Here is a 115343-nt window from a genome sequence, read left to right as displayed (position 1 = left end):
AAGGCCGTGCTCGATTCCGAGCAGCGCCGGGAAACCCGCATCGATCAGGTCAGCACCGCCCTCACCGCTCTGGTGACCCAATTGCAGTCTTTGCCGTTGCCACGGGAAGTCGCGCAGCCACTGAAGAAATTCGCCAAACAACTGGACAGTCGTGTCGGCCAGGCGCGAGAGATGCCGCTGCTGCTGAGCGAGCTGAGCGGTTTGCAGGGCAAGGCGCTGAGTCAGCTCGAGAACCCGGCCGAGCCCGGGCGCCCGGGATTGTTTCAGCGTCTGTTCGGCAGCCGCGACAGCGAAGAGGCGCCAGCACCAAGCGCAGAAGCCACTGCGCCGGTTCAGACGGCGCCTGCGGTGCAAGTACCCATCACCCCAGAACTCCCACCGGAACCGGTGCAAGCCGAACCCGTTGCAGTCAGTGAGCCGGCAATCAGTGCCCCCGCGCTCGCCGCGCCAATGTCTGCGTCAGAGGCGGACACGCCCGCACCGCAACCCCGGCAGGAGCCCGAAGTGGTTGCCTTTGTGCCGCCCACTGTCGCCGTTGAAGAAGCGCCTGCTGCGGTCAAGGTCGAGCCCGCAGCGTCCGGACCCGAAGTGCTGGTCGCGCCAGTCCCGGCCGCGACGTCGATCACCCCGATCACCTGCAACCCCGACGAACTGATCCATCCTGGCGATCCGGCACCGCTGAGCCTCGACAGCCTGCCCCTGCCCGAGCCCATTGCTCAAGCCCTGGCCGCCATTGACCCGGAACAATCCGAACACGACATTCTCTTCGCCCTGCCGGATTCTCCGGAGCCGTCCTACAGCTCCGTGGCCAGGCACATCGAAGAAACCCTGATCGGTCTGCTCGACGACCTGACCCTGCCCGAACGCCACCGGCCACAAGCCGAAGCCATGCGCGAGCGGCTCAAACACGGGTTGAACTGGTACGAACTGATCCCGATCCTCGACGATCTGGCCACCTTGATGCTGGCAATCACCGACAGTGGCCAGCACGAATTCGAAGCCTATCTGCAGCAACTCAATGAACGGCTCGAAGCGTTCCAGAGTAACTTGCAGGCGGCCAGTGAAGGGCATGCCGACAACAGCTCCGCAGCGCGGGCCATGGACACGCAGATCCGCGAACAGGTCGACGGCTTGCAGACCAGCGTGCAGGAAGCGGCGGATCTGGATGACCTCAAGCAAGTGCTAGAGAACCATCTCGAAGGCCTGCTTGGCACGATGGATCAGCACCAGAAGCAGCGCGATGCCCGCGAGCAGGAAGTCGCCGCGCGCCTCAAAGGCCTGTCCGAACGCGTGGCGCACATGGAGCAGGAGGCCCAGGGTTTCCGTGAACACCTTGAGGAACAGCGCCAGAAAGCCCTGATCGACCCGCTCACCGGCCTGCCTAACCGCGCAGCCTGGAGCGAACGCCTCGAGCATGAGATCAAGCAGTGGCAGCAACATGGCAACACCTTGAGCCTGGCGATGCTCGACCTCGATCACTTCAAGCGGATCAACGACAACTACGGCCACCTCGCGGGCGACAAAGTGTTGAAGATCATCGCCACGGTGCTGCGCAAGCGCCTGCGTGGCCCCGACTTTATTGCCCGCTTCGGCGGCGAAGAGTTCGTCCTGCTGCTGCCGGCCACGCCGCCAGCGGTCGGCGCCAAGCTGCTGGAAAATCTGCGCGCGGCAATTGAAGCCTGCCCGTTCCACTTCAAGGGCGAGCGGGTAACCATCACGATCTCCATGGGGATGACCACGTTTCGCTCGGGCGAACACAGCGATCTGGTGCTGAAAAGAGCCGATCAGGCGCTATATCGGGCGAAAAACGCCGGGCGCAACCGAGTCGAGCTGGGCTAGGCAAATTGTTCCATTTTGTTTAAATCCGCCCGCTGACAGTCGAGAGACAGGGCAGTACGTTACACTGTTGCATTATTGTCTTGTGTGTACTGCCCTCTGCCATGAAATTCTTTGCCCTCATTGCGTCGTTACTGGTTTTGGCCGGCTGTGCCAGTGGCCCGCGCTACGACACCCGCCATTCTTCGGCCAATCACGACAGCCGCATCCAGTTCGTGATCATCCATTACACCTCGACTTCGCTGGAGCGTTCGCTACAACTGCTGACCCACGGTGAAGTCAGCAGCCATTACCTGATCGGCGACGACAAGGGCGGCACCATCTACAAGCTGATGGATGAAAACCTGCGCGCCTGGCACGCCGGGGAAAGCCAGTGGCAGGGGCGCACCTGGCTCAACTCCAGCTCGATCGGCATCGAAATCGTCAACCCGGGTTTCAAGGACACTCCGACCGGGCGCCAGTGGTATCCGTACAGCGAAGCGCAGATTCAGTCGTTGATCGTCCTGCTCAAGGACATCAGCAAGCGCCACGGCATCAGTGCGCAACACATCATCGGCCACAGCGACATCGCCCCCCTGCGCAAGCTCGATCCCGGGCCGCTGTTCCCGTGGAAGCGCCTCGCCGCCGAAGGCCTGGGTAAATGGCCGAATGAGCAAGCGGTGGCGCGCCAGCAAGCGCTGTTCGACAGCCGTGAACTGCCGGGCATTAGCTGGTTCCAGGCGCAGTTGGCGCATCTGGGTTACGACACGCCGCAGACCGGTGAACTGGATGTCGCCACCCGCCATGTCCTCGCGGCATTCCAGATGCACTACCGCCCTTCTCGCTTCGACGGAACGCCCGATGCACAAACGGCTGCGCTGTTGCTGGTGCTGAACCAGACAAAATAATGACGCCCGCCCGACGGTCAGGGCGAAAACGCAATCAGCAGCTATAACTCATTGGTAATTCTTCGGATATTCCATGATGGCTGCTACCCGAGAGACGCTGCGTAGCTGGTTTTATCGCCCCTGGTTTTTGGCGACGATCGCGGCTGTCCTCAGTGCCAGCCTGTTGATCGCCGGCGGAATGTTCGTCGCCATGCATCAGATCAAGCAAAGCGAAAGCCAGGAAATGAATGCCCAGGGCGAACGCTTCCTTGCCCGCCTCGAACAATTGTTCGGCCAGTTGCGCGAAAGCCTTGACGACCTCCAAGCCCAGCCATTGCGCAGCTGCGATGACGAAATGATCGCCACGCTGCAACAGGTGACCTTCAATTATCGCTTCGTCTACGAAGCCGCCTACATGGATGCCTCACGCATCTGCTCCAACCGTCCGCGCCAGGAAGGCCTGTCGGTGGTGCGGGCGCCGGACATCAAGGGACCGACTTACAGCTATTGGCTGAACACCACCACCGAACCCGATGAAAACCGCGCCGCCCTGATGCTCGGGCGCGGTAATTTTCGCGTGGCCACGTCACGCGGACACCTGACCGACATGGTCGATCTGTCGCCCGGCAGCAGCCTGCTGGTGGTGCTCGACCATGGCAACCGGGCGATCCCGGTGCTCGGCGCGGCGCAGGCCTGGCCACCGAGCGAATCGTGGCCACCGAAGAGTCGCGAGGCCTTGCAGGTTACCCAGTCTCGGTTGATCTATCGCATGCCCACCAACAACCCGGAGTATCAACTGGTGTTGATCACGCCGAGAACCGCCATGCACATTCCTGCCATCTGGTGGTGGATGGTGCCGGCCTGCCTGGTGCTGGGCGCGTTCGTGGGGTTCTTCGTGTTTTTACTGGTGCGCCAGCGCCAGTCACTCGACGCCGAACTGCAAGGCGCCATCCGTCGTGGCGAGTTGCAGGTGCTGTACCAACCGATCTTCGACCTCGACAGCCGCAACTGCGTCGGCGCCGAAGCCCTGTTGCGCTGGCGCCGTCCGGACGGCACGCTGACCAGCCCGGACCTGTTCATTCCTCTGGCGGAAAACACCGGGCAGATCCGCCAGATGACCGACTTTGTCCTGCAGCGCCTGCTGGAACAATTGGGCCCGATATTGCGGGCCAATCCGCAACTGTATATCTCGGTCAACCTCGCTGCCTGCGACGTGATGGTGCCGCGTATCGGCCAGGTCATGGCGCGGCTGCTGACCCTGCACCGGGTGGCAGCGCGGCAAATAGCTTTTGAAGTGACCGAACGCGGCCTGATTGATGTGGTGGTGGCGCGGGAAAACCTGCAAGCGCTGCGCGCTGTTGGTCATCAGGTGCTGATCGACGATTTCGGTACCGGCTATTGCAGCCTCGCCTACCTGCAAACCCTGCCGGTCGACTGCCTGAAAATCGACAAGGCGTTCATTGATGCGCTCGGTCACGATGCCGCCAGCAGTGGCGTCGCACCGCACATCATTCACATGGCGCAAGCGCTGGATCTGAAGGTGATTGCCGAAGGCATCGAGCTTGAATCGCAAGCGCAATTGCTCAGCAGTGAGGGCGTAAAGTTCGGTCAGGGCTGGCTGTTCGCCCATGCCTTGAGCGCAGTGCAGTTCATCGAACTGATCACCCGCGGACGCCGTCTCGCAGGTCGACGCCTGGACGACGAGGCCTAAACCGCCAGCGCCATGTAAAACTGCGTACCCTGCCCCGGCCTTGAGTAGACGCCCATACGCCCGCCATGCAACTGGACGATTTCCTTGCACAGCGCCAGGCCGAGCCCGGCTCCGCCCTTTTTGCGTCCAACCTGCACAAACGGTTCGAAGATTCGCCCTTGCTGACCGTAGGCAATGCCTTCGCCGTTGTCCTCGACGCTGATGATCACCCGCTCGCCATGTCGACGTGCCTGCAAGCGGATCTGACCGTCGCGGGCGGTATGACGCAAGGCGTTGTCGATCAGGTTATCGAGCACGCGGTCGAGCTGCGCCTGATCCGCCTGCAAGCGCGGCAGCGGGCTTTGCACTTCCACATTCAAGGCAATGCCCTTCTGCGCCGCCGACTCGGCGAAACGCAGCTGCGCCTGTTCCAGCAAGTCTTCGATGGAGCACGGCGCCAAAGTCAGCTTCTGCAAACCGTTCTGGTAGCGCGAGAAGTTGAGCAAGTCGTTGATCAACTGCATCAAGCGCTGCATCTCTTCGTTCACGGTATCGAGCAGATCGGCCTCACGCGATTCCGCCGGGAACTTCGCCCGCTCGCGGAACAGGCCGAAGGCCATGTGCATGCCGGTGACCGGCGTGCGCAACTCATGGGAGGCGCGCAAGACGAACTCGCTGCGCACCCGTTCGAAGGCGCGTTGCTCGGTAACGTCGTGCAAGACCATCACCGCACCGAGAATATGCCCCTGGGTGTGGCTGACCGGCGTCAGGCTGTAGGTCAGCAAACGGGATTCGCCGTCGACTTCGATACTCAAGTCCTCCGGCGCACGCTCGAGGGTGCCGCCACGCAGGACCAATTGCAGCTGTGCATCCAGCTCCGGCCGTTCAAGCGCCGAGCCCAGGCCCTGGCCGAGTCGATCATCGTCCCAGCCCAACTGCCGCTGAGCCACCGGGTTGAGGTGTTCCAGATGCCCCTCGCGGTCGATCATCAACAAGCCGTCGTCGATGCTGTCGAGCACCGCCTGCAGGCGTTGCTGACCGGCCAGCAGTTCGTCGACGTTGGTCGCCTGATGCTCACGCAGCGCTTCGGCCATCAGCCCGAAACGACGGGACAACAGGTTGACCTCCATCGCCGATGAGATTGGCAGGGTCACCTCGTAATTGCCCTGGCCAATGTTATCGGCCGCTTTGGCCAGCACCTCGATGGGCCCCCCTAAACGCCGGGCGATGCCATGCGCAGTGACGAAGCCGATGATCAACACCGCCAGCCCGACCAGCCCAAGCAGACCGGCAATCAGCAACGCCCGATTGCGTGCCTCTTGCTGGACGGCGTTGATGTTGTCGAGGGCCTGCTTGTGCTCGGCAATCAGCCCGTTGCGCAGAATGTTGAAACGCTCTCGGAAGTCGGCGTTGCCGCTCATCGCATTGGAGGGGTCGAGTGACTGCAGAAAATTCAGGTAGTCGGCCTTGGCCTGAGTGAAACCGTATTGCCGGCCATCACCCTCCCGCTCCCGCTCCCGGGCGATCCCCTCATCCAGCAACTGGAAGTAATGCTGTTTGGAAGCTTCAAACGCCGCGGGGTCAGGCTTTTCGGCGAGCATGATGATCAGTTGATCGCCCAGCGTCTTGCGCAGCTTGAGGCCCAGATCCAGGGTGACGAAATTGTTGCGCACCAGCGTTTCCTGAGTACCGGCCATCTGCATCACGCTGACCAGCCCGAGCAACAACCCGAGCAGCGCCACGGTGATCAATGCGGAAATGCTCAGAAACAACCGCGTGCGCAACTTCATCGCCAGTTTCATCGTCGGGCGCTCACAGGTTGTACTGCTTGCGCTTGCGATACAGGGTCGAGGCGTCGATACCGAGGGTTTTTGCGGCCTGATCCAGTGTGCCGGCGGTGGCCAGTACCGCACCGATATGCGCCTTTTCCAGTTCATCGAGGCTCAGCGCTGCGCCAACGCGAGGTGCATTGTTGGCCGGCTGTTCGGCCATGCCGAGGTGGCTGATTTCCACACGTTCCTGCGGGCAGATAATGCTGGCGCGCTCAACCACGTTGCGCAGTTCGCGAATATTGCCTGGCCAGCGGTAGCCGAGCAGCGCTTCACGGGCCTCGTCACTGAACCCGCGCGCCGGACGCGCATACTCTTTGACGAAGCGGGCGAGGAAGCGGTCGGCGAGGGTCAGGATGTCCTCGGCGCGCTCGCGCAGCGGCGGCAGATGCAGCGTGATGACGTTCAAGCGGTACAACAAGTCTTCACGGAAGCGACCGTCGCGCACCATGTCCTCGAGGTTGAGGTTGGTCGCGGCCAGAATCCGCACATCGGCGCGCCGGGTCACCGGATCGCCGACCCGCTCATATTCCTTGTCCTGAATAAAACGCAGCAGTTTTGGCTGCAAAGTCAGGGGAAAGTCGCCGATCTCGTCGAGAAACAGCGTGCCGCCATCGGCCTGATTGACCCGGCCCAGCGTGCTTTCGCTGGCACCGGTAAAGGCCCCGCGACTGTGGCCGAACAGCTCGCTTTCCATCAATTCGGCAGTCAGCGACGGGCAGTTGATCGTGACGCAGGATTTCTTCTCGCGCTTGCTCCAGCCATGAATCGCCCGAGCCAATTCACCTTTACCGGTGCCTGACTCGCCGAGAATCAGAATGTTGGCGTCGGTGCTCGCCACCTGCCGCGCCGTTTCCAGTACGACTTTCATCGCCGGGCTGTGGGAGTCGAGGCCGTCCTTGGGTTTGCGGATTTCGCCTTCGAGGGCTTCAAGACGCGCCGAGAGCTGGCGCACTTCCAGTTGCTTGGCCGTGGCCAGGCGCAATTGATCGGGGCTGCAGGGTTTGACCAGATAGTCGGCAGCGCCGGCCTGGATCGCGTCGACCGCGGTATCCACAGCCGAGTGAGCGGTGACGATCACCACGCGCATCCACGGCGCCTGAATGCGCATCTGCGCCAGTACGTCGAGGCCGTTGTCTTCGCCCAGACGCAAATCAAGGAAGCACAGGTCGAAAACCTGACGTTGCAGCAATGCCTCGGCCTGGGCCGCGCTGTTGGCCGTGGCCACCGTATAACCTTCGTCTTCGAGGCAATAACGGAAGGTTCGCAGGATGGCGGATTCATCGTCCACCAGCAGAATGCGGCCTTGATGCTCAGTGGCAGATTCCATTTTTCCTACGCTCCATAGTGATTGATCTTGGTTTAGTCCCGGAAAAATCGGGCAAGTTGCATGGTTGATTCTGAACGATGCCAGCCATAGGAGGGTAGCCCTCTCCTGCCGTTACGGCCAATACGTTGATTTCGTTGGTTTTTTAAACAATCACCGGTTTGCAGGACATTCCCTGCGTATCTTTCTGACATCCGTGTCGTGCTCTCAATTCCATAAGAATGAAATCTCCTACGAAATAATCGTGCATTCCGCACGACCTTGGATGACCCATCGTGCAGGATGCGTCGCCAAGGTTTTTCACCATACATATAACCTATTGATTTTATTGAATATTTTTCAATTAAAAAACTGGCACGCGGGCTGCAATACCTCATTCAGCCCGGGCAGAAACCAACTGCCCCAACCCAATAAGTGTGAGGAACCCAGGATGACTCGCCAACGTGCCGCCCAAGTGCGTATCTCGCCACTGCATATCCAGCAAGGCCTGTTTGGCGTGCTCGCGCTGTTGGTGACCCTGATCGCGTGCCAGCAATACCTGCGCTGGGAAAACAGCCAGCAGCCTGAGCCGTTGATCTCGATTCAACACAGCACGCAAACGCACTTCAGCGCCGTCAGCAGCAGCCAGGCCGAAAGCACTTCGATGCGCATGATGGATGTTGACCAGACGCAGCCGCTGGATCAGCTGCCACGGGAAGAGCGCTGGGTTTTCTGATTGAACCAATGAATTCAGGCGCGCAGCGCCGGAACACGCAATATCCCTAAATAGAAGTAAGGAGAATCACCATGTTGAGTTGGGCAATTACATTCTTGATCATTGCCATCATCGCCGCCGTCCTGGGCTTCGGTGGTATCGCGGGCACCGCCACGGGTATCGCCAAGATTCTCTTTGTCGTATTCCTGGTGATGTTCATCGCTTCCTTCTTCTTTGGCCGTCGCGGCCGAGGTTAACGATGAGCGCGTTAAAGACACTGGCAGCCGCCCTGCTTCTGGGCGGTAGTGCCATGGCGCTGGCGGCCAATGATGGCCAGACGCGGGTCAATGAGCTGCTCGGCTCCGACCCGCAATACAGGGAAACCTGGCAAGGCGTGGTGATGAAGGAAGAACGCCTGCCGGAATGGGTGATGAACCTGTCCGGCACGCCGGACCAGCAGATGAACGCCGTCACTGAAGATGGCGATCAGTATCTGGTCGGACCGCTCTGCGAGTCGGCGGATAAATGCCTGAACCACCGCTTGATCGTCGCGTTCAGCTTCGACAAGAAAGATGCCTACGCCATGCTCGTCGATGTGCCCGAAGGATTGCCGGCCGACAAGTCGCCGACACGACATGCCACCTACCGCTTCCTCGGCAAACCCGACCAAGGCATGCAGGATCTGCTGATGGAAACCCTGAAGAAAGATCCGAACTGGTATTAGGTTTCGAACATAAGAGCAGCGCCCCGCTGCTCTTGATTGCGCCCACCCGATGAAGGCCGGCGCATGACCAAGGGGCCGGGACGTTCTGACTGCAACAGGGTCGGAGTGACCTACGGGTACAGGGAGTGCCTGCGCGAGGGCCGGGTCAGGGTAAAAGCTGCGCCGCAGGTTCGCCGAGCCTCAGTGGTTCGACGGACTTGCGCTGGGCTTTGCAACACGCAAAACATTGATCCAGAGCGCCCATATCCTCCTTTTTATCGCTGACACTGCGCGCAAAAACATTACGCGGTGTTTCCTGGCGACCGTATATCGAGAAAGAGACCGTTTAAACAGTAGGACTTCTAGTCTTGCAATGTAGGCTTTTTCCTAAATTTTCCGCCGATTTTACTCGTTCAAAAAACAACCAACCTCCGCTGTGATGGCCGGTTCACGGCACTTATGCCGGCTGAAATGTCGTAATCGAACCGGTTGGGACGCCAGTTTCATTTAAAAAAGCTCATGCCGATTCGGCATAGGGTAGGCGTTTACGGCATTAGACGGCGCAACCTTGCATCGGAATAGTTGCGCCTTTTTTCGCCTGCCGAAGAGCCGTAAACACGCGCTTCGGGGCACCTTATACGGAGGCAGATGCACAGACTTTTCCGCTAAAGAGCGTTCCAGTTCCTGCATGTGCCTGAGTCAAACGCAAGTAAGGGTAAAGATAATGAAGAAGGCAAAACTCAGCCTCGCCTGGCAGATCCTCATCGGTCTGGTTTTAGGGATTGCAATTGGTGCGTTGCTCAACCACTTCAGTGCCGAAAAGGCCTGGTGGATCAGTAACGTCCTGCAACCGGCAGGCGATATCTTTATCCGTCTGATCAAGATGATCGTGATCCCGATCGTCATCTCGTCCCTGATCGTCGGCATCGCCGGCGTGGGCGACGCCAAGAAGCTTGGGCGCATCGGCCTGAAGACGATCATCTACTTCGAAATCGTCACCACCATCGCCATTCTCGTCGGCCTGGTGTTGGCGAACGTGTTCCACCCGGGCGCCGGCATCGACATGAGCACCCTGGGCACTGTGGACATCTCCAAGTACCAGGCGACCGCCGCCGAAGTGCAGCATGAACACGCGTTCATCGAGACCATCCTCAACCTGATCCCGTCGAACATCTTCGCGGCCATGGCCCGCGGCGAAATGCTGCCGATCATCTTCTTCTCCGTGCTGTTCGGTCTCGGTCTGTCGAGCCTGCAGTCGGACCTGCGCGAACCGCTGGTGAAGATGTTCCAGGGCGTTTCCGAGAGCATGTTCAAAGTCACCCACATGATCATGAACTACGCCCCGATCGGCGTATTCGCCCTGATCGCGGTGACCGTCGCCAACTTCGGCTTCGCCTCGCTGCTGCCGCTGGCCAAGCTGGTGATCCTGGTTTACGTCGCCATCGCCTTCTTCGCCTTCGTGGTGCTGGGCCTGATCGCCAAGTTGTTCGGCTTCTCGGTGATCAAGCTGATGCGCATCTTCAAGGATGAGCTGGTCCTGGCCTACTCCACCGCCTCCTCGGAAACCGTGCTGCCACGGGTGATCGAGAAGATGGAAGCCTACGGCGCACCGAAAGCCATCTGCAGCTTCGTGGTGCCGACCGGTTACTCGTTCAACCTCGACGGTTCGACCCTGTACCAGTCCATCGCCGCCATCTTCATTGCCCAGCTGTACGGCATCGACCTGTCGATCAGCCAGCAACTGCTGCTGGTCCTGACCCTGATGGTCACCTCCAAAGGCATCGCCGGTGTACCGGGCGTGTCCTTCGTGGTGCTGCTGGCAACGCTGGGCAGCGTCGGTATTCCGCTGGAAGGCCTGGCCTTCATCGCCGGTGTCGACCGCATCATGGACATGGCGCGTACCGCACTGAACGTGATCGGCAACGCCCTGGCGGTCCTGGTGATCGCTCGTTGGGAAGGCATGTACGACGACGCCAAGGGCCAGCGCTACTGGAACTCCCTGCCGCACTGGCGCAGCAAGGAAAAACTGCCGGCTGGCGAGATTTCCAAGAACTGATTGCTGAACCCTGGGGAGATTGGCTCCCACAGTGACCGAGCCAGCCTTACCAACAAACCCCGGAGAAATCCGGGGTTTGTCGTTTCTGGCGACCCCGCTATCATTCGCCGCATCTTCCGGGGGATTTTGACTGATGCTTAATGGCCTGTGGCTTGGCTTCTTCGTCGTGGCAACCATCTCTGCGCTGGTGCAGTGGCTGGTCGGCGGCAATGCCGGAATTTTCGCGGCGATGGTGGAAAGCATCTTTGCCATGGCCAAGCTCTCGGTCGAGGTGATGGTGCTGCTGTTCGGCACGTTGACCCTGTGGCTGGGCTTCCTGCGCATTGCCGAAAAGGCCGGGATCGTCGAATGGCTGGCCAAGGTCCTCGGGCCGCTGTTCCTGCGGCTGATGCCGGAAGTCCCGCCCGGTCACCCTGCCCTCGGCCTGATCACCCTGAACTTCGCTGCCAATGGCCTCGGGCTGGATAATGCGGCCACGCCGATCGGCCTCAAAGCCATGAAGGCGCTGCAGGAACTCAACCCCAGCGCCACCATCGCCAGCAACGCGCAAATCCTGTTCCTGGTGCTCAACGCGTCGTCCCTGACCCTGCTGCCGGTGACGATCTTCATGTACCGCGCCCAGCAAGGCGCGCCGGACCCTACCCTGGTGTTCCTGCCGATCCTGCTGGCGACCAGTTGCTCGACCATCGTCGGTTTTCTCTCGGTGGCGTTCATGCAGCGCCTGCGCATCTGGGACCCGGTGGTGCTGGCCTATCTGATTCCCGGCGCGCTGATCCTTGGCGCTTTCATGGCATTGCTGGCGACCCTGTCGGCCACGGCGCTGGCCGGGTTGTCGTCGATCCTCGGCAACCTGACGCTATTCGGGCTGATCATGTTGTTTCTGGTGATCGGCGCGTTACGCAAGGTGAAGGTCTACGAAGCGTTCGTCGAAGGCGCAAAAGAGGGCTTCGATGTCGCCAAGAACCTGCTGCCCTATCTGGTGGCGATGCTCTGCGCGGTCGGCGTACTGCGTGCTTCCGGGGCGCTGGACTTCGGTCTGGATGGTATCCGCCATCTGGTCGAGTGGGCCGGCTGGGACACGCGGTTTGTCGACGCGTTGCCGACGGCGATGGTCAAACCGTTTTCCGGTAGCGCCGCACGGGCGATGCTGATCGAGACCATGAAGACTTCAGGGGTCGACAGCTTCCCGGCGCTGGTAGCGGCGACGGTGCAGGGCAGTACCGAGACCACGTTCTATGTGCTGGCAGTGTATTTCGGCGCGGTGGGGATTCAGCGGGCGCGGCATGCGGTGGGGTGTGCGTTGCTGGCTGAGCTGGCCGGGGTACTGGGCGCGATTGGCGTCTGCTACTGGTTCTTCGGCTAACCACTAATCCCATTGTGGGAGCGAGCTTGCTCGCGAATGCGGTGGGTCATTCAGCGATGATGTTGACTGACCGGACGCATTCGCGAGCAAGCTCGCTCCCACAGGGGTTGTGTGTCGGGCTTAAGGTTTTGGGGGGGCGAGTTTTTGGCCTTGGTCTACAGCCCAAGCCACGACTTTGGCGGTCAGCCGATCACTGGCCTGGCCAAACCCCGCAACCACCGCTGGCACCTGCACATCGCTCAGCGGCTGACGCTCTTCAAAGCGGCGGCTGGCGAGAATCTTCTGGTCATAGCCACGCACCAGCAACGCATCGACCCGCACCACAGCGCTGGCCTGACTGCCCTGATACTCGGTCTGAAACGCCTGCAAACTGCCGCCCAGCTCCAGATCCGCCGCAAAGTTGCTGTCATCGGTACTCAGCAACGTCACCCGGCCATCACGCACAAAGCCATCGAGCAGTCGATTGCGCACCAGCACCGGTGCCGGATCGCTCCAGCGCGAGCCTTTGTAGCTGCTGATCACATCACCCTGCGGAATCACTGCAATGGTCGGCCGGTTCAACGCCTCGCTGGCCTGCAGCTTGTTCAGTCGCAGCGACCAGGACTGAGCGGCGGCTGAGCTGGCCGAGGCGGGCGCCTGGGCCGGTGGCAGGCGATACACGTCCGACGGATCGGCCTGAGGCAGGATCGAGCACGCGCCGAGCAGCGAGAAACCGGCGAGGAGGGCGAAGTGAGTCAGCTTCATGGCGTGAATTCCTTGTTCTTGTCACGGCCCAGCAAGTAACCGCTGGGGTTGGCTTCAAGGCGTTGGGAAATGGCGCGCAGCGAGGTCAGCGTCTCGCGCAGTTCGCGGATGGCCGGGGCCAGGCCATTGAGGCCCTGCATGCCGTTGTCGAGGGAATTTTCGTTCTTGCTCAGCAACGTGTTGATCGTCGCGCTGCTCTGTTCCAGCGACTTCATCGCCTGCTCGGCACTGCCGAGCGCCTGTTTGCCCTGATCGTTGAGCAGGCCATTGGCGTTGCGCATCAGAAGCGACGTCTGCTCGAGCATGTTGCTGGCCTGTTTGCCGACACTCGCCAGTTGCTGCATGGCCTGGCGCAGGTCGCCGCGCTGATCGTTGATCGAGCCGGTGGTCTGCTCCAGATGGGCCAGGGTGTTGCTGACGCGCTCGACGTTCTCCGGGGAAAACATCTGATTGGCATTGCTCAGCAGCGCGGTGATGCCGCTCATCAAATCGTTACTGTCATTGAGCAGCCGCGAAATAGGCGAGGGCGACGCAACGATGGTCGGCAGGTTGCCGTCATGGCCACGCAGCTTCGGGCTCTCCGGTGTGCCGCCGCTGAGCTGGATGATCGACGTACCGGTGATCCCGGCCAGCGCCAGTTTGGCCTGGGTGTCCTCCTTGACCGGCGTGTCGCCGCCCAGACGAATCCGCGCCAGCACGCGCCGTGGATCTTTGGGATCAAGGCGCAGATTGATCACATCGCCGACCTTGATCCCGCTGTACTGCACCGGGCTGCCCTTGGACAGCCCGCTGACCGCCTCGCTGAAGACAATCTCGTAATCCTTGAACTCGGTGTCGACACTGGACTTGGCCAGGAACAGACCGAAGAGCAGGGCGCCAGCCACCACTATCACGGTGAACAGGCCGATCAACACATGATGGGCTCGGGTTTCCATGTCAGACCTCGTTGAGCAGTTTGGCGGCGTCCAGCGCCGAGCGGCCGCGCGGGCCGTGGAAGTATTCGTGAATCCACGCGTCGTCGGTTTCCGAGACGACGTCGATGGGGCCGGCGACCAGCACTTTCTTCTGCGCCAGCACCGCCACGCGGTCGGTGATGGTGTAAAGCGTGTCGAGGTCGTGAGTGACCAGAAACACGCTGAGGCCGAGCGCATCGCGCAGGGTCAGGATCAATTGATCGAATTGCGCCGCACCAATCGGATCAAGACCAGCGGTGGGTTCATCGAGAAACAGAATGTCCGGATCCAGCGCCAGCGCCCGGGCCAGCGCGGCGCGTTTGATCATGCCGCCGGACAGCGAGGCCGGGTATTTGTCCGCCGCCGACAGCGGCAGCCCGGCCAACGCCAGTTTCACCGCCGCCAGGTGTTCGGCATCGTCGCGGCTCAGGCCTGCATGTTCGATGAGGGGCAGGGCGACGTTCTCGGTCACCGTCAGCGAGGAAAACAACGCGCCTTTCTGGAACAGCACGCCAAACCGCCGTTCGACCAGCGAGCGCTCGTGTTCGGACAGGCTCGGCAAGTTCTGGCCGAACACTTTCACGTTGCCTTCGCTGGGTTGGCGCAAACCGACGATGCTGCGCAGCAACACCGACTTGCCACTCCCCGAGCCGCCAACCACGGCAAGGATTTCGCCCTTGTACAAATCCAGATCGAGGTGCTCGTGCACGCTTTGCGAACCGAAGCGATTGCCCAGGCCACGGACTTCGATCACCGCCTCCGAGGGCGCGCGGGGTAGACGACTCACCAGCCCATCTCCATGAAGAACAGTGCGGCCACCGCGTCGAGCACAATCACCACGAAAATCGACTGCACCACCGCAGACGTGGTGTGCGCGCCGACCGACTCGGCGCTGCCACTGACCTTGAAACCTTCCAGGCAACCAATCGCGGCAATCAGGAAAGCGAAAATCGGTGCCTTCACCAAGCCGACCAGAAAGTGCTGGATGCCAATGTCGCTTTGCAGCAGCGAAAGGAACATCGCCGGCGAAATCCCCAACGACACCGCACACACCACGCCACCGCCGATGATCCCGCAGAGCATCGCCAGAAACGTCAGCATCGGCAGCGCCACCAGCATCGCCAGCACGCGCGGCACCACCAACAGTTCCATCGGGTCGAGGCCGAGGGTGCGGATCGCGTCGATTTCTTCGTTGGCCTTCATCGAGCCGATTTGCGCGGTGAAGGCACTGGCGGTGCGCCCGGCCATCAGGATCGCCGTGAGCAACACCCCGAATTCGCGCAGGAAGGAGAATCCCACCAGGTCCACGGTAAAGATCGTCGCGCCGAAACTGGCCAGCACCGTCGCGCCGAGAAAGGCCACCACCGCACCGACCAGAAAGGTCAGCAGCGCCACGATCGGCGCAGCGTCGAGGCCGGTCTGTTCGATGTGCGCGATCATCGGCGTGATCCGCCAGCGTTTGGGCCGAAACAGGTTACGCGCGATGGTTTCCAGAATCAGCCCGACGAAGCCGAGCAGTTGCAGGGTGTCCTGCCAGACCGTGTCCACGGCACGTCCGATGCGCGTGAGCAATTGCACGCTGACGCTGACTTCCGGCTCCTTGATCGGTACACAGAAATCGGTCAGCGAGCAGTAAACGGTTTGCAACAAGGCACGGTCGGCCGAGGACAAGGTGCAATCGGGATGTTCGGCGGACTTGCCCAGGCGCTCGGAACCGAGCAACTCCACCAGCAACGAGGCACCGGCGGTATCGAGGGTGCCAAGGCCATTAAGGTCGATCGGAGTATTGGCGTCGTACTGGCCGCGCAGCGACTCGCTCAGGTGCTTGAGCTCGGCGTAATGGGCGAGCGTCCAGTCTCCGATGACCCGCAGGCGGGCAGGGCTGATCGACGTGTCCAGGTGGGCACTGCCGGTGATCGAACGGCTGGTCATAAGCTCCGTGCTTGTTCGTCTGTTGAGCGAACTAACGTAATAGCACGAACCGGATTACTTTTCTTTGGTCGCTGTGCTGTCTGTGACTTCGAAGCGCAATACGCCAATCACCTGGCCATCCTCGGTCAACACCCGCACCTGCCATTTGCCGGCCGGGTTGCCAGGGAAGTTCTGCTTGTGCGTCCACGCCCGGTAGCCTTCCTTGCGCCCGCCGTGGATATCGAGGGCAATGCGGTCGACTTCCTGGCCGTTGAACTGCCACACGTGATAGATCCGCTCATCCAGCCCGCGCGGCGCATTGATCGCGGTGTAGGCGTAGAGGCCGCCGTTGCGGATCTGCTCGGCGCTGACCTCGTCGAGGCTGGCGCCGGGGGTGCGGTCCTGCAACTGAGTGCTGATCGCCACGTCGGTCATCCACAGCGTCGCCGGCGGCACCCACGAGCGTAGCGTCCAGCCGACCGCGCCGATGCCGAAAGTGATGCACAGAATGGCCAGCGCGTTGCGCACGGTGCGGATCGGGAAGATCGACGCCAGACTCGGGAACGACAACACCACCGCCGTGCCCAGCGCCCATTTGAAACTCTGCGCGGTGGTCAGGTGCATGATCACCGGCAGGGCGGTGAGCAGGGCAGCGAACAGGGTCAGGGTGTGCAGCGCGAGAAACGCCCAGCGTCGTGGCGCCAGCCATTTGTAATAGAGCGGATCGACAATCGAAATCAGCGCGGCGATGCACAGCAGGCCGGTGAAGATCAGTTGGCCGCTGTTCCAGGTGGTGGTGATGAAGAAGAACGGCAGGACGAAAAACAGGCTTTCCTGGTGGATCATCTGCGTTGCGTAGCGCAGCAGCGGTTGCGGAATTTCCCGCTTGAAGATCCGCGTGAACAGCCCGGTCAGGGTGTTTTCCAGCATCAGCCAGATCCAGCTCAGCAGCATGATGATGGTGATCCAGCTCGCCAGCCCCTGCTGGCGATCGACCAGAATGAAACTGCCGACCCCGGAGATGAAACCGCCAAGCGCAATGACCCCGGGATAGCGCTTCATCAGTTCGAGAATGCGCTGGATCAGGTCGGGGATTTTTGGCATGTGGGCAGTTCACGGCTGGAGAGGAAAAAACCCCGACAGAGTACCGTCCGCAGGCGTCTGTGGCGAGGTTGGTGGTCACCAGAACACAACTCATTCCCCTGTAGGCGTGAGCCTACAGGTTCAGTGTCCGGCGGATTTTCGGCGGTGCAGGCGCCAGCCAATCAGCCCCAGCAACACCAGGCCGAGACCGCCGGCAATCAGCCACAGCGCCTCATCATCACTGATCAACGGCTTCTCGATCCGCAGATACCCCGGCTGCAACAGCAATTCGCGCATGGCCTTGTTTGCCGTTTCCAGCGTCACGCCTTGCAGCTCGCGGGCGGGGTTGGCAAAGCGCCCGTCCTCGTAGTCGCCCAGCGCGCTCCAGTAATAATCAGCCATCGCGCTGTTGCCTTGCACGGCCCAGGCCTGATGGGCGATGGCGGCCTGTTTGATCCGGGCGAAGGTGTCGGGGTCGAGGCCGTTTTTCAGCAAGTCGGCCTTCAGGTCTTCCAGCACCTGTTGCGCTTCGGCAAGGTCATCGCGATCCACGTCGGCATTGAGACTCATGAAACCGACCCCGCCAAACACCTCACGCTCGGCCCATGGCCCGTAGGACAAACCGTGGTTCAGGCGGATCTGCCGGTACAGCGCCCAGTCGAGGTAGTCCTTGAGGATGTCGAAGGTTTCGTCGTACTGATCGTCGAGCACCGGCTCCGGCACCAGCCAGTGCAGCTTGGCACTGTCGCCGATGAAGCCGCGAGTGAGCGTGCGTTCATGGGCCGCACTGGTGCGGATGTCCGGCAGCTCACGGTGCTCGGCCGGGTCCACGGCTTCGAGCGCGCCCCAGGTGCGCTCCAGATAGGCCGGCAGCAGTTTATCGAGCTCGCCGACGACGATCAGGGACATGTTGTTCGGCGCGTACCAGGTCTTGCGCACCTTCTCCAGTTGCGCCTGGGTCAGGTGACCGACTTCCGCACGTTGCGGGCATTTCAGGCCCAGTTCCACCGCCAGTTGATTGCTCGCGGTGTGGCCCAGATCCTGGCGGTCGAGAAAACGCTGCAGACGCGTGTAATGGCCGCCGTCCTCGCGCTCGACCACGCGTTTGGCGGCGTTGATCGCGTTGTCGTCAATGCGGGTCTGAGTCAGCAGGCCGAGCAGCAGGTCGAGCACCTTGCGCTGGTTCTTCGCCGGGGCTTCGATGACGAACGTGGTGTCGGCGTTGCTGGTGAATGCGTTCCACTCGCCGCCCAGCGCCTGCATGCGCTCTTCCAGTCCGCCTTCGCCAGTAGCGTCGACGCCACTGAACAGCAGGTGTTCCAGCAGGTGCGGCAGCTCTTTTTCATCGCAGTCGAAATCGTCGAGGCCGACGCCGACCACCAGGCGGATCGCCACATGCCCGCGTTCGGTGCCGGGCTTGAGCAACAGCTGCAAACCATTGGGCAGCGCATAGCCTTCGACCTGAAAGCGATCAACGGCGAAGGCGGGCAGGGAACCGAGCAACAGACAGGCGAACAACAGGCAACGCATAACAGGCTTCCGTACGGCTGATTTGGAGATCCGTGTCGTCAGTCAGGGCCCCATCGCTGGCAAGCCAGCTCCCACAAGGATTTACGGCGTTCACAAAACCCTGCGGGAGCTGGCTTGCCAGCGAAGACGTCCTTGAGGCTGAACTCTGAGTTACTGACTGACCCCAGCCCCAGACGTTCAAGGCGAATGCGTAATGTCGGCAATATCATCCGCTTCCAGCGCCCCGGTATCCGTCGTTTCCAGCACCACGTAAGCACTGCTGCAAAACAGCGAATTCAAGCGCTTCATATCCGCAATCAGCTCCAGGTGCAATGAACTGGTTTCCAGACTCTGCACGATCTTACGTTGCAAACGGCTGACATGGGCATGGGCCAGACGCCGTTCCTGTGCACGAAAGCGACGTTTCTCGCGCAACAACTGGCGGGCGCTTTCCTTGTCGCTGCTGAGAAACACCGACAGGCCCAGGCGCAGGTTGGCGGTCAATTGCTGTTGCAGACCGGTCAGGTCCTCCAGCCCCTCTTCGGAAAACGAACGCCGCTGTGAGGTCTTCTGCTGCTGAATCTTGCGCAGCATGCGTTCGATCAGATCACTGGCCAGTTTCAGGTTGATCGCCAGTTCGATGATCTCGGCCCAGCGCCGGCTGTCTTGCTCACCAAGGTCTTCGCGGGGCATTTGCGCGAGATACAGTTTGATCGCGCTGTAAAGCGACTCGATGTCATCGCTCAACGAGCGGATTTCCTGAGTGACCGCCGTTTGCTTGCCGCGCAACACGGCGAGAGTGGCGTCGAGCATGTTTTCCAGCAGATCACCCATGCGCAGGGTTTCCCGCGCGGCATTGGCCAGGGCCAGACTCGGCGTCGACAACGCGGTGGCGTCGAGATGGCGTGGCCTGGCCGTGCCGTTGACCTCCGGCCGCTCAGGCAGCAGCCATGCGCAGAGTCGCGCCATTGGCGCCACCGACGGCAGCAGAATCAGGCACCGCGCGGTGTTGTAGAGCAGATGGAAGCCAATGACCATTTCCTGCGGGCTGAAATCCAGCCCGTCCATCCAGTGCACCAGCGGATCGAGCACCGGAATGATCAGCAGCAGGCCGATCAGTTTGTACAGCAGGCTGCCCAGCGCCACTTGCCGGCCGGCGGCGTTCTGCATGCTGGTGCTCATGAACGCCAGAATGCCGCTGCCGATGTTGGCACCGATCACCAGGCCGATCGCCACCGGCAGGCTGATCACGCTGGCGCCAGCAAGGGTCGCGGTCAGCAGCACGGCGGCGAGGCTGGAGTAGGAAATCATCGCGAACAAGGCGCCGACCAGGGCGTCGAGGAGGATGTCGCCGGTGAGCGAGGCGAAAATCACTTTCACCCCTTGGGCGTGGGTGATCGGTGCGGCGGCCTCGACGATCAGTTGCAGCGCGAGAATGATCAACCCCAGACCGATGCTGACCCGGCCCATCTGCCCAAGCCGCGTCTGTTTGCGCGAGAGGAAGAAAATCACCCCGAGAAAGATCAGCAGCGGCGACAGCCACGACAGATCGAACGTCAGCACCCGCGCCATCAGCGCGGTCCCGACGTCGGCGCCGAGCATGGTCGCCAGCGCCGGGGTCAGCGCCATCAGGCCCTGGCCAACGAAAGACGTCACGAGCATCGCGGTGGCGTTGCTGCTCTGCACCATCGAGGTGACGACGATGCCGGCGACAAAGGCGAGCCAGCGCTTGGACATGTTTTGACCAATGACGTGGCGCAGGTTGGTGCCGTACACCCGCAGGATGCCGGTCCGGACGATGTGCGTGCCCCAGATCAACAAGGCCACGGCGGAAAGCAGATTGAGCAGGGTGAGCATGCAGACCCCCTGTAGTCGCAGCGCCCCAGAGGGGCAAGTTGACGGTACCGCGCTGTTTCTACGTCTTGTACTTAAGCTGTAGTTGGCTAACGGTCTGGGCGCCAGCATTGCACAGCTAAAGTGCTGATTGAAACAAAAGTGTCATGAACAGCGCTTCATTCACTCCCATTTAAATCAACGCCGCCCCTGTGGGAGCTGGCTTGCCAGCGATGGCGTCGGCACAACCAACATTGATGTCGCCTGACATTCCGCTATCGCTGGCAAGCCAGCTCCCACAGGGTCCGCGGTGCCTGAATGCTGCACAAAAAAATGTGGGAGCGAGCCTACTCGCGAAAGCGGTGGATCAGCCAACATGGTTGTCGACTGACACTCCGTTTTCGCGAGCAGGCTCGCTCCCACAGGGGTATTGCCTGCGTCTGGATTACCCGGTTACTGCCCCGGAATGTCCTTGCGCAGTTTCACTGGATCTTGCTGCTGTTTCTTCTTGGCCATCGCGCCGCGCAGCTTGATGTTGATCGCTTCAACGGCCAGCGAGAACGCCATGGCGAAGTAGACGTAGCCCTTCGGTACATGCACGTCGAACGACTCGGCGATCAGTACGGTACCCACCACCAGCAGGAACGACAGCGCGAGCATTTTCAGCGACGGGTGCTTGTCGATGAATTCGCTGATCTTGCCCGAGGCGGCCATCATCACCAGCACGGCGACGACGATCGCCGCGACCATCACCGGCACGTGGGACACCATGCCGACAGCGGTGATCACCGAGTCCAGCGAGAACACGATGTCGATGATTGCGATCTGAATGATGGTGTACAGGAAGTTGCCGCCCTTGCCACCGGGGGTTTCGTCGCTTTCGTCTTCGCCTTCCAGCGCGTGGTACATCTCTTGCGAGCTCTTCCACAAAAGGAACAGGCCACCGAAGAACAGGATCAGGTCGCGCCCGGAAATGCCCTGGCCAAACACCACGAACAGGTCGGCGGTCAGGCGCATGACCCAGGTGATCGACAGCAACAACAGGATCCGCGTGATCATCGCCAGGCCCAGGCCGAAGATGCGCGTGCGCTGCTGCATGTGCTTGGGCATGCGGCTGACCAAGATCGAAATCATGATGATGTTATCGATGCCCAGAACGATTTCGAGGGCGGTCAGGGTAAAGAAGGCAACCCAGATTTCGGGGTTGGTCAGCCAATCCATGTGTATTCCTTTGAGCGAGTGTTAAACCAGGACGCCAGCAAGCAGCTGGCGTCATGGTGAGTGAATGCCGTTACAACGTGCTGAACAGCGGGAACGTCCCCAGCAGCAAGGCGGCCACTAGTATGCACAGGCAGACCAGAACTGCCCACTTCAAGGTGAAGCGCTGGTGGTCACCGAATTCGATACCGGCCAAAGCGACCAACAGATAAGTCGATGGCACCAACGGGCTCAACAAGTGGACGGGCTGACCGACGATCGAGGCACGGGCCATTTCCACCGCGGTGATGCCGTAATGGCTGGCCGCTTCGGAGAGCACCGGCAACACGCCGTAGTAGAACGCGTCGTTCGACATGAAGAACGTGAACGGCATGCTCACCAGCGCCGTGATCACCGCCAGGTACGGGCCGAGGAAATCCGGAATCACTGCCAGCAGACTTTTCGACATGGCGTCGACCATCCCGGTTCCGGACAGGATACCGGTGAAGATCCCCGCCGCGAAAATCAGACTGACCACCGACAGCACACTGCCGGCGTGAGCCGCGACGCGGTCCTTCTGCATTTGCAGGCACGGGTAGTTGACGATCATCGCGATACTGAACGCCACCATGAACAGCACCGGCAGCGGCAGCAGGCCGGCGATCAGGGTGCACATCAGCCCCAGGGTCAGCAGGCCGTTAAACCAGATCAGCTTCGGACGACGGGCATCCGGGAACTGCGACACACTGATTTCGCTGTGATCGATCTCGTCACCAATCAGGTGCAGCTCACCCAGACGCGCACGCTCACGTTTGCCGTAGAAGTAGGCAATGATCAGGATCGCCACCACACCGGCGGCCATTGCCGGGATCATCGGCACGAAGATGTCCGACGGATCCACATGCAGCGCACTGGCGGCACGGGCAGTCGGGCCACCCCAAGGGGTCATGTTCATCACGCCACCGGCGAGGATGATCAGGCCGGCCATGATTCGCGGGCTCATGCCGATGCGGCTGTACAGTGGCAGCATGGCGGCCACGCAGATCATGTAAGTGGTCGCGCCGTCACCATCGAGGGAGACGACGAGCGCCAGTACGGCGGTTCCGACCGAAACTTTCAGCGGGTCGCCCTTGACCAGTTTGAGGATCTTGCGCACGGCCGGGTCGAACAGGCCGGAGTCGATCATCAGGGCGAAGTACAGAATGGCGAACATCAGCATCACGCCGGTCGGCGCAAGCTTGGTGATACCTTCGAGCATCATCGGACCGATCTTCGGCGCGAAACCGCCGAACAGAGCGAAGATGATCGGAATGATGATCAGGGCGATCAGCGCGGACAGGCGCTTGGTCATGATCAGGAACATGAACGTGATGACCATGGCGAAGCCAAGGAAAGTCAGCATGGGAATACTCCAGGCGTAGCGCGGCTAGTTGATTGAGCGGACCGGGCGGGATCAGCGCAGAACGGGAAGCACGAGACGTACGGGCGGAGTGACAGCGAAAAGGCGGGCTACAGAGGACATCAGAATCACCATTGTTGTTGTTAATTGGGCCGGGCGGGCGAGCAATCGCACACGGCAGCCAACCGGTCTGTTGCCGGTAGTGGCGGCGATCCTAATCGGGCAACCTTTCAGCTACCTTTCGCCGCAGAAAGCTTCGGGCGAACGGCCAACCGGCTGTCGGATACGACTGGAGTCAATCAATTCGGGGACGGGAGGGCACAGACATGAGCCAATTGCACAGCGGTGGCTGCCACTGCGGACATATCCGCTATCAGTTCAGCGGGCCATTGCAGGACATCGCTCACTGCCACTGCTCGATCTGCCGCAAGGTCAGCGGCGGGATCGTCACCACATGGATCACGGTGCCAGCGGCCAACTTCCAGTGGCTGACCGGGACACCTTCGCGCTACGACTCGTCGGGCAGTTGCGCGCGATATTTCTGCCCGCACTGCGGCGCGCAACTGGCGCTGGTGACGCAACTCAGCCCCGAGAGCATCGACCTGACCATCGCCACGCTGGACCACCCGGAGTCAGCGCCGGCCGAGCGGCATATCTGGACCGACAGCCAATTGCCCTGGCTGCATCTGGACGAGCAACTGCCGGGCGAGCCTGAAGAAACCTTGCAGGTTTAACTGGCTGATCAAAAAACAGACAAATCCAGCGGGCGGATCGCTCCCATCCAGATCGCGTGCTCGGTGTGGTCGAGCAAGTCATCGCCCGTGTCGGGGTGCAGGAACACCACCAGTCCCTGTCGATTCAGTGCCAGCCACGGCAACACCTCGCCGATCAGCTCCGGGCCGAACGCCAACTGGCAGCTCCAGTCCGGGTGCGGACCGACCGGCCGTTCGTGGACGCGGCCCATCGTCACTGCAAACAACTGCGCCGCTTGCTCGCACAGGGCTCGCGCCTGGTCGATGGTATGGGCGTCGAAATAGACGTGGGCGTGGTAACCCTTGATGACTTGCATCTGAAACCCTCTGAATCGGTTCGAACCCTCGGCGTTTTCCACCGTCACACGCCATATAGGACAACAACAAGGAAAACAGCCATGAAAAATGCCGAAACCCCGACGGTGAAAGTGGTGCTCTATGGTGCCATGGCCAGCCTCGGCGGCGCGTTGATGGCTGAATTGCTGCGACGCCAGCACGAAGTCATCGCGATTCTCGACGATTTGAACGTACTCGCGCCACGTCCCGGGCTGCGCACCAAAAGCGGCGATCTGTTCGATGCCGAGCGGGTCACGCAAAGCGTAGCCGGCAGCTCGGCGGTGATCTGTCTGCTGGATGCACCGGGCCTGCCGTTCAGCAGCGACCATGTGGAAAGGTCCGTGGTGCTCGGCCCGGTGGAACAGGTGCTGGCGGTCGATGCGTTGGTCGACGGCCTGCAGGCGGCCAAGGTTTCACGGCTGTTTCTGGTGGGGAATTTTGCCGTCCTCGACGAGCCGGAGCTGGACGACGGACTGCAACGCCACGCCGCCGAAGAAATCCGCGAAGCCCTGCAAAGCAGCCCGCTGCAGTGGACGCTGGTGAATGCACCTCACGGCGTGGCGGGGCTGACTATCGAGCATTTCAGTCAGGTGGGCGGCAATCTTGAGCCGGGGCTGGCGGAGCCGCTGGAACGGCTGAACCGCGTGGCAGTGGGGATCGCCGATGAGCTGCGGTTGAATCTGCATGTGGGTGAACATGTGAATTTTGTCGCCGCCACAGATACGTAAAAAGATCGCAGCCTTCGGCAGGAGCTGCCGCAGGCTGCGATCTTTTGATCTTCAAACCGCAATCGAAGGCAAGGCCATTCCCTTGAGGGATTCGGCGCTGCTGGCCTGCTCGGCCATCAACCAGTCGACAAACTGCTGAATCAACGCCCCGCGCCGTTTACGCTGGGGCAGCACCACGTAATAACCCAGCCGCGACAAGGTGGTTTCGGCGATCGGCCGACAGAGCAAACCCTGGCTCAGCAAGTTATCCACAAGGTGGCGCCAGCCGATCGCCACGCCTTGGCCGCCGATTGCCGCTTGAATCAACAGGGTGTAATTGTCGAAACGCACCTGCCCCGGTGCTGGCGGAGTGGTGATGCCCAGTTCACGGAACAGCCCGCTCCAGTCAAACCAGTTGCTGCTGTTTTCCCCGCGCAAGTGCAGCAGCGGAAACTCCAGCAACGCCTGGGCGGGCAAGGGCAGGGCGCGCTCCTTGAGCAATTGCGGGCTGCACACCGGGAACACTTCCTCGCTGAACAGCCAATGGCTTTCGCCCTGTTTGAAACGCCCGTCGCCAAACAGGATCGCCACGTCGATGTCGGTGCGCAGCATGTTGTGGTTGCGCTCGCTGGTGACCAGGCTGACATCGACCTGCGGGTTGGCTTCATGAAAGCGGTGCAAACGTGGCATCAGCCAATACGCGGCGAAGGCGAAGTCGGTAGCGACCTGCAACACTTCATGCTGCTGTTGCGTACTGATCGCACTCAATCCTGCGTCGATATTCTGCAAACCGAGCTGAACCTGCTCGAACAGGATCGTCCCGCCCTCGGTCAGTTCGATGCCGCGGTAGATCCGGTCAAACAGCCGCGCACCCAGCTGTTCTTCCAGACGCTTGATCTGCTGGCTGATCGCTGGCTGCGTGGTGCCCAGCTCCACCGCAGCGGCGGTAAAACTGTGATGACGCGCCGCCGCTTCGAAGGCGCGCAACAGGTCGAGGGACAGGTTGCCGAGGGCTTCATACATAAGCTGTGCTTATCCTAGTCATTGTCCGGCGCGGGCTTTACCGGACAGGGCATGGACTCCATGCTCGATCGCAGCAATGTCGCATAAATATTCACTATGGAATGCCGCGATCACATGAAGCGCAAGAACATTCTTTTCATCATGGCCGATCAAATGGCCGCGCCAATGTTGCCAATCTACGGCCCGTCGCCGATCAAATTGCCGAACCTTTCGCGCCTCGCCGCTCAAGGCGTGGTGTTCGATGCCGCGTACTGCAACAGTCCGTTGTGCGCTCCGTCGCGCTTCACCCTGGTCAGCGGCCAGTTGCCGAGCAAGATCGGCGCCTACGACAACGCTGCCGATTTCCCCGCCGACATTCCGACCTACGCCCACTATCTGCGCCGCCTCGGCTATCGCACGGCGCTGTCGGGCAAGATGCATTTCTGCGGCCCGGATCAATTGCACGGCTATGAAGAACGCCTGACCAGCGACATCTACCCGGCCGACTACGGCTGGGCGGTGAACTGGGACGAACCGGATGTGCGTCCGAGCTGGTATCACAACATGTCATCGGTACTGCAGGCAGGGCCGTGCGTGCGCACCAATCAGCTCGACTTCGATGAAGAGGTGGTGTTCAAGGCCCAGCAATACCTGTTCGACCACATTCGCGAGGACGGCGACCAGCCGTTCTGCCTGACCGTGTCGATGACACATCCACACGACCCGTACACAATTCCCAAGGCGTTCTGGGATTTGTACGACGACAGTGACATCCCGTTGCCGACCACCCCGGATCAACACGCCCTCGATCCGCATTCGCAGCGCCTGCTCAAGGTCTACGACCTGTGGGACAAGCCGCTGCCTGTGGATAAGATTCGCGACGCGCGCCGTGCCTACTTCGGTGCCTGCAGCTATATCGACGCCAACGTCGGCAAACTCCTGCAAACCCTGGAAGACACCGGGCTGATCGACGACACCATCATCGTCTTCTCCGGCGACCACGGCGACATGCTTGGCGAGAAGGGGCTCTGGTACAAAATGCACTGGTTCGAAATGGCCGCACGGGTGCCGCTGCTGATCAGCGCTCCGGGGCAATTCGCTGCCGGCCGGGTCAGCGCCGCGGTGTCCACCGCCGACCTGTTGCCGACCTTCGTCGAACTGGCCGGAGGCAGCCTGGAGCCGAACTTGCCGCTGGACGGCCGCTCGCTGCTGGCGCATCTGCAAGGGCAGGGCGGGCATGACGAAGTGTTCGGCGAATACATGGCTGAAGGCACGGTCAGCCCGCTGATGATGATCCGGCGCGGCGCGTACAAATTTATCTACAGTGAAAGCGACCCGTGCCTACTCTTCGACGTACACAACGATCCGCATGAACTCGAAGAACTCAGCCAGTCGCCGCAACATCGCCCGCTTTTCGACGATTTTCTCGCGCAAGCGCGGGCCAAGTGGGACATTCCGGCGATTCACCGCGCTGTACTCGCCAGCCAGCGCCGCCGTCGTTTTGTTGCCGATGCCCTGACCATCGGCAAACTGAAGAGCTGGGATCACCAGCCGCTGGTGGACGCCAGTCAGCAGTACATGCGCAACCACATCGACCTCGATGACCTGGAGCGCAAGGCCCGTTATCCACAACCCTGCCAAAACCAATAATGTAAGGGGAATTCCATGCGCAAGTTATCCACAGTAGTGACGGTCGGCCTGATAGCGCTGAGCAGCGCATCGGCATTCGCCGAACAAAGCTGCGACACCGTGAAAATGGCCGACCCGGGCTGGAGCGACATTGCCGCCACCAACGCCATCACCGGGTTTCTGCTGGATGGCATGGGCTACAAGGCCAAGGTCGATACCCTCGCGGTACCGATCACCTTCGGCGGGTTGAAGGACGGTCAGGTCGATGTGTTTCTCGGCAACTGGATGCCGGCGCAACAGGGCTTTTACGACAAATTCGTCGCCCCTGGCGATGTCACGCAACTGGCGAAGAACCTCGACGGTACGGAATTTACCCTGGCGGTGCCGGATTACGTGTGGGACGCCGGTGTGCATAACTTTGCCGACCTGAATAAATACGCCGACAAGTTCGATCGCAAGATCTACGGCATCGGCTCGGGCGCCCCGGCGAACATTTCACTGCAGGAAATCATCAAGAAAAACGATTTCGACATGGGCCAGTGGAAGCTGATTGAATCCAGCGAACAGGCGATGCTCGCCGAAGTGTCGCGCGCAGTGAAGAAACAGAAATTCGTCACCTTCCTCGGCTGGACACCGCACCCGATGAACGTGCAGTTGAAAATGCATTATCTGAAGGGCGGCGAAAAATACTTTGGCGATACCGGCAGCGTGTACACACTGACGCGCAAGGGTTACGCCGACGCGTGTCCGAACGTGGGTAAATTGCTGACCAATCTGTCGTTCACTCAGGAGATGGAGAACAGCATCATGGCTGAGGTGGTGAACAAGAAGGTCAGCAATGCCGACGCCGCCAAGGCCTGGATCAAGGCCAATCCGGCGGTGCTGGATAAATGGCTGGAGGGGGTGAAGACCGTCGATGGGAAGGACGCGTTGGCGGCGGTCAAGGCAAAGCTTTGATTGTGGGATTAGTGGATGAGTGATCGGCTTGGGATTTTTCCCCCCTTACCCCAGCCCTCTCCCCCAAGGGGGCGAGGGGGCAGGGAGCCGATATCTGTTGGATTCAAAACTTGTGTTCAACTCTGAAATCGCAGGTCGGTGAATCTCTGACAAACACCCCGGCCCTCTCCCTCCGGGAGAGGGCCGGTGTGAGGGGCCTTTCCCCTGACACCCTGATAACCTTGAACAAAACCCCAACCGCGAGGATCCATGGCCTTCCCCAGCCGCCACTCTCTCTTCCCCTTCCTCACCTGGTTGCCGCGACAAACCCGCGCCAGCGTCGGACGGGATCTGATCGTCGGCCTCAGCGGAGCGATTCTCGCGTTACCCCAGTCGATCGCCTACGCGCTGATTGCCGGCCTGCCGCCGGAGTACGGCCTCTATGCCGCGATCATCCCGGTGATGATCGCCTGCCTGTGGGGTTCGTCGTGGCATCTGATCTGTGGCCCGACGGCAGCGATTTCGATTGTGTTGTATGCCAGTGTCAGTCCACTGGCCGTCCCCGCGTCGCAGGACTACATCACGCTGATCCTGTTGCTGACCTTTCTTGCCGGCATCTTCCAGTGGCTGCTGGGCTTGCTGCGCTTCGGCGCTTTGGTGAATTTCGTGTCGCATTCCGTGGTGCTGGGGTTCACCCTCGGCGCGGCGGTGGTGATTGCGATCGGCCAATTGCCCAACCTGCTCGGGCTGGACCTGCCGGCGAAAGCCACGGCACTGGCCAGCCTGATGGACCTGCTGCAACACCTGCGGGCTGTGGATAAACCCTCATTGGCATTGGGTGTGGCGACGGTGCTGGTCGGTTTCGTGCTCAAACAACTGCTGCCACGCTGGCCGACCCTGTTGATAACTTTGGTGCTGGGCAGTGCAGTCGTGTGGCTGTGGCCGTCGATGTTCGGCCATGTGCATCTGGTCAGCACCTTTGTCGGACGCTTGCCGCCGTTCAGTGGGTTGCCGCTGGATCTGGATCTGATTCTGCGCTTGCTGCCGAGCGCGGTGGCAGTGGGCATGCTCGCACTGGTCACCAGTCTGTCGATCGCCCGCTCGATTGCTGCACGTTCGCAGCAACTGCTCGATGCCAATCAGGAAGTGCGTGCGCAGGGTTTATCGAATATCGTCGGCGCGTTCTTTTCCGGATCGTTGTCCGCCGGCTCCTTCACCCGTTCCGGCCTGAGTTACGAGGCGGGCGCCTGCTCACCGCTGGCCGGGGTATTTTCGGCAATCTGGGTAGCATTGTTCGCGATTTTCGGCGCCGGACTGATTTCGCACATTCCGATTCCCGCCATGGCCGGGAGCATTCTGTTGATCGCCTGGGGGCTGGTGGATCATCGTGGCATCCGCTCGTTGCTGCGGGTCAGCCACGCCGAGTTCGTGGTCATGGCGCTGACCTGCCTCGCGACCTTGCTGCTGGAATTGCAGACAGCGATCTACGCCGGGGTGCTGGCGTCGCTGTTCTTCTACCTCAAGCGCACCTCGCAACCGCGGGTCCAGCATTGGCGCGACGGTGAAGACGATGTGCTGCGGGTCGGTGGCTCGATCTTCTTCGGCGCCAGCCATTACCTGCAAGTGCGCCTGCAAAGGCTGCACGGCACGCGGGTGGTGATTGATGCGCAGCACATCAACTTCATCGACTATTCCGGCGTGGAGATGCTGCATCAGGAAGCGCGGCGCCTGCTGCACCAGAATCGCAGCCTGACCCTGCGCCGGGCACGGCCACAGGTGGTGGAGGAGTTGCGCAAGCTGGAAGGGCCGGAGAAATGCCCGATCCGGTTTGAGGACTGATCCAACAAACACCGCATGCCCCTGCAGGAGTGAGCCTGCAAGGATTATTGCGCTAGCTGACGGCGTAGTTCGGCCAGCACCGGCGCCGTATCCGGGCGCACGCCGCGCCACAGGTAAAACGCCTCGGCTGCTTGCTCAGCCAGCATCCCCAGACCATCCATCGACACCGCCGCACCATGCTCGCTGGCCCAACGGCAGAACGCAGTCGGTTCCTTGCCGTACATCATGTCGTAGCACAGGGTCTGGCCCGGTTCGATCAGGCTCGGCGCTATCGGCGGCACCTCGCCGGTCAGGCTGGCGGAGGTGGCGTTGATGATCACGTCCACCGGTTCCTGCAACCAGTCGAAACCACTGGCCGACACCGGCCCCAGATCACAGAACAACTCGGCCAGCAGCTCGGCCTTGTCCACCGTGCGGTTGGCGATGATCACCGACGCCGGTTTTTCCGCCAGCAACGGCTCCAGCGCGCCACGCACTGCGCCACCAGCACCGAGCAGGAGGATGCGTTTGCCGGTCAGGCTGAAACCGGCGTTCACCGTCAGGTCGCGCACCAGGCCGGCGCCGTCGGTGTTGTCGCCCAGCAATGAACCATCGGCCAGTTTGCTCAAGGTGTTTACCGCACCAGCCCGTTGCGCACGAGCAGTCAGGCTGTTCGCCAGACGATAGGCCTCTTCCTTGAACGGTACAGTGACGTTGGCGCCGCGACCTTCCTGAAAGAACGCCGTGGCGCAGCCACTAAAGTCGTCGAGTGGCGCCAGCAGGGTGCTGTAGTCGAGGCGTTGCCCGGTCTGCTCGGCAAACAGTTTGTGGATCATCGGCGATTTGCTGTGGCCGATCGGGTTACCGAAAACGACGTAACGATCCATCAGCAGTCCTCAGCGAGCCAGTCGCGATCTTGCAGGAAGTAGTCGGTCAGGCGCGCTTCTTCGCTGCCGGGCTCGGCTTTGAAGTCGTAGGCCCAGCGCACTTGCGGCGGCAGCGACATGAGGATCGACTCGGTACGCCCCCCCGATTGCAGGCCGAACAGGGTGCCACGGTCATACACCAGGTTGAACTCGACATAGCGGCCACGGCGAAATTCCTGGAATTCACGCTGTTTGGCGGTGAACGCATCATGTTTGCGGCGCTGCACGATCGGCAAGTAAGCGTCGATGTAGGCGTCGCCGATGGCACGCATGAAGGCAAAACTGGTATCGAAGTCCCACTCGTTCAGGTCATCGAAGAACAGGCCGCCGATGCCGCGTGGTTCGTGGCGGTGCTTGATGTGGAAGTAGGTGTCGCACCAGGCCTTGTAACGCGGGTAGACGTCGGCACCGAACGGCGCACAGGCCTGCTCGGCAACGCGGTGCCAGTGGATGCAGTCTTGTTCGTTGCCGTAATACGGGGTCAGGTCGAAGCCGCCGCCGAACCACCAGACCGGCTCTTCACCTTCCTTTTCGGCGATGAAAAAGCGCACGTTGGCGTGGGACGTCGGCACATGCGGGTTGTGCGGGTGAATCACCAGCGACACGCCGAGGGCTTCGAAACCGCGCCCCGCCAGTTCCGGACGATGAGCGCTGGCCGATGGCGGCAAGCCGCTGCCGAACACGTGGGAGAAGTTGACGCCGCCCTTTTCGATCACCGTGCCGTTTTCGATCACACGAGTACGACCGCCACCGCCAGCGGGCCGGGTCCAGGCGTCTTCGACGAAGCGCGTGCCACCGTCCTCGTTTTCGAGTGCAGCGCAGATGCGGTCTTGCAGGTCGAGCAGATAGGCCTTTACGGCGTCGGTGCGGGTCGTCATGGCTTCACCTTGAATCGGGGCATCACTACGCGGCGCCCCGCAGGCGGGGGTCGACGCAAATGGGCGCGTAGCATACCACCGCAGGCAAGCGCACCGCAGTTGACGAAGATCAAGCAGGAGAGTTGGATAGGGGGCTCACGAAAGACCCAAGGAGAGCAGGCAGATGGCAAAGCGTATCCAGTTCCGCGCCCACGGCGGTCCCGAAGTGCTCGAATATGTTGACTACGAACCCGCCACGCCCGGGCCGAATCAAGTGCGCGTAGCCAACAAGGCAATCGGCCTGAACTTCATCGACACCTATTTCCGCAGTGGCCTCTATGCACCGCCAGCCTTGCCGTCAGGCCTGGGCGCGGAAGGTGCCGGCGTCGTTGACGCGGTCGGCAGTGACGTCACCCGCTTCAAGGTCGGTGATCGTGTGGCGTACGGCAGCGGCCCGTTGGGTGCCTATAGCCAGTTGCACGTATTGCCCCAGGACAACCTGGTGAAACTGCCGGACGAAATCAGTTTTGAAACCGCTGCCGGCGTGATGCTCAAGGGCTTGACCGTGCAGTACCTGCTGCGCCAGACCTATGAACTCAAGGGCGGCGAAACCATTTTGTTCCACGCCGCCGCCGGTGGCGTCGGTTCGCTGGCCTGCCAATGGGCCAAGGCACTGGGGGTGAAGCTGATCGGCACCGTCAGCTCGAAAGCAAAAGCCGAACTGGCCAAGGCCAACGGCGCCTGGGCGACCATTGATTACAGCCATGAAAACGTTGCCCAACGCGTGCTGGAGCTGACCGACGGCAAGAAAGTCCCGGTGGTCTATGACGGCGTCGGCAAGGACACCTGGCTGACCTCGCTCGACAGCGTGTCGCCCCGCGGCCTGGTAGTGAGTTTCGGCAATGCGTCCGGTGCCGTGGACGGGGTGAATCTGGGGATACTTGCGGCCAAGGGCTCGCTGTACGTGACCCGGCCGACCCTCGCAACCTACGCCAACAACGCCGAGAACCTGCAACGCATGGCCGATGAACTGTTCGAGATGATCATCAGCGGCAAGCTCAAGGTCGAAATCAGTCAGCGTTACCCACTGGCCGATGCGGCGAAGGCGCAGACCGAGCTGTCGGCTCGGCGCACGACCGGCTCGACCATCCTGCTGCCCTGATAAAACCTTCGGCGTCTTGCCAGTCAGGGTTTCAGAACCCGGCTGGCAAGGCAGTTTGAACGCCTTCACAACTGCAGCGGATGACACGCCAATGGTTTTTGCACGAGGTGGCCAACCGTCGCGTGACCAGGTTGTTGAAGCGCCGCGAGGATTTGCCGCCACTGCGCAGATAACACCCAGTAATCGCCGCGTGCGCGCTGTTCGATGTGCAAGGCATTGGAAGCGATGGGCATCAGGCCGAAACGCTGATAAAAGCGCAGCTGTTGCGACCTGCACAGGGCGGTGACGCCCTGGTAACCGCTTTTTATCGCCCACTCGGTAGCCGCCGCCAGCAGACCGTTGACCGCCACCGGTAGCGGGTTGGTCGAGTACGAGATCAAACGGCTGAATTCGACATGGCGTGACAACGCCACCGTCGGAGAAACATGTTGCTGCGCCAGCGACACCCATTCGAACGGTGCCGGAGTCGCCCTCAGCACCGCCAGTGGCTGGTCGTGCCGGTACAGCAGAAAATGCGTACTGCGCGACCTTATCGCCAGTTTCTCTTCGAACATCCGGGCCCTCGACGTCAGCATGTAATGCTGCAGCCGAAGCCGAAATTGCCGATCAATGAACCGGTCGAACTCCTGAGTATCCGACCCCGCTTCAAGCCTCACGATACGGCAACCCTCATGATGACTCTTCAACGTCACCTGAAGCGCCTGCAGGTAATCCGTGAGTTGCAAATCCGTAGTGTCCATTCTTTCTCCGCAGACCTTAACTTATCGAAGTATTTCGAGTGCAGGGAAAGGATGGTTGCTTTTGGCAAATCCGCCACGCAACGAGGTCTGATAATCCAGTCGGAAAAATCAATGAATCCAGATAGTTGGCGAATTTTCAGACAAGAAAAGCAGCCGCATTGCAGGATAAATCGCAGACACGCGTAGTACTCCTCGCCATCAAACCGAGGAGTACTGACATTACAAAGGTATGGGCCGAATCAGTCGGGGCGAATGACCTTGCCAGTCGCCAGATCACGGATCACGCTGGGGTTCTTGCGCCCGCCCAATTGTCCGCCGAGGATCAGATCGAGCTGCCCGCGGAAATACTGCTCGACCCGTAACCGCGTGCGCGCTGCCGGCCGGCCTTGCGGGTTGGCCGAGGTGGAGATCAGGGGCCCGACCATGGAACACAAATCGCGCACCTGTGGGTGATCACTGACCCGCAGCGCCACGGTGTCATGCACGCCCGTCACCCACTCGGGCAACAGGTTCTGATGCGGCACCAGCCAGGTATTCGGCCCCGGCCAGGTGCTGGCCATGCGGTCGATCCACTCCTGCGGGAAGTCTTCGAACAGGAAGTCGAACTGGCGAATGTTGTCGGCAACCAGAATCAGGCCTTTGTCGACCGAACGATTCTTGATCGCCAGCAGCCGATCCACCGCTTCTTCGTTCCACGGGTCGCAACCCAGGCCCCAGACGGCTTCGGTTGGATAGGCAATCACCGCCCCGGCGCGAATCTCTCGTGCGGCTTGTTGCACACGCCAACTGTTAACCATGAAAAAATCTCCGCAAACAGGTTTCGCGCAGTTTACCGATCTTCCCCGTAAAACCTAGCTCACGCGCGCAAACCAGCGGCCATTTTCACTCACCGCCCGGCCCTCCATTTCCAGCTCCGTGAGGGCGGCCAACACCTTGGGCAGTGTCCAGCCGCTGCTGTGGGCCAAGGCTTCACTGGTGTGCGGCGCAGCATGGAGCAGGCATAACAAGGGATGATCGGCACTCGGCGTGCCTGTGGACAAGGCCGGATGTTGCCAGCCTCGCAGGGCTTCGAGGATATGTTCGATGGTTTCCACCAGCACCGCGCCGTCGCGGATCAACTGGTGACAGCCCCGGGCGCCGGGGTGATGGATCGAGCCGGGAATCGCATACACCTCGCGCCCCTGTTCCGCCGCCAGGCGTGCGGTGATCAGCGAACCACTGGCGACACTCGCCTCGACCACCAGTACGCCGAGGGATAAACCACTGATGATCCGGTTACGTCGCGGAAAGTTGCTGGCGCTGGGTCCGGCATCCAGCGGAAACTCCGAAAGCACGGCGCTGCCGGACGCGATCATCGCCTCGGCCAGTCGCTGATTGCGCTGTGGATAAAAATTTTCCAGTCCAGTGCCCAACACCCCGACGGTCAGCCCGCCAACGTCCAGTGCAGCTTGATGCGCGGCAGCATCAATGCCCAAGGCCAGGCCACTGGTGATGACAAAACCGGCCCCGGCCAGGCTGCGCGAAAACGCCACTGCGGTGTCCATCCCCGGGCGCGAGGCGCGGCGACTGCCCACCATCGCCAGTTGCGGTTTTTCCAGAATATGCGGATCGCCCGCGACGAACAGCAACGGTGGGGGATCGGGAATCTGCGCTAGCAGTGCCGGATAATCCGCTTGATCCCACATCAGCAAATGCTGCCCGGGCTGCTCTAGCCAGCGCATCGCATGGCTGGCGCCGTCGCGCACTTCAGGGCTGCGCCGGGCATCGGCACTCGCCGCCGGCATACCCAGTGAGCGCCAGGCTGTGGCCGGAGCGCTGAGCGCCTTTGATGCCGAGCCAAAGGCTTCAAGCAACCTGGCAAAACGTTTCGGGCCGACTTCCGGCAAACGGTGCAGGCGCAAACGCGCTTCCAGTTCCGCAGGGGAGACCGGCGTACAGACAGACAGCGGCATGGATCATCCTTGATCGTTATAAGCCCCGAACCATTCGGAACAAGCTGTGGATAACTCTGTTGGTAACTTGTTGAGCCTGCTAAGGGTTTCGCACCTTGTCGAGCACCGCCAGTGAGCGCGATGCGTTGAGGACGAGGCCGTAGCTGAGCTTTTCGTAAGTGCGGAACACCATCAGTAAACCAGCCCGCTCATCGGGAATTTTCAGCGGCTGGCCGGTAATCCGGTCGCGCACGGTCTCACCGGTTTTCATCACCACCAGCACATTCCCTTCGGCGAGGCCGTCGCGTTTGCCCTTGTTCAGGGTCACCACGTCCATCACGCCGATCTGTGTGACACCGCGCGGCACGTCGATAATCACGCCGTTGATGTGGGTGGCGGGCGCGCTGGGCATGAACGTCGAGTTGATCGAACGCTCTTCGCCACTGAACAAGCGGTCACCCAGACGCACCTCCTGCGTGGTGCGTTGCAGGGCAAGGGTGGCGACGTCACCTTCGGTGGCGACGATTTCACCGCCGCCGATGTCGTCGGCGTTGATCCCGAGAAACTCCTTGGTCTGTGGGTCGGTGTAGACCTTGCCTTGACGAAAGATGCCGTACACCGGCTGGTTCGGGTCGAAATGGCCGCGGGCGAAAATCCGGTCGCCGGTGCCGCTGAGCACCCGTTCGGCGTCGCCGGCGACGATGTACGGCGCCTTGTCGAAGTCCTCGACCTTGTCGACGATGCGGTTGCTCAGGAGAAAACTGTTGATCGACTTGAGTGGAATGCTCGGAATCGCCTCGGCCACCGGACTGGTGCGGATGCGCGGCGACAGTTTGATCGTGCCCCGTGACTCGCCTCGATTGAGGGTCAGTTGCGGCTGGCCGTTGACGTAGCTGAGCGTCAGGGTGTCGCCGGGATAAATCAGGTTGGGGTTTTCGATCTGCGGGTTGGCCCGCCACAGCTGCGGCCATTGCCAGGGCTCGCGCAGGTATTTGCCGGAGATATCCCAGAGGGTATCCCCCGAAACCACCGTGTATTGCTGTGGAAAACCATCCCTGAGTTGCACTTGCCCTTGCGCCACGCCGGCCGAAGCCAGAAGCAGCAGGGCGAGTAGTGTTTTCCTCATGCAGCGAATCCCTTTATCATGTGCGTTCGCGTGAACCGTCAGAGCCCCCGTGGCTCGCTACTGCAAACTGCATTAGCTACGCTTCACAACGGTAGCCTGCATCTTCGGACCTGCCAGGCCATCGACCCGACTTTACTCAACATGTGCAGCAATCAGCCTATGGCCATTTTAAACATCCTCGAATTCCCGGACCCGCGTCTGCGCACTATCGCCAAGCCTGTGGCCGTAGTGGACGACGAAGTGCGTCAGTTGGTCGATGATATGTTTGAAACAATGTATGAAGCGCCGGGCATCGGCCTCGCCGCGACCCAGGTCAACGTGCACAAACGTATTGTCGTGATGGACCTTTCCGAAGACCGCACCGAGCCACGGGTGTTCATCAACCCTGAGTTCGAATCGCTGACCGACGAGATGGATCAGTACCAGGAAGGCTGCCTCTCGGTACCGGGCTTCTACGAAAACGTCGACCGCCCGCAGAAGGTCAAAATCAAGGCACTGGACCGCGACGGCCAACCTTACGAACTGATCGCCGAAGGCCTGCTTGCGGTGTGCATTCAGCACGAATGCGACCACCTCAACGGCAAGTTGTTCGTCGATTACCTGTCCACGCTCAAACGCGACCGGATCAAGAAGAAACTGGAAAAGCTCCACCGCCAGAACGCTTGATGCCCCTCTTCAAAGGCTTGCTGCGGCAAGCCTTTTTCTTTTTATGAGACGCCTTCCATGACTGAGCCACTGCGCATCGTTTTTGCCGGTACCCCGGAATTTGCCGCCGAACACCTCAAGGCCCTGCTGAACAGCCCTTACGAGATCGTTGCGGTCTACACCCAGCCGGATCGTCCGGCCGGTCGTGGGCAAAAACTGATGCCGAGCCCGGTCAAACAACTCGCCCTGGAAAACAATATCCAGGTGTTGCAGCCACCGACCCTGCGCAACGCGGATGCTCAGGCAGAGCTTGCCGCATTGAAGCCGGACTTGATGGTGGTGGTCGCCTACGGCCTGATTCTGCCGCAAGCGGTGCTGGATATTCCGCGCCTGGGTTGCATCAACAGTCACGCTTCGCTGCTGCCACGCTGGCGCGGTGCGGCGCCGATCCAGCGCGCCGTGGAACACGGTGATGCCGAAAGCGGCGTGACCGTGATGCGCATGGAAGCCGGCCTCGATACCGGGCCGATGCTGCTCAAGGTCGTCACCCCGATCAGCGCCGACGACACCGGCGGCACGCTGCACGACCGTCTCGCCGAGATGGGCCCGCCAGCGGTGGTGCAGGCGATTGCCGGCCTGGCCGCAGGCACGCTCGAAGGCGAAGTGCAGAACGACGCGCTCGCCACCTACGCGCACAAACTGAACAAGGACGAAGCACGCATCGACTGGAGCCGTCCAGCAGTCGAGCTGGAACGTCTGGTGCGCGCCTTCAACCCGTGGCCGATCACCCACAGCACGCTCAACGGGGAAGCGCTGAAAGTACTGGCGGCAACACTTGCGGAAGGCAAGGGCGCGCCAGGCGAAGTGCTCAGCGCCAGCAAGGACGGTTTGATCGTCGCTTGCGGCGAGCAGGCGCTGTGCCTGACCCGCCTGCAATTGCCCGGCGGCAAGGCGCTGAACTTCAGCGACTTGTTCAACAGCCGTCGTGAGAAATTCGCCGTCGGAACCGTGCTCGGCGCCGTGGTGGACGCGCAATGAACCCGCGTCTGGCCGCCGCCAAGGCACTCGCCGCCGTGCTCAGCGGCAAGGCTTCGCTGAACAGTTCGCTGCCGACACAACTGGACAAGGTCGAAGACCGCGATCGCGGTTTCACCCAGGATCTGGCGTTCGGCACCGCGCGCTGGCAACCACGCCTGTCGGCGCTGGCCGAAAAGCTGCTGCAAAAGCCGTTCAAAGCTGCGGATGCCGATGTCGAGGCGCTGCTGCTGGTCGGTCTCTATCAATTGCTCTACACCCGCGTGCCGGCCCACGCCGCCATCGGCGAAACCGTCGGTTGCGCCGACAAGCTGAAAAAGCCTTGGGCCAAAGGCCTGCTCAACGCCGTGCTGCGCAATGCCCAGCGCGAAAGCGCGACGATTTTCGCCGAACTGGAGCGCGACCCAGTGGTGCGCACGGCTCATCCGCGCTGGCTGCAAAAATCCCTGAAGGCCTTCTGGCCGGAGCAGTGGGAAGCCATCTGCGCGGCGAATAACGCGCACCCACCGATGATTTTGCGGGTCAATCGCCGCCATCACAGCCGCGACGCCTATCTCGGTTTGCTGACGGACGCTGGCATTGCTGCGACGCCATGCGTCTACAGTCGCGACGGCATCGTCCTCGAATCCGCTGCCGATGTACGCAGCCTGCCGGGCTTCGCCGAGGGCTGGATCAGCGTGCAGGACGAGGCCGCACAACTGGCCGCCGATCTGCTTGATCTGGCGCCGGGCCAGCGCGTGCTCGACGCCTGCTGCGCGCCCGGTGGCAAGACTTGCCACATCCTCGAAGCCGAACCGGCGCTGACCGGCGTGGTCGCGGTGGATCTGGAAGCCAAGCGTCTGGTGCGCGTTAAGGAAAACCTTGAACGCCTCGGTCTAAACGCCGAACTGATCGCCGCCGACGGCCGCGATACGGCGAAATGGTGGGACGGCAAACCGTTCCAGCGCATCCTGCTCGACGCGCCATGCTCGGCGACCGGGGTGATCCGCCGCCACCCGGACATCAAGCTGACCCGTCAGCCAGATGACATCGTCGCCCTCGCGCAACTGCAAGGCGAACTGCTCGACGCCATGTGGAAAACCCTCGAAGTCGGCGGCATCCTGCTGTACGCCACCTGCTCGACCTTGCCGACCGAGAACACCGAAGTCATCGCTGCGTTCCTCGAGCGCACGCCCGGTGCCCGCGAACTGGATCTGGCCACCTCGGCCGGGATCAAACAGCCCCATGGTCGCCAATTGCTGGCCCAACAGGGTGGGCATGACGGGTTCTACTACGCCAAGCTGATCAAGATCGCTGCCGCGCGCGGCTAAACGGATTCAACGGAGTGACTGGATGAAAATCATCATCCTCGGTGCGGGACAGGTCGGCGGTTCGCTGGCCGAGCATTTGGCCAGCGAGGCCAACGACATCACGGTGGTCGACACTGACGGCGAGCGCCTGCGCGACCTCGGCGACCGCCTCGACATCCGCACCGTGCAGGGCCGGGGCTCGCTGCCGTCGGTGCTGCGTCAGGCCGGCGCCGACGATGCCGACATGCTGGTGGCGGTGACCAACAGCGACGAGACCAACATGGTCGCCTGCCAGGTTGCCCACACGTTGTTCCACACCCCGACCAAGATCGCCCGGGTGCGCGAAGCGTCCTACCTCAATCGCGAGGAGCAGTTGTTCCAGAACGAAGCGATCCCGGTCGACGTGCTGATCAGCCCCGAGCAAGTGGTGACTAACTACATCAAGCGCCTGATCCAGCACCCCGGTGCGTTACAGGTGATCGACTTCGCCGAAGGCGCGGCGCAACTGGTGGCAGTGCGCGCCTATTACGGCGGGCCGTTGGTGGGTCAGCAACTGCGGCAGTTGCGCGAGCACATGCCAAATGTCGAGACTCGCGTGGCAGCGATTTTCCGCCGTGACCGACCGATCCTGCCGCAAGGCGACACGGTGATCGAAGCGGATGATGAAGTCTTCTTCATCGCCGCCCGTGAGAATATTCGCGCGGTCATGAGCGAAATGCGCCGCCTCGACGAAACCTACAAACGCATTGTCATTGCTGGCGGCGGGCAGATTGGCGAACGCCTGGCCGAGGCCATCGAAAGCCGTTATCAGGTGAAGATCATCGAGATGAGCCCGGCACGTTGCCGCTATCTCTCCGACACCCTCGACAGCACCGTGGTGTTGCAGGGCAGCGCTTCCGACCGCGACCTGCTGCTGGAAGAGAACATCGCCGACGCCGACATTTTCCTCGCGCTGACCAACGATGACGAAGCCAACATCATGTCGTCGTTGCTGGCCAAACGGCTGGGGGCGAAGAAGGTGATGACGATCATCAACAATCCGGCCTACGTCGATCTGATTCAGGGCGGCGACATCGACATCGCCATCAGCCCGCAGCTTGCGACCATCGGCACCTTGCTGGCGCACGTGCGCCGTGGCGATATCGTCAGTGTGCACTCACTGCGTCGCGGTGCTGCGGAAGCCATCGAGGCGATTGCCCACGGTGATGCGAAGTCGAGCAAGGTAATTGGCAAACCGATCGAGAAGATCGGCCTGCCACCGGGCACCACCATCGGCGCGGTCATCCGCAACGAACAGGTGATCATCGCCCACGATGACACGGTGATCGAAGCGGGCGACCATGTGATCCTGTTCCTTGTGGATAAAAAGCATATTCGCGATGTGGAGAAGCTGTTTCATGTGGGGTTGAGCTTCTTCTGATCCGGAATGAGCGTTGCCTTCATTGGCCCCATCGCTGGCAAGCCAGCTCCCACAGGTTTTTTGGTTGTTCACAAATGTGATGTGCACCCGAGAACCCTGTGGGAGCTGGCTTGCCAGCGATGACAGCGCCACAGATCTTCCCTGACACAGCAGAAAAGGAATCCACCGATGCTCGAATCCCTGGAAAAAATGCTCGCCAAGGGTGTGGATAACTCCTTGCTGCGCTTCGGCCTGGGCAAGGGCTATCTGGATCTTGGGGAAAATGCCAAGGCTGCCGAGCACTTTGAGCGCTGTGTCGGCTTCGATCCAAAGTACTCGGCGGCCTGGAAACTGTTGGGCAAGGCACACCTGGCGCTGGGCGATCACGCCGCTGCGCGGCAGGCGTGGGAACAAGGTCTGGAAGCAGCTCGCGTTCATGGCGACAAGCAGGCCGAGAAGGAAATGGCGGTGTTTTTGAAAAAGCTCGATCGTCAGGCGCAATAAATCAGAGGTAGCGAAGACCGATACCCTCGGCATCCACCGTCACCACTTCCATGCGCACCCGTGGCGCACCTGTGGGTAAACCCTGCACCTGTCCGTAAACCACTGCGCCTTTGGGCAACGACGCCAGCCGCGGATGCTGCACATACACGCCGGTAGGCGTGAGGTTGCGCGTCTGGCCGAGGCATTCGCCGAAGCTGTCGTGAGTGATCTTGATGCGAAACGATTTGCGGTGTTCGGACATCTTGTTGCGCCCTTTGATGAACGGTTGTGGATAACCTCGGCAGTGAGGTTATCCACAGAACATGCCAATCAGCTCAATACCAGCGCTCTTCGCCCGGCGGACGTTTCTTGAAGCGCTTCATGCTCCACATGTACTGGCTCGGGTACGCCGCCACGTAACGCTCGACGACTTTACTCATCGCTGCGCAAGACTCGGCGGTATCGGTGCTGTACATGGCTTCGGGCGCGGCTTCGAGGATCACTTTGTAGCCAGAGCCGTCAGGCAGGCGCAGCGCATGCAGGAACACGCCAACGGCTTTGCCGCCAGCCAACATGTTTGGCACGAACTTGCTGGTCAGCGCCTGCGTGGCAAAGAACGGCACGAAGATCCCGGCGGATTCGGCCGGTTCCGGGTCAGCCGGAATGCCCACTGCACCACCTTTGCGCACTTCCTTGATCACACTGAGGATGCCTTCCTTGGTGGAGGCGGCGACTTTGTTGCCCAGTTGCACACGCTGCTTGCGCAGCAATTCATCCACAGCCTTGAGCTTCGGTGGACGATAAAAAATGATCGGTTTGCACTGGCTGCAATAGAAGTGGTTGAGCACTTCCCAGTTGCCCAGGTGGCTGGTGATGCCGACCACGCCTTTGCCCGAGGCCAATGCGTCCTTGAGAATGTCGAGGCCTTCGACTTCGCGCACCAGATCAATGGAGCGCTGTGCCGGCCAGATCCACGCGCAGGCGCTTTCGGTCAGCGACTTGCCGATGTCTTTCAGGCTCTGGCCGACCAGACGCTCACGTTCGGCCGCATCCATCTGTGGAAAACATTTGGCGAGGTTGATCCGCACCACGTCGCGGGAACGGTTGGGGGTTTTCCACATGATCCAGCCGATTGCCGAACCGACGGCCTGCACGGCCCGCCATGGCAGCAGGGCAAACAGCCGCAGAGCGCCTACCAGCAAGGCGCCTTTAAACTTTTCCACAGGTCACTCCTGATCTTGTGCTGTGCGCGAGGCGGCCATTCTAACCGCCGTTGGCGAGCTGCGCGTAGCGGTCGCAATCCTGAGTGTGATCCATGACCATGCCCGAGGCCTGCATCAACGCGTAGCAAATGGTCGGGCCGACGAATGTGAACCCGGCCTTTTTCAGGCCTTTGCTCATCGCCAGCGCTTCGGGGGTGATCGCCGGAACTTCGCTGCGATCCTTGAAGTGATTGATGATCGGTTGGCCGCCAACGAACGACCAGAGAAACGCCACCGGGTCCTCCAGCGCCAGCCAGGCCTGGGCATTGCGCCGGGCGGCATTGAGCTTGAGGCGGTTGCGGATGATCCCGGGGTCGAGCATCAATTCGTCGATTTCGGCGTCGCTCATCTGCGCCACGCGTTGTACGTCAAAGCCGAACAACACTTCGCGATAACGCTCGCGTTTGCGCAGCACGGTGATCCAGGACAGCCCGGCCTGGAACCCTTCGAGCAAAAGCAACTCGAACAAACCCTGCGCATCGCGTAGCGGCGTGCCCCACTCCTGGTCGTGATAAGCCATGTACAACGGATCTTCGGTACACCAAAAGCAGCGTGGCATAAGGCTCCAGGGGGCGTGCGCAGCAATGAATCGGGTATACTCCCGCTCTTTAAATCGCAGCCCAAGAAACAGGTGAATTTCGTGAGCCAGCCTACGCCAGCCGTGCGTACCTTCCAAGACTTGATCCTCGCGCTCCAGCAATACTGGGCCGAGCAAGGTTGCGTGGTACTTCAGCCCTACGATATGGAAGTAGGCGCCGGCACTTTCCACACCGCGACCTTCCTCCGCGCCATCGGCCCGGAAACCTGGAACGCCGCTTACGTGCAGCCAAGCCGCCGTCCAACTGACGGCCGTTACGGCGAAAACCCGAACCGTCTGCAGCACTACTACCAGTTCCAGGTAGTCCTGAAGCCGAACCCGGACAACTTCCAGGAACTGTACCTGGGCTCCCTCAAGCATGTCGGCCTGGACCCGCTGGTCCACGACATCCGCTTCGTCGAAGACAACTGGGAATCGCCGACCCTCGGCGCCTGGGGTCTGGGCTGGGAAGTCTGGCTCAACGGCATGGAAGTGACTCAGTTCACTTACTTCCAGCAAGCGGGCGGCATCGAGTGCTACCCGGTAACCGGCGAGATCACTTACGGTCTCGAGCGTCTGGCCATGTACCTGCAAGGCGTGGATTCGGTCTACGACCTGGTCTGGGCTGACGGTCCGTTCGGCAAAGTGACCTACGGCGACGTGTTCCACCAGAACGAAGTGGAGCAGTCCACCTACAACTTCGAACACGCCAACGTCGACAAACTGTTCGAACTGTTCGACTTCTATGAAAGCGAAGCCAAGCGCCTGATCGAGCTCGACCAGCCGCTGCCGTTGCCAAGCTACGAAATGGTCCTGAAGGCGTCGCACACCTTCAACCTGCTGGATGCGCGCCGGGCGATCTCGGTGACTGCGCGTCAGCAATACATTCTGCGCGTGCGCACCCTGGCGCGTTCCGTTGCGCAAGCCTACCTGCTGGCACGCGCCAAGCTGGGCTTCCCGATGGCGACCCCGGACCTGCGTGACGAAGTACTGGCCAAGCTGGAGGCTGCACAATGAGTGCGCAAGATTTTCTGGTTGAACTGGGCACCGAAGAACTGCCACCGAAAGCCCTGAATACCTTGGCTGAAGCGTTCCTCGCCGGTATCGACAAGGGCCTGCAAGCGGCAGGTCTGAGCTACGAAACCAAAACCGTCTTCGCCGCGCCGCGTCGTCTGGCTGTGCTGATCACCGCATTGGCCACCCAGCAGCCGGATCGCAGCATCAACCTCGACGGCCCGCCACGTCAGGCGGCGTTCGACGCTGAAGGCAACCCGACTCAAGCGGCACTGGGCTTTGCCAAGAAGTGCGGCGTCGAGCTGAGCGAAATCGACCAGAGCGGTCCGAAACTGCGCTACAGCCAGAACATCGCCGGCAAGCCGACCGCAAGTCTGCTGCCAACCATCGTCGAAGATTCGCTGAACGACCTGCCGATCCCGAAACGCATGCGTTGGGGTGCGCGCAAGGAAGAGTTCGTGCGTCCGACCCAGTGGCTGGTGATGCTGCTCGGCGACCAGGTCATCGACTGCACCATCCTCGCGCAAAAGGCTGGCCGTGACTCCCGTGGTCACCGTTTCCACCACCCGGAAAGCGTGCGCATCGGTTCGCCGTCGAGCTATCTCGCTGACCTGCGTGCCGCTTATGTATTGGCCGACGCCAACGAGCGTCGCGAAATCATCAGCAAGCGCACCGAAGAACTGGCCACCCGTCAGGAAGGCACGGCAATCGTTCCGCCAGCACTGCTCGACGAAGTGACCGCCCTGGTTGAATGGCCGGTGCCGCTGGTGTGCTCGTTCGAGGAACGTTTCCTCGATGTGCCGCAAGAAGCACTGATCACCACCATGCAGGACAACCAGAAGTACTTCTGCCTGCTGGATGCCGACGGCAAGTTGCTGCCACGTTTCATCACTGTGGCCAACATCGAAAGCAAAGACCCGCAGCAGATCATCGCCGGTAATGAGAAGGTGGTGCGCCCACGCCTGACCGACGCCGAGTTCTTCTTCAAGCAAGACAAGAAGCAGAAGCTCGAAGCCTTCAATGATCGCCTGAAGAACGTGGTGTTCCAGGAAAAACTCGGCAGCGTCTACGACAAGGCCGAGCGCGTTTCCAAACTGGCTGCGTACATCGCCGCGCGCATTGGCGGCAACGCTTCGTGGGCCGCTCGTGCGGGTCTGCTGTCGAAGTGCGACCTGGCCACCGAAATGGTCGGCGAGTTCCCGGAGATGCAAGGTGTCGCCGGTTACTACTACGCACTGAACGACAACGAGCCGGAAGACGTCGCGCTGGCCCTCAACGAGCAATACATGCCACGTGGTGCCGGTGCTGAGCTGCCGGCAACCCTGACCGGTGCCGCCGTTGCGATCGCTGACAAGCTCGACACCCTGGTCGGTATCTTCGGTATCGGCATGCTGCCGACCGGCAGCAAAGACCCGTATGCCCTGCGTCGTGCGGCATTGGGTGTGCTGCGTATCCTGATCGAGAAAAAACTCGATCTGGACCTGAACGACGCCGTGGCTTTCGCCGTGACTGCGTTCGGTGCCAAGGTCAAGGCTGCCGGCCTCAACGAGTCGGTGCTGGAATTCATCTTCGACCGTCTGCGTGCGCGTTACGAAGACGAAGGCGTGGATGTCGCGACCTACCTGTCGGTGCGTGCCCTGAAGCCGGGTTCGGCGCTGGACTTCGACCAGCGTGTGCAAGCGGTGCAGGCCTTCCGCAAACTGCCGGAAGCGGCAGCGCTGGCGGCGGTGAACAAGCGTGTGTCGAACCTGTTGAGCAAAGTCGAAGGCTCGGTGCCGACCGTGGTCGAGGCCAAGTATTTCGACAACGCCAACGAGTTCTCGCTGTACTCGGCGATCCAGCAAGCGGATCAGGCGGTGCAGCCAATGGCCGCCGCGCGTCAGTACAACGAATCGCTGGCTCGCCTGGCCGCCCTGCGCGAGCCGGTGGATGCGTTCTTCGACGCCGTCATGGTCAATGCCGAAGACGCCAAGGTCCGGGCCAACCGCTATGCGCTGCTGGCGCGTCTGCGTGGCTTGTTCCTGGGTGTTGCCGACATTTCGCTGCTGGGTTGAGGGACTGCTGTTGAAACTGCTGATTCTCGATCGGGACGGAGTGATCAATTACGACTCCGACGCTTACATCAAGTCGGTAGAGGAGTGGATTCCGCTGCCCGGCTCGATCGAGGCGATTGCGCAGTTGAGCAAGGCCGGCTGGACGGTGGCGGTGGCCACCAACCAGTCGGGCATTGCTCGCGGCTACTACGACCTCACCACCCTCGACGCCATGCACGCGCGCCTGCGTACGCTCGTGGCGGAGCAGGGCGGTGAAGTCGGTTTGATCGTGTATTGCCCGCATGGGCCGGACGAAGGTTGCGATTGCCGCAAGCCGAAACCGGGAATGTTGAAAACCATCGCGGCGCATTACAACGTCGAGCTGGCCAATGTCTGGTTCGTCGGCGACAGCCTTGGTGACCTGGAGGCCGCCAAAGCCGTCGATTCACAGCCAGTTTTGGTAAAGACCGGAAAAGGCGCAAAGACTCAGGGCAAAACCCTGCCGGTTGGCACTCTGATTTTTGACGATCTGGCGGCGATTGCCGCAGAACTTATCCACAACTAGAGTACTTCTGAATTCCTGACCAGGGATTGATCGGGAGTGCGCTTGAACACTCGGGCATTGCCCCGTAACGGTAAACGTCACTATGTCGATACTGCGGGCCATCAGAATTTTTCTCTTTTACCTGCTGCTGGGCACCACCTCCCTGCTGTGGTGCAGCTTGAGTTTTTTTATCGCGCCGTTTTTGCCATTCAAGGCGCGTTATCGTTTTATCAACGTGTACTGGTGTCGCTGCGCCTTGTGGTTGACCAAGGTGTTTCTCGGGATCCGTTACGAAATCAAAGGCGCGGAAAACGTGCCTGAGCGGCCCTGCGTGATTCAGTCGAACCACCAGAGCACCTGGGAGACGTTCTTTCTCTCCGCTTATTTCTCGCCGTTGAGCCAGGTGCTCAAACGCGAACTGCTGTACGTGCCGTTCTTCGGCTGGGCCATGGCCATGCTGCGACCGATCGCGATTGATCGCGACAACCCGAAAGCCGCGCTCAAGCAAGTGGCGGCGAAGGGTGACGAGTTGCTCAAGGACAACGTTTGGGTGCTGATCTTCCCGGAAGGGACCCGCGTGCCCTACGGCACTGTCGGCAAGTTCTCCCGCAGTGGTAGCGCACTGGCCGTCAATGCGGCGCTTCCGGTGCTGCCGATTGCACACAATGCCGGCAAATTCTGGCCGAAAATCGGCTGGGGGAAGATGTCCGGCGTGATCACCGTGGTCATCGGCGAGCCGATGTATGCAGAAGGCACTGGCCCGCGCGCCATTGCCGATCTGAACGACCGGGTGCAAGCCTGGAACGAACAGGCGCAACGGGACATGGGCTCGCTGCCACCGGCGCCACAGGCCTCGGCCGGAAGCGATCAGGTGGCTGTCTGAATTTTGTGGATAACCTGTGTACGGTTTTGTTGAAAAAGCCAGAATATTGAAATCAAGTAATTGATTTATATACATATTTCTCAAGCTAATAAAACATCGAAAAACGTGCATAAGTTTTTTTTGGATGTAAAAAAACCGGCTGATATAGCCGGTTTTTTTGTGCCTGTCATTCGTGGATAAGCGGCAGCTCAAGCAGAAAGGTTGTGCCTTGATCGACGACGCTTTGACAGTCGATCCGGCCGCCATGATGGTCGACCACAGCTTTGACCATCGACAAACCCAGGCCGACGCCATCAATGCCTTGCGCAGAGGAAAACCGCCGGTACTGGCTGAACAGATCAGGCAACTCCTCGGCGGCGATGCCTTTGCCCTGATCCGTCAATTCGCAGCGCAACCATTGTGCGTGGCAACTGACGCGCAATTGAATGGTGGTGTCGGCGGGACTGTACTTGATCGCATTTTCCAGCAGGTTGAATAAGGCCCGGGTCAGCAGGGCCTGATCGGCCATGATCAGCCGCTCCTGGGATGGCTCATCCATGTCATGCAGCAGCTCGATGCGTTTCTGCTGGGCGATGGGCAATGCTTGATCCAGTACATCCAGCACCAGCATGGCGAACAGACTCGGCTGAAAGTGATAGGACTCGGACTCGGCGCGTGCCAGCAGCACGAAACCATCGGTCAGATCCAGCGCGCGGTGTACCTGGCGCTCGATCTGCTCGAACAATGGCGAGTCTGCGCCCGCCTGATGACGATGCACATCGAGCAGAGCGAGGATCGCCGAATGCGGCGCACGCAGGTCATGAGACAAGAAGCGCAGCAGAACCCCGCGTTGTTCCTCGGCGGCGCGCTCGGCACTGAGGTCGGTCAGGCTCAACAACCAGCCGATCGGCGTGTCCCCGTCGACGGGCAGCAACGCGGCGCGCTCCAGACGCAGGCTACGTTCCTTGTGATCGCGAAATTCCAGCAGGGGCAGGGAGGACAACGAGGGGCGTGGCTCTGTGGATAACTCGGGATAGCCAAGCAGTGCCAGTTGACCGAGCACATCGTCGCCCACCAGATTGTTACCAAACAGGCTCCGCGCCTTGCGATTGCCCAAAAGGATCTGCCCTTTGGGATCGCTGATCAGGGTCGCCACCGGCAGATACTCCAGGCCATCGGCGATAAAACGCCGTGTGTCGCGGGTGCGGCTCATGGCTTGCTCAAGCGCCATGATCTGGCCCTGCAAGTGATCAGCCCCGGTGAATTGTGTGCGGCGGCGTTCAGGGAACACTTTCGGCTCACTGTCCAGCCTCGCCAATTCCCATCCGAAATAGGTCAGCACCACGCTCAGACGCCGCCAGTTCCAGATCAGATAACCAAACAGCATGCCCAGCACCGCAGGCGTCGGTGACCACCAATGGCGGATTTCAGCCAGGCCCGCGCTGGTTATCAACACACCCGCCATGCCAACCAGCGTTATCCAGAGCGCCCAGCGCGGTCGCCACAACAGCAATCCAAGCACACCCGCCACGAGGCCTACGGATAGCAAAGCGCCCATACCCGGCGAGGTGTCATGCAGGTTGACCTGTGCCCGATACGACAACAGCGCAGTCAGCGGTAACAGCACTAGACTTATCCACAACCACTCACGCACCAGTTGGCGAAACAGGCGCTGCACTTGACTGGGTTCACGGCTTTCACGCCGGCGCGGGCTGGTCATGGACAAAAAGAGCAGGGCAGTGTGAATGGTTTCATGGGGCACAGGTCTGAGACGTAGACCCGAAGAATCATAGCGGACGTCGACCAACGGCGGGCCGCTTACTTTCATGGCATCGGCCGAGCGACTATGGTTCACGGCCAACAGCCCAAGCATCAAGGAATCACCGCGTATGCGCGTTGCGATACTGGACGATGAACCGGCCGAACTGCGCCGGGTCGAGCAAACCCTGCAGCAAATGGCCAGCGCCGGCGAGCAGCCCTGGTCACTGCACAGTTTCGAGCGCGGGGAAGACTTGCTGCGCCAACTGCGCCGGGAAACCTTCGACCTGCTTATCCTCGACTGGCAACTGCCCGACCTCACCGGACTGGCCCTGCTGCGCTGGACCCGCGAACACATGGAAGCCCCGCCGGCGGCGATCATGCTCACCAGTCGCGATGGCGAGAGCGATATCGTCCAGGCACTGAATGCCGGTGCTGACGATTACGTCAGTAAACCGTTCAGACCCAATGAGTTGAAAGCACGGGTGGCCGCAGTACTGCGCCGGCACAGCCAGCAGCGCACGGCTGCAACGGAAGTGCTGAGCTTCAATGACCTGACCTTTGATGATGCCGAACTGACCGTCACCCGCGAGGGCAAACCGATCGTCATGACCGAGCGCGAGTATCGCCTGGCCCGCTGCCTGTTCAGCAATCTTGGCCGGCCGTTATCACGGGATTATCTGTATGAACGGTTTTGGCCACATGAAGAGATGGCGTCGTCTCGGCCACTGGATACGCATATCTATCGGCTGCGCAACAAGCTGGGACTGACGGCGGATCGCGGGTGGCAGTTGCTGACGATTTATGGGTATGGGTATCGGTTGGAGAGTGTGGCGGCGGGGTCCGAATAGGAGGCAGCGCCTACAGGGCTGCGATCTTTTACTCTGATCGAGTAGGAGGCGGTTTCACAACCGCCGTCCTCTCACACCACCGTACGTACGGTTCCGTATACGGCGGTTCAGGTTATGCGATTAAGCCGGTTTATCGTATCCAGTATTGAGACCAGCCCGAGTCGATCCCATAGCTTCTTCGGTAGCGCCTGATTCATATGTGACGCTCCCGAGTTCCACCATGGGCCTCGGCCATTGACCGCCGATTTCCACGCCCGCGCCTCGTCGAGGCCCAAACGTATCAGGTTGCGCGCCCTCGTAGAGGGCCGCTTCCATTGACGCCATATGACGCAACGAAGTTTGTGACGCACCCAGCCATCCAGCTCCTCAAGTGGCCGCTTGCTCTGACTCAGCTTGAAGTAGCCAGCCCAACCACGCAGCACGGGAGTCATTTGCTCAACGATATATCTCATTGAGCGGGCCCGTATCCGACGCAAGAGTTCCCGGAGTCGGTCGCGCAGGCGGTGCAGGCTTATGCTCGCGACCCTCAGCTTCGGCTGTTGATGCCAGCTCATCCCATAACCCAAGTAATCACAGGCCCAAGGCCGTGCCACACGGCTCTTTTCCCGATTCAGTGTCAGCTTCAGGCCCTGAGTCAGGAAGCGCTCAACACTGGCCATGACCCGTTCGCCTGCACGATGACTGCGCACATAAATGTTCGCATCGTCGGCATAGCGTACGAAGCGATGGCCCCGTCGTTCCAGTTCGCGGTCGAGTTCGTTGAGCAAGATGTTCGACAGCAACGGCGAGAGCGGGCCGCCTTGCGGCGTCCCTTCCTGCCGTCGGCTGACGATCCCGCCCGCCATCATGCCGGCCTCGAGGTAACGGCGAATGAGCCTGAGCACCCGCTTGTCTTCGATCTGACGCGCAACATGGGCCATCAACACATCGTGGTTGACCCGATCAAAGAACTTCTCCAGATCAAGCTCCACGCACCAACGGTGTCCCGCCGCCACATGGTCACGGGCTGTTTCGATGGCGTGATGGGCGCTTCTGCCCGGACGAAAGCCGTAGCTGTAGTCCGAAAACAACGGATCGAAGGTCGGCGTGAGCTGTTGCAGCAAAGCCTGCTGGATCAGGCGATCCACGACGCAGGGAATACCCAACTGCCGTGTTCCGCCTTTGGATTTGGGGATGTCGACGGCGCGTACACTTTGCGGGTGATACTCGCCGGCCAGCAGCCGAGCTTTGAGGATCGGCCAATACTGTTTCACGTAGCCTGCCAATTGGTCGACCGTCATGCCATCGGCACCCGGTGCGCCCTTGTTGCTGACTACGCGTTGATACGCACGCTTGAGGTTGGCGGGTGCAAGCACCCGCCCCATCAGCGTGTCCGGCTCCGCGTTCGTCCACGTCACAGCCGCCGGTGATACCTGTGCGCTGTCAGCCGTCATCCTCGGATTCTGTCCGGGACTCGGAGTGACAGTCTTCTCTGGGAGAAATTTCTGCATTTCGGTACTCAACGAGACTCTGACGCCTACTGACGGCATAACCTGTTCGGCCCTTGGTGACGGAGTTACTCGTCACTTACTACGGCTTCGGCTGACTTCTGCACGTTCATCCCGTCGCCTCTCGACGCTCGGTAGCACAGTGGCAAACGTGCAGATCTCCCAGGGTAATTCGCGCGACCTTCCTGCTTATGCCTGTCGGATTTACGTCACAGCGTTCCGTGCAAGTATTGGGCTTTGACGATTTGGGCCGTCTTACCCCGCTGCGCCGCCTCTATCCGCTTCCTGTTCGTCAGGCCAGCATTTTGCCTCGGGCTTCCTTCAGATTCGCGGTCGCCCGCGACACCCTTGCCTCTGGCTAACACTTCCCCTTGCCGGGTGTGTAGAGGACTTTCACCTCCAAGTCACCAGCATGGCCACCACAGCCAAGCTGGTTGCGCTTGCGCGCAACGCGCCATGCCTGGCGCACCCAATAAAAAGGCCAACGCATCTGCGTTGGCCTTTTGTTTGACGCCGACCGGAATCAGAAGTCCAGGTTGGATACCGCCAGAGCATTGCTCTCGATGAAGTCACGGCGAGGTTCGACCGCATCACCCATCAGGGTGTTGAAGATCTGGTCTGCGCCGATGGCGTCTTCGATGGTGACTTTCAGCATGCGGCGCACGCTTGGGTCCATGGTGGTTTCCCACAGCTGATCCGGGTTCATTTCGCCCAGACCTTTGTATCGCTGGATGGTGTGGCGCTTGGTGCTTTCGGCCATCAGCCAGTCAAGGGCTTCCTTGAACTCGGTGACCGCTTTCTTGCGTTCGCCACGCTGGATGTACGCGCCCTCGTCAAGCAGGGTGCTCAGTTGAGCGCCGAGGGTGACGACGGTCTTGTAGTCGTTGCTGCCGAAGAAGTCGCGGTTGAAGGTGACGTAGTTCGACAGGCCGTGGGAGATCAGTTCGACCTCTGGCAGCCACACACCACGTTCACGGTCTTCACGCAGGCTGGCCTTGTAGACCAGGCCCGACTTCTCGACGGTGCGCAGACGGACTTCGTACTGGGCCAGCCAGTCTTGCATCTTGGCGTGGTCGCCAAGCATTTCCAGGCTGACAGCCGGCAGGTAGATGAAGTGCTCGGTCAGCTCCTGCGGGTACAGGCGCGACAGACGCTTGAGGGTCTTCATCACCATGCGGAAGTCGTTAACCAGACGCTCCAGCGCTTCACCGGAAATGCCCGGGGCTTCTTCGTTCAGGTGCAGGCTCGCATCTTCCAGGGCCGACTGCGTCATGTACTCTTCCATGGCGTCGTCGTCTTTGATGTATTGCTCTTGCTTGCCTTTCTTGACCTTGTACAGCGGCGGCTGGGCGATGTAGATGTAGCCACGCTCGATCAACTCCGGCAACTGACGGAAGAAGAAGGTCAGCAGCAGGGTACGGATGTGCGAACCGTCGACGTCAGCATCGGTCATGATGATGATGTTGTGATAACGCAGTTTGTCGATGTTGTACTCTTCGCGACCGATGCCGCAGCCCAGCGCGGTGATCAGCGTGCCCACTTCCTGGGACGAGATCATCTTGTCGAAGCGTGCTTTCTCGACGTTGAGGATCTTGCCCTTCAACGGCAGGATCGCCTGGGTCTTGCGGTTACGTCCCTGCTTGGCAGAGCCGCCCGCGGAGTCACCTTCCACGAGGTACAGTTCGGAGAGTGCCGGGTCTTTTTCCTGGCAGTCAGCGAGCTTGCCCGGCAGGCCGGCGATGTCCAGCGCACCTTTGCGGCGGGTCATCTCACGGGCCTTGCGCGCTGCTTCACGGGCACGGGCCGCGTCGATCATCTTGCCGACAACCAGCTTGGCTTCGTTCGGGTTTTCCAGAAGGAAGTCGGAGAAGTACTTGCCCATCTCCTGCTCGACCGCAGTCTTCACTTCGGAAGACACCAGTTTGTCTTTGGTCTGCGAGCTGAACTTCGGATCAGGCACCTTCACCGAGATAATCGCGGTCAGGCCTTCACGGGCATCGTCACCGGTGGTGGCGACTTTGTGCTTCTTCGCCAGACCTTCCTGCTCGATGTAGTTGTTCAGGTTACGCGTCAGGGCCGAACGGAAACCCACCAGGTGGGTGCCGCCGTCGCGCTGCGGAATGTTGTTGGTGAAGCACAACAGGTTCTCGTTGAAGCTGTCGTTCCACTGCAGGGCGATTTCCACGCCGATACCGTCTTCACGCTGGATGTTGAAGTGGAACACCTGGTTGACCGCAGTCTTGTTGGTGTTCAGATATTCAACGAACGCACGCAGGCCGCCTTCGTACTTGAACAGCTCTTCCTTGCCGCTGCGTTCGTCCTTGAGGACGATGCCGACACCGGAGTTGAGGAAGGACAGTTCACGAATGCGCTTGGCCAGGATGTCCCAGCTGAAGTGAATGTTCTTGAAGGTTTCGCTGGAAGCCTTGAAGTGGATCTGGGTGCCGGTGGTTTCGCTGTCGCCAACGATGGCCATCGGTGCCTGAGGCACGCCGTGGACATAGGTCTGTTCCCAGATCTTGCCGCTGCGGCGAACAGTCAGTACCAGCTCTTCGGACAGGGCGTTCACTACCGATACGCCTACACCGTGCAGACCGCCGGATACCTTGTAGGAGTTGTCGTCGAACTTACCGCCGGCGTGGAGGACGGTCATGATGACCTCGGCGGCGGAAACGCCTTCCTCTTTGTGCACGTCTACCGGGATGCCACGGCCGTTGTCTTTAACGGTGATGGACTCATCCGGGTGGATGATGATGCTGATGTCGTCGCAATGGCCGGCGAGGGCTTCGTCGATCGAGTTGTCGACCACCTCGAACACCATGTGGTGCAGACCGCTGCCATCGTCGGTGTCACCAATGTACATACCGGGACGTTTGCGTACGGCATCCAGGCCTTTCAGCACTTTAATGCTCGTTGAGTCGTACGTATTTTCTTCGCTCAATGCCTTCACTCCCGATGGTCGTGGGTCTGGGTGATACGGCCCTGTTCCACGTGGAACAGAGCGACTGGCGTTTCCGTCTGCCAGCCTTCCCTCAATAATTCGTGATCTACACAGGTGATGAACACCTGGCAGCGTAAGTCTTCCAGCAAGCGGCACAGCGCGCGACGGTGGGCCTCGTCCAGCTCGGACGGCAAGTCATCCACCAGATAAATACACTGCCCGCGTCGGGCCTGGCTCACCAGATGCCCCTGGGCAATCCGCAAGGCACAGACCACCAGCTTCTGCTGACCCCGGGACAAGATGTCCGCGGCGTTGTGTGCGCCCAATCTAAGACGCAAGTCAGCGCGTTGCGGGCCGGCCTGGGTATGACCCATTTGCTGATCCCGTTGCAGGGAGCCAGCCAGTACGGCACTCAATTCCCGGTCCTTGTCCCAGCCTCGGTAATAGCTGAGCGTCAAACCTTCAAGCTCAACCAGTTCGCTCAAGGTCTGTTCAAAGACTGGTTTCAAGGCTTTGATGTAAGCGCGGCGGTATTCATCGATTTCAGCGCTGGCCTGGCACAGTTCCCTGTCCCAAACCGCTTGCGAAACGGCGTCAAGTGTACCATGCCGCAGCCAGGAGTTTCTCTGGCGCAAGGCCTTCTGCAAACGTTGCCAAGTGGCCATGAATCGCGGCTCGACGTGGAACACACCCCAATCGAGAAACTGCCGGCGAATCTTCGGCGCCCCTTCGAGCAGGCGGAAGCTGTCGGGGTTGATCAACTGCAGCGGCAGGATCTCGGCCAGTTGCGCAGCGCTACGGGCGTTCTGCCCGTCGATGCGGATCTGGAACTCACCCTGACGGTCACGGGAGATCCCCAACGCGCTGTGACCACCCTCGGCCAGCTCGACCTGACCGAAGACGGTGCAGGCGAGTTGTTCGTACTGAATGACCGGCAACAGCCGCGTGCTACGAAACGAACGGGCAAGCCCCAGCAGGTGAATGGCTTCCAGAACACTGGTTTTGCCGCTGCCGTTGGCGCCGTAAAGAATGTTGATGCGGGGGGAGGGGGAGAAGGTCACCGGGTGCAGATTGCGCACCGCGGTGACCGAAACACGACTTAAGGACATCCAGAATCAGCTGATTACAGACGCATCGGCATGACAACGTAAGCCGAGTCGTCATTGTCGGACTCTTGCACCAGCGCACTGCTGTTGGAGTCGGACAGGATCAAGCGAACCTGCTCAGTGGTCATCACGCCCAGCACGTCGAGCAAGTAGCTCACGTTGAAGCCGATTTCCAGCGAGCCGCCGTTGTATTCAACGCCCACTTCTTCTTCCGCTTCTTCCTGCTCCGGGTTGTTGGCCTGGATCTTCAACTGACCGCTGGCCAGTTGCAAACGGATGCCACGGTACTTCTCGTTGGACAGAATCGCAGTACGGCTGAACGCTTCACGCAGGGCCTGACGATCGCCCAGTACCAGCTTGTCGCCACCTTTGGGCAGTACACGCTCGTAGTCCGGGAATTTGCCGTCAACCAGTTTCGAAGTGAAGGTGAACTCACCGGTGGTGGCGCGGATGTGGTGCTGGCCGAGCACGATGCTGACATTGCCATCAGGCTCGGTAAGCAGACGGGCCAGTTCGAGAATACCTTTGCGCGGCACGATCACCTGGTGGCGATCCGGCTGACCGATATCGGCCTGCATCGAGCACATCGCCAGACGGTGACCGTCGGTGGCCACGGCGCGAATCACACCCGCCGAAACTTCCAGCAACATGCCGTTGAGGTAATAACGCACGTCCTGCTGGGCCATGGCGAAGCTGGTGCGTTCGATCAGACGACGCAGTTTGCTCTGCTCCAGGCTGCAGGTCAGCGAGCCCGGACCTTCTTCAACGGTCGGGAAGTCGTTGGCGGGCAGGGTCGACAGGGTGAAGCGGCTACGACCGGCCTTCACCACCAGCTTCTGCTCGTCGACCTTGATGTCGATCAGCGCATCGTTGGGCAGGCTTTTGCAGATGTCCATCAGCTTGCGCGCAGGCACGGTGATGGAGCCTGTTTCAGCCGGCTCTTCAAGTTGCACACGACCGACCAGCTCGACTTCCAGGTCGGTACCGGTCAGCGACAGTTGCTGGCCTTCGACAACCAGCAGCACGTTGGAGAGTACCGGCAAGGTCTGTCGGCGCTCGACGACGCCTGCGACCAGTTGCAGGGGTTTCAACAGGGCTTCGCGTTGAATGGTGAAATGCATGGTCTAGTCCCTTGCCTTAATAAGCTGCGCTGGTGTTCATCAAGTGGTCAGTGTACGCAGCAGGTTCTTGTAGTCCTCGCGGATGTCCGCGTCGGATTCCTTAAGTTCGTTGATCTTGCGGCAGGCGTGCAACACGGTCGTGTGGTCGCGGCCGCCAAACACATCGCCGATTTCCGGCAGGCTGTGGTTGGTCAGTTCCTTGGACAATGCCATGGCCACCTGACGCGGACGAGCCACCGAGCGCGAACGGCGCTTGGACAGCAGGTCGGAGATCTTGATCTTGTAGTATTCGGCGACAGTGCGCTGAATGTTATCCACAGAGACCAGTTTGTCCTGCAACGCCAACAGGTCTTTCAGGGATTCGCGAATCAGCTCGATGGTGATGTCACGACCCATGAAGTGCGAGTGGGCAATCACGCGTTTCAGCGCGCCTTCCAGCTCACGGACGTTGGAGCGAATGCGCTGGGCAATGAAGAACGCGGCATCGTGCGGCAACTCGACTTTGGCCTGGTCGGCTTTCTTCATCAAGATCGCGACACGGGTTTCCAGCTCAGGCGGCTCGACAGCAACGGTCAGGCCCCAGCCGAAGCGGGATTTGAGGCGCTCTTCAAGGCCTTCGATTTCTTTCGGGTAGCGGTCACTGGTGAGAATGACCTGCTGGCCACCTTCAAGCAGCGCGTTGAAGGTGTGGAAAAACTCTTCCTGCGAGCGCTCTTTGCGAGCGAAGAACTGAATATCGTCGATCAGCAAAGCATCCACCGAACGGTAGAAACGCTTGAACTCGTTGATCGCGTTCAGTTGCAGCGCCTTGACCATGTCGGCCACGAAGCGCTCCGAATGCAGGTACACAACCTTGGCATTCGGGTTCTTCTTTAATAGATGGTTACCCACCGCGTGCATCAAGTGGGTTTTACCCAGGCCGACGCCACCATAAAGGAACAGCGGGTTGTAGCCGTGCTTCGGGTTATCCGCCACCTGCCAGGCCGCTGCGCGGGCGAGCTGGTTGGATTTACCTTCGACGAAGTTTTCGAAGGTAAAGGTGCGGTTCAGGTAACTGGTGTGCTTGAGCGCGCCTTCGACCTGCACGGTGCGCTGTTCGGCGCGAACCGGAGCCTGCTGCGACGCGGCACCGGCCATCGGATCGAAGCTGTCGCGGGACGGCTCTTCACTGACTTCGGCGCTTTTCTGCGTGGAGCGCTTGGCCGCAGCTGGGGCGGGTGCAGGGGCTGGCGCGCTGACCGGAGCGGCATTCGCCTGCGCCTGGGAAACCTGCGCGGCGGCCAATGGTGCATTCGGCGCGGCCCGGGGTGCCGAGCTGCGCTTGCTGCCTATTAATAAGGAAAGCGCGGGCGCCATGCCATTGCCATGCTCATCCAGCAGTTCAAGGACACGGCCGAGGTACTTTTCGTTGACCCAGTCCAGCACGAAACGGTTCGGTGCGTAGACGCGCAACTCGTCGCCTTCGGCTTCGACCTGTAGTGGACGGATCCAGGTGTTGAATTGTTGGGCAGGCAGCTCATCGCGCAAAAGCTCCACGCACTGCTGCCAAAGTTCCACTGACACGGATATCCCCTAAGTTGAAAGCCGGTGAGGCAAAAACAAGCGGCCATTGTAGCGGCGAGCCGTCCACTTATCCACATGCAGGTGGCCTGCCGATCATGATTTATCAATGCGTTAACCACTAAAAAGGCGACCAACGGTGTGTGAATAAGCTCTGTGGATAACCGCCTCTGAGGGCACTGGACAACTGGGGGCGAAACTCGGTGGATAACCTGCCTGTGGATAACAGCCCTTTCCACACACAGGTTATCCGACAGCGCAGCACAGGCTGAACACGGTTTTCCACTGTAGTTGTCATTCTCTGTACATCACGTCGTACAAGGGCTTATGGCACTTATCCACAGAAGGAGGCGGGTCTAGCTTTTATAAGCTTTACAGAAAAGCTTTAAATAATTCCCTTCTTTATTTTTATGTATGGCGAACACGCGTTCCCGAAGAAACGCTCCGGAGATCTATTTATAAGGAAACGTTGGTTGGAAATTGACCTGAAGGCTTGCTTTCTCTAGAATCCCCGGTCTCTTAAAACGGGGGCCATTCCGGCCCGTTGTGGACGAACCAGGTAACACGACATGAAACGTACTTTCCAACCAAGCACTATCAAACGCGCTCGTACCCACGGTTTCCGTGCTCGCATGGCTACCAAGAACGGTCGTGCCGTCCTGTCGCGTCGTCGCGCCAAAGGTCGTGCGCGTCTGGCAGTTTGATAATCCGGCACTGGAGGTGAGTCAGGACTTCAGTCGGGAAAAGCGTTTGCTTACTCCCCGGCATTTCAAGGCAGTCTTTGACTCCCCTACCGGCAAGGTTCCGGGGAAAAATCTCCTGCTCCTTGCACGCAACAACGATCTTGATCACCCCCGTCTTGGGCTGGTTATCGGGAAAAAGAGCGTAAAGCTCTCCGTTGAGCGCAATCGCCTCAAACGTCTGATGCGCGAATCGTTCCGTCTGCACCAGGATTCACTGGTTGGCTGGGACATCGTTATCGTCGCGCGCAAAGGTTTGGGTGATGTAGAAAACCCCGAATTGATTCAGCATTTCGGCAAACTCTGGAAGCGTCTGGCTCGTAACAAGCCGGTTCCGGCAGTCAAAACCGAAACTGTAGGGGTAGACAGTCCAGATGCGTAAACTGGCCCTCGTTCCGATCCAGTTTTACCGCTACGCCATTAGTCCCCTGATGGCCGACCACTGTCGTTTCTACCCCAGTTGTTCCTGCTACGCGTTAGAAGCCATCGAAAATCATGGCCTTCTGCGCGGTGGCTGGCTGACCTTTCGTCGTTTAGGTCGCTGTCATCCGTGGAATCCCGGTGGTTATGACCCGGTTCCACCTATCCCTACCTCCCGTTCTTCTTCGATGGCCGAGTAATCATGGATATCAAACGCACGATCCTGATCGTCGCCCTGGCAATCGTGTCCTACGTTATGGTTCTTAAATGGAACCAGGACTATGGCCAGGCTGCCCTGCCGACTCAGAATGTTGCTTCCAGTACGACTACATCCGGTTTGCCGGACACCGCCACTGGCAATAACACTGCCGCCAGTGACGACATTCCGCGCGCCGCTAGCGATACCAGCGCACCTGCCGAAACTCCGGTAGCCGCCAGCAAGGATCTGATCCAGATCAAAACCGACGTGCTCGATCTGGCGATCGATCCACAGGGTGGTGACGTTGCTCAACTGACCTTGCCTCTGTATCCACGTCGTCAGGATCGTCCTGATGTGCCGTTCCAGCTGTTCGATAACGGCGGCGAACGTGTTTATCTGGCACAAAGCGGTCTGATCGGTACCAACGGCCCGGATGCAAATCCTGCCGGTCGTCCGGTTTACTCCTCGGAGAAGAAGACTTATCAACTGGCTGACGGTCAGGACCAACTGGTCGTCGACCTGAAATTCAGCAAGGACGGCGTCAACTACATCAAGCGTTTCACCTTGAAACGCGGCCTGTATGACGTAGCCGTTTCCTACATTGTGGATAACCAGAGCGCACAGCCCTGGAGCGGCGCAATGTTTGCCCAGCTGAAGCGCGATAACAGCGCTGATCCTTCGTCCACAACCGCTACTGGCACCGCGACTTACCTGGGCGCTGCACTGTGGACAAGTTCGGAGCCGTACAAGAAAGTGTCCATGAAGGACATGGACAAGGCGCAGCTGAAAGAAACCGTCACCGGTGGCTGGGTCGCCTGGCTGCAACATTACTTCGTGACAGCCTGGATTCCGGCCAAGGGCGAAAACAACATCGTCCAGACCCGTAAAGACAGCAAAGGCAACTACATCATCGGTTACACCGGTCCTACGCTGACCGCTGCTCCGGGTGCCAAAGTTGAAACCAGCGCTGTGCTGTACGCCGGTCCGAAAAGCCAGGCGGTGTTGAAAGAGTTGTCCCCAGGTCTGGAACTGACCGTCGACTACGGCATTCTGTGGTTCATTGCCCAGCCAATCTTCTGGCTGCTGCAACACATCCACGCCATTGTCGGTAACTGGGGCTGGTCGATCATCTTCCTGACCATGCTGATCAAGGGTCTGTTCTTCCCTCTGTCGGCTGCCAGCTACAAGTCGATGGCGCGCATGCGTGCCGTTGCGCCGAAACTGGCGGCTCTGAAAGAGCAACATGGCGATGACCGGCAGAAAATGTCGCAAGCCATGATGGAGCTGTACAAGAAAGAGAAGATCAATCCACTGGGCGGCTGCTTGCCGATCCTCGTGCAGATGCCGGTTTTCCTTTCGCTGTACTGGGTTCTGCTGGAAAGCGTGGAAATGCGCCAGGCGCCGTTCATGCTGTGGATCACTGACCTGTCGATCAAGGATCCGTTCTTCATTCTGCCGATCATCATGGGTGCAACCATGTTCATCCAGCAGCAGCTGAACCCGACTCCGCCGGATCCGATGCAGGCGAAGGTCATGAAAATGATGCCAATCATCTTCACCTTCTTCTTCCTGTGGTTCCCTGCAGGTCTGGTGCTGTACTGGGTTGTGAACAACTGCCTGTCGATTGCACAACAGTGGTACATCACGCGTAAGATCGAAGCGGCGACGAAAAAAGCCGAGGCGTAACTTGCACTGTGGATAACACCACTCAAAACGCCCCCTAGTGGGGCGTTTTGCTATCTGCCACTTTTGTCTGGATTCCGGTTTATGAGCACACCTCGTGAAACCATCGCCGCTGTCGCCACCGCTCAAGGTCGTGGCGGTGTGGGCATCGTCCGTATTTCCGGGCCGTTGGCCAGTGTTGCAGCGAAAGCCATCAGCGGCCGAGAACTGAAACCGCGTTATGCCCATTACGGGCCGTTTTTCAGTGACGACCAACAGGTGCTCGATGAAGGCCTGGCGCTGTATTTTCCCGGCCCGAACTCGTTCACCGGCGAAGACGTGCTGGAACTGCAGGGCCACGGTGGCCCTATCGTTCTCGACATGTTGCTCAAGCGTTGCCTGGAACTGGGTTGTCGTCTGGCTCGCCCGGGCGAATTCAGTGAGCGAGCATTCCTCAATGACAAACTCGACCTGGCCCAGGCCGAAGCGATTGCCGACCTGATCGAGGCGAGTTCTGCACAGGCAGCACGCAATGCTCTGCGTTCCTTGCAAGGAGCGTTCTCCCAGCGTGTGCATAACCTGACCGAGCAGTTGATCAGCCTGCGAATCTATGTCGAAGCGGCCATCGACTTTCCGGAAGAAGAAATCGACTTCCTTGCCGATGGCCATGTGCTGAGCATGCTCGACAAGGTACGCGACGAATTATCCACAGTGCTGCGCGAAGCCGGGCAGGGCGCATTGCTGCGCGATGGCATGACCGTAGTGATCGCCGGCCGACCGAATGCCGGCAAGTCCAGCCTGTTGAATGCTTTGGCGGGGCGTGAAGCTGCGATCGTCACCGAGATCGCCGGCACCACGCGGGACATTCTGCGCGAACATATCCACATCGACGGCATGCCGTTGCATGTGGTGGATACCGCTGGTCTGCGCGATACGGACGATCAGGTGGAAAAGATCGGCGTGGAACGTGCGCTCAAGGCCATCACAGAAGCCGATCGAGTGTTGTTGGTCGTCGATGCGACAGCGCCGGAAGCAGCAGATCCGTTTGCCCTGTGGCCGGAGTTCCTCGAAACCCGGCCCGATCCGGCGAAAGTGACCCTGATCCGCAACAAGGCGGACCTGACGGGCGAAGCGATTGCCCTGGAAGTCAGCGAGGATGGCCACGTCACCATCAGCCTCAGCGCCAAATCGGCGGGTGAGGGGCTGGAATTGCTGCGCGAACACCTCAAAGCCTGCATGGGCTACGAACAGACCTCGGAAAGCAGTTTCAGCGCACGCCGCCGGCATCTGGAAGCGCTGCGCCACGCCAGTGCAGCGCTGGAACACGGTCGCGCACAATTGACGCTGGCCGGGGCCGGTGAACTGTTGGCTGAAGATTTGCGTCAGGCACAGCACGCTCTGGGTGAAATCACCGGGGCATTCAGTTCGGATGATTTGCTTGGAAGGATCTTCTCCAGCTTCTGCATCGGCAAATAACCCTCCTGCTATTCACAGACAGGTCCGTTCGCGACCTGTCTGCTTCCCTCCTTTTTAAATTCCTTCCACGAGTGCCGGGCAGATTTTTCCGCCCTGAGCGGTTTTCCGCTGCCCGCTGTCTCCTCGTTCATCAGATTTCTGTGGATTAAGCTCTGTGAATAACTGCCACTGAGGTCAGTTGATAACAGGGCCTCAAAACTGGATATAACCCGCCCTGTGGATAACCACCTCATTCATCCACAGGCTTACACCGGTTATCCAAGGGCCTCATGGGCACATGACCACAGAGTTTTGAATCTCTGTACATACTGAAAATAAAGGCCTGTAGAGATCTATCCACAGAAAGGATGGGCAGTAAGAATAAACATAAAAACAAAGGTTTTATAAATTTCTCTCTTTTTTATTCTTTTAACTTCGAGTTCTCCACAGCTGGTTAAATTTTGTGCAAAGGGTTCTTTAGGAAGGGCGAAGTCCCTATACTTGTCGACCAGGTCCAGAAACCTGATCTCAAACTATTCCTGAATGACCTAATTAAGCAGGCACGAGGTGCGTGGTGGATTTCCCTTCCCGTTTTGAAGTGATCGTCATCGGCGGCGGTCATGCCGGTACCGAGGCAGCACTGGCCTCAGCACGTATGGGGGCAAAAACCCTGTTGCTGACGCATAACGTGGAAACCCTCGGTGCCATGAGCTGCAACCCGGCTATCGGTGGCATCGGCAAAAGCCATCTGGTCAAGGAAATCGACGCCCTTGGCGGCGCGATGGCCATGGCGACCGACCTGGGCGGCATCCAGTTTCGCGTGTTGAACAGCCGTAAAGGCCCGGCCGTGCGTGCAACCCGTGCACAGGCTGACCGGATTCTTTACAAGGCCGCTGTCCGCGAGATCCTGGAGAACCAGCCGAACCTGTGGATATTTCAACAGGCTGCTGACGACCTGATCGTCGAGCAGGAACAAGTGCGTGGTGTTGTCACGCAAATGGGTCTGCGGTTCTTCGCCGATTCCGTGGTGTTGACCACCGGTACTTTCCTCGGTGGACTTATCCACATCGGTTTGCAGAATTTTTCCGGCGGTCGCGCCGGTGATCCGCCGTCGATTGCCCTGGCTCATCGTCTGCGTGAACTGCCCTTGCGAGTCGGGCGGCTGAAAACCGGTACGCCGCCGCGTATTGATGGCAAATCTGTGGATTTCTCGGTGATGACCGAGCAACCGGGTGATACACCGATCCCGGTGATGTCGTTCATGGGCAACAAGCAACAGCATCCGCGTCAGGTCAGTTGCTGGATTACCCACACCAACGCCCGTACCCACGAAATCATCGCGGCGAACCTCGACCGTTCGCCGATGTATTCGGCTGCCGGCGAGATTGAAGGCATCGGCCCGCGTTACTGCCCGTCGATCGAAGACAAGATTCACCGCTTTGCCGACAAGGAAAGCCATCAGGTGTTCATCGAACCGGAAGGTCTGACCACCCATGAGCTGTATCCGAACGGGATATCCACAAGCTTGCCATTCGACGTGCAATTGCAGATCGTGCAATCGATCCGCGGCATGGAAAACGCGCACATCGTGCGTCCGGGTTATGCGATCGAGTACGACTACTTCGATCCGCGCGACCTGAAGTACAGTCTGGAAACCAAAGTCATCGGCGGTCTGTTCTTCGCCGGGCAGATCAACGGCACCACCGGCTACGAAGAGGCCGGTGCACAAGGTCTGCTCGCCGGCGCCAACGCTGCATTGCGTGCGCAGGGCAAAGAAGCCTGGTGTCCGCGTCGCGATGAAGCGTACATCGGCGTGTTGGTCGACGACCTGATCACCCTCGGTACCCAAGAGCCGTACCGTATGTTCACGTCCCGTGCCGAATACCGTCTGATTCTGCGTGAGGACAACGCCGACCTGCGTCTGACCGAAAAAGGTCGCGAGCTCGGCTTGGTCGATGACGCTCGCTGGGCGGCCTTCTGCAAGAAACGCGAAAGCATCGAACTTGAAGAGCAGCGCTTGAAAAGCACCTGGGTACGCCCGGGCACGCAGCAGGGCGATGCGATTGCCGAAAAATTCGGCACGCCGCTGACTCACGAATACAACTTGCTCAACCTCTTGAGTCGTCCGGAAATCGACTACGCTGGTCTGGTCGAAGTGACTGGCAACGGTGCCGAAGATCCACAGGTCGCCGAGCAGGTTGAGATCAAGACCAAATACGCCGGTTACATCGACCGTCAACAGGACGAAATCGCCCGTCTGCGCGCCAGCGAAGACACGAAACTGCCTGTGGATATCGACTACACCAACATTTCCGGTCTCTCCAAGGAGATCCAGAGCAAGCTGGGCGCGACGCGTCCGGAGACGCTCGGTCAGGCTTCGCGGATTCCGGGCGTGACCCCGGCAGCGATTTCGCTGTTGATGATTCATTTGAAAAAACGCGGCGCGGGCCGTCAGTTGGAGCAAAGCGCTTGAGTTCTAAGGTCACTTCGCAACACGCCGAAGAGTTATCCACAGGAGCCCGCGCGCTCGGTGTCAATCTCACTGAAACCCAGCACGAATTGCTGCTGGGTTATCTGGCCCTGTTGATCAAATGGAACCAGGCCTACAACCTGACTGCCGTGCGCGACCCGGACGAAATGGTTTCGCGGCACTTGCTCGACAGTCTGAGCGTGATGTCGTTCATCGAAAACGGCCGCTGGCTTGACGTCGGCAGCGGCGGCGGCATGCCGGGGATTCCGTTGGCGATCCTGTATCCGGACGCGCAAGTCACCTGTCTGGACAGCAACGGCAAGAAAACCCGCTTCCTGACCCAGGTCAAACTCGAACTCAAACTGGATAACCTGCAAGTTATCCACAGTCGCGTCGAAGCGTTCCAGCCTGCGCAGCCGTTCAACGGGATCATTTCCCGGGCGTTCAGCAGCATGGAAAACTTCACCAACTGGACTCGCCACCTCGGCGATGCCGATACACGCTGGCTGGCAATGAAGGGCGTTCATCCGGCCGATGAGCTGGTAGCATTGCCGGCAGACTTCAAACTCGATAGCGAACACGCCCTGGCCGTACCCGGTTGCCAAGGCCAACGCCATCTGCTGATACTGCGCCGCACGGCATGATTGGGAACACAAGCAAGAATGGCTAAGGTATTCGCGATAGCGAACCAGAAGGGTGGTGTGGGCAAGACCACCACCTGTATCAACCTCGCAGCATCCCTGGTCGCCACCAAGCGCCGGGTGCTGTTGATCGATCTCGATCCACAGGGCAACGCCACCATGGGTAGCGGTGTGGATAAACATGGCCTGGAAAACTCGGTCTACGACCTGCTGATCGGCGAATGCGATCTGGCCCAGGCCATGCACTATTCCGAACACGGCGGTTATCAACTGCTGCCGGCCAACCGTGATTTGACGGCGGCCGAAGTGGTGCTGCTGGAAATGCAGATGAAGGAAAGCCGTCTGCGCAGCGCGCTGGCGCCGATCCGCGAAAACTACGATTACATTCTGATCGACTGTCCGCCGTCGCTGTCGATGCTCACGCTGAACGCACTGGTTGCCGCCGATGGGGTGATTATCCCCATGCAGTGCGAGTACTTTGCGCTCGAGGGTTTGAGCGACCTTGTGGATAACATCAAGCGCATCGCTGAACTGCTGAACCCGAACCTGAAAGTCGAGGGCCTGCTGCGGACCATGTACGACCCGCGCCTGAGCCTGATGAACGATGTGTCGGCGCAGCTCAAGGAACACTTCGGCGAGCAGCTCTACGACACGGTGATCCCGCGCAACATTCGCCTGGCCGAAGCGCCGAGCTACGGCATGCCGGCGCTGGCCTACGACAAGCAATCGCGCGGCGCCCTGGCCTACCTGGCCCTGGCCGGCGAGATGGTTCGTCGTCAGCGCAAAAATTCACGCATCGCCGCTGCCCAGCCAACTTAAGGAATCCCCATGGCCGTCAAGAAACGAGGTCTCGGACGTGGACTGGATGCACTGCTGAGTGGTCCGACCGTCAGCGCGCTGGAAGAACAAGCGGCGCAGGCCGATACCCGTGAGTTGCAACACTTGCCGCTGGACTTGCTCCAGCGCGGCAAATACCAGCCACGTCGGGACATGGACCCGCAGGCGCTGGAAGAACTGGCGTCGTCGATCAAGGCACAAGGCGTCATGCAGCCGATCGTGGTGCGCCCGATTGGCGGTGGCCGCTTTGAGATCATCGCCGGTGAGCGCCGCTGGCGTGCCAGCCAGCAGGCCGGGCAGGAAACCATCCCGGCCATGGTCCGCGATGTGCCGGATGAAACCGCGATCGCCATTGCGCTGATCGAAAACATCCAGCGCGAAGATCTCAATCCCATCGAAGAAGCGGTTGCCCTGCAGCGCCTGCAGCAGGAATTCCAGCTCACTCAGCAGCAAGTCGCCGAGGCTGTGGGTAAGTCCCGCGTCACTGTGGCTAACCTGTTGCGGCTTATTGCGCTGCCGGAAGTGATCAAGACCATGCTGTCCCACGGCGACCTGGAAATGGGCCACGCTCGTGCATTGCTCGGTCTGCCGGACAATCAGCAGGTCGAGGGGGCGCGACATGTTGTCGCACGCGGCCTGACCGTGCGCCAAACCGAGGCACTGGTTCGCCAGTGGCTGAGTGGTAAACCGGAGCCAGTGGAAGCGGCCAAACCCGACCCGGATATCGCCCGCCTCGAGCAGCGTCTGGCCGAGCGCCTAGGCTCTGCGGTGCAGATTCGCCACGGAAAGAAGGGAAAGGGTCAGTTGGTCATCGGTTATAACTCCCTCGATGAGCTCCAAGGTGTGCTCGCACACATCCGCTGAAACATTTCCTCATGTAGCGCGCAGTCGGAAATCACTACCTGACAGTTGAATAGGGGCAGAACCGCCCCTATACTCTGCGCGCATTTTGTCGGCACAAATTATGCCAAGTTATTGAATTTCGGCAGCCGACCATTGGAGAGCAATTGTGATGGAAACCCGCAAGCCAAACCGCCTGCCGTTCCATCGCCTGGCGGTTTTTCCGGTGTTGATGGCTCAGTTTGTCGTTTTGCTCATTGCCGCTTTGGCGCTCTGGCAATGGCATGGAGTCGTTGCCGGATACTCGGGACTTTGCGGAGGCCTGATAGCCTTGCTGCCCAATGTTTATTTCGCTCACAGGGCATTTCGGTTTTCCGGCGCCCGAGCAGCCCAGTCCATCGTCCGGTCTTTTTATGCCGGCGAGGCAGGCAAACTGATTTTGACGGCAGTGCTCTTTGCACTGGTGTTTGCAGGTGTGAAGCCATTGGCGCCGATCGCAGTATTCGGCGCGTTCGTGCTGACTCAGTCGGTCAGCTGGTTCGCTCCCCTGCTGATGAGAACAAGACTTTCGAGACCTTAGGGCGTTTGAGGCAACCATGGCAGAAACAACCGCTTCGGGCTATATCCAGCACCACTTGCAGAACCTGACCTTCGGTCAGCTACCTAACGGCGGCTGGGGCTTTGCCCATACCGCAGCAGAAGCCAAGGAAATGGGCTTCTGGGCTTTCCACGTCGATACCCTCGGCTGGTCGGTCGCGTTGGGTCTGATCTTCGTTCTTCTTTTCCGCATGGCGGCAAAGAAAGCGACTTCGGGTCAGCCAGGTGCTTTGCAGAACTTCGTTGAAGTATTGGTCGAATTCGTCGATGGCAGCGTGAAAGACAGCTTCCATGGCCGTAGCCCGGTGATCGCACCGCTGGCACTGACCATCTTCGTCTGGGTGTTCCTGATGAACGCCGTCGACCTGGTACCGGTCGACTGGATTCCTCAGCTGGCCATCCTGATCTCCGGCGACCACCACATCCCGTTCCGCGCCGTGTCGACTACCGACCCGAACGCGACCCTGGGCATGGCCTTCTCGGTTTTCGCCCTGATCATTTTCTACAGCATCAAGGTCAAGGGCCTCGGCGGCTTCATCGGCGAGCTGACCCTGCACCCGTTCGGCAGCAAGAACATCTTCGTTCAGGCTCTGCTGATCCCGGTGAACTTCCTGCTGGAATTCGTGACCCTGATCGCCAAGCCGATCTCTCTGGCTCTGCGTCTGTTCGGCAACATGTATGCCGGCGAGCTGGTGTTCATTCTGATCGCTGTGATGTTCGGCAGCGGCCTGCTCTGGCTGAGCGGCCTGGGCGTTGTTCTGCAGTGGGCGTGGGCGGTGTTCCACATCCTGATCATCACGCTGCAGGCGTTCATCTTCATGATGCTGACCATCGTCTACCTGTCGATGGCGCACGAAGAAAACCATTAAGACCAGTCTCGACTAGTCTGATGTCCTTCCCGGTCAAACGGGAAGGGGCTCTTCACAGGGCACCTGAAACGATTTGTTTTACCGCTTTAATCTAAAAAACCTAAACCATACGACGTAAAAGTCGGGAGGAAAGATGGAAACTGTAGTTGGTCTAACCGCTATCGCTGTTGCACTGTTGATCGGCCTGGGCGCACTGGGTACCGCAATTGGTTTCGGCCTGCTGGGCGGCAAGTTCCTGGAAGGCGCAGCGCGTCAGCCAGAAATGGTTCCAATGCTGCAAGTTAAAATGTTCATCGTTGCCGGTCTGCTCGACGCCGTAACCATGATCGGTGTTGGTATCGCTCTGTTCTTCACCTTTGCGAACCCGTTCGTTGGTCAAATCGCTGGCTAATCATTCGGATTTTCCGAGTGATTTGGTGTGATGGACAACGTAACTGCGAGGTGTTGGCGTGAACATTAATGCGACCCTGATTGGCCAGTCCGTTGCGTTCCTGATTTTTGTACTGTTCTGCATGAAGTTCGTATGGCCTCCGGTCATCGCAGCTCTGCACGAACGTCAAAAGAAGATCGCTGATGGTCTGGACGCTGCCAGCCGTGCAGCTCGCGACCTGGAGTTGGCCCAAGAAAAAGCGGGTCAGCAACTGCGCGAAGCGAAAGCTCAGGCAGCTGAAATCATCGAGCAAGCCAAGAAACGCGGTAACCAGATTGTCGAAGAGGCCGTTGAAAAGGCCCGTGTCGACGCTGACCGTGTGAAGGTTCAGGCTCAAGCCGAGATCGAACAGGAACTGAACAGTGTCAAAGACAAGCTGCGCGCCCAAGTGGGCTTGCTGGCTGTCGGCGGCGCCGAGAAGATCCTGGGTGCCACAATCGATCAAAACGCGCACGCAGAGCTGGTTAACCAACTGGCTGCTGAAATCTAAGCGAGGGCGATCATGGCAGAACTGACCACGTTGGCCCGACCTTACGCTAAGGCGGCCTTCGAGCACGCTCAGGCCCACCAGCAACTGGCCAATTGGTCAGCCATGCTCGGCCTGGCTGCAGCGGTGTCGCAAGACGACACCATGCAGCGCGTGCTCAAGGCCCCGCGACTGACGAGCGCAGAAAAGGCCGCCACGTTTATTGACGTGTGCGGCGACAAGTTTGATGCCAAGGCACAGAACTTCATCAATGTCGTTGCCGAAAACGACCGTCTCCCGCTTCTGCCGGAGATTGCCGCTCTTTTCGACCTGTACAAGGCCGAACAAGAGAAGTCGGTAGACGTTGAAGTGACCAGTGCTTTTGCATTGAACCAAGAACAGCAAGACAAACTCGCCAAGGTTCTCAGTGCACGACTCAACCGGGAAGTGCGCCTGCAAGTTGCGGAGGATGCTGCCCTTATAGGTGGTGTCGTTATCCGCGCCGGCGACCTGGTTATCGATGGCTCGATTCGCGGCAAAATCGCGAAACTTGCCGAAGCATTGAAATCTTGAGTTTGAAGGGGCAGCAGAGCAATGCAGCAACTCAATCCTTCCGAAATAAGTGAAATTATCAAGGGCCGCATCGACAAGCTCGATGTGACCTCCCAAGCCCGTAACGAAGGCACTGTCGTCAGCGTATCTGACGGTATCGTGCGGATTCACGGTCTGGCCGACGTCATGTACGGCGAGATGATCGAGTTTCCGGGCGGCGTCTACGGTATGGCCCTCAACCTGGAGCAAGACTCCGTAGGTGCCGTTGTACTGGGCGCTTACCAGTCTCTGGCTGAAGGCATGAGCGCCAAGTGCACCGGCCGCATCCTCGAAGTTCCGGTTGGTAAGGAACTGCTGGGTCGCGTAGTCGACGCACTGGGTAACCCTGTTGACGGCAAAGGTCCACTGGGCAACACCTTGACCGACGCGGTCGAGAAAGTTGCTCCGGGCGTGATCTGGCGTAAGTCGGTAGACCAGCCTGTACAGACTGGCTACAAGGCTGTCGATGCCATGATCCCTGTCGGCCGTGGCCAGCGTGAGCTGATCATCGGTGACCGTCAGATCGGTAAAACCGCTCTGGCGATCGACGCGATCATCAACCAGAAAGACAGCGGCATTTTCTGCGTCTACGTAGCCATCGGTCAGAAACAATCGACCATCGCCAACGTGGTTCGCAAGCTGGAAGAAAACGGCGCCCTGGCCAACACGATCATCGTGGCTGCCAGTGCTTCGGAATCTCCTGCGCTGCAATTCCTGGCACCGTACTCCGGTTGCACCATGGGTGAATTCTTCCGCGACCGCGGTGAAGACGCGCTGATCGTTTATGACGATCTGTCCAAGCAAGCAGTGGCTTACCGCCAGATTTCCCTGCTGCTGCGCCGTCCACCAGGCCGTGAAGCTTACCCAGGCGACGTGTTCTATCTCCACTCCCGTCTGCTGGAGCGCGCATCCCGCGTTTCGGAAGAATACGTAGAGAAGTTCACCAACGGCGCAGTGACCGGCAAAACCGGTTCCCTGACCGCACTGCCGATCATCGAAACCCAGGCTGGCGACGTTTCCGCGTTCGTTCCGACCAACGTGATTTCCATCACCGACGGTCAGATCTTCCTGGAATCGGCCATGTTCAACTCGGGCATCCGCCCTGCAGTGAACGCCGGTGTTTCGGTATCCCGTGTGGGTGGTGCCGCTCAGACCAAGATCATCAAGAAGCTGTCCGGTGGTATCCGTACCGCTCTGGCTCAGTACCGTGAACTGGCGGCATTCGCCCAGTTCGCTTCTGACCTGGACGAAGCGACCCGCAAGCAACTTGAGCATGGTCAGCGCGTTACCGAGCTGATGAAGCAGAAGCAATACGCACCAATGTCGATCGCTGACATGGCGCTGTCGCTGTATGCCGCTGAGCGTGGGTTCCTGACTGACGTTGAAATCGCCAAGATCGGCAGCTTCGAACAAGCGCTGATTGCTTTCTTCAACCGCGATCACGCCGATTTGATGGCGAAGATCAACGTTAAAGGTGACTTCAATGACGAAATCGACGCTGGCATGAAAGCCGGTATCGAGAAGTTCAAGGCCACCCAAACCTGGTAAGCCGCAGCGGGAGCCGCGAGGCTCCCGCTTGCTAACCTGATAGGTGTTACATGGCAGGCGCAAAAGAGATTCGCAGTAAGATTGCGAGCATCAAAAGCACGCAAAAGATTACCAGCGCCATGGAAAAAGTGGCGGTCAGCAAAATGCGCAAGGCACAAATGCGCATGGCTGCTAGCCGTCCTTATGCGGAACGTATCCGCCAGGTAATTGGGCATCTGGCCAACGCCAACCCGGAATACCGCCACCCGTTCATGATCGACCGCGCCATCAAGCGTGTCGGTTATGTCGTTGTGAGCAGTGACCGTGGTTTGTGCGGCGGCTTGAACACCAACCTGTTCAAGGCCCTGGTCAAGGACATGGCGGTAAACCGCGAAAACGGCGTCGAGATTGATCTGTGTGTCGTTGGTAGCAAGGGTGCGGCCTTTTTCCGCAACTTCGGCGGTAACGTCGTTGCAGCTATCAGCCACCTGGGTGAAGAGCCGTCGATCAATGATCTGATCGGCAGCGTCAAGGTGATGCTGGATGCCTACCTGGACGGCCGTATTGACCGCCTGTCCGTGGTATCCAACAAGTTCATCAACACCATGACGCAGCAGCCTACCGTGGAGCAGTTGATTCCACTGGTGGCTACCCCGGATCAGGATCTCAAGCACCACTGGGACTATCTCTACGAACCGGATGCCAAAGAGCTGCTTGACGGCTTGATGGTCCGCTACGTTGAGTCGCAGGTCTACCAGGCGGTGGTCGAGAACAACGCGGCTGAACAAGCTGCGCGGATGATCGCGATGAAGAACGCTACCGACAACGCCGGTGATTTGATCAGCGATTTGCAGCTGATCTACAACAAGGCGCGTCAGGCTGCGATCACCCAAGAGATCTCGGAAATCGTCGGCGGCGCTGCCGCGGTTTAACGGTTCAAATATTCAGAGGATCCAGCTATGAGTAGCGGACGTATCGTTCAAATCATCGGCGCCGTTATCGACGTGGAATTTCCACGCGACAGCGTACCGAGCATCTACAACGCGCTGACTGTACAAAGCGCGGCCGCAACCACTCTGGAAGTTCAGCAGCAGCTGGGCGACGGCGTGGTTCGCACCATTGCGATGGGTTCCACCGAGGGCTTGAAGCGCGGTCTGGAAGTTACCGACTCTGGCGCAGCCATCTCCGTACCGGTCGGTAAAGCGACCCTGGGCCGGATCATGGACGTCCTCGGCAACCCGATCGACGAAGCTGGCCCGATCGACACCGAAGAGCGTTGGGGCATTCACCGTCCAGCGCCTTCGTTCGCTGAGCAAGCAGGCGGCAACGACCTGCTGGAAACCGGCATCAAGGTTATCGACCTGGTTTGCCCGTTCGCCAAAGGCGGTAAAGTCGGTCTGTTCGGTGGTGCCGGTGTAGGCAAAACCGTAAACATGATGGAACTGATCCGTAACATCGCCATTGAGCACAGCGGTTATTCCGTGTTCGCCGGTGTGGGTGAGCGTACTCGTGAGGGTAACGACTTCTACCACGAGATGAAGGACTCCAACGTTCTGGACAAAGTGGCACTGGTTTACGGTCAGATGAACGAGCCGCCGGGAAACCGTCTGCGCGTAGCTCTGACCGGCCTGACCATGGCCGAGAAGTTCCGTGACGAAGGTAACGACGTTCTGCTGTTCGTCGACAACATCTATCGTTACACCCTGGCCGGTACCGAAGTATCCGCACTGCTGGGCCGTATGCCTTCGGCAGTAGGTTACCAGCCGACCCTGGCTGAAGAGATGGGCGTTCTGCAAGAACGTATCACTTCGACCAAGGAAGGTTCGATCACCTCGATCCAAGCGGTATACGTACCTGCGGACGACTTGACCGACCCGTCGCCAGCGACCACCTTCGCCCACTTGGACGCCACCGTCGTTCTGTCCCGTGACATCGCTTCCCTGGGTATCTACCCAGCGGTAGATCCACTGGATTCGACTTCGCGCCAGCTGGACCCGAACGTAATCGGCCAGGACCACTACGACACCGCTCGCGGCGTTCAGTACGTTCTGCAACGTTACAAAGAGCTGAAGGACATCATCGCGATCCTGGGTATGGACGAGCTGTCGGAAGCCGACAAGCAGTTGGTAAACCGTGCTCGTAAGATCCAGCGCTTCTTGTCGCAGCCGTTCTTCGTGGCTGAAGTCTTCACCGGTGCATCGGGTAAATACGTTTCCCTGAAAGACACCATTGCTGGCTTCAAAGGCATCCTCAACGGTGACTACGACCACCTGCCAGAACAAGCGTTCTACATGGTTGGCGGCATCGAAGAAGCGATCGAGAAAGCCAAGAAACTGTAATCCCGGCGCCCGGCAACGGGCGCTAATTTAGGTTGAGGCAATCAGATGGCTATGACAGTCCATTGCGATATCGTCAGCGCGGAAGGGGAAATCTTTTCCGGCCTGGTCGAGATGGTGATTGCGCACGGTGCACTGGGTGATCTTGGTATCGCTCTGGGTCACGCGCCGCTGATCACTAATCTGAAGCCAGGTCCGATCCGCCTGATCAAGCAAGGCGGGGAAGCCGAGGTGTTCTACATCTCCGGTGGTTTCCTCGAGGTTCAGCCGAACATGGTCAAGGTGCTTGCCGATACCGTGCAACGTGCCGCCGACCTGGATGAAGCTCAGGCTCAAGCAGCTCTCAAGGCTGCCGAGGCTGCTCTGCACGAGAAGAGCGCAGATTTCGATTACGGAGCTGCGTCCGCACGTCTGGCCGAGGCTGCAGCTCAGCTGCGCACCGTCCAGCAGATCCGCAAGAAGTTTGGCGGTTAATCCGTCAGCCGCTTGTTGTGCGATTGATAAAAAAGGGTAGCCTCGGCTACCCTTTTTTCTTTTCCGAATTCCCAGAACCCGGTCGCAGTTGCTGACCACCCAGGATTGGTAGCCAGTCATGTCTCTCGAAATCGTTATCCTCGCGGCCGGTCAAGGCACCCGCATGCGTTCGGCGCTGCCCAAGGTGCTGCACCCGATTGCCGGCAACTCCATGCTGGGGCATGTTATCCACAGCGCCCGGCAACTCGATCCACAGCGCATCCATGTGGTCATCGGCCATGGTGCCGATGTGGTCCGTGAGCGTCTGGCCGCCGACGATCTGAATTTTGTCCTGCAGGACAAGCAACTGGGTACCGGTCATGCCACCGCGCAGGCGGTGCCGTTCATCAGCGCGGATACCGTGCTGATTCTGTACGGTGACGTGCCGCTGATCGAAGTCGAAACCCTGCAACGTCTGCTCAAGCACGTCGTGCCTGGACAGATGGGCTTGCTCACCGTCGAACTGGATGACCCGACCGGTTACGGCCGTATCGTGCGGGACGCCGACGGCAAGGTGGCGGCCATCGTTGAGCACAAGGATGCCAGCGAAGCGCAGCGCGCGATCACTGAAGGCAACACCGGCATCCTCGCCGTGCCGGCCAACCGTCTGGCCGACTGGATGAGTCGACTGTCGAACAACAATGCCCAAGGCGAGTATTACCTGACCGACGTGATCGAAATGGCGGTCAGCGATGGTCTGGTCGTGGCCACCGAACAACCGCACGACCCGATGGAAGTGCAGGGCGCCAACGACCGCAGGCAACTGGCCGAGCTGGAGCGTCATTACCAGTTGCGCGCTGGCCGTCGGTTGATGGCCCAAGGCGTGACGCTGCGCGACCCGGCGCGCTTCGATGTGCGTGGCGAAGTGACCGTCGGTCGCGACGTGCTGATCGACATCAACGTGATCCTCGAAGGCAACGTTGTCATCGAAGACGATGTGGTGATCGGCCCGAACTGCGTGATCAAGGACAGCACCCTGCGCAAAGGCGTGGTGATCAAGGCCAATAGTCATATCGAAGGTGCTGTTATGGGCGAGGGCAGTGATGCCGGCCCGTTTGCACGTCTGCGTCCAGGCACCGTGCTCGAAGCGCGCGCGCATGTGGGTAACTTTGTCGAACTGAAAAATGCCCACATGGGCGAGGGCGCCAAGGCCGGTCACCTGACCTATCTGGGTGATGCCGAAATCGGTGCACGCACCAACATCGGCGCCGGCACCATCACCTGCAATTACGACGGCGCCAACAAGTGGAAAACCGTGTTGGGTGCCGATGTGTTCATCGGCTCCAATAACTCGTTGGTCGCGCCTGTGGATATCTCTGACGGTGCAACCACTGCTGCCGGTTCGACGATTACCCAAAATGTGGATAACGCGCAGTTGGCGGTCGGTCGTGCTCGCCAGAGGAACATCGACGGCTGGAAGCGGCCGGAGAAGATCAAGAAAAGCTGAGTTATACACAGGCCGTTCGAGTGCCATCGCGGGCAAGCCCGCTCCCACAGGATTCGTGTTGAAGGACAGATCTTCAAACACAGCGAATCCAGGTGGGAGCGGGCTTGCCCGCAATGCTTTTATCCACAGAATATTTATTGAGTGCCTGCTTGACGATTCAGGGCCGATAGGTTTTGATTGCTTCCGTTATCTTTCGAATCGAAACTTATATCGCCATGTCGAAACGCAACACGCCCCAGCGCCGTCACAACATCCTCGCCTTGCTCAACGAGCAGGGCGAAGTCAGTGTGGACGAATTGGCCAAGCGCTTCGAAACCTCAGAAGTTACGATTCGCAAGGATCTGGCCGCACTGGAGAGCCACGGCTTGTTGCTTCGTCGTTATGGCGGGGCGATCACCATGCCGCAAGAGCTGGTGGCAGAAACTGCCCAGAGCGTTTCCAAATACAAACAGGCGATTGCCCGGGCGGCGGTCAAGCGCATTCGCGAACACGCACGCATCATCATCGACAGCGGCAGTACCACCGCCGCGATGATCCCCGAACTCGGCCAGCAGCCGGGTCTGGTGGTCATGACCAATTCCCTCCACGTTGCCAACGCCTTGAGTGAACTCGAGCACGAGCCGGTGCTGTTGATGACCGGCGGCACCTGGGATCCGCATTCGGAGTCCTTTCAGGGCCAGGTCGCCGAGCAGGTACTACGCTCTTACGACTTCGACCAGTTGTTCATCGGCGCCGACGGTATTGATCTGGTACGCGGCACGACGACCTTCAATGAACTGCTGGGGCTGAGCCGGGTAATGGCGGAAGTGGCGCGGGAAGTCATCGTGATGGTCGAGGCCGACAAGATCGGTCGCAAGATCCCCAATCTGGAGCTGCCCTGGAGCAGCGTCCATACCCTAATTACCGATGATCGCCTGCCTAACGATGCACGCGATCAGATTCAGGCCCGCGGTATCACCGTGATTTGCGCGGCTGTCAGTCAGGAGAAATAAGCATGTGTGGAATTGTCGGCGCAGTTGCTGAACGTAATATCACCGCCATCCTGCTCGAAGGCCTCAAGCGCCTCGAATACCGCGGCTATGACAGCGCCGGTGTGGCGGTGTACACCAATGACGCAAGCCTTGAGCGGATGCGCCGTCCGGGCAAAGTCAGCGAGCTTGAAACCGCACTGGCCGAGCATCCGCTGGTCGGTCGCCTCGGCATCGCCCACACCCGCTGGGCCACCCACGGTGCGCCCTGCGAACGTAACGCTCACCCACATTTCTCCGGCGATATCGCGGTGGTGCACAACGGCATCATCGAGAACCATGAAGCCCTGCGTGAACAACTCAAAGCGCTGGGTTATGTATTCACCTCGGACACTGACACCGAAGTCATCGCGCATTTGCTCAGCCACAAACTCAAGGATCAACCGGACCTGACCGTCGCGCTCAAAGCAACGGTCAAGGAACTGCACGGCGCTTATGGTCTGGCGGTGATCAATGCACAACAACCGGATCGTCTGGTCGCTGCGCGCAGTGGCAGCCCGTTGGTGATCGGCCTGGGGCTGGGTGAGAACTTCCTCGCCTCCGATCAACTGGCGCTGCGTCAGGTCACCGACCGTTTCATGTACCTGGAAGAAGGCGATATCGCCGAAATTCGCCGCGATAACGTGCAGATCTGTGATGTAAACGGTACTGCCGTCGAGCGCCAGACCGTGCAGTACAGCGACGGTGCCGAGGCCGCCGACAAGGGTGAGTTCCGCCACTACATGCTCAAGGAAATCCACGAGCAACCGACGGTGGTTCAGCGCACGCTCGAAGGTCGCCTGAGCCATGATCAAGTGCTGGTACAGGCCTTTGGCCCGCAAGCCGCCGAGCTGTTCGCCAAAGTGCGCAACGTGCAGATTGTGGCCTGCGGCACCAGCTACCACGCCGGTATGGTTGCCCGTTACTGGCTCGAAGAACTGGCCGGGATTCCGTGCCAGGTCGAAGTTGCCAGCGAATTTCGTTACCGCAAAGTGGTGGTGCAGCCGAACACCCTGTTCGTCACTATCTCGCAGTCCGGCGAAACCGCCGACACCCTCGCCGCGCTGCGTAATGCCAAGGAGCTGGGGTTCCTCGCCAGCCTGGCGATCTGCAACGTCGGCATCAGTTCGCTGGTGCGTGAATCCGACCTGACTCTGCTGACCCAGGCCGGCCGCGAAATCGGCGTGGCCTCGACCAAAGCCTTCACCACGCAACTGGTCGGTCTGTTGCTGCTGACCCTGTCGCTGGGTCAGGTGCGCGGCACCCTGGCCAAGGGCGTTGAAGCCCGTCTGGTGGAAGAACTGCGTCGCCTGCCAACCCGCCTGGGTGAAGCACTGGCGATGGACAGCACGGTGGAAAAAATCGCCGAACTGTTCGCCGAGAAGAACCACACGCTGTTCCTCGGCCGTGGCGCGCAATTCCCGGTGGCGATGGAAGGTGCGCTGAAACTCAAGGAAATCTCCTACATTCACGCCGAAGCCTATCCGGCCGGTGAACTGAAACACGGCCCGCTGGCGCTGGTGGATAACGACATGCCGGTGGTCACCGTGGCGCCGAACAACGAACTGCTGGAGAAGCTCAAATCCAACCTGCAGGAAGTCCGTGCCCGTGGCGGCGAACTGATCGTGTTCGCCGACGAGAAGGCCGGGATGACCAACGGCGAAGGCACCCACGTGGTGCAGATGCCGCACATCCACGACATCCTTTCGCCGATTCTCTACACCATCCCGCTGCAATTGCTGTCGTACTACGTCGCCGTGCTCAAAGGGACGGACGTCGACCAGCCGCGCAACCTGGCGAAGTCGGTGACCGTGGAATAAGTTATCCACAGTTGAGATAGCGGAAAATTCGCAGCCTGCGACAGCTCCTACAAGGTATTGGCGTTCACCCTGTAGGTACTGCCGCAGGCTGTGATCGTTTGATTTTCAAGCGAGAGTCGACCCATGGATCGTTTCCAGGAAATGCACACCTTCGCCACCGTTGCGCAAGAGCAAGGCTTCTCGGCGGCGGCACGGCGTCTTGGAGTTTCGGCCGCCAGCATCACGCGCGCAGTCGCGGCACTGGAACAACGGATCGGTACGCAATTGCTGGTTCGCACGACGCGCACAGTTCATCTCACTGAAGCCGGTCAGCGTTACCTGGAAGACTGCCGCAGGATTCTCGCCGAGGTGCAGGAGGCCGAGGATTCCGCCGCCGGCAGCCACGCCGAGCCCCGTGGGCAACTGACAGTGACGGCGCCGGTGTTGTTCGGCGAGTTGTTTGTCACACCAGTGATGGCCGGGTATCTGGCGCAGTATCCGGATGTTTCGATCAATGCCTTGCTGCTCGACCGGGTGGTGAACATGGTCGAGGAGGGGATTGATGTGGCGGTGCGCATCGGTGAGCTGCCGGACAGCAATCAGCATGCGATTCGGGTGGGTGAAGTGCGCCGGGTGGTGTGCGGCTCGCCGCAATTTCTCGCCGAACATGGCCGTCCCCGACATCCCCAGGCGCTGGCAGGTTTACCGGTGGTGGCGACGTCCGCCACTGGCCAGACGCGCAGTTGGCCGTTTCTTGAACGCGGTGAGTCGCTGGTTGTGCGTCCGGAGCCGCGTCTGGTGGTCACCGCCAATCAGGCCGCGATCGCCGCAGCATGTCTGGGGCTGGGGTTGACCCGGGTGCTGTCCTATCAAGTGGCGAGCAAGGTGGCCGCAGGTGAGCTGGAAATTGTCCTCGCCGAATTCGAATTGCCGCCATTACCGATCCACGTGGTCTACCAAGGTGGGCGCAAGGCCCCCGCGCGCATACGCAGTTTCGTCGACTTCGCGGTCAACGCCCTGCGCGAACACCCGGCACTATTGCGCCTGCTGAAATAATTGATTGCATTTGCTGGTTATTCTGTAGTTTTACCGATAGGTGGAAGATGACTCCCATCGGCGCTGTCATTCCCGCAACGGCGCCACTGTCCAGCGGAGTCGACCATGCAAGCGATCAAACTCTATAACTTCCCCCGTTCCGGCCACGCCCACCGGGTCGAATTGATGCTGTCCCTGTTGCAACTGCCTACCGAGCTGATCCTCGTCGATCTGGCGAAAGGTGAGCACAAACAGGCGCCCTACCTGGCCATCAACAGTTTCGGCCAGGTGCCGGCGATTGATGACAACGGCGTGGTACTGGCCGATTCCAACGCGATTCTGGTGTATCTGGCGCACAAGTACGGCAATGGCCGTTGGTTGCCCGCCGATCCGGTCGGTGCTGCACGGGTGCAGCGCTGGTTGTCGGTCGCGGCGGGCCCGATTGCGTTTGGCCCGGCGGCTGCACGGCTGATCACGGTATTCGGGGCGAAACTCAATGCCGATGAACTGATCGAGCGTTCGCACAATTTGCTCAAAGTGATGGACAGCGAGCTGGGCAAGACGCCGTATCTGGCGGGCAGCGAGCCAACCATCGCCGACGTAGCGGCCTACAGCTACATCGCCCATGCACCGGAAGGCAATGTGTCGCTGGACGACTATGGCAATGTGCGCGCCTGGCTGGCCCGGATTGAAGCGTTGCCCGGTTTTGTCGGCATGCCGCGCACCGTTGCCGGACTGCAAACCGCAGTCTGATTTTCTTGATCCACACTGCGCGAGCAGCGCGCAAGGGAGGTCGTGATGGAACGTTCACCGTGGCACGCTGGCGAGCGGCAACTGCAAGAACAGGTGGGTGTTGCCGCGCGTATGGAGGCGTTCGGACGCAAGGTGATTCGCACCTGGATGCCGGATCAGCACCGTGAGTTCTATCAGCAACTGCCTTTCATGCTGTTCGGCGCGGTCGATGCCGACGGTCGTCCCTGGGCCAGTGTGCTCGAAGGGGCGCCGGGATTTGCCCGCTCGCCTGATCCGCAGCACCTGAGGTTTTCCAGCCTGCCGGCTGCTGATGATCCGGCGCAACTGGCTGACGGCGAGCCTGTCGGCTTGCTCGGCATCGAACTGCATACCCGGCGGCGCAATCGCCTCAACGGGCATGTGGCCAATCTTGCGCCTGACGGATTCGAGTTGACGGTGGATCAGGCCTTTGGCAACTGTCCGCAATACATTCAGTTGCGCCAGTTTCAACGGGTGCCGCTGGCCGATCCGGCCTCGCGACCGGCCCGGCATCTGGCGGCGCTGGATGACGCCGCGGTGGCGCTGATCGCCAGCGCCGACACGTTTTTCGTCGCCAGTTATGTGGATACCGACGGCCAGCGTGCGGTGGATGTTTCCCACCGTGGCGGCCAGCCCGGTTTCGTGCGGGTGGAGGGCAATCGCCTGACCATTCCCGATTTTGCCGGCAACCTGCACTTCAACACCTTGGGCAATCTGCTGCTCAATCCCAAGGCCGGTCTGTTGTTCATCGACTTTTCCACAGGCGATGTACTGCAACTGAGCGGACGCACCGAGATCATCCTTGAAGGCCCGCAGATCGAGGCCTTTCAAGGCGCGGAGCGGTTGTGGACATTTGAAGTGGAGAAACTGGTGCGGCGCCCGGCAGCCCTGGCTCTGCGCTGGCGCTTCGACGGGATGTCGCCCAACAGCCTGTTGACCGGCAACTGGGCCGAGGCGGATGCCCGTTTGCAGGCGCAGGCTCTGGGCAACCAATGGCGACCGCTGCGGGTGGCGAAAATCGAAGCGGAAAGCCGCCACATTCGCTCCATCTATCTGGAGCCGAGTGATGGTGCCGGTTTACCGGTATTTCTCGCCGGCCAGCATCTGCCACTGCGCTTTACCCTCGATGGCGAGGTGCATATCCGCACCTACAGCTTGTCGAGCGCGCCGTCGGACGGTTTCTACCGCATCAGCGTGAAGCGTGAAGGCCGGGTCTCGACCCATTTGCATGAACAGATTCGCGTCGGTGACGTGCTGGAGGCGCGCGCGCCGCAGGGGCATTTCACCGTGGCGCCGCTGGAACGCCGGCCCTTGGTGCTGTTGGCGGCGGGCGTCGGCATTACGCCGTTGCTGTCGATGCTGCGCGAGGTGGTTTATCAAGGCCTGCGTACCCGCAGGATTCGCCCGACGTGGTTATTGCAGAGTTCGCGCAGTCTCGCGGACCAGCCGTTTCGCAAGGAGCTGAATCAGTTGCTGGAGAAGGCGGGCGATGCGGTGCAGGTGATGCGTTTGCTCAGCCAGCCGGAAGACGATGCCGACCTGGGCGAGGATTTTGATCGGCACGGACGCATCGACGGTGCGTTACTGCGCAATCTGCTGGAGGTCGAGGACTACGATCAGATCGACTTCGTGCTGTGTGGCCCTGGCAGTTTTACTCAGGGCCTGTACGACAACCTGCGTGAACTGGATGTGCGCGATGCGCGGATTCATGCGGAAACTTTCGGCCCGTCGACGCTCGTACGCCAGCGGGATCCGGACGCGATCGTCATCGAGCAGCCGCCGGCGGCAACAACGTCAGTGCCGGTGGTCTTTGAGCGCTCGGCCAAAGAGGCGCGCTGGCAACCGGACGGCGGCAGCTTGCTGGAGCTGGCGGAAAGTCGCGGACTGCGCCCGGAGTTCAGTTGCCGGGGTGGCTCATGCGGTACCTGCAAGACCCGGCTGATCAGTGGCGCAGTGAATTATCCACAGCCGCCAGCGGAGATTCCGGAAGAGGGGCAGGTGCTGATTTGTTGTGCGGTGCCGGCGCAGAGTGCACAGCCGTTGGTGCTGGACCTGTGAAGCAGAATGGCGTCGGCGCGTGGCGACAGGTGTTGGCAACGGTCGTTCTCTGGTAGCACGCAACAGCCTGCGCCGCTGGATGGGGCGCAGGCTTGTTCATTCGTTCGCGCAGACGCGATGAAACGCTTTCACCAGTGGTGTGATGCCGACCCCGAGACGGCTGGGCGGAGCATTGGGTATTCAGGTTTCAGCGGCAGCGTGGCTGCCGACTCACCGCTGTCCGCCGCGATGGCGCTGCCGAGTGCTGCCGGTACCTTCAGCACACGGTGTGCACTGCGCTCGACCAATTGCTGACTGGCCTGGCGCCAATCGATCCAGCGCCAGTCGCGGACATCGCGGCTGGCAGGGAACTGGCCGCTGCGTTCAAAGGTAATGATCAGCTCTGTGAGGCTACGCGGATCACGCAGGTCAAAATAGGCCATGAACTCGCCGCCAATCTCGCGGAATACCGGGATGTCACTGCCCATCGCCGGCAAGCCACGCTGCATGGCCTCCACCAGTGGCAAGCCAAACCCTTCGACAACCGAAGGGAATACCAGGGAGCTGGCATGAGCGTAGGCATGCTCCAGGCTGGTGTCGCTCAGGTTGTTGAACATGAACAGACGCTGGTTCAATTGCGGGTGGTGGCGAATACGGGCGAGCAACTCGTCGCACTTCCAGCCGACGTGCCCGGCGATGCACAGCCTGGCCTTGGAGCCGTTGGCCCAGGCGCGCTCGAAAGCGTTCAGCAGGTAAGCGTGGTTCTTGCGCGGCTCGATGGTACTGACCATCAGGAAGACGGGCTCGGCACTCTCGAATACCCGTTGCAACGCAGGATCGACGGCGGCGTCCGAACTGCGCAGGTCCAGCTCCGAACCCAAATGGAAATAGTCGAACCAGCGCTTTTCGCTCTGCTCGGTGCCGATCCGGCGCTGCAGTTCTTCACGCACTTCATCGCGTACGGTGGCGGAAATCGCCATGTAGCCGTCAGCCGTGCGGCAGATCCAGTCGAACCACTCACTGAACACCTGCGCCGGTCGTGATTCATAGAAATGCGGGTGCTTGAGCGGGATCAGGTCGTAAATCACCGCAATGAGGCCGACGCCTTCACGTTTGAGTTTTTCGACGTGGGGGAAGAAATCCGAATGCCAGGAGGAGTCGAGCAGCACCAATTGATCGTCCGGTTGGTGTTGCAACGGGGTGCAGCGCTTGAGCAACTGGAACCGGCTTATGCGCCGGAACACCCGCATCGGCACACTGAACGCGGCGAATGCAGTGGCACGATAGCCGACATACAGCAGCCGTCGCGCCAGCTTCGATGTGCATTGCGCGTCGAGCCGTTGCTGCCATTGCCAGAAGCGATGGGCCAGCCGTTCCAGACGATCGCCAAAGGTTGCCAGGGCGTTGAACACCGGCGTGTCCAGAGGCGCCAGGCGCGTGACCCGATACAGCTGACCATTGAGCAAGATCACCGGCATGCACTCGACACCGTCCGTGCTCGGCGGCAGCTTGTTGATGACGTTGCGTACCACCCGCTGAATACCGGAATTGAGCTTGGGGTGGTTGAAAACGTGGGTGCATTCCACCAGTAGTCGAGTCATGGGGCGCGCTCCGTGATGGCCAAATCGACGCTGCGGATAATCGGTGTCCATTCCGATGTCGCGGTCTCGCCAGCCGGAAACGCTTGCAGCGGCAGTCGATCCGGGGCGGTTTGCCGCTGACGGGTTCGCAGGTGTTGTTCGAGGAGTCCCCCGGGACCGGCGATGAACAGGCAATTTTTCAACAGCGACCCCTTGGCCGTTAACTTTCGCCACTTCCTGCAGGTTTCAAAGGAAGGTCTGTCAGACCGAAGGCAACAGTCGATCAGACGACAGGCGAAACAGTTGTTGTAGTTGTTTGTGAGCAATCTGTGCCAATTGCACAACAATTTCAACAGGGCAAACCGTGACCGGTCAGTTCTCGATAGCGTAGACCGATTTATTCGCGGCGCATGGTTCACGAACCCTCGACGGATGTGTTTAGAATGCCCTTCGTCACGATTACCCGGGTCCTTTGGGCAAGTCGTGCAAAGAGTTGAAACTGACCACTAAAACAAGAACAAGACGGGACCGCAGGCGTATGACGGACACCGATCCGATCGACGTTTGGCCGTCATAGTTTGAGGCTGCCGGGATGGCAGTTTCATCGTGGAACGCCATGAATTTCATTCTTTATTCGGATATCAACGACAGTTCCATCAGCCAGAATCCGGCTCAGCCTGATTCCAGTGACCTGCTACTGAAGGCCTATCGTCCGCTGCTTGAAACACTTGGGCGCGTTCACATCGTGCATTCTGTCGCCGCGGTCGATCCGCTCTACCGACAGTTGCTCAGCGCTGGCCAGGAGAGCGTTTGCCTCTCGTTCAACCCCCCGCAGACAACGCCCTTCGATCTCGAGTGCCCGACCGTTTGTGTGGTTGCCTGGGAGTACGACTCGATCCCCGACGAACAGTGGGACAACGATCCGCTGCAGGACTGGACGCGCATGCTGGCGAAACACGGGCGGGTGATCACCCTGTCCAGCCACGCGGCCGCCGCGATCCGTCGCTCAATGGGCGACGCGTTCCCGGTGCTGGTGTTGCCAGCCCCCCTGTGGGAAAGCTTTGCGGCGATCCGCGAGGAGCACGCGAGCACACCGGTCAATGCCGGCACCACGTTGACGGTCAAAGGTTGCATCTTCGATTCTCGGCTCATGGACCTGCACCCGGATAACCTGCTGCCGGAACCGCTCACTGCGGAGGAACAGGCGGAAATCGAGGCCCGACTGGAAGCTTCACGCCCACCGCCGTTGACCTTGAAGCGCCGCTATGTGATTGCCCGGCATTTCTTGCGCCTGTGGCTGCTGAATCTGGGCCACGAGCAGACGCCACCGGTGCCGCGGGTGAGATTCCTGCAGAACTGGTACTGGGAAGGACTGCACGATCTGCTGCCGGAGCGGCTGCATGACTGGCTCGGTAAACGCTTGCCAACTATCGCCGGCCCGATACCGGTGCCTGTGGTCGCTCCTGCACCACGGGAACTGCCGGATACCTCGGTAGAGGTCCAGACCCACATTGACGGGGTGGTCTATGTGTCGGCGTTCAGCCCTACGGACGGCCACAAAAACTGGATACAGATCCTTACCGCTTTTTGCGCGGCATTTCGCGACACGCCCGACGCAACGCTGGTGATGCGCTTGACCCAGAGCGATCTGACGGATGTCTACGAGCACTTGATAACCCCGATGGCGCAACTGGCACCGTATGCGTGCCGAGTGATGCTGATCGTGGGCGATCTGGATGATCGTGAACATGCCCGGCTTTATCAGGCCGCGAGTTTTTACGTCAACGCCTCGCATTGCGAAGGTGTATGCCTGCCGCTGATGTCGTTCATGGCTTGCGGCAAACCGGTGATCGCGCCCGATCACACGGCAATGCAAGACTACATCGACGAGTCCGTGGCGTTCGTGGTCGGCTCCAGTCTGGAAGTGAGCATCTGGCCACATGATCCGCGTGGGCTGCATCGTGCGCGACGTTACCGACCGGACTGGGGCTCGCTGAAAAAGGCCTACGAAAACAGCTACCGGATGGCCACCACGCAGCCGCAGGATTATCAGCACATGGCACTGGCGGCGGCCGAGCGCATGCGCAACTACTGCGCGGTGCCCGCCTTGCAGGAACGCGTCGCAGACTTTTTCGGACTGGCGTCACACGCCGGCAACGTTGCCCAGGTTACGGATAACGCCTCATGCTGATCATCATCCATTCGGAAACCAACCAGCACACCATCAACCGCAACCTTGGCCGGTCGGAATACAGCTATTACTTCGTGCTCAAGGAGTATCGGCCTGTGCTGGAACGCCTCGGGCGGGTGGTCGAGGTTGCTGATCCGGTCGCTGAAGTCGATGCGTTGTACGCGGACTGCCATGCCCGTGGCGAGCCCTGCGTGTTCCTGTCGTTCTCGCCCCCGCATCGCACCCCGGTGCATCTGGCCTGCCCGACGTTGCCGGTGTTCGCTTGGGAATTCAGCACCATCCCCAACGAACCGTTCAACGGTGATCCGTTGAACGACTGGCGCACCGTGCTCAATGCCTGCGGCGCCGCGATCACTCATTCCAGCTACACGGTCAATGCCGTGCGCGAAGCAATGGACGCCGATTACCCGATCGTCGCCGTGCCTGCACCGGTCTGGGATCGGTTTGCCGCGCGGGGCGTGCAGTTGCAGGGGCAGCCTGTCGTCGACGCCGTGCAGTTGAAAATCAAGGGACTGGTCGTCGACAGCCGCAAGCTCGATCTGAATGCTTTTGGTCCGGTGCGCCTGCGCCGCGGCAAGGGCATTGATTTTCGAGCGCCGGTCACCGAGCAGACGTTATTGCTTGAAGGCGTGGTGTACACCTCGGTGTTCAACCCCCGCGACGGGCGCAAGAACTGGGAAGACATGATCAGTGCCTTCTGTGCGACGTTCCGTGACAACGAAGACGCGACGCTGGTACTCAAGCTCACCCACCACGATGCCGAAGAAGCCCTCACCGACATCCTTCATCACTTGTACAAGAATCAGTCTTATCGCTGCCGTATCGTGCTGATCTATGGCTACCTGGCAGACGCGGATTACGAGCGTCTGGTGCAGGCGACCCGCTATGTCGTCAACACGTCCTACGGTGAAGGCCAGTGCCTGCCGCTGATGGAATTCATGTCCTGCGGCAAGCCGGCAGTGGCGCCGTGCACGACGGCGATGATCGACTATCTGAGTGCCGATAACGCTTTCCTGATTGCGGCAACGGAGGATTTGACCACCTGGCCACACGATCCACGCTCGGCTTACCGCACGCTGCGCTATGCCACCCAATGGTCTTCGATTTGTGCGGCGTACCGCGCCAGCTATGAGGTGGCCAAAAACGATCCACAGCGCTATGCGTTGATGTCGGCGCAAGCGGTGGAGAGTTTGCGAGGTTTTTGCAGTCAGGCCGTGGCGGAGCAGCGGTTGCAGGTATTTTTTGCGCAGCTGTTCGAGCGGCACGCCGAACGGGCCATTGAGGCGACCGGAGCATGATTCGCCGATTGCTTCGGCGTTTGCTCGGCGCACAATCGGTGCCCTCGGTTGAACCTGTTGCCGAGCCGGTGGCTGAGCCGACAACTGAACCGCCACCGCTGTTCACCTGGTCGCCGCGCGATGTCGGCTTCCATGACGCGGTACTCGATGGCTGGTTTCTCAATGACAGCGGCGAATTGCTCAAAGGCTTTGCCATTACGCCGGACGACACCTTGCTCGACGTCGGCTGTGGCGAGGGCGGCGCGACGTTGTTCGCGGTACGCAAGGGTGCCTCGGTGATTTTCACTGACAGCGAACACGACAAAGTGCGTGATCTGGCTCGTCAGGTTGAAGCTCAGAGCTCCCGGCCCGGTCTGGGTCTGGTCAGTAATAGCCTGCCATTGCCTCTGGTTGATGGCTGCGCGAGCAAAGTGGTGTGCCTGGAAGTGATGGAGCACGTCGACGAGCCTGAGCCGTTCATGGCCGAACTGGTGCGCATGGGGCGCCCCGGTGCGTTGTATCTGCTCAGCGTACCGGCACCGGTTGGCGAGCATTTGCAAAAAGGCATCGCCCCCGAAAATTACTACCAGACGCCGAACCATGTGCACATCTTCACCCCGGAGCGCTTTGCAGCAATGGTCGAAGACGCGGGGCTGGTCATCGAGCATCGGCAGGCCAGCGGATTCTTCTGGGTGATGGGCATGATTTTCTTCTGGGCCAGCGAAAAGGCTGCCGGCAAGGATCCGGGGGGGGCGGTGCGCGATCGCATTCATGCGCCGTATCCACCGTTGATGGAAGGCTGGGCCCGAACCTGGGATGAGTTGCTGCAACGACCCGACGGACTCGCGGTCAAGCAAGTGCTCGACCAGTTCATGCCCAAGAGCCAGGTGATCATTGCCCGTAAACCCCTGGATACCGGGTTGCCCAATGAGCGCTGAACGAATGCTGGACATCATGGTGCCGCGCGCCAGTTGCGCCTACCTCACCGCCCGTAGTCCGACTCGCGCGCTGCGAGGTGGCCGCAACCGTCAGGAATCCTGGGGGATGCTCAGTGAACACAACGATCGCATTATCGAACTGCCCCTGCATTACCGTGGCGTTGCACGGGGCGAACGCCTCGGCACTTGCCGAACCGCCGTTCTATCCTCTGGAGCCACCTCATGCTGAGACTGTTGAAGAAACTCACGGCGACGACGCCTGTTCCAGCCCCGGCAGAGCCTGTCGCGGCGCCCGCCGCGAAGGCCGACTCGTACGCGCTCGGCCTGCACGATGCGGTGCTCAGCGGCTGGTTCAACCAGCAGACCGACGAGCTGTTCAAGGGCTTTGTGGTGTCGGCCGATGACACCGTGCTCGATGTCGGCTGCGGCGATGGCGGCAACGTGCATTTCTGCGGCATGCGCGGGGCGAAGATCATCATTGCCGACATTGATGGCGCCAAGGTCGGAGCCACCCGTCAGCGCCTGAGCGACACTCCGGCGCGCGACATCGAGTGCCACGTGACCGACTGCAACCCGCTGCCGATTGCCGACGCCACTGCCACGCGCGTGGTGTCCACCGAAGTCATCGAACACGTCGACGACCCTGCACAGTTCCTCGCTGAGCTGGTGCGCGTCGGCAAACCGGGCGCGTTGTACCTGTTGAGTGTGCCGCACCCCAGTTCCGAAGACCTGCAAAAGGACATCGCCGCGCCTGAGTACTTCCAGAAACCCAACCACATACGCGTCATCAGCGAAGATCAGTTCAAGGCGATGGTCAACGAGGCCGGGCTGGAAATCATCAGCCACAGCCAGTACGGTTTTTACTGGTCGCTGTGGATGCTGCTGTTCTGGGAAGCCAAGGTCGATTTGAGCGATCCGGATCATCCGCTGCTCAATCACTGGGCCAATACCTGGCAAGCCGTACTGGACTCGCCGCGCGGTTTGCAGATCAAGCAAGCGCTGGATGCGGTGGTGGCGAAAAGTCAGGTCATCATTGCCCGCAAGCCTGTTGCCTGATTAAGGTGGCGGTAACATCGGGTTGTATTTTTGGCGAGGGAACTTGCTCCCTCGCCACAGGATTGTTCACGGCATGCTGTTTTTTGTTCGTCAGCTGACATTAGCGGTCGCTGTATTACTGTTCGCCGGGTGCAAGCCGCAGGCCTCATTGCCGCTCGATCAGCAGCTCTACGTCTGGCAACGCCAGTGGACGTCGGCCCATGACCCTGCATTGCGCGACAGCCGTGCGGACTTCTCGACCTTGCGCGTGCTGGCCTTGCAGGCTTTTCCGAATGCAGGATGGAGCCGGGCGCGTATCGATCCGCAGGTGTTGAAGCGCGATGGTCGGCCATTGATCGCGGTCATGCGTCTCGACGGACAACTCAAGTCGCTGGACCAGGCGCAGGTCACGGCACAGATTCTCCAGGTCATTGCTGACTGGCAGGCACAAGGCCTGACCCTGAGCGGCATCGAGGTCGATCACGATGCCGGCAACGCGCGGCTGCCGGCGTACGCGCAATTCCTCAAGCATCTGCGCGCTGCGTTGCCGCCCTCCCTGCCATTGAGCATCACTGCGCTGCCTGCCTGGCTCGACAGCGGGCAATTGGCGACGCTGTTGCAAACCGTCGACAGCAGTGTGCTGCAAGTGCACGCAGTGAGCGATCCGCGACGCGGTCTGTTTGATCCCGATCAGGCGCTGCAATGGGCCAGGGCCTGGGCGCGGATCACCGATAAACCGTTCTACCTGGCACTCCCAGCCTACGGCGTGGCATTGCTGCCGGATGAGGGCGGTGCGCCGCTGGTGGAAAGCGAGGTGCCGCTCGAGCGCGGAGGTCAGCGTCAGGAGCTGCTTGCCGATCCGCGGCAACTGAGCCAACTGGGCAACACATTGCGTGAGGATCCTCCGGCCCATCTGGCCGGGCTGATCTGGTTTCGCCTGCCGCTGGCCAATGACCGCCGTGCCTGGAGTCTGACCACGTTGCGCGCCGTTGCCCGAGGCTATGCGTTGAACAGTCAGTTGGGCCTGACGCTCAGCGAAACTGACGGACTCTACGACCTCACACTCGACAACCCCGGTAACCTCGACAGCGCCTGGCCCGCGCGTATCACGGTGAAAGCGCGGGATTGCGAAGGCGCCGATGCGCTGGCCGGTTATGCATTGCAACAAAGCCCGGATCTGCTTACCTTCACCCGCCTGCGCGACGGCCGATTGCCGGCAGGCGCACAACGCGCCATCGGTTGGGCTCGTTGCGCACATATTGATCAAGGAGGTTCGCATGTTGACCCGTAACTGGCCCCGCCATTTGCTCTGCCTGAGTCTCAGCCTGCCGCTGGGTTCGGCGTTGGCCTGCGGCCCGGACTTCCCGCTGCGTCTGCTCGACAATCGCGGGCAGACCCTGGCCGATCTGCCGGAGGGCAACTTCAACTTCGAGATCAGCCGCCTCGGCAAAACCATCGCCGGGCTGAAAAACGCCACGGCCGCGACGCGTAATCCCGATGATCTGTACGGCGATGAGAGCGCAGCTGCTGCGGCGCGGGAGACCGCCGAGCAGGCCGGTCTGAGCGCCGAACAGCAAGCGCTGGTCAAACAGTTGCGTGGCTTGAGTGATGCGCGTCAGGCCGAGGCGCAGGGCGCCAGTCTGCCGCCGGAAATCCGTTTGTATGTGGCTGGCGCCGTGGCATTTGCCACGGGCAATCATCCATTGGCGGTCGAGTACTTCAGCAAGCTGCTGGCGCTGCCGGCCGATCAACGTCCGTTGCGCAGCACCTGGGCTGCGTACTCGTTGGGCCGTACCTGGTTTGCCATGAGCACTGAGGCGGGGGATGCGCCAGAGGCGCTGGAACAATCGCGCGATGCCTTCCGCCAGGCCCGGCAACTGAGCATCGACGGCTTCAGCGACCCGCTGGAACTGGGGGTCGCCAGCCTCGGCGAAGAGGCGCGCGTGTTGCGCACCGCCGGCGACTGGAGTGGCGCGATCGAACTGTATGAAGCGCAAAACCTGCACGGCTCGGCCGTCGGGTATACCTCTCTGAAGCAATTGATGAATGAGTTGGCCGAGCTGCCCGAGGCTGAACTGGCGGATTTGCTCCAGCGCAAAGCCGTGCAGCAATTGGTCACGGCTTCTCTGGTCAGCCGTCTTGGCTGGTCGTTTGGCGATGAACCGCCGAATGAGAAAAAACTCGTGAAGCTGCTACAGGACAGTACCCGTGGCAGCCTGGAAAATGCTGATCGGCTGGCAACGATGAGTTATCAACAGGGCGATTACGCCAGCGCCAAGGCCTTTCTTGAAAATGCCGGGGACGGCGGTCTGGCGTGGTGGTTACGGGCCAAACTGGCGGTGCGTGACGGCGATAAGACTGGCGCTGCCGCCGCTTATGCGAAAGCCGCGCAAGCCTTCCCGCAGGCCGAAGACTGGGGCTATCGACGCACGCCAGACTGGGCGTTTGAAACCGTTCAGCCGAAATGCCGGGTTGAGGGCGAAAGCGCGATTCTCGCCTTGCAGCGTGGCGAATACCTGCAAGCCTTCGTGCAGTTGTATCGCAGCAACAGCACCTATTGGTTTGACGCTGCGACCGTGGCCGAACGTGTGCTGACGGTGGAAGAATTAAAGCGGTACGTGGATGAAAACGTCCCGGCCCCAGCGGCGCGAACCCAGCAGGAACGCGACAACTACGTGCCGCTGCCGGTCGCCGCCAGCCTGCGCAATCTGCTTGGCCGACGCTTGTTGCGTGAAGGGCATTACGCCGACGCGGTGGCTTATTTCGACAACCCCGATCTGCAGAACAAGGCCCGTCTCTACGGTGAGCAGCGGCTGAAGGCCGATGCCGCGTGGTGGCCGACCAAACGCGCCAGTGCGTTGTACAACGCGGCGTGGACCGCCCGTGAGTGGGGCATGGACATCCTCGGATTCGAGATGGCGCCGGACTACGCCACGTTCGGGGGCAATTACAGCCTGGAATCCGTCGAGCTGAACGTCGGCCCGCTGGTATCCGAAGCCGAAGTGCAGCGCCAGAAGGCCAGCGAAGCGCAACCGGATCAGCGTTATCACTACCGTTTTGTCGCCACCGCGCTGGCCAGTCGCGCCGCCGACAACCTGCCGCACACCAGTCAGGCGTTTGCCGCCGTATTGTGCTCGGCCGCAGGCTGGAACAGCAGCCTGGAAGAGCAGAGCGCGTTATATCAGCGCTACGTGAAGGAAGGTCCGTACGTGCCCTGGGCGGTGGATTTTGGCCATCAGTGTCCGTATCCGGATTTCGAAAACGCCGACAAACGTTACGTCACCCAGGTCACCGATGCCGTGCGCACAACGCTGCGACCCTACAAATGGCCAGTGATCGGTGTCCTCGGGCTGGGCAGCGCCGCCGCGTTGTTGTTGATCAGCCGTCGCCGTCGCAAGACGCCCGACGTCTAAGCCTGTTGCACAAACGTCAGGCGCACCGCGAAGCCGATCAGCAGGCTGCCGAACAGCCACTGTTGAACGCGTTGCGCCGTCGGGCTGTGTTGCAGCCAGCGGCCCAGGGCGGCGCCGGTCAGGGCATATGCACTGTCGAACAGCAGGCCGATGCCGACCAGCAGGGCGCCGAGCACGGCGAATTGGGTCAGCACCGGCGCGCCTTCGGCGACGATGAATTGCGGCAACAGCACTGAGCAGAACAGCAACGCCTTCGGGTTGAGCAGGTTGGTCAGCACACCGCGCCGGATCGCTTCACGCCATTGCCCGGGCATGCCGGCAACGTCGCCGGTATTCAGGTTCGGCACCAGCGTGTTGCGCAGGCACTGGATACCGATCCACAGCAGATACGCCGCGCCGGCCAGCCGTACCACTTCGAATGTCCACGGCGCGGCCTTGAACAGCGCCGCCAGCCCCAACGCCGCCAATGCCACGTGACAGCTGCGGGCAATTGCCAGGCCTGTCGCCGTCGCCAGTGCCGCACCGCGACCCTGCCGGGCACCGGTTTGCAGCAGCAGGATCATGTCCGGGCCGGGCAACAGATAGACCACCGCCAAAGCCAGAAAAAACAGCCAGAGACTCGCCACCTCACACCCCTTTCGTTGTCGATTCGGTGAGCCAAGTCTAGAGCGCAAGGGCGGGGCAGGTGCTTGCGAAGTCCGCTTCAAAAGCCTGCAGGTTTGGCATAACCTGCTGGTTTCAGCGGCTTTACTCTCGGAATCTGCCAAACATGAAACTGGACGCCTTTGATCGCAAGATTCTCGCCGCCCTGCAACGTAACGGACGCCTGAGCAACGTCGAACTGGCTGACGAAATCGGCCTGTCGGCATCGCCTTGTCTGCGTCGGGTGCGGATGCTGGAGGAGGCCGGCGTGATTCGCGGTTACCAGGCCAATCTGGATCGCGATGAAGTGGGGCTGGGTCTGACGGTGTTTGTCGGGGTCAAGGTCGAGCGGCACAACGACGCACAGGCCGAGGCTTTTTATGAAGCGGTCACCGCGTTACCGGAAGTGATTTCCGCGTTTCTCGTTTCCGGTGAGTCGGATTTTCTCTTGCAGGTGGTGGTGCCGGATCTGCGCGCGTATGACCGCTTTCTCAGCGGGTGTCTGTTGAAGTTGCCGGGGGTGAGCGACATTCGCAGCAACTTTGCGATTCACACGGTGAAGACGCCGGGGGCGTTGCCGTTGGGGCATCTTCCGGATTAAGGCCGGCCTTCATCGCCAGCCTGCTCGCTCCCACATTGGAACGCGGTCAAAGGTGGGAGCCAGCCTGCCGGCGATAACGGTTTCTCCGCCTTGATTACATCTGCGTCGCCATCCCCTCGACATTCATTGCTGCCTGGCGCAACGCTTCGGAGCGCGTCGGGTGCGGATGACACGTCAGCGCAATGTCCTGCGCCGAAGCGCTGAACTCCATTGCCACACAGAATTCGCCGATCATTTCGCTCACGCTCGGGCCGACCAGATGCACCCCGAGAATTTCGTCCGTGCGTTCGTCAGCGAGGACTTTGGCAAAGCCTTCAGTCTCGTGGTTGATCTTCGCCCGGCTGTTGGCGGTAAACGGAAACTTGCCGACTTTGTAAGCGCGACCTTCGGCCTTGAGCTGCTCTTCAGTCTTGCCGACGCTGGCCAGTTCCGGTTTGGTGTAGATCACGTTGGGGATCAGGTCGTAGTTGACCTCGCCGGCCTTGCCGTGGATCTGCTCGACGCAGACCATCGCTTCATCTTCGGCCTTGTGCGCAAGCATCGGCCCCGACGTGACGTCGCCGATCACCCACACGCCGGGCGCTTCGGTGCGGTGTTGCCTGTTGGCGAGCATGCCGCGTTTATCGGTGCTCAGCCCCACGTTTTCCAGACCCAGGCCCTGGGTGTACGGACGACGCCCGATGGCCACCAGCACGTAGTCGGCTTCCAGCAACTCAGCGCTGCCGCCGGCCGAAGGCTCGACGCTGAGCTGCACACCGCTGGCTGACGAGGTAGCGCTGGTGACTTTCGAACTCAACTTGAAGGCGATCCCTTGTTTGCTCAGCGAACGCTGCAGGGTTTTGCCGGCCTCGGCATCGACTCCGGGGCAGATGCGATCGAGGTATTCGACCACGGTGACCTGCGCGCCCAGACGCCGCCACACCGACCCCAGTTCGAGGCCGATGACCCCGGCGCCGATCACCACCAGATGGCTGGGTACTTCGCTCAGCGACAGGGCACCGGTGGAATCCAGAATGCGTTGGTTGTCGATCTCCACGCCGGGCAGGGGAGTGGGCTCGGAGCCGGTGGCGATGATGATGTCCTTGGCGGTCAGTTCGACCTTGCTGCCCTGATCGTTGGTTACGCTGACTTTGCCCGGGCCGTCGATATGGCCCCAGCCCTTGATCCAGTCGACCTTGTTTTTGCGAAAGAGGAACTCGATGCCTTTGGTCAGGCCGCTCACGCTTTCGTCTTTCTGCTTCATCATCTGCGCCAGATTCAGCGTGGGTCTGACCTCGATGCCGAGGTTGGCGAATTCCGCACCCATCGCTGCGTCATACAGCTCCGAGGCATGCAGCAGCGCTTTGGAAGGCATGCAGCCGACATTCAGGCAGGTGCCGCCCAAGGTCGCGCGACCTTCGACGCAAGCGGCTTTGAGACCCAACTGGCCAGCGCGGATCGCCGCGTTATAACCACCGGGGCCGCCGCCCAGAATCACTACGTCATAGTTGCTCATGCGCTTGCTCCTGCTTGATGGATGCGGATGCTAAAAGTAGTCGGCGAAGAAAATTACGAGCGTAATATGTGCGTTTATCGACATTTCGGTCAAGGCTTCAGGCAAGCGACAGGTTGGAAATCTTTAGATAAATGCAATTGTGTACGAATATTTCACGATTATCGTTATATCGTAACGATATGCGCAGTGAACCAATGATTTCGGGGTGTTATGCAAGTCGATCTGGAAGTTGAAGGCACGCCAGTGACCGGATTGCCGCGCTTTCAGCAGGCGGCGATGCAAGGTCGGCGATTACGGCGCTGGGCCATCGGCCTTGGCGGCTTGGCCGGGGCCGGGTGGGTGCTGGCGTTTTTTGTCGGGTTGTTCGCGCCGCAGTCGTTGTGGCTGCCGCTGTTGGTCAACCAGAGTGCGGCGTTGCTGGTGCTGGTCGCTGGTTTGCAATCGGCGTGGTGGGTGGCGCGATGGCGTGAGCGGGTGATGACGCCTCTGGCGTCGAATCCTCCAACAATGGAAGAACCGTCTGCTGCGCAGGGATGGTACGAGCAGCTGTTGGAACGCTTGAGTCAGCGCAGTTTGCATTGGCTTGGCCAGATCGGTGCGGCGACGTTGTGGCTGGGTGGCTGGGCGATGCTGGTGTTGCTTGGCATCGAGCAGGCGTGGAACCTCGCGCTACCGGCTGCGGCGGTGGGTTTGTCTGCCACCGTTGGCGCGGTGATGGCGTTGTTGCTGGCCTTCGCCTTGCTGGTACTGGAGCGGCACCTGGCACAAGAGAGTCCGGCGCAATGGCCAGAAGCGGGCTCGCTGGCGCAACTGACGCGGGTGGTGATTATCACTCTGGTGCTGGGCGCACTGTGTTTACTGTTCGCCAGCGAGAGCGCCGTGTGGCCGGTTCGCGTGGCCGTACTGATTGGAATCTTGCCGGGACTGGTCGCGATCGAGCTGTTATTGCGCGCCGTATTGTCACTATTCAGTCCTCGTCGCGAGCAACTCGAGCCGACCCTGCTGGCGCGCACCTTTAGCGCCGATCTGCTGCGTTGGCCGCCGCAACCGTTACTCGCGTTGCAGCACGAGTTGCACAACCGTTTCGGCATCGATCTGCGCCAGATCTGGGCGTTCAGCTACATGCGCCGCGCATTTCTGCCTGTGCTGGCGCTGGTTGTGGGACTCGGCTGGCTGCTGACCGGCATTCATGAAATTCCGTTGCAAGGTCGTGGGATCTACGAGCGTTTCGGCAAACCGGTGCAGGTGTTCGCTCCCGGGTTGCACGTTGGTTTGCCGTGGCCGCTGGGACGGGTGCTGAACGTGGAAAACGGCGTCGTCCACGAACTGGCGACCAGCGTCGGCGAAAACCCGGCGCCGGTTCAGCCCGATCCTGCCGAAGGCCCGGCCCCCATGACGGCCAATCGTCTGTGGGACGCCAGTCACGTCAACGACAAGTCTCAGGTGATTGCCAGCAGCCGCGGCGAGCAGCAGAGCTTCCAGATCGTCAACATGGACGTGCGGTTTGTCTATCGCATTGGCCTGAGTGACCAGGCGGCATTGGCGGCGACCTATAACTGTGCCGATGTCCCGACGTTGATCCGCAGCACGGCCAGCCGGATTCTGGTGCACGATTTCGCTTCGCGCACGCTCGACGGTTTGCTCGGTACCGATCGGGTAGGGCTGGGTGATCAGATTGGTCGCGCGGTGCAAAACGATCTGCAAAAGCTCGACAGCGGGGTGGAGATTCTTGCCACGGTGGTTGAAGCCATTCATCCGCCGGCCGGTGCGGCCAACGCGTATCACAGCGTGCAAGCAGCGCAGATTGGTGCGCAGGCGTTAATCGCCCGTGAGCGGGGAGCGGCGGCTGAAGCGAGTAATCAGGCGCAGTTGCAGGCCAGCCTCGCCCGCGACCAGGCCAGCGCCAATGCGCGCGAAATCAATGCTTCGGCGCAGGCCGCGGAGCTGAAATTCACTGCCGAGCAAAAAGCCTACGCCAGCGCCGGCCAGGCGTTCGTTCTGGAGCAATACCTCAGTCAGCTCAGCCAAGGCTTGAGCAAAGCCAAATTGCTGGTGCTCGACCATCGTCTGGGTGGCAGCAGCAATGCGCCGACCATCGACTTGCGTACGTTTACGCTGCCGGCTGATCCATCGCCCGCGCGCACCACCGCTCAACCAGGAGTTGCCCATTGAGCCAGTCGCACACTCACGATCACCATGACCACGGCGGCCACGATCACGGCCACGGCGGGCATCACCATCATCATGGCCATCACCATCACGGTGCGCCGGAAGAAGCGGGGCCGTTCCCCTGGCGACGCATGGCTTGGGCGGCATTGCTGGTGGCGTTTGCCATCGCGGCGGCGAGTCTGGTGCAAGTGCGCTCGGGCGAGGCCACGGTCATCACCCGGTTCGGCAATCCGTCGCGTGTGCTGCTTGATCCGGGTTTGAGCTGGCGTTGGCCGGCGCCGTTTGAAGCGGCGATCCCGGTGGACCTGCGGCTGCGCACCACCTCCAGCGGTTTGCAGGATGTCGGCACGCGCGACGGTTTGCGCATCATCGTTCAGGCTTACGTGGCGTGGCAGGTGCAGGGCGATCCGGACAATGTGCAACGTTTCATGCGCGCTGTGCAGAACCAGCCGGATGAAGCGGCGCGGCAGATTCGCACGTTCGTGGGCTCGGCGCTGGAAACCACCGCCAGCAGTTTTGACCTGGCGAACCTGGTCAACACCGACGCCAGTCAGGTGCACATCGCCGATTTCGAGGCGCAACTGCGTCAGCAGATCGATCAGCAATTGCTCGCCACTTATGGTGTGCGCGTGGTGCAGGTGGGCATCGAGCGCTTGACCTTGCCGTCGGTGACGCTTACCGCCACGGTGGATCGCATGCGCGCCGAGCGTGAAACCATTGCCACTGAACGCACGGCGATCGGCAAACGCGAAGCGGCGCAAATCCGTTCTGCGGCCGAGCGCGATGCGCGCATTGTGCAGGCGGACGCCACGGTAAAAGCCGCTGATATTGAAGCGCAATCGCGGGTTGAAGCTGCACAGATTTATGGCCGCGCCTATGCCGGGTCGCCGCAGCTGTATAACTTGCTGCGCTCGCTGGACACCCTTGGCACCATTGTTTCACCGGACACCAAACTGATTCTGCGCACCGACGCCGCCCCCTTCCGCGTATTGGTTGACGGCCCGCCCAGCGTCGACAGCAAATCCGGATCGCAGCCATGAGTGAAGAAGTTCCACGTGGAACACATGCGCTGAACAGTCCGTGGATTCAGGCAGGGCGCTTGGCGTTTTTCGCCCTGTATGCGGTGACATTGCTGGCCGCCCTGGCCTGGGCATTTTCCAATGTGCGGCAGATCGATCCGCAGAATCGCGCGGTGGTTTTGCATTTCGGTGCGCTGGATCGCATTCAGAATGCCGGTCTGTTGTTGGCCTGGCCGCAGCCATTTGAACAAGTGGTTTTGCTGCCGGCAGCGGACCGGGTGATCGAGCGCCGGATTGGCAACCTGCTGCGCAGCGCTGAGGCGGTGAAGGCAGATCGAGTCGCCTCGTTTGCGGTGCCGATCAGTGATGCGCTCGCCGGATCCGGATACCTGTTGACCGGTGATGCTGGTGTCGTGCAACTGGATGTGCGGGTTTTTTATAAGGTCACCGACCCCTATGACTTCGTGCTTCAGGGCGAACATGTGCTTCCGGCACTGGATCGCCTGGTCACGCGCAGTGCCGTGGCACTCACCGCCGCACGGGATCTGGACACCATTCTGGTCGCTCGTCCGGAGTTGATCGGCGCCGACAACCAGGCCGCCGAACGTCGCGAACGACTGCGCGGCGATCTGGTGCAAGGCATCAACAAACGCCTGGCCGAGCTTAAGGCGGGTGGGCAGGGCATCGGTATCGAGGTGGCGCGGGTCGATGTGCAATCGAGTCTGCCCGATCCGGCGGTCAGTGCCTTCAATGCGGTGTTGACCGCCAGTCAGCAGGCCGACAAGGCTGTGGCGAATGCACGTACTGATGCGGAAAAACTCACTCAGGCGGCCAATGAACAGGCCGACCGCGCGCTGCAAGTTGCACACGCTCAAGCCGGCGAGCGACTCGCCAAAGCCTCCGCCGATACCGCCACCGTATCGAGTCTGGCCAAAGCCCAACAGCAGGGCACTGACCCGCAGATGCTGTTGCGTCTGTATCGCGAACGCATGCCGAAAATTCTCGGTCAGGCTGGATCCGTGACCACGGTCGATCCGAAGGACGATTCCCGTCTGATCATTCAGGGAGCCGCAAAATGACCGCGACTACCGCTGCACCGAGCCTGTTGTCTTCGGCTGAACAACGCCGCGCCGCGCGGCAATTGACCTTGGCAATGCTCGCCTTGGGGCTGCTCGGCCTCGGTTTGATCTGGCGCTGGGTGAGCCCTGAGCAAACCGGCGTCAGCCAGTTGCTGCTCGGTTTCGCTTCTTTATTGGTTGCCGTGCCGGTGATGCGCTCGGCGTGGTTCAGCCTGCGTTACCCGAGTCTGCACGGCATCACCGATCAGTTGATTGCCCTGGCGATGCTCGGCGCCTGGGCGACGGGTGATCTGCTGACCGCAGCGTTGCTGCCGATCATCATGATCTTCGGTCATGTGTTGGAGGAGCGCAGTGTCATCGGTTCCCAGGAAGCGATTCATGCGCTTGGCCAGTTGACCCGCAGCCATGCCCGCAAGGTTCAGGCCGACGGTACGATCATCGAAGTCGACAACGGCTCGCTCACATCCGGTGACACGGTCGAAGTGCGTGCCGGTGACCGTGTACCGGCAGACGGGCGGGTGTTGTCCGGCCAGGCCAGTCTCGACACAGCGTCGATTACCGGTGAGTCGGTGCCGGTAGAAGCGGGCGTCGGCATGACGGTGTTTGGTGGTGCGATCAACCTCGATGGTCTGCTGCGCATCGAAGTGACGCGCACCGGCGGTGAATCGACCCTCGGCAAAGTCATCGCGCTGATGCAAAACGCCGAGCGTTCGAAACCCCCGATCACCCGTTTGCTGGAGCGTTATGCCGGCAGCTACATGGTGCTGGTGTTGTTGTTGGCGGCGGTGACCTGGTTCATCACGCACAACGCGCAAGCGATGCTCGCGGTGCTGGTGGCGGCGTGTCCCTGTGCCCTGGTGTTGTCGGCGCCGGCCACGGCGATTGCCGGTGTGGCGGTGGCGGCACGCCACGGGATTCTGATCCGCAGTTCGGCGTTCCTCGAAGAGTTGGCCGATCTGACGTCATTGGTGGTCGACAAGACCGGCACGCTGACATACGGCACGTTGCGCTTGCAGTCGATCGACAAGCCGCGTGCCGACGCATCCATCGTTATGGCGTTGGCCGCAAGCCTCGGCGCGGCGAGCAGTCATCCGGTCAGTCGCGCGCTCGCCGGGCTGGTCAGCCAAGAGCAATGCCTGACGTTGACGGATATCCACGAACGCCAGGGCCTCGGTGTGGTGGCGATGACCGCGCAGGGCGAAGCGGCACTCGGCCGTCCGGAGTTGTTTGCTCAACTGGGCATTACCACCACGGCCATTCCCGAGCACGATGGCCCGATCGCGGGCCTGGCCTTGAACGGTGTATTCCTCGCCTGGTTGCTGCTGGCCGATAGCGTCAAACCGGAAGCGCGCTTTGCCCTCGGTGAATTGCGCGACTTGGGTCTGGGCCGGCAACTGTTGTTGACGGGGGACCGGAAAAGCGTCGCCCACGCCCTGGCCAGGGAGGTGGGCCTGCACGAGGTTGAAGCGCAGGCGTTGCCCGAAGACAAACTCAATTGCGTGCTCAAGGAGATCGACAACGGTTTCCGGCCGATGGTAGTTGGCGACGGTATCAACGATTCGCTCGCCCTCAAGGCGGGCGTGGTGGGCGTTGCGATGGGGGCGGGTGGTGCCGATATCGCATTGGCCTCGGCGGATATTGTGCTGATCGGCAGCGACCTGCGTCGACTGGGGACTTGCGTGCGCCTGAGTCGGCAGTGCCGGCGAACCCTGCAAGTGAATGTGATCATCGGTCTGGGCTGGACGCTGGCCATCGTCGTGTTCGCTGCATTCGGCTGGCTGGGCGCCGCCGGAGCGATGATTGCCGCGCTGCTGCATAACCTCAGCACATTGCTGGTGCTGGGCAATGCCGGTCGTTTGTTGCGCTTTCAGGAGCCGCTGCTCAAGCTCAAGGAAGATGCCTGAAATTATTTTTTTCCGCCTCTGTAACGCCACAAGGGTAGGCCCTCTCTAGTGCTATGTCGGGACTGAACAACCTTCCAGCCGACAACCCCTGACGATGACCGAGGATAAAAAAATGACTATCAAGACCGCTGCTGCCGGTGCCGCTCTCGCTCTGGCTGCTGCCACAATGTTTGCCGGTGTGGCGACCAATGCGATGGCTGCCGATGCCAACGTTCACTGTTACGGTGTGAATGCCTGCAAAGGCCAGAATGACTGCAAAACCAAAGACCACGCTTGCAAAGGCATGGGCTCCTGCAAGGGCCAGGGCTTCAAGGCCATGACCCAGGCGGCGTGCGAAAAGGCCGGTGGCAAGGTCGGCGAATAACCTGACCGCCAGGTGTCGCCGCAGTGGTTAACGCCACTGCGGCCACTATCAACAGGAGTTCGCCCATGTCCGCCTCTCTTCCCTGTCTCGGTTATGGCCTGGGATTGCGCAGCGCCTATTACCAACAGATCCTCGAACAGGCCCCTGACGTCGACTGGTTCGAAGTGATCTCGGAAAATTTCATGGTGCCGGGCGGTAAGGCCCTGTACTACCTGGACGCCATCGCCGAGCGTTATCCGCTGGTCATGCATGGCGTCTCCCTGTCCATCGGCGGGCCGCACGCCCTCGATCGCGACTACCTGATACACCTCAAACAACTGGCCGAACGGGTCAAGCCGGCGTGGATCTCCGACCACTTGTGCTGGAGCCGTGGCAACGCCCATCAACTGCATGACCTGTTGCCGTTGCCGTACACCGAAGAAAGTCTGGAGTACATTGCCGGGCGCGTCGCGCAGGTGCAGGACGTTCTGCAGCGTCCACTGGTACTGGAGAACGTCTCCAGTTACGTGCGTGCCGCTTCCGATGATTTCACCGAATGGGAATTTCTCGCCGCCCTGAGCCGGGTGAGCGGCTGCGAATTGCTGCTGGACGTCAACAATGTCTACGTCAGTTCACGCAATCACGGCTTTGATCCGTGGACCTTCATTCAGCAGTTGCCGGCCGACAAGATACGTCAGCTGCATCTGGCGGGGCACAGCGATTATGGCGACTACGTGATCGACACCCACGATCATCCGGTCAGCGATCCGGTCTGGGCGCTGTATCAACGTACGCTGCAACACCTCGGCCCGGTGGCCACCCTGCTGGAACGCGACGATCACTTTCCGCCGTTCGACGAACTGCTTGATGAATTGCGCAAGGCTCGTGAATTGGCAATGGTCCTGCAGGGGAGCACGCAATGCGCCTGAATGACTGGCAGTTGGCGTTCGAAGCATTTCTGCTGGATGAGGCCGTCGCCGATCCGGCACTGGTCGACTCGCTTGTCGGCGGCCCGACGCTGGATGTCGATACCGGTCTGGCGATTTACCACAACGCTTACCGAGCGCGACTGCTTGAGGTGCTGCGCAGCGACTTCCCGACGATCTGGCACTGGCTGGGCGACGAGGAATTCGACCTGCTGGCCAGCGCCTACCTGCGCCAACATCCTTCGACACATTACAGCCTGCGCTGGCTGGGCAAAGGCTTCGAAGGGTTCATCCGCGAACATCTGGTGCTGGCACAGAGTGCGCCGTTGGCTGAATTGGCAGCGCTTGAGTGGGCCTTTACGCTGGCCTTTGATGCGCCCGCAGGCGCGCCGTCAAGCATCGAGACAATGGCGACGCTGGCACCTGAAGAATGGCCTGGGTTGCGATTCAAACCGACCCCTTCATTGCAATGGTTTGAGTGTCGGTTCAACAGCCTTGCGCAGTGGCGTGCGGTGAAGGAGCAAAGCGCCTTCCCTGCCAGCGTCAGCCTTGCGACGCCTCAGATCTGCCTGATCTGGCGAAAGGGTCTGGTCAGTCATTACCGCAGCCTGCCATCTGCCGAAGGCGAAGCGCTGAACGGGGTGCTGAACGAGAACTGGAGCTTCTCTGAACTGTGCGCACAGTCAGCAGTCACTTATGGTGAGGGCGCGCCACTTCAAGCCGTCACCTGGTTGAAACAGTGGCTACAGGATGGCTTGCTGGAGCGTCTGCAATCATAGTTTCGGCTAATTAATTCGATAGCCTGCTATTTTTTCAGGATGGTCTACCCTCAGATCAGACGTCTGAAACAAGGGGGATTTTCCATGCTCGCGCAACTTCCACCGGCCTTACAGAATCTGCAGTTACCGCTTCGTCTGCGGCTCTGGGACGGCCATGAAATCAATCTGGGGCCGGCGCCCAGCGTCACCATTGTGGTCAAGGACCCGCAGATGGTCAGCCAGTTTACTCATCCAAGTCTCGACGCGCTGGGGGCGGCGTTCATCGAGGGCAAACTGGAACTGGAAGGCTCGATCAGCGAGGTCATCCGGGTCTGCGATGAGTTGAGCAGCGCGTTGCTCGATGAAGACGAAGACAGTCAGCCGGTGCGTTCCGTGCACGACAAGGAGACTGACGCTAAATCCATTTCCTACCACTACGACTTGTCCAATGCGTTCTACCAGCTCTGGCTGGACAGCGACATGGCGTATTCCTGCGCGTATTTCGAAACGGGCAGTGAAACCCTCGAGCAAGCGCAACAAGCCAAGTTCCGTCACCTGTGCCGCAAGCTGCGTTTGCAGCCGGGCGACTATCTGCTGGATGTCGGGTGCGGTTGGGGGGGGCTGGCGCGTTATGCCGCGCGGGAGTTCGGTGCCAAGGTGTTCGGCATCACCCTGAGCAAGGAACAACTGGAACTGGCCCGTGAACGGGTTAAAGCCGAAGGGCTGGAAGACCAGGTCGAACTGCAGTTGCTCGATTACCGCGATTTGCCGCAGGACGGGCGCTTCGACAAGGTGGTCAGTGTTGGCATGTTCGAACACGTCGGTCACGCCAATCTTGCCGAGTATTGCAAGACCCTGTTTGGCGCGGTGAAGGAGGGTGGACTGGTGATGAACCACGGGATCACCGCCAAGCACACGGACGGTCGTCCGGTGGGGCGCGGTGCCGGGGACTTCATCGAGAAGTACGTGTTTCCCAACGGCGAGCTGCCGCACCTGGCGATGATTTCGGCCGAGATCAGCGAGGCTGGGCTTGAGATCATCGACGTCGAAAGTCTGCGCCTGCATTACGCGCGCACACTGGATCACTGGAGCGAGCGCCTGGAGGACAACCTCGAAGCGGCGGCGAAACTGGTGCCCGATCAAGCGTTGCGCATCTGGCGTCTGTACCTGGCCGGTTGTGCGTACGCGTTCGCTCGCGGCTGGATCAATCTGCACCAGATCTTAGCCGTCAAGGCGCATCCGGATGGCAGCCATGAACTGCCATGGACACGGGAAGATATCTACAATCCATGACGCCAGTGCGCCCTTGGCCTTTGGGCAAAGGGCTCAAAGAATCGGTGAAATGAGCCGGGCGATCCGCATGCCGACCTGTTGCAGGCGGTGGATCTCCCGGCTTTCTTCTTTGGCGACCTCATAGGATTGCTCGAAATCCTGATTGAGCATGTGTTCCACACTGGCGGCGAAGTCGCTATCGACGGTCAGCAACATCACTTCGAAATTCAGCCGGAATGAGCGGTTGTCCAGGTTGGCGCTGCCGATCGCACTGATCTCGCTGTCGATCAGCACCACTTTTTGATGCAGGAATCCGGGTTCATAACGAAATACCCGCACACCGGCGCGTACCGCTTCAAAGGCGTAAAGGCTGGACGCCGCGTAGACGATCCGGTGATCGGGCCGCGATGGCAACAACAAGCGCACATCGACGCCGCGTAATACTGCCAGGCGTAACGCGGCAAATACCGCTTCGTCAGGAATGAAATAGGGGCTGGTGATCCACACTCGCTCTGTCGCGGCGTGAATGGCTTCGACGAAAAACAGCGAACAGGTTTCGTAGGCATCTGCCGGGCCGCTGGCCAGCAATTGGCAGAGCACGCCATCGTCCGGGTATTCATCCGGCAAAATCAGCGGCGGCAAGGCCCGTGCGGCCCAGAACCAGTCTTCGGCAAAGGATTCCTGCATGCACGCCACCACCGGACCGCGTACTTTCACATGGGTGTCACGCCACGGTGCCAGCGGTGGCTTCTCTCCCATGTATTCATCGCCGACGTTATGTCCGCCGACAAAACCGACTACACCATCGACCACGACGATTTTGCGGTGGTTGCGGAAGTTGACCTGAAAGCGGTTGAGCCAGCCACTGCGGGTGGCAAACGCCTCGACCTCGACGCCGCCGTCGCGCAATGCCTGCACATAGCTGTGGGGCAGGGCGTGGCTGCCGATGCGGTCGTAGAGCAAATGAATCGCCACGCCGTCGGCGGTTTTCTTCAGCAGCAGATCGCGCAGGCGCTGACCGAGGCGATCATCGTGGATGATGAAGAACTGGATCAGCACGGCTTCCTTCGCGTGTTCGATGGCCTGGAAGATTGCGTCGAAGGTGGCCGTGCCGTTCACCAACAACTGCACCTCGTTGTTCGCCAGACACGGCATGCGTCCCAGTTTGGGCATGGCGCGCAATGAGGTATAGGCGTTCGAAGCGCGAGCAGCCAGCGCTTCTTCGACCCACGGCCGCCAGTTCAGCTCGGAGATTGCCTGACGCATCTGTTCGTTGGCCTGGCGTCGCGCCTTGATGTAACCATCGAAAGTGCTGCGACCGAAGACCAGGTAGGGAATCAGCGTCAGGTAGGGGATGAAGATCAGCGACAATGCCCAGGCGATCGAGCCTTGGGCCGTACGCACGGTGAGCACCGCATGTACGGCGGCAATCAAACCGAGGGTATGTATCAGAGCGATGAGATAACCGAAAATGTGCGGTCCAAAATAATCCATGGGGCAGCCTTGCTCCGGAAGATTTAATGCTTAACAGACCATGTTCTGTTGCGAATGTCGCTATTTAATTGGTGCATGAACCGAAGCAATCGGCCGACGTCTAACGGCCACTACTGATCAGGAGTTTTTCGATGAACGTTCGTCTGCTGGGTTTGGCGCTGGGCCTGGGTTTGGCATTGCCGGTGATTGCGCAAGCGCAGATGTTGCAGCCAGGGCTGTGGGAAATGACATCGAGCAACGTCAAAGTCGATGATCAGCCGATGGATGTGCAGTCGATCCTCGGCCAGATTCAAGGCCAAATGACCCCGCAACAGAGGGCGGCCCTGGAAAAGAACGGTATCAATATTGGCGGTAAAGGCATCCGTGCCTGCCTGACGCCGCAACAGGTGGCAACCAACGATATCCCGTTGGCTGATCCGCAATCAGGTTGCAAGCAACAGATCACCGAGCGCAACGGCAACCAGTGGAAATTCCGCTTCAGTTGCCCGAAAGCCCAGGGCACGGGCGTGGCAACGTTCCAAAGCGATCGGGAATTCACCACGGTAGCCAACGGCACGTTCAATGCCATCGGGATCAACCAGAAGGGCAGCCTGGAGACCCGCGCCGTGTGGTTGGGCCAGGATTGCGGCGCGGTTAAACCAAGAGCTTAAAAACATCGCGGGCAAACCCGCTCCCACAAGGTTCTGCAGTGGACATCAATGTTGTGTTCACCGGTGCAACCTGTGGGCGCGGACTTGCCCGCGATCGCGTCTTGTCAGTCACTGAATGCCTCAGCGCAAGAATCGCAACGCCAACCCTCGACACCCGTCATGCACCCGGTCGTCCCGCCACGCAATCTGCCCCGAAACAATTGTCGTATTCACCCGATGCCGAAAGCGGCGACCGGCAAACGGCGTCCATCCACATTGCGACAGAATCGGTTGCCGAGACACCTCCAGCGTCTGCGGTTCAATCAACACCAGATCTGCCCAATATCCCTCACGCAAATAACCGCGATCCGGAATGGCAAACAGATCCGCCACCCGGTGACTGGTCTTCGCCACCAGCGTGGTGATCGGCAAGACAGCGTCCGCCACCAGCTCCAGCAAGGCGGGCAGGGCGTGTTGCACCAACGGTAATCCCGATGGCGCCTCGCTGTAAGGTCGCTGCTTTTCCTGCCAGGTATGCGGCGCATGATCGCTGCCGATGACATCCAGCCGCTGGCTGTTCAACGCGGCGCGCAATGCATCACGGTCGGCGGGGGTTTTGATCGCCGGGTTGCATTTGATCAGGTTGCCCAGCGTTGGGTAGTCACGATCATCGAACAGCAGATGGTGCAGGCAGACTTCGGCAGTGATGTGTTTTTGCGCCAGTGGTTTGTCTTCGAACAGTTCGAGTTCACGTGCGGTGGTGAGGTGCAAAACGTGCAGGCGCGTGCCATGACGCTTGGCCAGGTCCACGGCCAGTGACGAGGAGCGATAGCAGGTCTCGGCATTGCGGATCAGTGCATGGGCATCCGGCGGCAGATGTGCACCGAACCGTTTGCGCAGGTTGGCCGCATTGGCGTCGATGCTCGGCGTGTGTTCGCAATGTGCCAACAGAAGGGTCGGCACCTCGGCGAACAGCCGTTCGAGGATTTGCGGATCATCCACCAGCATGTTGCCGGTGGACGCGCCCATGAACACTTTCACCCCGGCCACCTCACTCGGATTGAGCGCCGCCACCGTGTCGAGATTGTCCTGACTCACGCCAAAGTGAAAACCGTAGTTGGCCACCGAACTCATCGCCGCCCGGCGCTTCTTGTCCGCCAGTGCTTCGAGGGTGAGGGTGGCCGGTTGGGTATTGGGCATGTCCATGAAACTGGTGATGCCACCGGCAACCGCCGCGCGGGACTCGGTATATAGGCTGCCCTTGGCTGGCGCACCCGGCTCACGAAAATGCACCTGATCATCAATCATGCCGGGCAGTAGCCACTGACCGTTGGCGTCGATTTCCACCGCCGCGTTTTCGCCTTCGATGCTGCGGGCGATCTTGACGATGCGTCCGTTGCCAACCAATAAGTCGCCGTCGAACTCACGCCCTTCGTTGACCAGCCTGGCATTGCGAATCAGCACGCTGCTCATGGTTCAGAACTCGTTCTGCAAGGCTTTGTAGCCACGTACCAGATCGACATTGGTGCGCGCCACGTCTTCGGAAAACTCCGAGGCGCTGACGCTCACCGGTGGGAACTGCGAGAGATCGGTCTTCGGCCCGATGCGGGTGGTGGAGGGCACGTAGAACGCGTCGGGCAGATCGCGCCCGTCGACCACCGAGTTGTGCCGAACCACGCAGCCGTTGCCGACCACGCAGTTGAACAGCACGCTGTTGAAACCGATGAATACCCGGTTACCCACGACACACGGACCATGCACGATCGAACGGTGGGCGATGGAGCTGAATTCGCCGATCGTCACCGCCGCGCCGGATTTGGAGTGGATGACCACGCCGTCCTGGATGTTCGAATTGGCACCGATGGTTATCGCTTCCATCTCGCCCGATGCATCCACTTCGTCCGCGCGGATGACCGCATAAGGCCCGACAAATACGTTCTCGCCGATCACTACTTTGCCGCAGATGATTGCGGTTTTATCGACGTAGGCCGATTCGGCAATCTGCGGCAGATCACCTGATGGGTTCTTGCGAATCATGGTTGGCTCAGTGCGTTGTAGAGGGTGTTGAGGTTGTACTCGAACAGACCGGTGAAGGTGCTGGCCGGGCCGCTTGCGGCGAGGGCATCCGAATAGAGCGTGCCGCCAATGTGCGCTCCGCTTTCGTCGGCGATCTGTTTGAGCAGGCGTGCATCCTTGATGTTTTCCATGAACACCGCTTTGACGTGGGCCTGGCGAATCTGGGTGATCAACGCCGCGACTTCCGCGGCCGAGGGTTCGCGTTCGGTGGACAGTCCTTGTGGTGCCATGAAGTCGATACCGTAGGCCTGGCCGAGATAACCAAAGGCGTCATGGCTGGTGACGATCTTGCGGTTGCCCGCTGGCAGCGAACCGAACCTGGCCTTGGCTTTGGCGAGCAGGGCGTAGATCTGCTTCCGGTAGGTTTGACTGTTGCGTTCGTAGTCGGCCTTGTTGGCCGGGTCGGCGGCGATCAACGCTTTGGTGATGTTGGCGATGTACAGCTCGGCGTTGGCCAGATTGTGCCAGGCGTGCGGGTCGGGGATGGTCTCGCCATCTTCATCCAGCGAACGTGGAATCACCCCGTGACTCGCACTGATCACCGTGGCCTGAGTTTCGGTGCTGGTCACCAGTCGATCCAGCCATGGCTCGAAACCGAGGCCGTTCTTGATGATCAGTCTGGCCTTGAGCAGCGCTTTTGCATCGTCCGGTGTCGGCTCGTAGGTGTGAGCATCGGCGTCGGGGCCGACCATGTTGGTGATCTGGATATGCTCGCCACCGACCTGATGAACCATGTCGGCGAGGATGCTGAAGCTGGTGACCACGGGCAGTTTTTCCGCCGCCGATAACGACATCGACAGCATCAGGCTGAACAGCACAAATAGAGCGCGCATCGGGAGACACCTCATTGGGATGTGAGCAAAGGCGGGCGGCGCAACAGACCGTGGACCGGTCCGAACACCACGGACAGCAGATAACCGAGGCCGGCAATCAGCACGATGGCCGGGCCGCTGGGCAGCGAGTAGTAGAACGACAGCAACAACCCGAGCCAAACCGAGAGGCAACCGAGGGCGGCTGCGATAGCGATCAGGCTCGGCAGGTGTCGGCTCCAGAATCGCGAAGCTGCAGCGGGAAGCATCATCAGTCCCACCACCATCAGGGCGCCGATGGCCTGAAATCCGATCACCAGATTGAGTACCACCAGGGTCAGGAATACGCCGTGGGCCAGAGGGCCGAGGCGGCTGACGGTGCTCAGGAACAGCGGGTCGAGGGTGTCGAGCAGCAGCGGTTTGTAGATCAGGGCCATGGCGATCAGGCTCAAGGCGCAGACCCACAACATGCCATGGAGTGTCGGTCCGTCCACGGCCAGTGCCGAGCCGAACAGCAGGTGCAAGAGGTCGAGGCGTTTGCCGGCGATGCCGAGAATCAGCACACCGCTGGCGAGGGATATCGGATAGATCGCGGCGAGGCTGGCGTCTTCGCGCAGGCCAGTGCGGCGAGTGATCCACGCCGCGAGACCGGCCATGCTTAGACCGGCACCGAGACCGCCGAGGGTCAGGGCAGGCAGACTGAGGCCGGCGAACCAGAAGCCCAACGCGGCACCGGGAAGAATGCCGTGGGCGACGGCGTCACCGATCAGGCTCATCCGCCGCAGAATCAAAAACACCCCGAGTGGGGCAACGCTGCAGGCGAGCACCAGCCCGCCGAGCAGCGCACGCCGCATGAAAACGAACTCGCTGAACGGTTGCCAGAAGTGCGCGATGGCAAGCATCAGGCCACCTGCATGTCGGGAGTTTGTTGAATCAGTTCCGTGCTCGCGCCGTACACACATTGGCGATTGTTGATCAGCACTGTTTGAGCGATGTGTTGGCGGACGGCAGCGAGGTCATGGCAGACCACGACGAGGGTTCGGCCTTCGCCGTGCCAGGCGTGAATATGTTCCCAAAGCAACTGCTGGCCGAGTTCATCGAGTGCCGCGTGGGGTTCGTCGAGCAACAGGATCGGCGCGTCGGTCAGGCTCAAGCGCGCGAGCAGGGCACGTTGCAGTTCGCCGCCCGACAGTGCCATCAGCGGCCGGTGGCTGAGTCCACTCAGGTGCCAGTTGTCCAACGCATCGGCGAGTCGCTGGGCACGCAGCTGGGTCGATAATCTACGGCCCCAGAAACCGGCCGCCACCAGTTCGTGGAGGCTGATCGGGAATTGCCGGTCCAGATGCTGTTGCTGTGGCAGGAAGGACAGACCGCTCTGGCGTGGAACACTCAGCGTGACCTGGCCCGCCAACGGCTTTTGTAAACCGGCCATCACTTTCAGCAGGCTGCTTTTGCCACAACCGTTAGCGCCAACGATTGCCGTGAGACTGCCGTTGTCGAGCTCAAGTGAAAGGGGGGATGTCAGGGGTTGTCCGGGGGCACCCCACGTCAGGGATTGGCAACGGATCATGCGTGCTCCCGCTGCCAGCGACTTTGCGCAACGGCGTCGTGGGCGTGGAGGCTTTCGGCATGGACTACGCGCAACTGGAACGCGCTGACGCCCGGCGTGCGTCGCAGGGCCAGATTCAGTCGGCGGGCAGCGTCTTCGCAGAACATCAGATTTTGCCCGTTAGCGAGGGCGAAGGCTTGTTCGTCGGCGCGTTTCACTGCGGTTTGGACGGCAGTACCGAGCGCCGCTTCGGCGTCGTTGATGATTGCTGTCAGTGGCAACTCGTCGATGAATTCGTCCAGTTGAAGGTGCAATTCCGCAATGCTGCGTTGGCTGTGCGGCGTGGCGAGAATGCCTTGCGTTGATCCCAGCCAGGTCAAGACATCGGCATGTTGCAGCGACTTGTTGGCGAAGTCGTCGATGAATTGCTGCTGAATCAGCTGGCGGGCCAGCGCGGCGGAGCAAGGGCATGTTGATGAGTAGGGCACGTCGATTTGTAGTTCCACGTGGAACATTTGCTTTTCAAGACGAGCAGCAATGGTTGCCGGATAGGATTTCCAGCCGCTCAACGGACTGACCAGTGCGGGTCTTTTCAGCAGCAAATCGGTGTGAATATTCAGATAGGCGCTATTGGATAAACCCTCATGGCTGTCGAGAAACCGTTGCAGCACCTGCCGTATCAGCGCAGGGGAAAGGTTTTCCTGCTCGAGTGTTGCGAGCGCCAGATAGAGGCGAGACATATGAATACCGCGTGCCTCGCCATCATCCAGATTCACGCCAGCATCGGCCTTCGCACTCAGTTGTCGGCCTTCCAGCCACACAGGTAAAGCGATGCCGCGCATGCCCACCCATTCGAGAGGGAGAGCTTGGCGAGCGGCCTGCGCGGCGATGTCCGGTAAGGTCAGCGCATTCATGTTCAGCCCCATCTTGTTAATTGGAATTGATGTTACATTATAACAATTCAAATCACGATGCCTTTTTCATGAACAGGCTTTCATATGCACAGACGCCATCTGCTTAACCTGATATTGGCCAGCGCGGCCTTCGCCCTTCCTTTCAGTGTCTCAGCCGCGCAAGTTCGTAACGCGCGGCTCTGGCGCTCGGGTGAGAAGTTGCGGCTGGTATTCGATTTGAGCGCACCGGTGCGCTACAAGACTTTTGCACTCAGCGCTCCAGAGCGATTGATCATTGATCTGAGCGGCGCCAGTGTGACCGGCGATTTCAGTCAGTTAGCCCTCGGTAACACGATGATTCGTTCAATTCGATCCGGCCATTTCGGCCAGGGTGACACGCGGATTGTTCTCGATCTGAGCAGTCCGGTGCTGCTTAACAGCTTCCTGCTGGCGCCGCAGGATGGCCAAGGGCACCGCTTGGTGCTTGATCTGGTGAGCGCAAAACCGGCCCCGACCGTCCCAATGGTTCCACGTGAAACACCTGCAAAAGGCGTTCATCCTCAGCGCGACATTATCGTGGTCGTCGATCCCGGGCATGGCGGGAAGGATCCTGGCGCGGTTGGCGCCAAGGGCGAGCGTGAAAAAGATGTGGTGCTTTCCATTGCGCAACTGCTCGCAAAACGCCTGAAAAAAACCAGGGGTTTTGACGTGAAATTGGTGCGCAATGACGACTTTTTCGTGCCACTGCGCAAGCGCGTCGAGATCGCCCGCCAGCACAAGGCCGACCTGTTTATCTCGGTGCACGCTGACGCAGCGCCACGCCTGACCGCATCTGGCGCCTCTGTGTATTGTCTTTCGGAAGGGGGCGCGACGTCGGCAACCGCGCGCTTCATGGCGCAACGCGAGAACGGTGTGGATTTGCTCGGGGCTACCCGCTTGCTCAACCTCAAGGATAAAGACCCGATGCTGGCCGGCGTGATTGTGGATATGTCGATGAATGCAACGATTGCCGCCAGTCTGCAGCTGGGCAGCACGGTGCTTGCCAGCTTGGCGGGAATCACCACGCTGCACCAGAAGCGCGTCGAACAGGCCGGATTTGCCGTGCTGAAGTCGCCGGATGTGCCTTCCATCCTGGTTGAAACCGGCTTTATTTCCAATGCTCGCGACAGCCAACGACTGGTCACGGCGAGGCACCAGCAAGCGGTGGCCGAGGGATTGTTCGATGGTTTACAGCGCTATTTTCAAAAGAATCCGCCGGTCGACAGTTACATCGCCTGGCAACAGGCACAACACAGTTCGCGGGTCTAACAGCCCGTTATGCGGCTGCAGGTGAACTTTGCGCTGCTACCACCGGAGCTGGAGAAGCGATTGATGGTGGTCCAGCCCACCCGACGGGTGTAGCCCACCCAGGCTTCACCGTCGGACGCGATGCCGGTGAAGAACGTCAGTTGCCCGAAGCGGCTGTTGGTCTGCGCCCAGTAACGCTTTCCAGCTTTCTCGAATCCACGCAGGTAAAGCGTACTGCCCACGGTGTTGACGCTGTACGCATTGCCATCAGCATCCACGCAAGCCAGCAGATTGGCGCTGCGTGTGCAGCTGGCCAGCGCTGGAACCTGAGCCCAGGCATTGCCCACCATCAACAGCACGAGGCTGAAAACCGAGTACTTCAGCGCATTTCTC

105 protein-coding genes (2 of these 105 cut by a window edge) are annotated in these 115343 nt (G+C 60.3%); 66 read left to right on the top strand and 39 right to left on the bottom strand.

What is annotated here, in order from left to right:
- The 3 genes from HV782_RS01280 to HV782_RS01270 all read left to right on the top strand — a co-directional run.
- A protein-coding gene (locus HV782_RS01280; RefSeq protein ID WP_186746991.1) for a GGDEF domain-containing protein crosses the window boundary here: on the top strand, positions 1-1839 show its 3' portion. The gene continues 237 nt to the left of window position 1, outside the view; the window shows 1839 of its 2076 coding nt (coding positions 238-2076); its start codon lies off the left edge, out of view; the stop codon is at positions 1837-1839.
- A gap of 101 nt (positions 1840-1940) precedes the next feature.
- The gene (locus tag HV782_RS01275; protein WP_186746982.1) at positions 1941-2723 is read left to right on the top strand and encodes an N-acetylmuramoyl-L-alanine amidase; all 783 of its coding nucleotides are present in this window, start codon (positions 1941-1943) and stop codon (positions 2721-2723) included.
- Between the two features lie 76 nt (positions 2724-2799).
- Positions 2800-4413 carry an EAL domain-containing protein gene (locus HV782_RS01270; protein ID WP_186746980.1) on the top strand — a complete coding sequence of 538 codons (1614 nt, stop codon included), beginning with the start codon at positions 2800-2802 and terminating at the stop codon, positions 4411-4413.
- Here HV782_RS01270 and HV782_RS01265 read toward each other — a convergent pair.
- Both HV782_RS01265 and algB read right to left on the bottom strand, forming a co-directional pair.
- A complete protein-coding gene (locus HV782_RS01265) occupies positions 4410-6194 on the bottom strand; it encodes an ATP-binding protein (protein ID WP_186746977.1) in 1785 nt (594 codons plus the stop codon). The two genes, HV782_RS01270 and HV782_RS01265, sit on opposite strands and share 4 nt — an antisense overlap.
- Before the next feature lie 10 nt (positions 6195-6204).
- A complete protein-coding gene (gene algB, locus HV782_RS01260) occupies positions 6205-7551 on the bottom strand; it encodes a sigma-54-dependent response regulator transcription factor AlgB (protein ID WP_016986437.1) in 1347 nt (448 codons plus the stop codon).
- A gap of 427 nt (positions 7552-7978) precedes the next feature.
- Here algB and HV782_RS01255 point away from each other — a divergent pair, with 427 nt between their 5' ends.
- The 5 genes from HV782_RS01255 to HV782_RS01235 all read left to right on the top strand — a co-directional run bounded on the left by HV782_RS01255 (position 7979) and on the right by HV782_RS01235 (position 12364).
- On the top strand, positions 7979-8263 hold the full coding sequence (locus HV782_RS01255) for a hypothetical protein (RefSeq protein WP_123470173.1): 285 nt from the start codon (positions 7979-7981) through the stop codon (positions 8261-8263).
- 71 nt (positions 8264-8334) lie between these two features.
- The gene (locus tag HV782_RS01250; RefSeq protein ID WP_003177151.1) at positions 8335-8499 is read left to right on the top strand and encodes a DUF1328 domain-containing protein; all 165 of its coding nucleotides are present in this window, start codon (positions 8335-8337) and stop codon (positions 8497-8499) included.
- Positions 8500-8501: 2 nt separating this feature from the next.
- A complete protein-coding gene (locus HV782_RS01245) occupies positions 8502-8966 on the top strand; it encodes an inhibitor of vertebrate lysozyme family protein (RefSeq protein ID WP_186746975.1) in 465 nt (154 codons plus the stop codon).
- 703 nt (positions 8967-9669) lie between these two features.
- Positions 9670-11001, top strand: a complete 1332-nt coding sequence (gene gltP / locus HV782_RS01240; protein ID WP_128615026.1) for a glutamate/aspartate:proton symporter GltP — start codon at positions 9670-9672, stop codon at positions 10999-11001.
- Between the two features lie 133 nt (positions 11002-11134).
- A complete protein-coding gene (locus HV782_RS01235; RefSeq protein WP_123470167.1) occupies positions 11135-12364 on the top strand; it encodes a nucleoside recognition domain-containing protein in 1230 nt (409 codons plus the stop codon).
- Between the two features lie 120 nt (positions 12365-12484).
- Here HV782_RS01235 and HV782_RS01230 read toward each other — a convergent pair whose 3' ends face one another.
- From HV782_RS01230 to HV782_RS01190, 9 genes are all read right to left on the bottom strand, one after another.
- Positions 12485-13108: an ABC-type transport auxiliary lipoprotein family protein gene (locus HV782_RS01230; RefSeq protein ID WP_186746973.1), complete on the bottom strand. Its 624-nt coding sequence runs from the start codon at positions 13106-13108 to the stop codon at positions 12485-12487.
- On the bottom strand, positions 13105-14043 hold the full coding sequence (locus HV782_RS01225) for an MlaD family protein (RefSeq protein WP_128615024.1): 939 nt from the start codon (positions 14041-14043) through the stop codon (positions 13105-13107). The genes HV782_RS01230 and HV782_RS01225 overlap by 4 nt, the downstream gene beginning before the upstream one ends.
- A 1-nt stretch (position 14044) precedes the next feature.
- Positions 14045-14848, bottom strand: coding sequence for an ABC transporter ATP-binding protein (locus HV782_RS01220; protein ID WP_186746970.1), 804 nt, complete (start codon positions 14846-14848; stop codon positions 14045-14047).
- Positions 14845-15993: an ABC transporter permease gene (locus HV782_RS01215; protein ID WP_128615022.1), complete on the bottom strand. Its 1149-nt coding sequence runs from the start codon at positions 15991-15993 to the stop codon at positions 14845-14847. Before HV782_RS01215 ends, HV782_RS01220 begins: the two co-directional genes overlap by 4 nt.
- A 54-nt stretch (positions 15994-16047) precedes the next feature.
- Positions 16048-17076 (bottom strand): DUF5924 family protein, encoded by a 1029-nt coding sequence (locus HV782_RS01210; protein WP_186746968.1) that lies wholly within the window; start codon positions 17074-17076, stop codon positions 16048-16050.
- A gap of 120 nt (positions 17077-17196) precedes the next feature.
- Entirely contained in the window at positions 17197-18585 is a 1389-nt protein-coding gene (locus tag HV782_RS01205) for a M16 family metallopeptidase (protein ID WP_186746966.1), read from the bottom strand.
- A gap of 177 nt (positions 18586-18762) precedes the next feature.
- Positions 18763-20421 carry a Na/Pi cotransporter family protein gene (locus tag HV782_RS01200; RefSeq protein WP_186746964.1) on the bottom strand — a complete coding sequence of 553 codons (1659 nt, stop codon included), beginning with the start codon at positions 20419-20421 and terminating at the stop codon, positions 18763-18765.
- 429 nt (positions 20422-20850) lie between these two features.
- Positions 20851-21618, bottom strand: a complete 768-nt coding sequence (locus HV782_RS01195; RefSeq protein WP_123470149.1) for a TerC family protein — start codon at positions 21616-21618, stop codon at positions 20851-20853.
- 70 nt (positions 21619-21688) lie between these two features.
- Complete coding sequence (locus HV782_RS01190) at positions 21689-22996, bottom strand: CitMHS family transporter (RefSeq protein ID WP_123470147.1); 1308 nt, start codon at positions 22994-22996, stop codon at positions 21689-21691.
- A gap of 323 nt (positions 22997-23319) precedes the next feature.
- Here HV782_RS01190 and HV782_RS01185 point away from each other — a divergent pair, with 323 nt between their 5' ends.
- Positions 23320-23727 carry a GFA family protein gene (locus HV782_RS01185; protein WP_186746962.1) on the top strand — a complete coding sequence of 136 codons (408 nt, stop codon included), beginning with the start codon at positions 23320-23322 and terminating at the stop codon, positions 23725-23727.
- Between the two features lie 8 nt (positions 23728-23735).
- On the opposite strand, the gene HV782_RS01180 is transcribed toward HV782_RS01185, so the two are convergent.
- A complete protein-coding gene (locus HV782_RS01180; RefSeq protein WP_123470143.1) occupies positions 23736-24062 on the bottom strand; it encodes a DOPA 4,5-dioxygenase family protein in 327 nt (108 codons plus the stop codon).
- An 81-nt stretch (positions 24063-24143) separates the two neighbouring features.
- Here HV782_RS01180 and HV782_RS01175 point away from each other — a divergent pair, with 81 nt between their 5' ends.
- Positions 24144-24809, top strand: a complete 666-nt coding sequence (locus HV782_RS01175) for an NAD(P)-dependent oxidoreductase (protein WP_186746960.1) — start codon at positions 24144-24146, stop codon at positions 24807-24809.
- A gap of 51 nt (positions 24810-24860) precedes the next feature.
- Here the strand turns inward: HV782_RS01175 and HV782_RS01170 are convergent, their stop codons facing one another.
- Positions 24861-25811 carry a choline sulfate utilization transcriptional regulator gene (locus HV782_RS01170; protein ID WP_123470139.1) on the bottom strand — a complete coding sequence of 317 codons (951 nt, stop codon included), beginning with the start codon at positions 25809-25811 and terminating at the stop codon, positions 24861-24863.
- Between the two features lie 114 nt (positions 25812-25925).
- On the opposite strand from HV782_RS01170, the gene betC reads away from it, so the two are divergent.
- From betC to HV782_RS01155, 3 genes are all read left to right on the top strand, one after another.
- A complete protein-coding gene (betC, locus tag HV782_RS01165) occupies positions 25926-27440 on the top strand; it encodes a choline-sulfatase (protein WP_186746958.1) in 1515 nt (504 codons plus the stop codon).
- Between the two features lie 15 nt (positions 27441-27455).
- Positions 27456-28376, top strand: coding sequence for a choline ABC transporter substrate-binding protein (gene choX / locus HV782_RS01160; protein WP_128615016.1), 921 nt, complete (start codon positions 27456-27458; stop codon positions 28374-28376).
- A gap of 249 nt (positions 28377-28625) precedes the next feature.
- A complete protein-coding gene (locus tag HV782_RS01155; RefSeq protein WP_128615015.1) occupies positions 28626-30194 on the top strand; it encodes a SulP family inorganic anion transporter in 1569 nt (522 codons plus the stop codon).
- A gap of 44 nt (positions 30195-30238) precedes the next feature.
- Here the strand turns inward: HV782_RS01155 and aroE are convergent, their stop codons facing one another.
- Both aroE and hemF read right to left on the bottom strand, forming a co-directional pair.
- On the bottom strand, positions 30239-31060 hold the full coding sequence (gene aroE / locus HV782_RS01150) for a shikimate dehydrogenase (RefSeq protein WP_123470132.1): 822 nt from the start codon (positions 31058-31060) through the stop codon (positions 30239-30241).
- Entirely contained in the window at positions 31060-31977 is a 918-nt protein-coding gene (gene hemF, locus HV782_RS01145) for an oxygen-dependent coproporphyrinogen oxidase (RefSeq protein ID WP_123470131.1), read from the bottom strand. Before hemF ends, aroE begins: the two co-directional genes overlap by 1 nt.
- Positions 31978-32140: 163 nt before the next feature.
- Between hemF and HV782_RS01140 the strand changes: the two genes are divergently transcribed.
- Positions 32141-33118 carry a quinone oxidoreductase family protein gene (locus HV782_RS01140; protein ID WP_186746956.1) on the top strand — a complete coding sequence of 326 codons (978 nt, stop codon included), beginning with the start codon at positions 32141-32143 and terminating at the stop codon, positions 33116-33118.
- 65 nt (positions 33119-33183) lie between these two features.
- Here HV782_RS01140 and HV782_RS01135 read toward each other — a convergent pair whose 3' ends face one another.
- The 4 genes from HV782_RS01135 to HV782_RS01120 all read right to left on the bottom strand — a co-directional run bounded on the left by HV782_RS01135 (position 33184) and on the right by HV782_RS01120 (position 36915).
- Complete coding sequence (locus tag HV782_RS01135; RefSeq protein ID WP_123470127.1) at positions 33184-33858, bottom strand: GNAT family N-acetyltransferase; 675 nt, start codon at positions 33856-33858, stop codon at positions 33184-33186.
- A 239-nt stretch (positions 33859-34097) separates the two neighbouring features.
- Complete coding sequence (gene tsaC, locus HV782_RS01130; RefSeq protein WP_123470125.1) at positions 34098-34655, bottom strand: L-threonylcarbamoyladenylate synthase type 1 TsaC; 558 nt, start codon at positions 34653-34655, stop codon at positions 34098-34100.
- 54 nt (positions 34656-34709) lie between these two features.
- Positions 34710-35810: a DNA-processing protein DprA gene (gene dprA / locus HV782_RS01125; protein WP_186746954.1), complete on the bottom strand. Its 1101-nt coding sequence runs from the start codon at positions 35808-35810 to the stop codon at positions 34710-34712.
- Positions 35811-35889: 79 nt separating this feature from the next.
- The gene (locus tag HV782_RS01120) at positions 35890-36915 is read right to left on the bottom strand and encodes a LysM peptidoglycan-binding domain-containing protein (protein ID WP_128615011.1); all 1026 of its coding nucleotides are present in this window, start codon (positions 36913-36915) and stop codon (positions 35890-35892) included.
- 159 nt (positions 36916-37074) lie between these two features.
- Between HV782_RS01120 and def the strand changes: the two genes are divergently transcribed.
- From def to HV782_RS01095, 5 genes are all read left to right on the top strand, one after another.
- The gene (gene def / locus HV782_RS01115) at positions 37075-37581 is read left to right on the top strand and encodes a peptide deformylase (protein ID WP_027610272.1); all 507 of its coding nucleotides are present in this window, start codon (positions 37075-37077) and stop codon (positions 37579-37581) included.
- A gap of 57 nt (positions 37582-37638) precedes the next feature.
- Positions 37639-38598 carry a methionyl-tRNA formyltransferase gene (gene fmt, locus HV782_RS01110; RefSeq protein WP_128615010.1) on the top strand — a complete coding sequence of 320 codons (960 nt, stop codon included), beginning with the start codon at positions 37639-37641 and terminating at the stop codon, positions 38596-38598.
- Complete coding sequence (gene rsmB / locus HV782_RS01105) at positions 38595-39905, top strand: 16S rRNA (cytosine(967)-C(5))-methyltransferase RsmB (protein WP_186746945.1); 1311 nt, start codon at positions 38595-38597, stop codon at positions 39903-39905. Before fmt ends, rsmB begins: the two co-directional genes overlap by 4 nt.
- A 22-nt stretch (positions 39906-39927) precedes the next feature.
- Positions 39928-41304, top strand: a complete 1377-nt coding sequence (gene trkA / locus HV782_RS01100; RefSeq protein WP_007911861.1) for a Trk system potassium transporter TrkA — start codon at positions 39928-39930, stop codon at positions 41302-41304.
- A 168-nt stretch (positions 41305-41472) separates the two neighbouring features.
- Positions 41473-41787 (top strand): tetratricopeptide repeat protein, encoded by a 315-nt coding sequence (locus tag HV782_RS01095; RefSeq protein ID WP_123470116.1) that lies wholly within the window; start codon positions 41473-41475, stop codon positions 41785-41787.
- Between the two features lies 1 nt (position 41788).
- Here the strand turns inward: HV782_RS01095 and HV782_RS01090 are convergent, their stop codons facing one another.
- The 3 genes from HV782_RS01090 to HV782_RS01080 all read right to left on the bottom strand — a co-directional run bounded on the left by HV782_RS01090 (position 41789) and on the right by HV782_RS01080 (position 43587).
- Complete coding sequence (locus tag HV782_RS01090) at positions 41789-42028, bottom strand: PilZ domain-containing protein (protein ID WP_123470115.1); 240 nt, start codon at positions 42026-42028, stop codon at positions 41789-41791.
- Positions 42029-42101: 73 nt separating this feature from the next.
- Positions 42102-42989: a lysophospholipid acyltransferase gene (locus HV782_RS01085; RefSeq protein ID WP_123454916.1), complete on the bottom strand. Its 888-nt coding sequence runs from the start codon at positions 42987-42989 to the stop codon at positions 42102-42104.
- A 40-nt stretch (positions 42990-43029) separates the two neighbouring features.
- A complete protein-coding gene (locus tag HV782_RS01080) occupies positions 43030-43587 on the bottom strand; it encodes a DNA-3-methyladenine glycosylase I (protein ID WP_128615007.1) in 558 nt (185 codons plus the stop codon).
- Positions 43588-43668: 81 nt separating this feature from the next.
- On the opposite strand from HV782_RS01080, the gene glyQ reads away from it, so the two are divergent.
- From glyQ to HV782_RS01060, 4 genes are all read left to right on the top strand, one after another.
- Positions 43669-44622, top strand: a complete 954-nt coding sequence (gene glyQ / locus HV782_RS01075; protein WP_003187265.1) for a glycine--tRNA ligase subunit alpha — start codon at positions 43669-43671, stop codon at positions 44620-44622.
- Positions 44619-46673 carry a glycine--tRNA ligase subunit beta gene (gene glyS, locus HV782_RS01070; protein WP_186746943.1) on the top strand — a complete coding sequence of 685 codons (2055 nt, stop codon included), beginning with the start codon at positions 44619-44621 and terminating at the stop codon, positions 46671-46673. Before glyQ ends, glyS begins: the two co-directional genes overlap by 4 nt.
- 4 nt (positions 46674-46677) lie before the next feature.
- Complete coding sequence (gene gmhB, locus HV782_RS01065; protein WP_177490547.1) at positions 46678-47217, top strand: D-glycero-beta-D-manno-heptose 1,7-bisphosphate 7-phosphatase; 540 nt, start codon at positions 46678-46680, stop codon at positions 47215-47217.
- An 82-nt stretch (positions 47218-47299) separates the two neighbouring features.
- Positions 47300-48079: a lysophospholipid acyltransferase family protein gene (locus HV782_RS01060; RefSeq protein ID WP_186746941.1), complete on the top strand. Its 780-nt coding sequence runs from the start codon at positions 47300-47302 to the stop codon at positions 48077-48079.
- A gap of 166 nt (positions 48080-48245) precedes the next feature.
- Here HV782_RS01060 and HV782_RS01055 read toward each other — a convergent pair whose 3' ends face one another.
- Entirely contained in the window at positions 48246-49778 is a 1533-nt protein-coding gene (locus tag HV782_RS01055; RefSeq protein WP_186746939.1) for a sensor histidine kinase, read from the bottom strand.
- A 169-nt stretch (positions 49779-49947) separates the two neighbouring features.
- Here HV782_RS01055 and HV782_RS01050 point away from each other — a divergent pair, with 169 nt between their 5' ends.
- Positions 49948-50667, top strand: a complete 720-nt coding sequence (locus HV782_RS01050) for a response regulator transcription factor (protein WP_123470106.1) — start codon at positions 49948-49950, stop codon at positions 50665-50667.
- 107 nt (positions 50668-50774) lie between these two features.
- On the opposite strand, the gene ltrA is transcribed toward HV782_RS01050, so the two are convergent.
- The 5 genes from ltrA to dnaA all read right to left on the bottom strand — a co-directional run bounded on the left by ltrA (position 50775) and on the right by dnaA (position 58885).
- The gene (gene ltrA / locus HV782_RS01045) at positions 50775-52196 is read right to left on the bottom strand and encodes a group II intron reverse transcriptase/maturase (protein ID WP_186748782.1); all 1422 of its coding nucleotides are present in this window, start codon (positions 52194-52196) and stop codon (positions 50775-50777) included.
- A gap of 481 nt (positions 52197-52677) precedes the next feature.
- A complete protein-coding gene (gene gyrB / locus HV782_RS01040; protein ID WP_007960764.1) occupies positions 52678-55095 on the bottom strand; it encodes a DNA topoisomerase (ATP-hydrolyzing) subunit B in 2418 nt (805 codons plus the stop codon).
- A gap of 5 nt (positions 55096-55100) precedes the next feature.
- The gene (recF, locus tag HV782_RS01035) at positions 55101-56204 is read right to left on the bottom strand and encodes a DNA replication/repair protein RecF (RefSeq protein ID WP_186743773.1); all 1104 of its coding nucleotides are present in this window, start codon (positions 56202-56204) and stop codon (positions 55101-55103) included.
- Positions 56205-56218: 14 nt separating this feature from the next.
- The gene (dnaN, locus tag HV782_RS01030) at positions 56219-57322 is read right to left on the bottom strand and encodes a DNA polymerase III subunit beta (RefSeq protein WP_016772390.1); all 1104 of its coding nucleotides are present in this window, start codon (positions 57320-57322) and stop codon (positions 56219-56221) included.
- A gap of 39 nt (positions 57323-57361) precedes the next feature.
- On the bottom strand, positions 57362-58885 hold the full coding sequence (dnaA, locus tag HV782_RS01025; RefSeq protein ID WP_186743775.1) for a chromosomal replication initiator protein DnaA: 1524 nt from the start codon (positions 58883-58885) through the stop codon (positions 57362-57364).
- Between the two features lie 566 nt (positions 58886-59451).
- On the opposite strand from dnaA, the gene rpmH reads away from it, so the two are divergent.
- The 24 genes from rpmH to HV782_RS00905 all read left to right on the top strand — a co-directional run bounded on the left by rpmH (position 59452) and on the right by HV782_RS00905 (position 83592).
- On the top strand, positions 59452-59586 hold the full coding sequence (rpmH, locus tag HV782_RS01020) for a 50S ribosomal protein L34 (RefSeq protein ID WP_003213577.1): 135 nt from the start codon (positions 59452-59454) through the stop codon (positions 59584-59586).
- A 16-nt stretch (positions 59587-59602) separates the two neighbouring features.
- Positions 59603-60004 carry a ribonuclease P protein component gene (rnpA, locus tag HV782_RS01015; RefSeq protein ID WP_011336726.1) on the top strand — a complete coding sequence of 134 codons (402 nt, stop codon included), beginning with the start codon at positions 59603-59605 and terminating at the stop codon, positions 60002-60004.
- Positions 59997-60242: a membrane protein insertion efficiency factor YidD gene (gene yidD / locus HV782_RS01010; protein ID WP_010565858.1), complete on the top strand. Its 246-nt coding sequence runs from the start codon at positions 59997-59999 to the stop codon at positions 60240-60242. Before rnpA ends, yidD begins: the two co-directional genes overlap by 8 nt.
- A 2-nt stretch (positions 60243-60244) precedes the next feature.
- Positions 60245-61927: a membrane protein insertase YidC gene (gene yidC / locus HV782_RS01005; RefSeq protein ID WP_123470098.1), complete on the top strand. Its 1683-nt coding sequence runs from the start codon at positions 60245-60247 to the stop codon at positions 61925-61927.
- An 81-nt stretch (positions 61928-62008) separates the two neighbouring features.
- A complete protein-coding gene (gene mnmE, locus HV782_RS01000; RefSeq protein ID WP_123470096.1) occupies positions 62009-63379 on the top strand; it encodes a tRNA uridine-5-carboxymethylaminomethyl(34) synthesis GTPase MnmE in 1371 nt (456 codons plus the stop codon).
- Between the two features lie 553 nt (positions 63380-63932).
- On the top strand, positions 63933-65831 hold the full coding sequence (gene mnmG / locus HV782_RS00995) for a tRNA uridine-5-carboxymethylaminomethyl(34) synthesis enzyme MnmG (RefSeq protein ID WP_186743778.1): 1899 nt from the start codon (positions 63933-63935) through the stop codon (positions 65829-65831).
- Entirely contained in the window at positions 65828-66472 is a 645-nt protein-coding gene (rsmG, locus tag HV782_RS00990) for a 16S rRNA (guanine(527)-N(7))-methyltransferase RsmG (RefSeq protein ID WP_122842119.1), read from the top strand. Before mnmG ends, rsmG begins: the two co-directional genes overlap by 4 nt.
- Before the next feature lie 18 nt (positions 66473-66490).
- A complete protein-coding gene (locus HV782_RS00985; protein ID WP_003229787.1) occupies positions 66491-67288 on the top strand; it encodes a ParA family protein in 798 nt (265 codons plus the stop codon).
- 9 nt (positions 67289-67297) lie between these two features.
- Positions 67298-68170 (top strand): ParB/RepB/Spo0J family partition protein, encoded by an 873-nt coding sequence (locus HV782_RS00980; RefSeq protein ID WP_041073587.1) that lies wholly within the window; start codon positions 67298-67300, stop codon positions 68168-68170.
- A gap of 148 nt (positions 68171-68318) precedes the next feature.
- Positions 68319-68726 carry a F0F1 ATP synthase subunit I gene (locus tag HV782_RS00975; protein WP_123470093.1) on the top strand — a complete coding sequence of 136 codons (408 nt, stop codon included), beginning with the start codon at positions 68319-68321 and terminating at the stop codon, positions 68724-68726.
- 16 nt (positions 68727-68742) lie between these two features.
- Positions 68743-69612: a F0F1 ATP synthase subunit A gene (gene atpB / locus HV782_RS00970; RefSeq protein WP_007954148.1), complete on the top strand. Its 870-nt coding sequence runs from the start codon at positions 68743-68745 to the stop codon at positions 69610-69612.
- Positions 69613-69745: 133 nt separating this feature from the next.
- Positions 69746-70003 (top strand): F0F1 ATP synthase subunit C, encoded by a 258-nt coding sequence (atpE, locus tag HV782_RS00965; protein ID WP_003097235.1) that lies wholly within the window; start codon positions 69746-69748, stop codon positions 70001-70003.
- Between the two features lie 58 nt (positions 70004-70061).
- Positions 70062-70532: a F0F1 ATP synthase subunit B gene (locus HV782_RS00960; protein ID WP_007954149.1), complete on the top strand. Its 471-nt coding sequence runs from the start codon at positions 70062-70064 to the stop codon at positions 70530-70532.
- Between the two features lie 12 nt (positions 70533-70544).
- Complete coding sequence (locus HV782_RS00955; protein WP_007911956.1) at positions 70545-71081, top strand: F0F1 ATP synthase subunit delta; 537 nt, start codon at positions 70545-70547, stop codon at positions 71079-71081.
- Between the two features lie 21 nt (positions 71082-71102).
- The gene (gene atpA / locus HV782_RS00950; protein WP_123470091.1) at positions 71103-72647 is read left to right on the top strand and encodes a F0F1 ATP synthase subunit alpha; all 1545 of its coding nucleotides are present in this window, start codon (positions 71103-71105) and stop codon (positions 72645-72647) included.
- A gap of 50 nt (positions 72648-72697) precedes the next feature.
- Entirely contained in the window at positions 72698-73558 is an 861-nt protein-coding gene (gene atpG / locus HV782_RS00945; protein ID WP_008084419.1) for a F0F1 ATP synthase subunit gamma, read from the top strand.
- Between the two features lie 27 nt (positions 73559-73585).
- Complete coding sequence (gene atpD / locus HV782_RS00940) at positions 73586-74965, top strand: F0F1 ATP synthase subunit beta (protein WP_025112247.1); 1380 nt, start codon at positions 73586-73588, stop codon at positions 74963-74965.
- Positions 74966-75010: 45 nt separating this feature from the next.
- Complete coding sequence (locus tag HV782_RS00935; protein ID WP_007954164.1) at positions 75011-75436, top strand: F0F1 ATP synthase subunit epsilon; 426 nt, start codon at positions 75011-75013, stop codon at positions 75434-75436.
- Between the two features lie 118 nt (positions 75437-75554).
- Positions 75555-76922, top strand: a complete 1368-nt coding sequence (gene glmU, locus HV782_RS00930; RefSeq protein WP_186743780.1) for a bifunctional UDP-N-acetylglucosamine diphosphorylase/glucosamine-1-phosphate N-acetyltransferase GlmU — start codon at positions 75555-75557, stop codon at positions 76920-76922.
- 215 nt (positions 76923-77137) lie between these two features.
- Positions 77138-77914 carry a DeoR/GlpR family DNA-binding transcription regulator gene (locus HV782_RS00925; protein WP_123470087.1) on the top strand — a complete coding sequence of 259 codons (777 nt, stop codon included), beginning with the start codon at positions 77138-77140 and terminating at the stop codon, positions 77912-77914.
- A gap of 2 nt (positions 77915-77916) precedes the next feature.
- A complete protein-coding gene (gene glmS, locus HV782_RS00920; RefSeq protein ID WP_186743782.1) occupies positions 77917-79749 on the top strand; it encodes a glutamine--fructose-6-phosphate transaminase (isomerizing) in 1833 nt (610 codons plus the stop codon).
- A gap of 123 nt (positions 79750-79872) precedes the next feature.
- Entirely contained in the window at positions 79873-80784 is a 912-nt protein-coding gene (locus tag HV782_RS00915; RefSeq protein WP_186743784.1) for a LysR family transcriptional regulator, read from the top strand.
- A 105-nt stretch (positions 80785-80889) separates the two neighbouring features.
- Positions 80890-81516, top strand: coding sequence for a glutathione S-transferase family protein (locus HV782_RS00910; protein ID WP_186743787.1), 627 nt, complete (start codon positions 80890-80892; stop codon positions 81514-81516).
- A gap of 45 nt (positions 81517-81561) precedes the next feature.
- Entirely contained in the window at positions 81562-83592 is a 2031-nt protein-coding gene (locus HV782_RS00905) for a pyridoxamine 5'-phosphate oxidase family protein (protein ID WP_186743790.1), read from the top strand.
- 128 nt (positions 83593-83720) lie between these two features.
- Here the strand turns inward: HV782_RS00905 and HV782_RS00900 are convergent, their stop codons facing one another.
- Positions 83721-85172, bottom strand: a complete 1452-nt coding sequence (locus tag HV782_RS00900) for a glycosyltransferase family 4 protein (RefSeq protein ID WP_186743792.1) — start codon at positions 85170-85172, stop codon at positions 83721-83723.
- 595 nt (positions 85173-85767) lie between these two features.
- On the opposite strand from HV782_RS00900, the gene HV782_RS00895 reads away from it, so the two are divergent.
- The 7 genes from HV782_RS00895 to HV782_RS00865 all read left to right on the top strand — a co-directional run bounded on the left by HV782_RS00895 (position 85768) and on the right by HV782_RS00865 (position 94005).
- Entirely contained in the window at positions 85768-87342 is a 1575-nt protein-coding gene (locus HV782_RS00895) for a glycosyltransferase (protein ID WP_225931047.1), read from the top strand.
- A complete protein-coding gene (locus HV782_RS00890; protein WP_186743796.1) occupies positions 87336-88640 on the top strand; it encodes a glycosyltransferase in 1305 nt (434 codons plus the stop codon). Before HV782_RS00895 ends, HV782_RS00890 begins: the two co-directional genes overlap by 7 nt.
- On the top strand, positions 88637-89557 hold the full coding sequence (locus tag HV782_RS00885) for a class I SAM-dependent methyltransferase (protein WP_186743798.1): 921 nt from the start codon (positions 88637-88639) through the stop codon (positions 89555-89557). Before HV782_RS00890 ends, HV782_RS00885 begins: the two co-directional genes overlap by 4 nt.
- Positions 89547-89786, top strand: coding sequence for a hypothetical protein (locus tag HV782_RS00880; protein WP_186743800.1), 240 nt, complete (start codon positions 89547-89549; stop codon positions 89784-89786). Before HV782_RS00885 ends, HV782_RS00880 begins: the two co-directional genes overlap by 11 nt.
- Positions 89780-90613 carry a class I SAM-dependent methyltransferase gene (locus HV782_RS00875; RefSeq protein ID WP_186743802.1) on the top strand — a complete coding sequence of 278 codons (834 nt, stop codon included), beginning with the start codon at positions 89780-89782 and terminating at the stop codon, positions 90611-90613. Before HV782_RS00880 ends, HV782_RS00875 begins: the two co-directional genes overlap by 7 nt.
- Before the next feature lie 73 nt (positions 90614-90686).
- Positions 90687-91883, top strand: coding sequence for a DUF3142 domain-containing protein (locus HV782_RS00870; RefSeq protein WP_186743805.1), 1197 nt, complete (start codon positions 90687-90689; stop codon positions 91881-91883).
- Positions 91870-94005 (top strand): hypothetical protein, encoded by a 2136-nt coding sequence (locus HV782_RS00865; protein ID WP_186743807.1) that lies wholly within the window; start codon positions 91870-91872, stop codon positions 94003-94005. The genes HV782_RS00870 and HV782_RS00865 overlap by 14 nt, the downstream gene beginning before the upstream one ends.
- Here the strand turns inward: HV782_RS00865 and HV782_RS00860 are convergent.
- A complete protein-coding gene (locus HV782_RS00860; protein WP_186743809.1) occupies positions 94002-94631 on the bottom strand; it encodes a LysE family translocator in 630 nt (209 codons plus the stop codon). The genes HV782_RS00865 and HV782_RS00860 overlap by 4 nt on opposite strands.
- A 143-nt stretch (positions 94632-94774) precedes the next feature.
- On the opposite strand from HV782_RS00860, the gene HV782_RS00855 reads away from it, so the two are divergent.
- Positions 94775-95248 carry an Lrp/AsnC family transcriptional regulator gene (locus HV782_RS00855; RefSeq protein WP_123470052.1) on the top strand — a complete coding sequence of 158 codons (474 nt, stop codon included), beginning with the start codon at positions 94775-94777 and terminating at the stop codon, positions 95246-95248.
- Between the two features lie 94 nt (positions 95249-95342).
- On the opposite strand, the gene lpdA is transcribed toward HV782_RS00855, so the two are convergent.
- The gene (lpdA, locus tag HV782_RS00850; protein ID WP_186743811.1) at positions 95343-96743 is read right to left on the bottom strand and encodes a dihydrolipoyl dehydrogenase; all 1401 of its coding nucleotides are present in this window, start codon (positions 96741-96743) and stop codon (positions 95343-95345) included.
- 210 nt (positions 96744-96953) lie between these two features.
- Here lpdA and hflK (HV782_RS00845) point away from each other — a divergent pair, with 210 nt between their 5' ends.
- The 8 genes from hflK (HV782_RS00845) to cfaB all read left to right on the top strand — a co-directional run bounded on the left by hflK (HV782_RS00845) (position 96954) and on the right by cfaB (position 106234).
- Positions 96954-98915: a protease modulator HflK gene (hflK, locus tag HV782_RS00845; RefSeq protein WP_186743813.1), complete on the top strand. Its 1962-nt coding sequence runs from the start codon at positions 96954-96956 to the stop codon at positions 98913-98915.
- Positions 98912-99952: a protease modulator HflC gene (hflC, locus tag HV782_RS00840; protein ID WP_123470046.1), complete on the top strand. Its 1041-nt coding sequence runs from the start codon at positions 98912-98914 to the stop codon at positions 99950-99952. The genes hflK (HV782_RS00845) and hflC overlap by 4 nt, the downstream gene beginning before the upstream one ends.
- Positions 99949-101010, top strand: a complete 1062-nt coding sequence (hflK, locus tag HV782_RS00835) for a protease modulator HflK (RefSeq protein WP_186743815.1) — start codon at positions 99949-99951, stop codon at positions 101008-101010. The genes hflC and hflK (HV782_RS00835) overlap by 4 nt, the downstream gene beginning before the upstream one ends.
- A complete protein-coding gene (locus tag HV782_RS00830) occupies positions 101007-102914 on the top strand; it encodes a heavy metal translocating P-type ATPase (protein ID WP_186743817.1) in 1908 nt (635 codons plus the stop codon). Before hflK (HV782_RS00835) ends, HV782_RS00830 begins: the two co-directional genes overlap by 4 nt.
- Before the next feature lie 112 nt (positions 102915-103026).
- On the top strand, positions 103027-103278 hold the full coding sequence (bufA2, locus tag HV782_RS00825; RefSeq protein ID WP_123470041.1) for a BufA2 family periplasmic bufferin-type metallophore: 252 nt from the start codon (positions 103027-103029) through the stop codon (positions 103276-103278).
- Between the two features lie 65 nt (positions 103279-103343).
- Positions 103344-104186, top strand: a complete 843-nt coding sequence (gene bufB / locus HV782_RS00820) for an MNIO family bufferin maturase (RefSeq protein ID WP_186743819.1) — start codon at positions 103344-103346, stop codon at positions 104184-104186.
- Entirely contained in the window at positions 104177-104962 is a 786-nt protein-coding gene (locus tag HV782_RS00815) for an HvfC/BufC N-terminal domain-containing protein (RefSeq protein WP_186743822.1), read from the top strand. The genes bufB and HV782_RS00815 overlap by 10 nt, the downstream gene beginning before the upstream one ends.
- Before the next feature lie 84 nt (positions 104963-105046).
- Entirely contained in the window at positions 105047-106234 is a 1188-nt protein-coding gene (gene cfaB, locus HV782_RS00810) for a C17 cyclopropane fatty acid synthase CfaB (protein WP_123470037.1), read from the top strand.
- A gap of 33 nt (positions 106235-106267) precedes the next feature.
- On the opposite strand, the gene cls is transcribed toward cfaB, so the two are convergent.
- A complete protein-coding gene (cls, locus tag HV782_RS00805; protein ID WP_186743824.1) occupies positions 106268-107707 on the bottom strand; it encodes a cardiolipin synthase in 1440 nt (479 codons plus the stop codon).
- 131 nt (positions 107708-107838) lie between these two features.
- Here cls and HV782_RS00800 point away from each other — a divergent pair, with 131 nt between their 5' ends.
- Positions 107839-108357, top strand: a complete 519-nt coding sequence (locus HV782_RS00800) for a DUF3617 domain-containing protein (protein ID WP_123470034.1) — start codon at positions 107839-107841, stop codon at positions 108355-108357.
- A gap of 120 nt (positions 108358-108477) precedes the next feature.
- Here the strand turns inward: HV782_RS00800 and HV782_RS00795 are convergent, their stop codons facing one another.
- Genes HV782_RS00795 through folE2 form a run of 6 tightly spaced genes read right to left on the bottom strand, consistent with a single transcriptional unit; the run spans position 108478 to position 113684 of the window.
- Positions 108478-109809 carry a dihydroorotase gene (locus tag HV782_RS00795; protein WP_123470032.1) on the bottom strand — a complete coding sequence of 444 codons (1332 nt, stop codon included), beginning with the start codon at positions 109807-109809 and terminating at the stop codon, positions 108478-108480.
- Between the two features lie 3 nt (positions 109810-109812).
- Positions 109813-110373: a gamma carbonic anhydrase family protein gene (locus tag HV782_RS00790; protein ID WP_128615744.1), complete on the bottom strand. Its 561-nt coding sequence runs from the start codon at positions 110371-110373 to the stop codon at positions 109813-109815.
- Complete coding sequence (locus HV782_RS00785; RefSeq protein ID WP_186743827.1) at positions 110370-111245, bottom strand: metal ABC transporter substrate-binding protein; 876 nt, start codon at positions 111243-111245, stop codon at positions 110370-110372. Before HV782_RS00785 ends, HV782_RS00790 begins: the two co-directional genes overlap by 4 nt.
- 11 nt (positions 111246-111256) lie before the next feature.
- Positions 111257-112123: a metal ABC transporter permease gene (locus HV782_RS00780; protein WP_123470025.1), complete on the bottom strand. Its 867-nt coding sequence runs from the start codon at positions 112121-112123 to the stop codon at positions 111257-111259.
- Positions 112123-112791, bottom strand: a complete 669-nt coding sequence (locus HV782_RS00775; protein WP_186743828.1) for a metal ABC transporter ATP-binding protein — start codon at positions 112789-112791, stop codon at positions 112123-112125. The genes HV782_RS00780 and HV782_RS00775 overlap by 1 nt, the downstream gene beginning before the upstream one ends.
- Positions 112788-113684 carry a GTP cyclohydrolase FolE2 gene (gene folE2, locus HV782_RS00770; RefSeq protein WP_186743829.1) on the bottom strand — a complete coding sequence of 299 codons (897 nt, stop codon included), beginning with the start codon at positions 113682-113684 and terminating at the stop codon, positions 112788-112790. The genes HV782_RS00775 and folE2 overlap by 4 nt, the downstream gene beginning before the upstream one ends.
- 84 nt (positions 113685-113768) lie before the next feature.
- Here folE2 and HV782_RS00765 point away from each other — a divergent pair, with 84 nt between their 5' ends.
- Complete coding sequence (locus HV782_RS00765) at positions 113769-114971, top strand: N-acetylmuramoyl-L-alanine amidase (protein ID WP_186743830.1); 1203 nt, start codon at positions 113769-113771, stop codon at positions 114969-114971.
- Here the strand turns inward: HV782_RS00765 and HV782_RS00760 are convergent.
- On the bottom strand, positions 114968-115343 hold the 3' portion of the coding sequence (locus tag HV782_RS00760; RefSeq protein WP_186743831.1) for a glutamine synthetase. It continues 2 nt past the right edge of the window; only the last 376 of its 378 coding nucleotides appear in the window; its start codon straddles the right edge of the window (only 1 of its three bases is visible, at position 115343); its stop codon occupies positions 114968-114970. The two genes, HV782_RS00765 and HV782_RS00760, sit on opposite strands and share 4 nt — an antisense overlap.

The sequence above is a fragment of the Pseudomonas monsensis genome (assembly GCF_014268495.2).
Classification (GTDB): Bacteria; Pseudomonadota; Gammaproteobacteria; order Pseudomonadales; family Pseudomonadaceae; genus Aquipseudomonas; species Aquipseudomonas monsensis.
The sequence above is the reverse complement of the archived record's forward strand: the minus strand, read 5'-3'. Positions and strand labels throughout refer to the sequence as shown.

Coding starts and splice junctions, on each gene's coding strand:
- glmU (WP_186743780.1), top strand. CDS start 75,555: ATGTCTCTCGAAATCGTTATCCTCGCGGCCGGTCAAGGCACCCGCATG.
- HV782_RS00935 (WP_007954164.1), top strand. CDS start 75,011: ATGGCTATGACAGTCCATTGCGATATCGTCAGCGCGGAAGGGGAAATC.
- atpD (WP_025112247.1), top strand. CDS start 73,586: ATGAGTAGCGGACGTATCGTTCAAATCATCGGCGCCGTTATCGACGTG.
- HV782_RS01050 (WP_123470106.1), top strand. CDS start 49,948: ATGCGCGTTGCGATACTGGACGATGAACCGGCCGAACTGCGCCGGGTC.
- HV782_RS01225 (WP_128615024.1), bottom strand. CDS start 14,043: ATGGAAACCCGAGCCCATCATGTGTTGATCGGCCTGTTCACCGTGATA.
- HV782_RS01235 (WP_123470167.1), top strand. CDS start 11,135: ATGCTTAATGGCCTGTGGCTTGGCTTCTTCGTCGTGGCAACCATCTCT.
- HV782_RS00880 (WP_186743800.1), top strand. CDS start 89,547: ATGAGCGCTGAACGAATGCTGGACATCATGGTGCCGCGCGCCAGTTGC.
- HV782_RS01215 (WP_128615022.1), bottom strand. CDS start 15,993: ATGACCAGCCGTTCGATCACCGGCAGTGCCCACCTGGACACGTCGATC.
- HV782_RS00815 (WP_186743822.1), top strand. CDS start 104,177: ATGCGCCTGAATGACTGGCAGTTGGCGTTCGAAGCATTTCTGCTGGAT.
- HV782_RS00890 (WP_186743796.1), top strand. CDS start 87,336: ATGCTGATCATCATCCATTCGGAAACCAACCAGCACACCATCAACCGC.
- HV782_RS00875 (WP_186743802.1), top strand. CDS start 89,780: ATGCTGAGACTGTTGAAGAAACTCACGGCGACGACGCCTGTTCCAGCC.
- HV782_RS00955 (WP_007911956.1), top strand. CDS start 70,545: ATGGCAGAACTGACCACGTTGGCCCGACCTTACGCTAAGGCGGCCTTC.
- cfaB (WP_123470037.1), top strand. CDS start 105,047: ATGCTCGCGCAACTTCCACCGGCCTTACAGAATCTGCAGTTACCGCTT.
- HV782_RS01245 (WP_186746975.1), top strand. CDS start 8,502: ATGAGCGCGTTAAAGACACTGGCAGCCGCCCTGCTTCTGGGCGGTAGT.
- def (WP_027610272.1), top strand. CDS start 37,075: ATGGCCATTTTAAACATCCTCGAATTCCCGGACCCGCGTCTGCGCACT.
- glyS (WP_186746943.1), top strand. CDS start 44,619: ATGAGTGCGCAAGATTTTCTGGTTGAACTGGGCACCGAAGAACTGCCA.
- HV782_RS00775 (WP_186743828.1), bottom strand. CDS start 112,791: ATGATCCGTTGCCAATCCCTGACGTGGGGTGCCCCCGGACAACCCCTG.
- HV782_RS00795 (WP_123470032.1), bottom strand. CDS start 109,809: ATGAGCAGCGTGCTGATTCGCAATGCCAGGCTGGTCAACGAAGGGCGT.
- atpG (WP_008084419.1), top strand. CDS start 72,698: ATGGCAGGCGCAAAAGAGATTCGCAGTAAGATTGCGAGCATCAAAAGC.
- HV782_RS01275 (WP_186746982.1), top strand. CDS start 1,941: ATGAAATTCTTTGCCCTCATTGCGTCGTTACTGGTTTTGGCCGGCTGT.
- HV782_RS01185 (WP_186746962.1), top strand. CDS start 23,320: ATGAGCCAATTGCACAGCGGTGGCTGCCACTGCGGACATATCCGCTAT.
- HV782_RS01200 (WP_186746964.1), bottom strand. CDS start 20,421: ATGCTCACCCTGCTCAATCTGCTTTCCGCCGTGGCCTTGTTGATCTGG.
- HV782_RS01195 (WP_123470149.1), bottom strand. CDS start 21,618: ATGGATTGGCTGACCAACCCCGAAATCTGGGTTGCCTTCTTTACCCTG.
- HV782_RS00800 (WP_123470034.1), top strand. CDS start 107,839: ATGAACGTTCGTCTGCTGGGTTTGGCGCTGGGCCTGGGTTTGGCATTG.
- hflK (WP_186743815.1), top strand. CDS start 99,949: ATGAGTGAAGAAGTTCCACGTGGAACACATGCGCTGAACAGTCCGTGG.
- HV782_RS00910 (WP_186743787.1), top strand. CDS start 80,890: ATGCAAGCGATCAAACTCTATAACTTCCCCCGTTCCGGCCACGCCCAC.
- gltP (WP_128615026.1), top strand. CDS start 9,670: ATGAAGAAGGCAAAACTCAGCCTCGCCTGGCAGATCCTCATCGGTCTG.
- HV782_RS00780 (WP_123470025.1), bottom strand. CDS start 112,123: ATGCTTGCCATCGCGCACTTCTGGCAACCGTTCAGCGAGTTCGTTTTC.
- lpdA (WP_186743811.1), bottom strand. CDS start 96,743: ATGAGCAACTATGACGTAGTGATTCTGGGCGGCGGCCCCGGTGGTTAT.
- tsaC (WP_123470125.1), bottom strand. CDS start 34,655: ATGGTTAACAGTTGGCGTGTGCAACAAGCCGCACGAGAGATTCGCGCC.
- HV782_RS01080 (WP_128615007.1), bottom strand. CDS start 43,587: ATGCCACGCTGCTTTTGGTGTACCGAAGATCCGTTGTACATGGCTTAT.
- rpmH (WP_003213577.1), top strand. CDS start 59,452: ATGAAACGTACTTTCCAACCAAGCACTATCAAACGCGCTCGTACCCAC.
- HV782_RS01210 (WP_186746968.1), bottom strand. CDS start 17,076: ATGCCAAAAATCCCCGACCTGATCCAGCGCATTCTCGAACTGATGAAG.
- glmS (WP_186743782.1), top strand. CDS start 77,917: ATGTGTGGAATTGTCGGCGCAGTTGCTGAACGTAATATCACCGCCATC.
- yidD (WP_010565858.1), top strand. CDS start 59,997: ATGCGTAAACTGGCCCTCGTTCCGATCCAGTTTTACCGCTACGCCATT.
- hflK (WP_186743813.1), top strand. CDS start 96,954: ATGCAAGTCGATCTGGAAGTTGAAGGCACGCCAGTGACCGGATTGCCG.
- HV782_RS01265 (WP_186746977.1), bottom strand. CDS start 6,194: ATGAAACTGGCGATGAAGTTGCGCACGCGGTTGTTTCTGAGCATTTCC.
- fmt (WP_128615010.1), top strand. CDS start 37,639: ATGACTGAGCCACTGCGCATCGTTTTTGCCGGTACCCCGGAATTTGCC.
- HV782_RS01120 (WP_128615011.1), bottom strand. CDS start 36,915: ATGAGGAAAACACTACTCGCCCTGCTGCTTCTGGCTTCGGCCGGCGTG.
- HV782_RS00855 (WP_123470052.1), top strand. CDS start 94,775: ATGAAACTGGACGCCTTTGATCGCAAGATTCTCGCCGCCCTGCAACGT.
- HV782_RS00895 (WP_225931047.1), top strand. CDS start 85,768: ATGAATTTCATTCTTTATTCGGATATCAACGACAGTTCCATCAGCCAG.
- HV782_RS00870 (WP_186743805.1), top strand. CDS start 90,687: ATGCTGTTTTTTGTTCGTCAGCTGACATTAGCGGTCGCTGTATTACTG.
- HV782_RS00790 (WP_128615744.1), bottom strand. CDS start 110,373: ATGATTCGCAAGAACCCATCAGGTGATCTGCCGCAGATTGCCGAATCG.
- bufB (WP_186743819.1), top strand. CDS start 103,344: ATGTCCGCCTCTCTTCCCTGTCTCGGTTATGGCCTGGGATTGCGCAGC.
- HV782_RS00925 (WP_123470087.1), top strand. CDS start 77,138: ATGTCGAAACGCAACACGCCCCAGCGCCGTCACAACATCCTCGCCTTG.
- HV782_RS00865 (WP_186743807.1), top strand. CDS start 91,870: ATGTTGACCCGTAACTGGCCCCGCCATTTGCTCTGCCTGAGTCTCAGC.
- HV782_RS00785 (WP_186743827.1), bottom strand. CDS start 111,245: ATGCGCGCTCTATTTGTGCTGTTCAGCCTGATGCTGTCGATGTCGTTA.
- cls (WP_186743824.1), bottom strand. CDS start 107,707: ATGGATTATTTTGGACCGCACATTTTCGGTTATCTCATCGCTCTGATA.
- HV782_RS00985 (WP_003229787.1), top strand. CDS start 66,491: ATGGCTAAGGTATTCGCGATAGCGAACCAGAAGGGTGGTGTGGGCAAG.
- HV782_RS01250 (WP_003177151.1), top strand. CDS start 8,335: ATGTTGAGTTGGGCAATTACATTCTTGATCATTGCCATCATCGCCGCC.
- HV782_RS01205 (WP_186746966.1), bottom strand. CDS start 18,585: ATGCGTTGCCTGTTGTTCGCCTGTCTGTTGCTCGGTTCCCTGCCCGCC.
- HV782_RS01190 (WP_123470147.1), bottom strand. CDS start 22,996: ATGCTGACTTTCCTTGGCTTCGCCATGGTCATCACGTTCATGTTCCTG.
- HV782_RS01270 (WP_186746980.1), top strand. CDS start 2,800: ATGGCTGCTACCCGAGAGACGCTGCGTAGCTGGTTTTATCGCCCCTGG.
- HV782_RS01140 (WP_186746956.1), top strand. CDS start 32,141: ATGGCAAAGCGTATCCAGTTCCGCGCCCACGGCGGTCCCGAAGTGCTC.
- yidC (WP_123470098.1), top strand. CDS start 60,245: ATGGATATCAAACGCACGATCCTGATCGTCGCCCTGGCAATCGTGTCC.
- choX (WP_128615016.1), top strand. CDS start 27,456: ATGCGCAAGTTATCCACAGTAGTGACGGTCGGCCTGATAGCGCTGAGC.
- HV782_RS00900 (WP_186743792.1), bottom strand. CDS start 85,172: ATGACTCGACTACTGGTGGAATGCACCCACGTTTTCAACCACCCCAAG.
- folE2 (WP_186743829.1), bottom strand. CDS start 113,684: ATGAATGCGCTGACCTTACCGGACATCGCCGCGCAGGCCGCTCGCCAA.
- HV782_RS00905 (WP_186743790.1), top strand. CDS start 81,562: ATGGAACGTTCACCGTGGCACGCTGGCGAGCGGCAACTGCAAGAACAG.
- HV782_RS00885 (WP_186743798.1), top strand. CDS start 88,637: ATGATTCGCCGATTGCTTCGGCGTTTGCTCGGCGCACAATCGGTGCCC.
- HV782_RS01095 (WP_123470116.1), top strand. CDS start 41,473: ATGCTCGAATCCCTGGAAAAAATGCTCGCCAAGGGTGTGGATAACTCC.
- ltrA (WP_186748782.1), bottom strand. CDS start 52,196: ATGCCGTCAGTAGGCGTCAGAGTCTCGTTGAGTACCGAAATGCAGAAA.
- HV782_RS01060 (WP_186746941.1), top strand. CDS start 47,300: ATGTCGATACTGCGGGCCATCAGAATTTTTCTCTTTTACCTGCTGCTG.
- betC (WP_186746958.1), top strand. CDS start 25,926: ATGAAGCGCAAGAACATTCTTTTCATCATGGCCGATCAAATGGCCGCG.
- HV782_RS01135 (WP_123470127.1), bottom strand. CDS start 33,858: ATGGACACTACGGATTTGCAACTCACGGATTACCTGCAGGCGCTTCAG.
- HV782_RS00915 (WP_186743784.1), top strand. CDS start 79,873: ATGGATCGTTTCCAGGAAATGCACACCTTCGCCACCGTTGCGCAAGAG.
- dprA (WP_186746954.1), bottom strand. CDS start 35,810: ATGCCGCTGTCTGTCTGTACGCCGGTCTCCCCTGCGGAACTGGAAGCG.
- HV782_RS00830 (WP_186743817.1), top strand. CDS start 101,007: ATGACCGCGACTACCGCTGCACCGAGCCTGTTGTCTTCGGCTGAACAA.
- HV782_RS01230 (WP_186746973.1), bottom strand. CDS start 13,108: ATGAAGCTGACTCACTTCGCCCTCCTCGCCGGTTTCTCGCTGCTCGGC.
- HV782_RS01055 (WP_186746939.1), bottom strand. CDS start 49,778: ATGACCAGCCCGCGCCGGCGTGAAAGCCGTGAACCCAGTCAAGTGCAG.
- atpE (WP_003097235.1), top strand. CDS start 69,746: ATGGAAACTGTAGTTGGTCTAACCGCTATCGCTGTTGCACTGTTGATC.
- HV782_RS01175 (WP_186746960.1), top strand. CDS start 24,144: ATGAAAAATGCCGAAACCCCGACGGTGAAAGTGGTGCTCTATGGTGCC.
- HV782_RS01255 (WP_123470173.1), top strand. CDS start 7,979: ATGACTCGCCAACGTGCCGCCCAAGTGCGTATCTCGCCACTGCATATC.
- trkA (WP_007911861.1), top strand. CDS start 39,928: ATGAAAATCATCATCCTCGGTGCGGGACAGGTCGGCGGTTCGCTGGCC.
- HV782_RS00765 (WP_186743830.1), top strand. CDS start 113,769: ATGCACAGACGCCATCTGCTTAACCTGATATTGGCCAGCGCGGCCTTC.
- aroE (WP_123470132.1), bottom strand. CDS start 31,060: ATGGATCGTTACGTCGTTTTCGGTAACCCGATCGGCCACAGCAAATCG.
- HV782_RS00980 (WP_041073587.1), top strand. CDS start 67,298: ATGGCCGTCAAGAAACGAGGTCTCGGACGTGGACTGGATGCACTGCTG.
- HV782_RS01180 (WP_123470143.1), bottom strand. CDS start 24,062: ATGCAAGTCATCAAGGGTTACCACGCCCACGTCTATTTCGACGCCCAT.
- recF (WP_186743773.1), bottom strand. CDS start 56,204: ATGTCCTTAAGTCGTGTTTCGGTCACCGCGGTGCGCAATCTGCACCCG.
- atpB (WP_007954148.1), top strand. CDS start 68,743: ATGGCAGAAACAACCGCTTCGGGCTATATCCAGCACCACTTGCAGAAC.
- mnmE (WP_123470096.1), top strand. CDS start 62,009: ATGAGCACACCTCGTGAAACCATCGCCGCTGTCGCCACCGCTCAAGGT.
- hemF (WP_123470131.1), bottom strand. CDS start 31,977: ATGACGACCCGCACCGACGCCGTAAAGGCCTATCTGCTCGACCTGCAA.
- HV782_RS01155 (WP_128615015.1), top strand. CDS start 28,626: ATGGCCTTCCCCAGCCGCCACTCTCTCTTCCCCTTCCTCACCTGGTTG.
- rsmB (WP_186746945.1), top strand. CDS start 38,595: ATGAACCCGCGTCTGGCCGCCGCCAAGGCACTCGCCGCCGTGCTCAGC.
- HV782_RS01170 (WP_123470139.1), bottom strand. CDS start 25,811: ATGTATGAAGCCCTCGGCAACCTGTCCCTCGACCTGTTGCGCGCCTTC.
- HV782_RS01090 (WP_123470115.1), bottom strand. CDS start 42,028: ATGTCCGAACACCGCAAATCGTTTCGCATCAAGATCACTCACGACAGC.
- HV782_RS00975 (WP_123470093.1), top strand. CDS start 68,319: ATGGAAACCCGCAAGCCAAACCGCCTGCCGTTCCATCGCCTGGCGGTT.
- atpA (WP_123470091.1), top strand. CDS start 71,103: ATGCAGCAACTCAATCCTTCCGAAATAAGTGAAATTATCAAGGGCCGC.
- dnaN (WP_016772390.1), bottom strand. CDS start 57,322: ATGCATTTCACCATTCAACGCGAAGCCCTGTTGAAACCCCTGCAACTG.
- bufA2 (WP_123470041.1), top strand. CDS start 103,027: ATGACTATCAAGACCGCTGCTGCCGGTGCCGCTCTCGCTCTGGCTGCT.
- algB (WP_016986437.1), bottom strand. CDS start 7,551: ATGGAATCTGCCACTGAGCATCAAGGCCGCATTCTGCTGGTGGACGAT.